Source organism: Opitutaceae bacterium (assembly GCA_015075305.1).
Classification (GTDB): domain Bacteria; phylum Verrucomicrobiota; class Verrucomicrobiia; order Opitutales; family Opitutaceae; genus UBA6669.
Map to the genome: position 1 here is coordinate 1 of JABTUS010000008.1, position 115343 is coordinate 115343.

General features: G+C 61.2%; 87 protein-coding genes, 1 tRNA gene and 2 pseudogenes (1 of these 90 running past the window's edge). 44 read left to right on the forward strand and 46 right to left on the reverse strand.

The window, feature by feature from the left end; genetic code table 11:
• From HS122_15265 to HS122_15290, 6 genes and pseudogenes are all read right to left on the reverse strand, one after another.
• The coding region (locus HS122_15265; GenBank protein ID MBE7539755.1) for a helix-turn-helix domain-containing protein at window positions 1–585 on the reverse strand (585 nt) is incomplete at its 3' end.
• 186 nt (window positions 586–771) lie between these two features.
• Entirely contained in the window at window positions 772–1182 is a 411-nt protein-coding gene (locus HS122_15270; protein MBE7539756.1) for a hypothetical protein, read from the reverse strand.
• Complete coding sequence (locus tag HS122_15275; protein ID MBE7539757.1) at window positions 1179–6680, reverse strand: VCBS repeat-containing protein; 5502 nt, start codon at window positions 6678–6680, stop codon at window positions 1179–1181. Before HS122_15275 ends, HS122_15270 begins: the two co-directional genes overlap by 4 nt.
• 2267 nt (window positions 6681–8947) lie before the next feature.
• Window positions 8948–9805 (reverse strand): annotated as a pseudogene (locus tag HS122_15280) (discoidin domain-containing protein).
• A gap of 129 nt (window positions 9806–9934) precedes the next feature.
• Window positions 9935–10246, reverse strand: a pseudogene (locus HS122_15285) (hypothetical protein).
• 17 nt (window positions 10247–10263) lie between these two features.
• Complete coding sequence (locus HS122_15290) at window positions 10264–11448, reverse strand: hypothetical protein (protein ID MBE7539758.1); 1185 nt, start codon at window positions 11446–11448, stop codon at window positions 10264–10266.
• A 468-nt stretch (window positions 11449–11916) separates the two neighbouring features.
• Between HS122_15290 and HS122_15295 the strand changes: the two genes are divergently transcribed.
• The gene (locus HS122_15295) at window positions 11917–12267 is read left to right on the forward strand and encodes an XRE family transcriptional regulator (GenBank protein MBE7539759.1); all 351 of its coding nucleotides are present in this window, start codon (window positions 11917–11919) and stop codon (window positions 12265–12267) included.
• A gap of 768 nt (window positions 12268–13035) precedes the next feature.
• Here HS122_15295 and HS122_15300 read toward each other — a convergent pair.
• From HS122_15300 to HS122_15310, 3 genes are all read right to left on the reverse strand, one after another.
• Window positions 13036–13884, reverse strand: a complete 849-nt coding sequence (locus tag HS122_15300) for an NIPSNAP family protein (protein ID MBE7539760.1) — start codon at window positions 13882–13884, stop codon at window positions 13036–13038.
• 181 nt (window positions 13885–14065) lie between these two features.
• Entirely contained in the window at window positions 14066–17251 is a 3186-nt protein-coding gene (locus HS122_15305) for a beta-galactosidase (protein ID MBE7539761.1), read from the reverse strand.
• A 23-nt stretch (window positions 17252–17274) separates the two neighbouring features.
• Entirely contained in the window at window positions 17275–19110 is a 1836-nt protein-coding gene (locus HS122_15310) for a sulfatase (protein ID MBE7539762.1), read from the reverse strand.
• A gap of 332 nt (window positions 19111–19442) precedes the next feature.
• Between HS122_15310 and HS122_15315 the strand changes: the two genes are divergently transcribed.
• The 5 genes from HS122_15315 (at window position 19443) to HS122_15335 (ending at window position 26419) form a co-directional block, all read left to right on the forward strand.
• Window positions 19443–21605, forward strand: coding sequence for a pyrroloquinoline quinone-dependent dehydrogenase (locus tag HS122_15315; GenBank protein ID MBE7539763.1), 2163 nt, complete (start codon window positions 19443–19445; stop codon window positions 21603–21605).
• Between the two features lie 246 nt (window positions 21606–21851).
• Entirely contained in the window at window positions 21852–23216 is a 1365-nt protein-coding gene (locus HS122_15320) for an efflux RND transporter periplasmic adaptor subunit (protein MBE7539764.1), read from the forward strand.
• Between the two features lie 29 nt (window positions 23217–23245).
• Window positions 23246–23920: an ABC transporter ATP-binding protein gene (locus HS122_15325; protein MBE7539765.1), complete on the forward strand. Its 675-nt coding sequence runs from the start codon at window positions 23246–23248 to the stop codon at window positions 23918–23920.
• 15 nt (window positions 23921–23935) lie between these two features.
• Window positions 23936–25183 (forward strand): ABC transporter permease, encoded by a 1248-nt coding sequence (locus HS122_15330; GenBank protein MBE7539766.1) that lies wholly within the window; start codon window positions 23936–23938, stop codon window positions 25181–25183.
• An 81-nt stretch (window positions 25184–25264) separates the two neighbouring features.
• Window positions 25265–26419 carry an ABC transporter permease gene (locus HS122_15335; protein ID MBE7539767.1) on the forward strand — a complete coding sequence of 385 codons (1155 nt, stop codon included), beginning with the start codon at window positions 25265–25267 and terminating at the stop codon, window positions 26417–26419.
• Between the two features lie 4 nt (window positions 26420–26423).
• Here the strand turns inward: HS122_15335 and HS122_15340 are convergent, their stop codons facing one another.
• Window positions 26424–27689: a nucleoside monophosphate kinase gene (locus tag HS122_15340; GenBank protein MBE7539768.1), complete on the reverse strand. Its 1266-nt coding sequence runs from the start codon at window positions 27687–27689 to the stop codon at window positions 26424–26426.
• 252 nt (window positions 27690–27941) lie between these two features.
• Between HS122_15340 and HS122_15345 the strand changes: the two genes are divergently transcribed.
• From HS122_15345 to HS122_15375, 7 genes are all read left to right on the forward strand, one after another.
• Window positions 27942–28142, forward strand: coding sequence for a DUF1328 domain-containing protein (locus HS122_15345; GenBank protein ID MBE7539769.1), 201 nt, complete (start codon window positions 27942–27944; stop codon window positions 28140–28142).
• A gap of 213 nt (window positions 28143–28355) precedes the next feature.
• The gene (locus tag HS122_15350; GenBank protein MBE7539770.1) at window positions 28356–29690 is read left to right on the forward strand and encodes a sigma-54-dependent Fis family transcriptional regulator; all 1335 of its coding nucleotides are present in this window, start codon (window positions 28356–28358) and stop codon (window positions 29688–29690) included.
• Window positions 29691–29721: 31 nt separating this feature from the next.
• Window positions 29722–31542, forward strand: coding sequence for a HAMP domain-containing protein (locus HS122_15355; GenBank protein ID MBE7539771.1), 1821 nt, complete (start codon window positions 29722–29724; stop codon window positions 31540–31542).
• Between the two features lie 181 nt (window positions 31543–31723).
• The gene (locus HS122_15360; protein MBE7539772.1) at window positions 31724–32032 is read left to right on the forward strand and encodes a DUF883 domain-containing protein; all 309 of its coding nucleotides are present in this window, start codon (window positions 31724–31726) and stop codon (window positions 32030–32032) included.
• 130 nt (window positions 32033–32162) lie between these two features.
• Window positions 32163–32546 carry a phage holin family protein gene (locus tag HS122_15365; protein MBE7539773.1) on the forward strand — a complete coding sequence of 128 codons (384 nt, stop codon included), beginning with the start codon at window positions 32163–32165 and terminating at the stop codon, window positions 32544–32546.
• Entirely contained in the window at window positions 32525–32920 is a 396-nt protein-coding gene (locus HS122_15370; protein MBE7539774.1) for a hypothetical protein, read from the forward strand. Before HS122_15365 ends, HS122_15370 begins: the two co-directional genes overlap by 22 nt.
• Before the next feature lie 5 nt (window positions 32921–32925).
• Complete coding sequence (locus tag HS122_15375) at window positions 32926–35556, forward strand: U32 family peptidase (protein MBE7539775.1); 2631 nt, start codon at window positions 32926–32928, stop codon at window positions 35554–35556.
• A 380-nt stretch (window positions 35557–35936) separates the two neighbouring features.
• Here the strand turns inward: HS122_15375 and HS122_15380 are convergent, their stop codons facing one another.
• The 4 genes from HS122_15380 to HS122_15395 form a co-directional block, all read right to left on the reverse strand.
• Complete coding sequence (locus HS122_15380) at window positions 35937–36161, reverse strand: type II toxin-antitoxin system HicA family toxin (GenBank protein ID MBE7539776.1); 225 nt, start codon at window positions 36159–36161, stop codon at window positions 35937–35939.
• On the reverse strand, window positions 36154–36414 hold the full coding sequence (locus HS122_15385) for a type II toxin-antitoxin system HicB family antitoxin (protein ID MBE7539777.1): 261 nt from the start codon (window positions 36412–36414) through the stop codon (window positions 36154–36156). The genes HS122_15380 and HS122_15385 overlap by 8 nt, the downstream gene beginning before the upstream one ends.
• 709 nt (window positions 36415–37123) lie before the next feature.
• Entirely contained in the window at window positions 37124–40450 is a 3327-nt protein-coding gene (locus HS122_15390) for a ribonucleoside-diphosphate reductase subunit alpha (protein MBE7539778.1), read from the reverse strand.
• Between the two features lie 420 nt (window positions 40451–40870).
• Complete coding sequence (locus tag HS122_15395) at window positions 40871–42958, reverse strand: beta-galactosidase (GenBank protein ID MBE7539779.1); 2088 nt, start codon at window positions 42956–42958, stop codon at window positions 40871–40873.
• A 544-nt stretch (window positions 42959–43502) separates the two neighbouring features.
• On the opposite strand from HS122_15395, the gene HS122_15400 reads away from it, so the two are divergent.
• The 4 genes from HS122_15400 (at window position 43503) to HS122_15415 (ending at window position 46207) form a co-directional block, all read left to right on the forward strand.
• Complete coding sequence (locus HS122_15400) at window positions 43503–44165, forward strand: hypothetical protein (GenBank protein ID MBE7539780.1); 663 nt, start codon at window positions 43503–43505, stop codon at window positions 44163–44165.
• 182 nt (window positions 44166–44347) lie between these two features.
• Window positions 44348–45325 (forward strand): transposase, encoded by a 978-nt coding sequence (locus tag HS122_15405; GenBank protein ID MBE7539781.1) that lies wholly within the window; start codon window positions 44348–44350, stop codon window positions 45323–45325.
• A 181-nt stretch (window positions 45326–45506) separates the two neighbouring features.
• Window positions 45507–45716, forward strand: a complete 210-nt coding sequence (locus tag HS122_15410) for a CopG family transcriptional regulator (protein MBE7539782.1) — start codon at window positions 45507–45509, stop codon at window positions 45714–45716.
• A gap of 59 nt (window positions 45717–45775) precedes the next feature.
• Window positions 45776–46207 carry a hypothetical protein gene (locus HS122_15415; GenBank protein MBE7539783.1) on the forward strand — a complete coding sequence of 144 codons (432 nt, stop codon included), beginning with the start codon at window positions 45776–45778 and terminating at the stop codon, window positions 46205–46207.
• A gap of 6 nt (window positions 46208–46213) precedes the next feature.
• Here the strand turns inward: HS122_15415 and HS122_15420 are convergent, their stop codons facing one another.
• Window positions 46214–48880 (reverse strand): ABC transporter permease, encoded by a 2667-nt coding sequence (locus HS122_15420; protein MBE7539784.1) that lies wholly within the window; start codon window positions 48878–48880, stop codon window positions 46214–46216.
• A 157-nt stretch (window positions 48881–49037) separates the two neighbouring features.
• Window positions 49038–49370 carry a PadR family transcriptional regulator gene (locus HS122_15425; protein MBE7539785.1) on the reverse strand — a complete coding sequence of 111 codons (333 nt, stop codon included), beginning with the start codon at window positions 49368–49370 and terminating at the stop codon, window positions 49038–49040.
• Window positions 49371–49450: 80 nt separating this feature from the next.
• Here HS122_15425 and HS122_15430 point away from each other — a divergent pair, with 80 nt between their 5' ends.
• Entirely contained in the window at window positions 49451–50704 is a 1254-nt protein-coding gene (locus HS122_15430) for an HlyD family efflux transporter periplasmic adaptor subunit (GenBank protein ID MBE7539786.1), read from the forward strand.
• A gap of 88 nt (window positions 50705–50792) precedes the next feature.
• Window positions 50793–51494 carry an ABC transporter ATP-binding protein gene (locus HS122_15435; GenBank protein ID MBE7539787.1) on the forward strand — a complete coding sequence of 234 codons (702 nt, stop codon included), beginning with the start codon at window positions 50793–50795 and terminating at the stop codon, window positions 51492–51494.
• 487 nt (window positions 51495–51981) lie between these two features.
• Here the strand turns inward: HS122_15435 and HS122_15440 are convergent, their stop codons facing one another.
• The 3 genes from HS122_15440 to HS122_15450 form a co-directional block, all read right to left on the reverse strand.
• A complete protein-coding gene (locus HS122_15440; GenBank protein ID MBE7539788.1) occupies window positions 51982–53328 on the reverse strand; it encodes a hypothetical protein in 1347 nt (448 codons plus the stop codon).
• A gap of 104 nt (window positions 53329–53432) precedes the next feature.
• A complete protein-coding gene (locus HS122_15445) occupies window positions 53433–54701 on the reverse strand; it encodes a DUF455 family protein (GenBank protein MBE7539789.1) in 1269 nt (422 codons plus the stop codon).
• 136 nt (window positions 54702–54837) lie between these two features.
• Window positions 54838–55761, reverse strand: coding sequence for a phytanoyl-CoA dioxygenase family protein (locus HS122_15450; GenBank protein ID MBE7539790.1), 924 nt, complete (start codon window positions 55759–55761; stop codon window positions 54838–54840).
• A gap of 71 nt (window positions 55762–55832) precedes the next feature.
• On the opposite strand from HS122_15450, the gene HS122_15455 reads away from it, so the two are divergent.
• The gene (locus HS122_15455) at window positions 55833–56684 is read left to right on the forward strand and encodes a helix-turn-helix transcriptional regulator (protein MBE7539791.1); all 852 of its coding nucleotides are present in this window, start codon (window positions 55833–55835) and stop codon (window positions 56682–56684) included.
• 31 nt (window positions 56685–56715) lie between these two features.
• Here HS122_15455 and HS122_15460 read toward each other — a convergent pair whose 3' ends face one another.
• The 4 genes from HS122_15460 to HS122_15475 all read right to left on the reverse strand — a co-directional run bounded on the left by HS122_15460 (window position 56716) and on the right by HS122_15475 (window position 62720).
• Window positions 56716–57894 (reverse strand): cytochrome P450, encoded by a 1179-nt coding sequence (locus HS122_15460; protein ID MBE7539792.1) that lies wholly within the window; start codon window positions 57892–57894, stop codon window positions 56716–56718.
• 152 nt (window positions 57895–58046) lie between these two features.
• On the reverse strand, window positions 58047–59171 hold the full coding sequence (locus HS122_15465) for a multicopper oxidase domain-containing protein (GenBank protein ID MBE7539793.1): 1125 nt from the start codon (window positions 59169–59171) through the stop codon (window positions 58047–58049).
• Window positions 59168–60151, reverse strand: coding sequence for a metallophosphoesterase (locus tag HS122_15470; protein MBE7539794.1), 984 nt, complete (start codon window positions 60149–60151; stop codon window positions 59168–59170). The genes HS122_15465 and HS122_15470 overlap by 4 nt, the downstream gene beginning before the upstream one ends.
• A gap of 244 nt (window positions 60152–60395) precedes the next feature.
• Window positions 60396–62720, reverse strand: a complete 2325-nt coding sequence (locus HS122_15475; GenBank protein MBE7539795.1) for a hypothetical protein — start codon at window positions 62718–62720, stop codon at window positions 60396–60398.
• A 149-nt stretch (window positions 62721–62869) separates the two neighbouring features.
• Between HS122_15475 and HS122_15480 the strand changes: the two genes are divergently transcribed.
• Both HS122_15480 and HS122_15485 read left to right on the forward strand, forming a co-directional pair.
• A complete protein-coding gene (locus HS122_15480) occupies window positions 62870–63631 on the forward strand; it encodes an SDR family oxidoreductase (protein MBE7539796.1) in 762 nt (253 codons plus the stop codon).
• 112 nt (window positions 63632–63743) lie between these two features.
• Complete coding sequence (locus tag HS122_15485) at window positions 63744–64859, forward strand: IS630 family transposase (protein MBE7539797.1); 1116 nt, start codon at window positions 63744–63746, stop codon at window positions 64857–64859.
• A 1097-nt stretch (window positions 64860–65956) separates the two neighbouring features.
• Here the strand turns inward: HS122_15485 and HS122_15490 are convergent.
• Entirely contained in the window at window positions 65957–66406 is a 450-nt protein-coding gene (locus HS122_15490; GenBank protein MBE7539798.1) for a hypothetical protein, read from the reverse strand.
• Window positions 66407–67589: 1183 nt separating this feature from the next.
• Between HS122_15490 and HS122_15495 the strand changes: the two genes are divergently transcribed.
• Entirely contained in the window at window positions 67590–67775 is a 186-nt protein-coding gene (locus HS122_15495) for a hypothetical protein (protein MBE7539799.1), read from the forward strand.
• A gap of 380 nt (window positions 67776–68155) precedes the next feature.
• Window positions 68156–68467 (forward strand): hypothetical protein, encoded by a 312-nt coding sequence (locus HS122_15500; GenBank protein ID MBE7539800.1) that lies wholly within the window; start codon window positions 68156–68158, stop codon window positions 68465–68467.
• A gap of 168 nt (window positions 68468–68635) precedes the next feature.
• Here HS122_15500 and HS122_15505 read toward each other — a convergent pair whose 3' ends face one another.
• The 5 genes from HS122_15505 to HS122_15525 all read right to left on the reverse strand — a co-directional run bounded on the left by HS122_15505 (window position 68636) and on the right by HS122_15525 (window position 76751).
• Entirely contained in the window at window positions 68636–69103 is a 468-nt protein-coding gene (locus HS122_15505) for a hypothetical protein (GenBank protein ID MBE7539801.1), read from the reverse strand.
• 84 nt (window positions 69104–69187) lie between these two features.
• Window positions 69188–69571, reverse strand: a complete 384-nt coding sequence (locus HS122_15510; protein MBE7539802.1) for an enhanced serine sensitivity protein SseB C-terminal domain-containing protein — start codon at window positions 69569–69571, stop codon at window positions 69188–69190.
• Window positions 69568–69954 (reverse strand): hypothetical protein, encoded by a 387-nt coding sequence (locus HS122_15515; protein MBE7539803.1) that lies wholly within the window; start codon window positions 69952–69954, stop codon window positions 69568–69570. Before HS122_15515 ends, HS122_15510 begins: the two co-directional genes overlap by 4 nt.
• Window positions 69954–76187 carry an RHS repeat-associated core domain-containing protein gene (locus HS122_15520; GenBank protein MBE7539804.1) on the reverse strand — a complete coding sequence of 2078 codons (6234 nt, stop codon included), beginning with the start codon at window positions 76185–76187 and terminating at the stop codon, window positions 69954–69956. Before HS122_15520 ends, HS122_15515 begins: the two co-directional genes overlap by 1 nt.
• Before the next feature lie 18 nt (window positions 76188–76205).
• Window positions 76206–76751 (reverse strand): hypothetical protein, encoded by a 546-nt coding sequence (locus HS122_15525; protein MBE7539805.1) that lies wholly within the window; start codon window positions 76749–76751, stop codon window positions 76206–76208.
• A 942-nt stretch (window positions 76752–77693) separates the two neighbouring features.
• Between HS122_15525 and yjjJ the strand changes: the two genes are divergently transcribed.
• The 4 genes from yjjJ to HS122_15545 all read left to right on the forward strand — a co-directional run bounded on the left by yjjJ (window position 77694) and on the right by HS122_15545 (window position 80461).
• Entirely contained in the window at window positions 77694–79079 is a 1386-nt protein-coding gene (gene yjjJ / locus HS122_15530) for a type II toxin-antitoxin system HipA family toxin YjjJ (GenBank protein MBE7539806.1), read from the forward strand.
• A gap of 493 nt (window positions 79080–79572) precedes the next feature.
• Window positions 79573–79776: a 2-phospho-L-lactate guanylyltransferase gene (locus HS122_15535; GenBank protein MBE7539807.1), complete on the forward strand. Its 204-nt coding sequence runs from the start codon at window positions 79573–79575 to the stop codon at window positions 79774–79776.
• Complete coding sequence (locus HS122_15540; GenBank protein MBE7539808.1) at window positions 79773–80012, forward strand: type II toxin-antitoxin system HicA family toxin; 240 nt, start codon at window positions 79773–79775, stop codon at window positions 80010–80012. The genes HS122_15535 and HS122_15540 overlap by 4 nt, the downstream gene beginning before the upstream one ends.
• A 62-nt stretch (window positions 80013–80074) precedes the next feature.
• Window positions 80075–80461 carry a hypothetical protein gene (locus HS122_15545; protein MBE7539809.1) on the forward strand — a complete coding sequence of 129 codons (387 nt, stop codon included), beginning with the start codon at window positions 80075–80077 and terminating at the stop codon, window positions 80459–80461.
• A 74-nt stretch (window positions 80462–80535) separates the two neighbouring features.
• Here the strand turns inward: HS122_15545 and queA are convergent, their stop codons facing one another.
• On the reverse strand, window positions 80536–81615 hold the full coding sequence (gene queA, locus HS122_15550) for a tRNA preQ1(34) S-adenosylmethionine ribosyltransferase-isomerase QueA (protein MBE7539810.1): 1080 nt from the start codon (window positions 81613–81615) through the stop codon (window positions 80536–80538).
• A 202-nt stretch (window positions 81616–81817) separates the two neighbouring features.
• Here queA and HS122_15555 point away from each other — a divergent pair.
• Window positions 81818–81892 (forward strand) — tRNA-Thr (locus tag HS122_15555).
• Window positions 81893–81923: 31 nt separating this feature from the next.
• Here HS122_15555 and HS122_15560 read toward each other — a convergent pair.
• Window positions 81924–82562, reverse strand: a complete 639-nt coding sequence (locus HS122_15560) for an LON peptidase substrate-binding domain-containing protein (GenBank protein MBE7539811.1) — start codon at window positions 82560–82562, stop codon at window positions 81924–81926.
• A 265-nt stretch (window positions 82563–82827) separates the two neighbouring features.
• Here HS122_15560 and dnaK point away from each other — a divergent pair, with 265 nt between their 5' ends.
• The 11 genes from dnaK to cysK all read left to right on the forward strand — a co-directional run bounded on the left by dnaK (window position 82828) and on the right by cysK (window position 94965).
• A complete protein-coding gene (dnaK, locus tag HS122_15565) occupies window positions 82828–84777 on the forward strand; it encodes a molecular chaperone DnaK (protein MBE7539812.1) in 1950 nt (649 codons plus the stop codon).
• Window positions 84778–84876: 99 nt separating this feature from the next.
• Window positions 84877–85173, forward strand: coding sequence for a co-chaperone GroES (locus HS122_15570; protein ID MBE7539813.1), 297 nt, complete (start codon window positions 84877–84879; stop codon window positions 85171–85173).
• Window positions 85174–85219: 46 nt separating this feature from the next.
• Window positions 85220–86857: a chaperonin GroEL gene (gene groL, locus HS122_15575; GenBank protein ID MBE7539814.1), complete on the forward strand. Its 1638-nt coding sequence runs from the start codon at window positions 85220–85222 to the stop codon at window positions 86855–86857.
• A 180-nt stretch (window positions 86858–87037) separates the two neighbouring features.
• Complete coding sequence (locus tag HS122_15580; protein ID MBE7539815.1) at window positions 87038–87817, forward strand: MBL fold metallo-hydrolase; 780 nt, start codon at window positions 87038–87040, stop codon at window positions 87815–87817.
• Window positions 87818–87962: 145 nt separating this feature from the next.
• Complete coding sequence (locus HS122_15585; protein ID MBE7539816.1) at window positions 87963–88544, forward strand: Rrf2 family transcriptional regulator; 582 nt, start codon at window positions 87963–87965, stop codon at window positions 88542–88544.
• A gap of 108 nt (window positions 88545–88652) precedes the next feature.
• Window positions 88653–90044 carry a porin gene (locus HS122_15590; protein ID MBE7539817.1) on the forward strand — a complete coding sequence of 464 codons (1392 nt, stop codon included), beginning with the start codon at window positions 88653–88655 and terminating at the stop codon, window positions 90042–90044.
• Between the two features lie 26 nt (window positions 90045–90070).
• Complete coding sequence (locus tag HS122_15595) at window positions 90071–91069, forward strand: sulfate ABC transporter substrate-binding protein (protein ID MBE7539818.1); 999 nt, start codon at window positions 90071–90073, stop codon at window positions 91067–91069.
• A 1-nt stretch (window position 91070) separates the two neighbouring features.
• Window positions 91071–91964, forward strand: coding sequence for a sulfate ABC transporter permease subunit CysT (cysT, locus tag HS122_15600; protein ID MBE7539819.1), 894 nt, complete (start codon window positions 91071–91073; stop codon window positions 91962–91964).
• A 6-nt stretch (window positions 91965–91970) separates the two neighbouring features.
• Window positions 91971–92900 carry a sulfate ABC transporter permease subunit CysW gene (gene cysW, locus HS122_15605; GenBank protein MBE7539820.1) on the forward strand — a complete coding sequence of 310 codons (930 nt, stop codon included), beginning with the start codon at window positions 91971–91973 and terminating at the stop codon, window positions 92898–92900.
• A 15-nt stretch (window positions 92901–92915) separates the two neighbouring features.
• Window positions 92916–93965, forward strand: coding sequence for a sulfate ABC transporter ATP-binding protein (locus tag HS122_15610; GenBank protein ID MBE7539821.1), 1050 nt, complete (start codon window positions 92916–92918; stop codon window positions 93963–93965).
• Between the two features lie 22 nt (window positions 93966–93987).
• Window positions 93988–94965: a cysteine synthase A gene (cysK, locus tag HS122_15615; GenBank protein MBE7539822.1), complete on the forward strand. Its 978-nt coding sequence runs from the start codon at window positions 93988–93990 to the stop codon at window positions 94963–94965.
• A gap of 39 nt (window positions 94966–95004) precedes the next feature.
• On the opposite strand, the gene HS122_15620 is transcribed toward cysK, so the two are convergent.
• The 7 genes from HS122_15620 to HS122_15650 form a co-directional block, all read right to left on the reverse strand.
• Complete coding sequence (locus tag HS122_15620; GenBank protein ID MBE7539823.1) at window positions 95005–95805, reverse strand: cytochrome c oxidase assembly protein; 801 nt, start codon at window positions 95803–95805, stop codon at window positions 95005–95007.
• Window positions 95806–95865: 60 nt separating this feature from the next.
• Window positions 95866–96258, reverse strand: a complete 393-nt coding sequence (locus HS122_15625; GenBank protein MBE7539824.1) for a cytochrome C oxidase subunit IV family protein — start codon at window positions 96256–96258, stop codon at window positions 95866–95868.
• Between the two features lie 65 nt (window positions 96259–96323).
• Complete coding sequence (locus HS122_15630; GenBank protein MBE7539825.1) at window positions 96324–97175, reverse strand: heme-copper oxidase subunit III; 852 nt, start codon at window positions 97173–97175, stop codon at window positions 96324–96326.
• Between the two features lie 36 nt (window positions 97176–97211).
• Window positions 97212–99173, reverse strand: a complete 1962-nt coding sequence (gene ctaD, locus HS122_15635) for a cytochrome c oxidase subunit I (protein ID MBE7539826.1) — start codon at window positions 99171–99173, stop codon at window positions 97212–97214.
• A 28-nt stretch (window positions 99174–99201) separates the two neighbouring features.
• Complete coding sequence (gene coxB, locus HS122_15640) at window positions 99202–100464, reverse strand: cytochrome c oxidase subunit II (GenBank protein ID MBE7539827.1); 1263 nt, start codon at window positions 100462–100464, stop codon at window positions 99202–99204.
• Between the two features lie 179 nt (window positions 100465–100643).
• Window positions 100644–101759 (reverse strand): hypothetical protein, encoded by a 1116-nt coding sequence (locus HS122_15645; GenBank protein ID MBE7539828.1) that lies wholly within the window; start codon window positions 101757–101759, stop codon window positions 100644–100646.
• A complete protein-coding gene (locus HS122_15650) occupies window positions 101756–102013 on the reverse strand; it encodes a hypothetical protein (GenBank protein MBE7539829.1) in 258 nt (85 codons plus the stop codon). Before HS122_15650 ends, HS122_15645 begins: the two co-directional genes overlap by 4 nt.
• A 166-nt stretch (window positions 102014–102179) precedes the next feature.
• On the opposite strand from HS122_15650, the gene HS122_15655 reads away from it, so the two are divergent.
• Window positions 102180–102818: an HAD-IIIA family hydrolase gene (locus HS122_15655; protein MBE7539830.1), complete on the forward strand. Its 639-nt coding sequence runs from the start codon at window positions 102180–102182 to the stop codon at window positions 102816–102818.
• A 16-nt stretch (window positions 102819–102834) separates the two neighbouring features.
• Here the strand turns inward: HS122_15655 and HS122_15660 are convergent, their stop codons facing one another.
• Genes HS122_15660 through HS122_15675 form a run of 4 tightly spaced genes read right to left on the reverse strand, consistent with a single transcriptional unit; the run spans window position 102835 to window position 106658 of the window.
• Window positions 102835–103803, reverse strand: a complete 969-nt coding sequence (locus HS122_15660; GenBank protein ID MBE7539831.1) for an NAD-dependent epimerase/dehydratase family protein — start codon at window positions 103801–103803, stop codon at window positions 102835–102837.
• Window positions 103800–105002 (reverse strand): class I SAM-dependent methyltransferase, encoded by a 1203-nt coding sequence (locus HS122_15665; protein ID MBE7539832.1) that lies wholly within the window; start codon window positions 105000–105002, stop codon window positions 103800–103802. The genes HS122_15660 and HS122_15665 overlap by 4 nt, the downstream gene beginning before the upstream one ends.
• Window positions 104999–105733, reverse strand: coding sequence for an NTP transferase domain-containing protein (locus HS122_15670; protein ID MBE7539833.1), 735 nt, complete (start codon window positions 105731–105733; stop codon window positions 104999–105001). Before HS122_15670 ends, HS122_15665 begins: the two co-directional genes overlap by 4 nt.
• On the reverse strand, window positions 105726–106658 hold the full coding sequence (locus tag HS122_15675; GenBank protein ID MBE7539834.1) for an NAD-dependent epimerase/dehydratase: 933 nt from the start codon (window positions 106656–106658) through the stop codon (window positions 105726–105728). Before HS122_15675 ends, HS122_15670 begins: the two co-directional genes overlap by 8 nt.
• Before the next feature lie 388 nt (window positions 106659–107046).
• On the opposite strand from HS122_15675, the gene HS122_15680 reads away from it, so the two are divergent.
• The 3 genes from HS122_15680 to HS122_15690 all read left to right on the forward strand — a co-directional run bounded on the left by HS122_15680 (window position 107047) and on the right by HS122_15690 (window position 108835).
• Window positions 107047–107289 carry a ribbon-helix-helix protein, CopG family gene (locus HS122_15680; protein MBE7539835.1) on the forward strand — a complete coding sequence of 81 codons (243 nt, stop codon included), beginning with the start codon at window positions 107047–107049 and terminating at the stop codon, window positions 107287–107289.
• Window positions 107286–107711, forward strand: coding sequence for a PIN domain-containing protein (locus HS122_15685; protein ID MBE7539836.1), 426 nt, complete (start codon window positions 107286–107288; stop codon window positions 107709–107711). The genes HS122_15680 and HS122_15685 overlap by 4 nt, the downstream gene beginning before the upstream one ends.
• 527 nt (window positions 107712–108238) lie before the next feature.
• Window positions 108239–108835, forward strand: a complete 597-nt coding sequence (locus HS122_15690; GenBank protein MBE7539837.1) for a DUF2911 domain-containing protein — start codon at window positions 108239–108241, stop codon at window positions 108833–108835.
• A 15-nt stretch (window positions 108836–108850) separates the two neighbouring features.
• On the opposite strand, the gene HS122_15695 is transcribed toward HS122_15690, so the two are convergent.
• From HS122_15695 to HS122_15710, 4 genes are all read right to left on the reverse strand, one after another.
• A complete protein-coding gene (locus tag HS122_15695) occupies window positions 108851–111910 on the reverse strand; it encodes a response regulator (GenBank protein MBE7539838.1) in 3060 nt (1019 codons plus the stop codon).
• Window positions 111911–111928: 18 nt separating this feature from the next.
• Complete coding sequence (locus HS122_15700; protein MBE7539839.1) at window positions 111929–112630, reverse strand: hypothetical protein; 702 nt, start codon at window positions 112628–112630, stop codon at window positions 111929–111931.
• A 10-nt stretch (window positions 112631–112640) separates the two neighbouring features.
• Window positions 112641–113942: a hypothetical protein gene (locus tag HS122_15705; protein MBE7539840.1), complete on the reverse strand. Its 1302-nt coding sequence runs from the start codon at window positions 113940–113942 to the stop codon at window positions 112641–112643.
• A gap of 493 nt (window positions 113943–114435) precedes the next feature.
• Window positions 114436–115343: the end of an acetylxylan esterase gene (locus tag HS122_15710; protein ID MBE7539841.1), read on the reverse strand. The gene runs 1015 nt beyond the window's last position; 908 of the gene's 1923 nt are visible here — the last part of the coding sequence; its start codon lies beyond the right edge, outside the window — the gene reads right to left on this strand; the stop codon is at window positions 114436–114438.

Genomic DNA, 115343 nt, shown 5'->3' on the forward strand with positions numbered 1-115343 from the left:
GACGCGAATGATCTCCGGCAGCCCGACCTGTCGCATCAGATTCTTGAACGTGCACAGCGTGTTGTGGAACTGCTGATTGGGCTGGGCACGGCACGCGAGAATGAAGTGGCTGTACAGGTCGCACACCGTCAACGGATCGCAGCGAGTGCCGTCCGCCAGATTAAACCAGCCCTTGAAGTCGACCGTCCACACGTGATTGGGCTGCGTCGCCTCGGTCAACCCATTGCTTGGAGCCTCGTAGGCACCCGGTTTTCGCCGCCGTTTCACGCTCAATCCGTTGCGCCTGAGGATCTCTCCAATTGTGCTTCGCGCCGGCGGTCGCTCGATCTGATGCTTCAACTCAAGCATCCGATACAGCTTCTTCGGCCCCCAGGTTCGATGCAGCCGCCTTTCCGCCACAATCAAGGCCTCGATCTGCTCTGCGGTTCGCTGGGGCATGCGATGCGGTCGATGACTCCGCACTCGGAGGCCATTCATCCCCTCATCCGCGTATCTTTCCAGATGCTTGTACCCGGTTTTCCGGCTGATCCCGAACTGCTCACACAGCTCGGTCACGGTGAATCGCCCGCTTTTCGCAAGGCTCACAAATCGAATTATCTCGTCCATAGTGGTTACATTTTTCCACGGCATGTCGCCGTTATGTGTAACCCATCACTCTGGACAATCTGTCACCTATCACTCCGGATCATACCCACCTTGGTGAACTCGGTCGCCGCCCACGGGGCTGGACTCTCCGGACCGGAATGAAGTAGCGCCTCGTCTGCCGCTGGATCATTTCACCACCTCGAACACTGCGACACATTCGATTTGCGCTGGGAACTGGTTGAATATGCCAAGTGGCTCGCTCTTGAAGACCCCTTCAATGACGACGTTTACCCGATTATCCCTCGTTGTCCGTTCTGCTTGCGAGCCGGGGCAATCTTTGCCGATCCACAAGCACAACTCCGTGTTTTTCGCCATGAACACACCTCGACTTTCAAAGAGGACCGAAGACGGAGCTTCAAAATAGTAGAAGCCCATGACTCGAACCATTTGCCCATTCCACCGTTCCGGATCCTTGAGCAGGTCGCTAACAGATATGGCACTCATAGCAGCTGCAGAAATTGTTGAAGGCGTGTTTTTGCAACTCATGATGAAGAATCCCACGACAAGACAAACGAAGCACATAACCCGGGTTTTCATCGGCTGAAGGTCCCCAGGTTTTCTGTTCGCGTTCGCCAGGCTCCGTCTGGCTCTTGATAGGCTCGCAAGACTTCCACGGTGATCTTCTTTCCGAAGAAGCCGCCATCTCGACCGAGGTATAGCGGAATTGCACGACCCGCCTTTTGCGACGCCGCTAATACCGCGGGAATGTCACCAATGCCATTCCCGTCATCGCTGAAGGAAGCTGAGCTGGGATGAGAGTGATAACCACCTACGAACCGAGTCCCAGCCGGAATCTTTCGAGAGTCAATACCTGCACCAGGCTGGTAAACTTTTCCGCCTTTCGTATACGGCTTTCCACCGGGACGAGGTGCCTGCGCTCCATACAGTGTCTTTCCTGCTTCTTCGTAACTGAAGATTTCGCCGCTGTGTTCGAGGCTATCGACGTCGGCAAGCGTTAGTTTCTTTGCACGTATAGACATTTCTACGCCTGCCTCGTCAGCCGTGCCAAAGCCCCGAATGGAACCATCAGAGTGTGCAGCATGATTGAAGAGATAAGTGAACGCACCGCTTACCGCACCGTTGGCGAACTTTCCGCCGCCGATGGCCGACGCCGTGCCGCCAACCACAGCAGCGGCGACCACCTGACCGGGAACACCACCCGGAGCAAATCGCGAGATCGGCCCTGCTGCAGCGGATGCGAACGCCGCCGCGTAGAAGCCATGCCGGAACTCGCCGCCCATCGCTTCGGTAACTCCACCCTGTGCGACACCGTGAGCGAGATGCTCGCTGATTCCCGACAATCCCAGTTCACCAATTCCGAAAGCAAGGCCTGCCGAGACACCACCCACTGCGGCGCCGATCACACCAGCTTTGAAGGCATCACCTATACTCCCGCCATTGAGCAATGAGCCTGAGAATCCCGAACCAAACCCTCCAGCCGCTCCGGCAACTACTGCGTTGGCAAGTCCTGCCCATCCGGTGCCGAAACTCGCCGTCACAACCATCCCCATCCCAACCCACAGGTTGCTTGCGACACCAATTGCAACCAACCCAGCTCCCGCAGTCACTACACCCACAACGACTACGGCCACAATCTTCACCGCGTCCTTGAGGCTGAAGAAGCCGCTGGGGTCGGTTCCTCCCAGCGGGTTGTTCGCGACATACGAATACCTGTTGTACTCCTGTCCGTCGTTCGCGTCTCCGACGAATGGGTCCGCCGTCATGAACCTGCCGACGACCGGGTCGTAGATCCGTCCGTTCATGTGGACCAGGCCGAAGTCGGTCAGGCCCTCGTGGTCGGTGAAGCCGCGCGTCGTTGGAGCCGCGTTGGTGACATCCGGAGCGGGGTTCGTATAGTGAACCGCCTGTCTGCCCCAGGCGTCGTAGGTGTACCGCCGCACCACGCGTCCGCGTTCATCGGAAATCGTCCCGATCGAGCCAAGGCCGTCGGTGTGGAGGAACCTTGTGTCCCTGACGAGCGAGGTGCGGTCGGTGTGCACCGCCACTCGGCCGGTGGGGGCAAGGATGTAGTGCCTGTGCTCGAAGGTCGTGCCCGCCCCCACCTTCTCGTAGATGCCACCCACGTAGATCGTGGTCTCATCCGGTGTGCCCGATGCCGCGGTGTTGCTGAACCGCTCCTGCTTCACCCGCTGTCCGGCCGCGTCGAAGGAGAACAGGGCCGACTTCTGCGTCTGCATGCTGGAGATTTTCCAGAGCTGGCCAAACGACGTCCAATCCGTGTAGCGGGCGTTGCTGCCATAGCCGGAAAGCATCATGCTCCCATTGGCGTCGTAGGCGTAGTTGCGACTGCCCGCGTACCCCACGGCGTGCGGTACGCTGTAGCTGAAGCTACCGACATCCGACTTGTACGAGATATTCCCATTGCGAAAGTAGTAGAGCGTGGTCTCCGCGCCGCCGATCACCCGGTGCACCATCAGCCGGTCCAGTCCGTCATAACCATCGCTCTTGCCCGGCGATCCAGCGGTGTAGAACCGTTCATCGCGAGCGATCGCCTGGTCCCGACGCTCGATCACATTGCCGACCCGGTCGTACTCGTACCACAGGTTCTGGACGGCGTAGGAGGTGCCGATCGCGGCGGCACGGTCGATCGCCGCATGCAGCAGCCGTCCGGTCGCCGTGGAATACACCCGGTCGTTCGCAAGGCCGTTGCCGTGGATTTCCGAATCGATCCGGCCCGCGGCCGTGAAGCTGTCGGTCCGCCAGAATACGCGGCCCTGGAGCTGATTGTTCTGCCTTGCCGAATCCGCATCCAGCCACGAGCGGATTTCCTTCAGGTACCCGAAGTCATTGTAAACGTGCCTGACCGAGAATGGCTCCGTGGTGAGCCCGGTCGCCGGATAGACGATCCGGTTCGGTCTGCTCCTGGAGTCGTAGCCTGTCTGCACGCTGTACACGGTTCCCGCGATCTTTCGGTCCACCCGGCTTGGGCGTCCGAGGCTGTCATAGGCATATGTCTCCTCGTAGCCAAGGTCATCCTGCACCCTGGCGATCCTGCCCTTGCCCATGGCGGCCGAATCGTACGTCCAGGTGATCGTCCGCTGCGGGAAACTGCCCTGGCTCCCCTGGGACAACGGCTGGACCTGGGTTTTCATGCGCCCGAGCGGATCATAGGTCATGGTCGTGACCTGCAGCTTCGCGTCCTTCTGCCAGATCAGTTCCCCGAAGACATTGTAGCGGTACTCCCAGGTCCCCATGTTGGGATCCACCATCGATGTCTTCCTCCCGCGAACATCATGCGCGATTGTTGTCACCGAGCCGTCCGCGTTTGTCGACACCAGGTTTCCGAGGGCGTCATGCGTGTGTGTGACACTCGATTGGTCCGAGCCTCCCGAGTACTTGTTCCGAACCGAGGACACAACCCAGCCCTGCGAATTGCGCACCGTCTCGGTGACACGCCCCTTCGGATCGGTCGCACTCGCGGCAAAATTGGAATAGCTGTAGGTCGTCGTCTGCGCGCCGTTCGCCTCATCGGGAGTGACGACCTGCCAGGGCCGTCCGATGGCATCGTAGGTCGTCGTTGTCCAGTGGACCGGTCCGCTCGCATAGTACGGCCGCGACACCGCCGAAACCCGCCCCAGGCCGTCGTACAGCGTCAACTGCCGCACCAGGCGGTTGTCGCCGCTCACTCCGTGCGTTTCGATCGCGCGACCGTACTTGTCGTGGAACGAGACGGATGGGGCTCCACCGGAGCTCTCCGTCTCGACAAACCAGGCTGTGCCGGAGGGCGCTCCGGCGGCCGGCCAGCGATAGTTTGTGAGGGTGAACGTGCCATCGGCGCGATCCTCCCGCACCGTGCGCCCGAAGCCGTCATGCTGCCAGGAAGTGACGAGGCCGTTGATTCCCTTGATCGACTGGACGACTCCAAGGACTTGGTTGTAGGCGGTGTATTCCTCCCTGTGAGCCAGCGCATTTTCCGTCCACTGCGCAAACCTGCCAAGAGGATCGTACTGGGTTGTCGCCACCCGGGTGACATCCGCTCCGACCGTGTAGTTGCCGCCGGATACGGTCAGGTCGGCACCCCTTGTTTCAACCCGCGTCCTGTTGCCCCAGGCGTCATGCTGGTAGGATGTCGTCAGCCTGAAAATCGGATCGCCAGGTTCGACCGTCTCCGAGGTGAGCAGCCCCGTGGAGGCATTGTAATCGAACGACGATGTCCGGGTGATGGGCTGCTGACCCGGCGCCGAGGAAGTCACAGTCACCGAGGAGAGCCGCCCGAGGATCCATGCGGCGGTGTTCGGCGCCATGTACTGGCTGGTGGTCGTCTTCGAAAAGCCATCGCTCGTCGCAACCGTGATCGAGGTGACGTTTCCGTAGGCATCCGGTTCGGCGCTCGTGGTGGTTGTCGTCAGGTAATTTTGGAAGGTGGTGAGATCGTGGGTGCGTTGCTCGACCTGGGAGGCGTAGAGCAAACGGGACGGGTATGCCACGCTTGTATTCAGAAGCTTCACTGACCACTGCGTGAAGGTTTCGCCCAGCAAACCGTCGGTGTCGCTATGAAGCGTCATCCGGGTGCTGTCCACGAGGCCGATGAAGGGGAAGTCCTGCCGAAAGAAGGAATGGGTGCGGATGTCGGTCTTCAAATCATGAACCTTCATGTAGCCAAACCCGAGCGAACCGCGCTCAGGGTGGGCGCGCAGGAAGGCGTAGGAGTATCGCAATTCGTGCACGCCCCCGATGCCGTCCTCGTTCTTCAGACTGGAGACCACCTGCCGAGGGCCGGTCATATTGACGACCTTGGGGCGGTCGGGCTCCGGCAGGTCGTCGTTATTGGCCGCCTTCGTGTAGACGACGGGATTGAGCAGGGAGTCATAGGCAACCTCCACCCGAACACCCAGGCCATTGGTGACGCTCTTGATTCGATCGGCGGTCGGCTTGGACTGATTGAGGTAGGCCGCTGAGAACTCGATTCCGGAGGAATGCTTGCGATACCAGACGCAGTCGACAGCACCATCGCCATTCAGGTCGACAAAGTCAGCCCCAGTCTGATCCACGCCATCCTGCAGCAGCAAGTGATGCAGATCGTGCGGAGCACTGGCACCGGCATAAACAAAGTCGCGACCGGTTCCGTAGAGCGTGTGTTTTTCGGCCGCCTGCCCACTGAACTGGCGGCTGAATGCGAGGTCGGCAATGCCGTCGAGATTCAGATCGATAAAGGCGCCTCCTGCGTTGCGGTACCCGTCGCGTGCGAGGGGGTGCGGGGCGGCAAACCGGGCTGTTTCCGAGGCTGTGATCCGCCAGCCTGTGCCGGTGTTCATCGCGCAGCCCCTGTCGACCGTTCCGGGCTCGCGGTACCAGAGCAGGTCCGGCAGGCCGTCGGCATTGACATCGGCAAACTCCGCTCCGACCGAGAAATTGTGGTCATCGGCAATCAGGCGCGGAAGGTAGTAGGCGGGCGCATCCTGCCAGCCAGAGCCCGTGTTGAGCCAGCTTTTCCGAAGCGTCTGGCCGTTGCCATGGTAGTAGGCGGCGATGTCAACCAGGCCATCGCCATTCAAGTCAATGAACCGGCCCTTCCACTGGGCGATGTCGTGGCTGATCGTGCTGTAGGCTGCATCGTACTGCCAGCCGGATTCGGTGTTGAGGTAGACGAAGATGTTCTGGGTGGCATACTGGCCGGTGCGGATGTGACTGACCATGTCGACACGGCCGTCGCCGTTGACGTCCATGAACCGCGCTCCGTGAAGCGGCATGTCATCCTTGGCGGTCGGGGAAGGCGGAGTCCACGAGGCGGGGGCTGTTTCCCAACCGGTGCCGGTGTTGCGCCGTGCTCCCTTCTCATGGGTGTCGCCGCCAGCGCCCATGCGCCACCACAGGTAGTCGATCAGGCCGTCGCCGTCGACGTCTACAAAGCGTCCCCCAGTGTCCAGTGCCGAATTTGAAAACGCGAGCGGGTGCGGCAGGAGATAGTTGGTGTTGTCGACCCAGCCGGCGCCGGTGTTGCGTTTGGCCAGATTGATTCCCATGCCGTCGCGCCGGGCGACGAAGTCGACGCGACCGTCGCCGTCGAAATCCACAAAGCCCGAGCCTGCCGGGCGTCCCTCGTTGGAGTTGTCGGCGAGGTAGTAGGCGGGCGAGTACTGGTTCGCGAGGGTCCAGCCGTAGGCGTTGTCCTCGTAATCGAAGGGAGCGGCGGGTAGGATTTGCCGTCGCTTCCGGTCTCGACCAGGGACGTGAGGATGCTGCGGTTGGTGTACAGCTGTGTGCCGGAGTTGACGCGGTAGTTGAGCGTGTAGGTGCGGGCAACACTCTCGCCGAAATACGATTTGACAGTTTTCAGCCGAACAGTGTTGGAAAGCGGGCTGCCGGCAAAGTAGCCCTGCGACCAGTCGGGGCGCGCCTCATACTCGAAACGAAGCGACGCGTACGGGGCGATTCCGCCGTTGCCCGTGTAGTTGATGCGGTGCAGGCGGTGCGAGCCCTGGACGGCGTCCTCCTCGTACTCAAAAGTCATGAAGGAGCCCGTGGTGTCGGTGATGCGATTGACATGCCAGGAGACCTTCTCTGCGCGGGGAGTGGGAGCGGCCTCGCCGGCGCCGCTCGACATGGCGTCGAGCGCCGAGTCCGCCGTCTGGCCAAACTGCAGGATAAGCCCGGCCTTGGTGTACACCGTAAAGGACGCGGGACCCGAGCCTGCGGAGCCGTTGGCAACGATTCTGCTGATCGAATCGATCTCGGTGCGGTACTCGCTGTTGGGAGCACCGTGAATGCCCGCCACCAGCACCAGTCGCTGGCCGTCGAGATAGAAGCGGTCCGCGGCCGTCAGGCTGGCGCCGCGGTTGGCGCCATCGATCACCTTGGACTGCGGGCCTCGGGTGATCGCCGAAACTCCTGAAAGCGACCATCCGAATCCGGCGATACCATTTCCAGACTGACTGGAGTAGTTGAGGGCGACTTTCGGCTCCATGCCGGAGGAGCCCGGTGTTGTCCAAAGAGGGATGGAATAGGTGAAGGCTCCCGAGGCATCCACACTGGCCTGGCCGACAGTGGCGCCCACGACCTGGGTGTTGGCGGTGTTGGCGACGGCCCAGCCAGCGGGTTTTGCGAGCGGACCGGATTCTGCGGCGCCCGGGTTGTAGATCAGGGGACTTGTGCCGAGGTTGTATTCGGCAAGATTGTTCAACCCATCGTTGTCCGGATCGAGCAGGGCGTCGGAGGCGGAGGCCGGATTGAGACCGTAGGAGCTCTCCCATCCATTGGGCAGGCCGTCGGAATCATTGTCGGCATTGGGATCCGTGTTCGTCGTGAAGTTGGCCTGAACGACCGCGCTGGCTCCGTTCAGCGCATAGCTGGTCGATGGCGAGTAGGCATTGAAGAAGTAACCGCCGTCGGCGCTGGATTTTGACCAGTGGCTGAACGCCATGCCTGCGGGCGGTGTTGCCTGGATGGCGACCTGGGCGTTGGCGGAAAGGCCGCTCGCGCTGCCAGTGCCGCCATTGACGGTGAGACTGTAAGTTGCGGCCGCCTGGACCGTGAAATTGCCCGAGGTTCCCAGTTTGACATAACCGCCCGTTGCCTGGAAGAGCCGGGCATTGTAGGTGCCGGGTGGCAGGAGGCTGTCGACGGCAAAGTTCACCGAGCCCGAACCCGCGCTGGGCACAGATCCGGACTTGATGGGACTCGTGTCGCTTCCGGACGAGGAGTAGATGCCAAGCCAGGAGGACGTTGTCGGTGCTCCGGTGTAGCTCACGGTGACAGTCTGTCCCGGGGCGACCGGGTTTGGCGTGACCGAAACCTGCGACTGCACGGTGAAGGTCAGCTGCGCCGTGGCGCTTGCGCCCAGGGTGTCGACGACTTCGAGTTTGAAGGTGTAGGCACCGGCGGTGGGGAACGTATAGTTGAACTGTGCCGACTGGCTTCCTCCGGCTATCGGCGTCCAGTTTGCCGAGTTTGGCAGGAGACTCACCCGCCATTGGGAAAGGTTCGAGGTGGAGTCGCTTGAGGAATAGAGGATCGTGGCCGTCGATCCCGCGGCTATCGTTGTCGCACCGGAGGCACCAATGGATGCGGTGGGCGCGGTGTTGGCGGCGTAGTTTGCGGTCAGGGTGGCCGCACCATTGCCGACAGTGAAGTTTGTCGAGGCGCTTGTGCTGACGGCCAGCGTGCCCGGCCCGGACTTCGTCCATTGGGAAAACAATTGACCGGCGGGCGGCGGATTCGCGGTGATCGGAAACACCGTTCCCTCGGTGGCGGTGACGGAGCTCTGGCCGCTGCTCGTTCCGTTGACAACGGAGATCGTGTGGCTGGGCTGGCTGACGGCGGTGCCCTCGAATCGGAATTCGGTCGTGCCGAACCAACTCGTCCGATAGAGCCGCCAGTACCGGGCGACAATGTCGATGCTGACACTTGTGCCCGTCTTCGAATACCCGGTGCTGAACGTGTATGCGGTGCTCCAGTTGGTGCCGTCGCTGGAGTACTGAAGGATCGAGCCGTCCGAATAGTCGGATGCCCAGGCCCATCCCGCGAGCATGCCCCCGCCCACATGAACCTTGGTGATCCGCTTTGCACTGCCAAAATCCGCCATGAGCCAGTTCGCCGCAGCGGTGTCGGACGCATACCCGTAGGAGTTGTCATGCAGCCCGTCGGTCAGGTAGGTGTAATTGGGCGCGAGCGCGGGGTAGGTGTAATGAGCCGCGTAGCTCGATGAGACGGTGTAGGGCAGGCTCGTGGCCGGAGGAGCCGTGACGACGACGGACGTCGACGCGGTGCCGGTGGCGCCATTGGAATCCTCCACTTCAATCGTGATTGTGTGGGTCCCGGCGGAGACAAAGGACATGGTCAGGCTGGAGGAGGCGCTGCCGCCCGAGATGTAGCTCCATGCCTGGGGCACCCCGGCGATCACCTGCCGCCACCGGTACAGGTTCGCATTGGAATCCGATGCCGAATAGTTCCACGTGCCGTCCTGCCCGGTTGTGAGCGAGGCGGGACCCGAGATCGAGGCGGTGGGTGCGGAATTGGTGTTCGGATTCACGATCTGGATCGTGTACCAGCCGCTGTCGCCCGTGTTGCCGGCCTGATCGTCCACCACCCCCCGAAGCACCCATGTCGTTGGAGAGGTCGGCGTCGTGAGCGTCACGCTGTTGCTGTAGGAACCACCCGAGATTGTCCATGAAGCCCAGGGAAATGAGTCTCCCTGGCTCATGAGGTTCACATGGTTCAGGTCGCCATCGGCGTCGCTCGCCGAGAGACTGATCGTGATCTGCGACCCTGTGTACGCGGTGAGGACGCCGTTCGCCTGAGTGATGCCTGAGCCCGGCGAGAACTGGATCGCGGGTGGTGTGCTGCCGCCCGATGCGAGCGACAATGAAATGCTCGAATACCACGATCCATAGCTGTAGGTGGTCACCCCGTTGGCGGTCGATCCGGTGTAGCTGCTTTGTCCGGGAAGCGAGGTGACTGTGATCAGAGCAGTCTGGCCGGGTGCGATGAGCCCCGCGTGCACGGCGGCAGTCGCAATGTTGCTGTCATGAGTATAGACGCCGGTGCCCCAGACGATGCCGGTGGTTGCTCCGGTGACGGTCACGTCGTAACCGAATACACGGGTGGCAAGGGCGAAAACGAGCGCAAGGATCCTGAGTTTCATGGCGGTCCTTGTGTGGGTCAGAGGTTTTCCGACGCGCCGCCGTGCCTGCGCTGGCTTCGCTCGAAGAACAAACTCTGAAGCAGGGGATCCGCCTCAATCCGGCGGACGGCCTCCCCGGGAATCTTCTCCCGGGCGACCGCCCAGAGGATTCCCTCGAAATCGTTTCGCGTCATTGTGGCCACCACAGACTCCCGCCTTGCCTGTCCCTTTGCCGGCGCCTGTTCGATGACGATCCTTGCCTGATCGAGTCCCCCCGAAAGAAAGAGCAGCGAACAGGCCTGGAAGTACCAGAGCCTTTCCTCGGGCTCGTCCTTGGCGGATTTGCGGTTGCCGGCGACCCGGGTCAACTTGAGCTCGGGTATGTCCGCGGAAAAATCGAGATTTGCTGCAACGCGCGCTTTGTGGGACGCGATGAATCGTTCGAGACGCCCCTGCGCGAGCACGGCGCGTTGGGGGAAGGTGGGCCTTGGGTCCGAACGCGATCCCAGGGACCAAACCATGCGCATGGCGTTGAGGTGCCCGCCGCGCTCCAAGGTGACATCGTCGCCGACTATCCAACCGTCAACGCGGCTTTGAGACTGGAGGCGAACGGTGCTCTCGGGCGCATAGACCGAACCGTAGACGCGCGCCTTTGGGCCGACCGTGAACGCACGGCCGGAGATTCGCAGATCGAGCCATCCCGGCAGATCCTCGCGCCCTATCACACCGTCCAGTTTGTCGAAGCCATCAGTGGTCAATGTCACCGGGCCCGCAAGGTCGATGCTTGCCCCCGCCAGCAACTCGATCGCTGAAAAGTCATATCGCGCGGGCTTTGTTGCTCCCGCTTCGCCAAGCACCACGCGGCTGCCTTGGACAACCAGTCTGCCGTAGGCTCCGGGAGGCAGGTTCACGGGCTCGAAGGCAAACCTGATCGTTATGTCTCCTGCCGATGCAAAGTCTCCCTTGCCAATCGGGTCGTTTCCGGAGATCGCGAGCACACGCTTGCCCGCGGCCTTTTTGGCGCGTGCCAGCTTGGGAATCGCCTGAACTGCTGCCTCCTCACCTGCCTTCGAAAGACTTGCGCCACCCTGGAGCGTGCCTTCCACGACAAGCCGGTTTCGCGCGATGATCCCGGTTTCCGACTGGCCCCTTGCACTTGGAAGAAATGTGGCGAAGCCGAGTACGGCGACGATCAAGCTGGAGATGCAGGCAGCGGGATTCATGGGTTGGTGCAGTGGAAAATTTGCGGATGCGCGTTCAAGATTGCTGGAGCGGGCGGACGAAAGGCGCAGGGATGCCGAGGCTGGATTCTGCGGAAAACTCGAATGCGACATTGGGTGAAAGCTTCCCGGTCGCGTCGGGGTATTCGGAAATTCTGATCCAAAAACAGAAATGGTCCTTGCTGTGGAAAGTCGTGAAGTCGTGTGCATGAAATCGAACGCAGTTCGTCTCATCTCGTTACGCCCCTGCGGGCGTCGCCGATTCACCCCGTGTCGCATTTTTTGAAATGCGGAGAAGACCTATTACCACAACGTCCTGGCTGAATTAGCGGCCCGCATAGGCCGCTCGAGCCAATTGACTCCGACCGGTGATGTCCCGCCATTCAGGACCGACCCGTTCCAGCCATCTCGGGCTGGGGCGGAGTCGCGTTAGCGTTTGAGGCTGGTACAAAATTGTACCATCTTCAACCCGTGCCGATTTCCACCGCCACGTCCCGAGACCTCGAACTCAAGCGGTCGCTGACCGTTTCGATTCAAAAGAAGATGGCTGAGGACAATCTCTCCATCAGCGCGCTGGCCGCACGCATGGGCACCGGCCGCACCGCCGTGCGGCGTATTCTCGATGCCAAAAACACCTCCATCACCTTTCGTTCCGTAAGCCGCATCGCTCAAGCGGTCGGTCTGCAAATCAGACTCATCGCCGAGCCTGTGTCTCCCCGCGATTTGGGTAAACTCGCGCATCGGCTGGCGAAAAGCAACAACCGCGCAGAGTCATCCAAACTAGCCGCTCAAATCACCGAGGGTTTCTACGCGGGCTCTTGATGCTGAAAGTTCAGCGCAAAGACATTTTCCGCGCACTCTTCGCTCACTTGTTGCAGCGGATCGAAGATCGCAACATCAATGCGGAGGCCTCAAGTCTTTCGCGGCTTGGCTCGACACCCATCCTGGAGTGCCCGACGGCAACTGGTTCAAGCGCTTTCCCAGCATGAGCGTCTGCGGCAAGGGCACCCTCGTTAAAACCTTCCTGACGCCTTCCCAAGTCCCGCTCGGAAATGAACTCTAGCCCGGGGGAATGCCTTGACCAACGAAGGCTGACCTGCCCCCTCGGCTTGGTCCCTGCCCTGGTCGCAGTACCCGAGTGGGAGAGCGTGTTGTTTTCGCGCGCCACGTACTGCTTGAGCGCATTGGCCGTATAGTCGTCGCGCAGCCCGCTCACGCCGGTGCTGTTGGACCACTGCCGGTTGCCGATGGAATCGTAGGCGTATTCATGGCCACTTGGGATTAAATAATGCGAAAAGTGAAGTTTGACTCCTTTGGCTTGGGAGACCCGAAAGTGTAACCCATGTCCCCGGACAGTTTGTTACCTATGTCCCCGGATCATACCACCTGGCGGAGCAGACGACGATGCGCTTCCTCCACGGAAATGCCTGCCTCAGCAGCTCAACTGCGGAGTCGCTGAATCACTTCAGTCTCAACATTGCGGACGATCAGTTGTGCCATGGTTGCCTGGCTGATGGTGGCGGCGGGTGGCTTTGCGAGTCATGGTGTGCCGTATCGATTGCATTTCCCGGCGGCGCGTTTCGCCACGCTTCAGATCATGGAATACGGCTTGGGCGTGAGGAAGCGCGACGTGTTTCTTGAGGTGTTGTCGGCGTACTGGGGGAGGCGCTTGAGCTTGTCCCAGCGCGGATCGGCGAAGAATGCCTTCCAGTGCTCGAGATGCGATGCCAGATCGGGGGCGCTGGTCATGTATCGGAGGTGGGGTAGGTCGGGGCCCGCGAGCGCCTGGCCGAAGAAGACGGGGGACATGTTCAGGTCGCGCATGATCTCCGTTTCGCCTTCGTCGAACATCGCGATCTTGCTGAGGGCCTTGAGTTCGCTGTGACTCTCGTAGTCGCGCATCTCGAATATTCGTCCGGGTGCGCGGGTGCGGGAGAAGGCCGGGAGTTCGAGCCGCGGCAGACTCTTGAACGCGAGCAGGAGCCAGGTGTCGATCCGCTCAAAGGCCGGGCTCGATTTCGGCGTCAGGAGATAGGCGGCACCGGCCTTCTGCACCGACAGATCGGTGTTGAGCGTGGTGGAGACCTTGACGAATGAATCGAGGCTGGCGTGTGGAATCAGCACCCAAACGGGTGAATTCGGCAGAGGCCTTGAAGTGGCCGCGGACTTGTCCACCTCCAATTCCGTGAATGCCCCCACGGTTCGGATGCCGAGTCGCTCGAGCGCCGGCAGCATCGCGTGTTCGAGGTAGCGGTCGAGCAGCGCCGGATCGGCATTGGCTTTCAGGCGCGAGCCGGCGGCCAGTCTGTAGCATCGCAGTTCGTAGTACTCGCGTCCGGGTGCGGGCGACGCATCGGCGGCCTGAAGCGAGGCGCCGAGCGACGCCGATGCGGTGGCGGCAAGGGATGTTTTCAAAAAGGTGCGGCGGGGAGTATTCATGGAGGTTTGGCTACAAGTGGTGTTTTAGTCCACGGGACGCAACCTTCCTTGTGCCCTGCGGAGTCCGGTCGCGTGCGCGCTCACGCATAAATCATCCGCCACCAGATTGATTCCTGTCGAGTTTGCGCCGAGGCAGCCTCTTCCTCGGCGAAACTTTGAAGGCTGTCATTGAGGCCTGGGTTCAGGGCTGCTGTCCAAGGTGAAAAACAACAGACCCCTCCTGGCGGCCCGTCACCTTTGCCGGCTGGCATTGCGGACCCGAGCGGCTGGCGGGGTGCATCTTTGAGCCCATGCCAGGAATCGCCTGGAGGATGGAGAAATCTCCCGAGGGGAAATCGATGGTTGTATTGGGATGTCCAATACGCGGTGTGCCCACGCGCAGGTACGGATAGGGGATTGCCGGAGCCACCGTCAGGGTGCCGGTCGAGATCGCCAGCTCCGCCCATCGAATGCCGGCGAAGTAGCCCTGGAATTCGGGATAATTCCAGGTCTCACCCGGTCGCTGCACTGTGTTTACGGTTTCGTGCAGACCCAGCGAGATGCCGCGGAGGCGGTTCTTCCAGACGCGCGTCGGTCCCTGTCCCCACCAGCGCATCGAACGCATCGTTTCCTCAGGAAGGTCGAAAGTAATCCCGTGATAAAGGAAGTCCCCGTCGAGATCATACGCGTAGTCGAGTCGCAGTGAACCGTTCGCGAGCAGTGTCCATCGCGTCCTTGCTAGTCCTGATGGACCATCCTTGACCTCCACCCACGCGGAGGCCTGAGCGGACGCGGGATCGCGATCGATGCCATGCGTGATCGTCGCTGGCTCAGCTGTGAGGGCCGGGAATCGATCGGCCTCGTATCCGATGCGGAATGTCTTGAGCTCCGGTTTTGCGCCATCGAAACGCCAGATGTTCCTGAGGCGGACTGCTGCGACGATTTGCGGCGGAAATGCGTACGCCTTTCCGTCGTTGGGGCGTCGCGACGAGTCGAAAAGCGTGCGCCAGGTTTGTCGATCAGGGCTCACCTCCAGCACGAAGCCTGCGTAGGCGGCGCTTCCCTTCAGATTTTCGATTTCTACTTCGATGATGCTGGCCAGGCCAGGCTTCGTCGGAACGAGCATGGGCTCGTCGCCTGCGATTGCCTCACAAGGCAGCCATTTCGCCGACTCCGCGGTCGATGGACGGGCGAAGGCAAGACGCGGGCCCTTGGAAAGCGGGAACGTTGTCCCCCTGAGTGAGAGGTGAACCAGTTCGCCGCTGATTGGGTTGAATGCCGCCCGGGTCTCACCATCTGTCAGCACTATACGATTCGCTTCACGGGTAACCGTAGGATTGGGATGCGGCGTCCGGGCCGCCGCTGATGACAGGAGATTTTCGTACTCGGTGCTGGCTGAAGTTTCGACTGGCCAGACCGAGGTCCACAATTCTGCGCCGTCCGGGCCGGTTGCGGTCAGGGAAAGCGCGCTGGCGTCCCGCCAATTGCCGGGCAGATCGAGTTGGAGCCTGCCCGAGGACTGAGGGGGAACTGCAGGGGACGATGCGACTCCACGGGCGAGCGTTTGGAGTCTGCCGGCATCGAATTTCTGCAGGCTCCAGGTGAATCCGCACTTTTCCAGCGAGGTGAAATCGTAGCGATTGTGCACGGCGATTCCGCCGTTGAATGCGGAGTCAAGCTTCGGCGTGACGAATTGTACGGGCGACCAGATGTCGCGCACGGTGTAGTAGCTTCCCTCCTTTTCGAAATGCGGGCCGACAATGCCGTCCGCACCGTACGTGCTGTGAACGTCGAGTTTGCCGTCGAGGTCGGTTCGTCGGATGGCCTCGTCCGCGAAATCCCAGATGAAGAGTCCGGCGCCGACCTTGGAGGATGAGATCGCCGTCCAGTAATCCTCCAATCCCGCGCCGCCGCCGCCGTCGTAAAGGGCGTGCAGGACTTCCGTCGGCATGACGAGATGGGGTCCGCCGAGCAGCTTCATGAGGTGCGCGTAGTTCGTGTAGTGTCGCGTATCGACGCCCCCGTGGAGGTTCCAGGGGTGCAGCACCCGGCGCCGCTGCGGATCATAGAGGGAGAAATCACCGTCGAGTGCGGTGTTCCATCCGCCCTCGTTTCCATTGTCCCAGAACAGAATCGACGGATGATTGACGTCGCGCTCGACCATTTCGCGGACAAGCAGGCGGCCGATCGGCGTGCCGTGGGCGTGCTGCCAGCCGCTCAACTCATCCAGCACGTACAGGCCGAGTTCGTCGCAGGCCTCCAGAAACGCCTCGTCCGGCGGGTAGTGCGACATGCGCACGGCGTTCATGTTGAGCTGACGGAGCAGACGCGCGTCCTCGTAGCAGTTTTCCCGGGTGAGGGCGCGTCCGGTTTCCGGGCGGAAGCTGTGGCGGTTGACGCCCTTGAGCAGGATGCGGCGTCCATTGAGGAACAAGCCTTCGCCATCATGAACCTCGAATGTGCGAAAACCAATCCGTGTGTCGGTTTGGTGGAGCGGCGTCCCCGCTTCAATCAAGGTGGCGCGCAGCGTATAGAGGTGCGGAGTTTCCGCGGTCCACGGCTTGATGCCGGGGATTCTACCCTCGATGCGAATGCGTCCCGCTCCACCCGCGGGCAGGGGCTGCCTGAACGGAGCGCCGACTCGTTTTCCTTGCGCATCGAGGACCTCGCATTCGACCTCAAGCGGCGGCACGGAGGGTCCGTCGGTGCGGCCCTCGGAGGGAAAGCCGAGAGTGATTTCGGCGATCAGTGTTCCATCGGCACGGGCATCCACGGCCAGGTGATCGATCGACTTCGCCGGTAGCGCCTCGAGGAAAACCGGACGGTAGATGCCGCCAAATACCCAGTAGTCTCCGCCGCGTTCAGCGCGGTCGGTAAGGGGATCGGCGCTTGCTTTCGAGACGTCGATTTCCAGCACGTTCTGATCGTCGTTCCCCTCGCTGAACTTGAGCAGATGCGTGACATCGTAGCGGAATCGCGTGAAGCCGCCCTGGTGTCGCGGACCGGCCGGCCTGCCATTGAGCTTCACGTCAGTGTCGGTCATCACGGCATCGAAGACCAGGTTGATGCGTCGTCCCCTCCATGCCGCGGGGACCTGAAAACGGGTGCGGTAGAGCCCGTGCTCACTGGACCTGTTTTCATCCTGTCCGTAGTTGTAGGAGCCGAAGCCCTGCTGCTCCCAGTTCGACGGAACCGGAATTGTGGTTTTCTCGCCCGCCCGGCGTCCACCCGTGACCTGGAAGTCCCAGGCGACGGCGTCGGATCGACCATGACCCGAGAGATACTGGCGCTCGGTGAGCGGAGGATTCGCCGAAGCGTGGGCGGGCGCGAAGGCCGAGAGGAGTACTGCTGCGAACAGCGCGCGATGATGAAGGACGGAAGGTTTCACGGAGGAGGCTTTTCCGGACCGGCTCACTGCGCAGCCGCCTCCTTCGCTATCCGCTGGGCGAAACGGTGAATGTAGTCGAGGTTGTCCTTGCGGCCCTCCTTGCCCTTTTCCCAGCCAGCTGGCAGATCGCGCGTGAGATTGAGTGCGTAAAGTGCATTGAGCAGATATTGCAGATCCCACGGATCGGATGTGCCGGCGACGCTCGCCAGCAGCGACTTTTTCGCGAGGTCTTGCCGGCCCATCTTCCAGACCGCGAGGCCGGCCATGGTACGATCGACGGACACCGGATCCTTGAGCAGGGGTTCGACGGCATCGACCTCGCCGGCGGCCGATTTGCCGAGGACAGTCATTCCGCAGAGCGCCCAGTAGCGGGCGATGGGATCGGGCGAGCTCAGTGCGGCATTGAGTTTTGGAAGCGCCTTGGGATTCCGCTGCGTTGCGGTGAAGGCGAGATTGAGAATCTCGTCGTAGTTGAACCGGCTGCTCTGCACGAAGTCAGCCACCGTGGAGCCTTCCGCCACGCGCGAGAAGAGCGGCTCGGGCACCAGACCCGTGTCGGTGGCGGCCTTCATGGTGCTCTTGAGACGCTGCCGCAGTTCGACGAGTTTGCCGCGATGCGCGGGATCGCTCGCGAGGTTGTGGATTTCCCAGGGGTCCTTTGAAAGATCGTAGAGTTCCTCGGGAGGCTGCGTGGACTCCCAGATGTCGCGGTGAATGCCAGTGAGTTTTCCGGCCTTCCACGCCGCTTTCCATGCGACCCATGACGGCACGTTGTAGGGATAAAAGCTGTACGGAGCCGCCGGCAGGTACGGAGTAAAACAGCGCATGTACTTCCATTTTCCATCGGTCAGTCCGCGACGCATGCCGTAGAGCTCGTCGAACCGATCGGCGTAGAGGAACTCCATTTCGTCGCCCGCCGGCTCCTGGCGCTGTGCACCCAGAAACGCGCGACCCTGGAGATTTGCAGGAAGCGGAATGCCGGTCAGCGAAAGAAATGTCGGCAGGAAGTCGACGAATGACACGGGCTCGTCGACACGCTGGCCGGGGGCGAAGGGCGCGAGTTTTCGCCATTTAGCTGGAACGTGCACGACGAACGGGATTCGCACGCCGGTTTCGTAGAGGTAGCGTTTGCCGCGCGGCGTGACGCCACCGTGGTCTCCGTTGTAGAGGATGATGGTGTCGTCGGCCAGACCGGCCTTGGTGAGTTCGTCGACAAGCACGCCGACCTGTCGGTCCATTTCGGTGATGCGGTCATAGTAGCGCGCGAAATCCGAGCGCATCTCCGGGAGATCCGGCACGTAGGGGGGCAGAATGACTTCGCTCGGCGAAAGGCGCTTGGGGCCGGGTTGATTTGGGAAGAGAGAACTCTCGTGCGAGACACCGAGATTGAAGACGGCGAAGAACGGGGATCCTTCCGGGCGGTGGGAGTAATGCGCCTTGGTGGAGCTTTCGTCCCACCACGCGTCGTCGTTGCCGGCGAAATTGTAGTCGGTCTTGGCGTTGTTGGTGCAGTAGTATCCGGCGTGGCGGAGGTATTCGACATAGGGCCGGTAGCGCTGCGGAATCGCGTGGCGGCTCCGCATGTGCTGGGTGCCCATCGTGACGGCGTAGGTTCCCATCAGGAGGGTTGACCGGGCGACGGCGCAGACCGGCGCGTTGGAATAGGCGTGTTCGAAAAGCAGGCCGTCGCGGGCGAGGGCGTCGATTCGCGGCGTCTGCGCCTGCGTGTTTCCGTAGCAGCGGATCCACTGGAAGGAATTGTCCTCGCTGACAATCCAGAGGATATTGGGCCGGTCGACGGCGGCATGGGCGGTCACGAACGAAGCCGTGAGCACGAGACAGAGGAGGAGTTTCTTCATGGGCGCATGGGTGGTTTGGGGCCGTTTGGGAATTGAAAGTCTCACGGCGGCGGTGTCGCAATCGCACGATGATGCGGAACGGAAAGTAATCATCACAAATGCCGTCTGGCGCAAGGAGACGTTTAGGCTGCCTGCGAAGTTTCAATCGTTGCGCAATTTCCGGAAGGATCAGCAGATTGAGCGGGACGCACGCGATCACACAGACGATTGCGGAAGATATTTGAGTGCACCAGCGATCTGCTGCGCCCCGGCTGAGGTTTACCAATGGCGATCTGCTGCGCACTTCCTTCTGGTGTGATCTGTTTGGATGCGGTATGGACCGCTTCCTACCCATGTTCGAAACCGTGCGTTCCTTCAAACCAACCTGTATATTTTTGCTTTTTTCGGCGGCCCTCTCAGCGACGGCAGTCCATGCTGCGTCGCGACCCGAGGACTGGCCCGCCTATCTGGGTGTTGATGGCACCCACTATTCGCATCTGGCGAAGATTGACCGGGGAAACGTGGCGAAACTGAAACCCGCATGGACGTTCCGCGCGGGCGATGTTGCGAAGAACACCCAGATCCAGTGCAACCCGTTGATAGTCGACGGTGTGCTTTATGGCACGACGCCGCAACTGAGCCTCTTTGCGCTTGATGCAGCCACGGGACAGGAGCGCTGGCGCTTCAATCCCTTCGCCCACGAAAAGGAATCGTCCGGGAGGCAGGGCGTGAATCGCGGATTTGTTTTCTGGCGCGAGGGGAATGAACAGCGCATCCTCTACACGGCTGGAAGCAACATCTGCGCGATCGACCCAGGAACGGGGCGCCTGATCGAGAGCTTTGGCCAGGGCGGACGGGTCGATTTGTTCGAGGGGCTTGGTCGTGACGTGAAGGGACTGTACCTTGTCGGTACATCGCCGGGTGCCGTCTATCGCGATGTCTTCATCGTGTCCACGCGCGTGGGAGAGGGTCCCGGTCCGGCCGCACCCGGGCACATCCGCGCCTACGATGTGCGCACCGGAAAGCTGCGCTGGATCTTCCACACGATTCCGCAACCCGGCGAATTTGGCCACGACACCTGGCCGTCGCAGGCATGGAAGACGATCGGCGGGGCGAACAACTGGGCCGGCCTTGTCATTGATGAGAAGCGGGGACTTGCGTATGTGCCGACGGGATCGGCGGCGTTTGATTTCTGGGGAGGCAACAGGCACGGCGCGAATTTGTTCGCGGACTGTCTCCTGGCCCTCGATGCGCTCACGGGTGAACGCCGCTGGCATTTCCAGTTCACCCACCATGATGTCTGGGACCGAGATCCCCCGGCGGTGCCCGTGCTTTGCCAGGTGCGCCGGGACGGGCGCCTGATCGATGCCGTGGTGCAGGTGACTAAATCCGGGCATGTGTGGGCCTTCAACCGGGACACCGGGGAGTCGCTTTTCCCCTGGGAGGAGCGACCGGTGCCTCAGTCCAAGCTGAAGGGCGAGGCCACCTGGCCAACGCAGCCCGTGCCCCTCATGCCTGCGCCCTTCGCGCGCCAGCAGTTCACGGAAGCCGAGGTCACCGATCGCACGCCGGCGGCTCATGCCGCCGTGCTTCAGCGTCTGCGCGAACTCGATCCCCGGGTTCCGTTCACGCCGCCCAGCGAGCGTGGCATGATTGTTCTGCCCGGATTTGACGGCGGTGCCGAGTGGGGCGGTCCGGCCGTGGATCCCGATGGCATCCTCTACGTCAACAGCAACGAGATGGCATGGATTCACCAGATGATCCCCGCGCGCCCGGGAGGAGCGCAGGGCGGGCGGGTGCTCTACACGCAGCTCTGCATGAGCTGTCACGGACCGGACCGCGAAGGCAATCCCGCGGGAAACATTCCAAGCCTCGTGGGTCTCGCGCAGCGGTCGCAGCGCGACGCGGTTGCGACACTTCTGAGGGACGGCAAGGGCATGATGCCAGCGTTTGGTTTCCTTCGCACAAGGCAGCGGAATGCCCTCATCGACTACCTCCTGGATGTCCCGCACGGACGTGCGGCTGAATCCGACAATGACGCCGCGAGCAAACGCGAGCCGACGGATGAGGAAATGGTTCTTTCCGACATCCCGTACACAACGACGGGCTACAACCGGTTCTTCGATCCCGACGGCTATCCTGCAATCAAGCCGCCCTGGGGCACGTTGAACGCCATTGACCTCAACACCGGAGAGTACCTCTGGCGCAGGCCGCTGGGTGAACTGCCCGAACTCACTGCAGCAGGGCTGTCGCCGACGGGCACCGAGAATTATGGCGGACCGCTCGTCACTGCTGGCGATCTCATTTTTATCGCTGCGTCGAAGGACGAGAAATTTCGCGCATTCGACCGAAGGACCGGCGGTCTGCTCTGGGAAACGTCCCTTCCCGCTGGCGGATATGCCACTCCGGCCACCTACATGGTCGACGGGCGGCAGTACGTCGTCATAGCCGCGGGCGGTGGAAAGATGGGCACGAAGTCGGGCGATGCGTATGTCGCTTTCGCACTGCCCGAGTAGCAGCGCGAGCCGGGAGAGCACGAATTCGGTTCCAACCAACGCAAGCGCAGCGCGACCCAAGCGGACAAGGGCTTTTCAACCGGGGTGACCAGGGAAAAAGCGCTTCGCCGGTGGCGGGCTTGCACAGGCGGGCTTGCGTCGGGGGTGGGGGGGTGATGGAGTTTGCGGCTTATATGCGCTTTTTGCCGCGTTTTCTTTGAGTGGCATTGCCCCCCGCGAGCGTATCCTTCAAGCAACCTGCCTTCCATGACCACGAATCCTTCCGCCAGGCCGGCTGGCGCGGCTCCCAGAAAGCGCTCCCGCGCGCTGCTCATCACAATTGTCGCGCTGGTGGTGATCGCAGTTGTCGGTGGCGCGGTCTACAAGAGCCGGACGCAGCAGAAGGGCATCGCCGCCACCACGGAGAAGGCTTCCATTCGGACGATCACGCAGCTGGTTTCCGCCACCGGCAAGGTGCAGCCGGAGATCGAGGTGAAGATCTCGCCGGAGGTCGCCGGAGAAATCGTGCTGCTGCCGCTGCGCGAGGGGGCGGAGGTCAGGAAGGGCGACCTGCTCATCCGCATCAAGCCGGACTTCTATCAGGCGCAGGTCGAGCAGCGTGAGGCCGATCTCGCCGCGACAAAGGCTGCCTCCATCCTGAGCCAGGCGCAACTGGACAAGGCGCGCGAGGACCTGCAGCGGGCGGAGGATCTTTTTGCCAAGAAGCTCATGCCGGAATCGGACTTCTCCGCCGTGCGCACCGCCGCGGAGGTCGCGCAGGCAAACCTTGAGAGCGCAATGGCAAACATCCGCCGGGCCGAGGGGCAGCTCAAGCAGGCGCGAGACCAGCTTGAAAAGACCGTGGTCTATTCACCCATCGACGGCAGCATCAGTTCGCTGACCAGCGAGCAGGGGGAGCGCGTCGTCGGCACGGGCCAGTTTGCGGGCACGGAGGTCATGCGCGTGGCGGACCTTTCCAACATGGAGGTGCGCGTTAATGTGAACGAGAGTGATGTCGTGAACGTCAAGATGGGCGACCGCGCACGGATCCAGATCGACGCGTTTCCGAACCGGAAATTCTCGGGCGTCGTCAAGGAAATCGCCTCCTCGGCGAAGACCACCGGTGCGATGACCCAGGAGGAGGTCACCAATTTTCTGGTCAAGATCCGCATTTCTGACCGCGAGGCATCCATGCGGCCTGGCATGAGCGCGAACGCGGACATCGAAACCCAGACCGTCGAGAATGTCGTCGCGGTGCCGATTCAGTCCGTGACCGTGCGCAGTCGCGAGGGTGGCAGGACGATTGATCAGCTCGCGGAGGAGCGCGACCGCAAGGCGAAGGAAAACCAGGGGGATGGCGCGGCCTCGGCGGTCAATGAGCGGCAGCAGCGGGAGCGCGAGCGCAATGACCGCAATTCGCTCCAGCGCGTGGTGTTTGTGCGCCAGACCGATGACACGGTCAGGCAGGTTCCCGTGGTGACCGGCATCAACGACACCAGCCACATCCAGATCGTTTCCGGGTTGAAGGAGGGCGACGAGGTTGTCAGCGGCAGCTTCAGCGTCATTGCGCGAACGCTGAAGGACAAGTCCAGGATCCGGATCGAGCCACCGAAGAAGCCGGAGGGAAAATGATGTCAGCCGACCGGTCGCCGGGATCGCTCGTGATCGCCATCGACGGGGTCACGAAGCTCTACAAGATGGGTGCGGAGACGATCCACGCCTTGCGCGGCGTTTCGATGGAGATCCGCCGGAACGAGTATCTGGCGATCATGGGGCCGTCCGGGAGCGGGAAGTCCACGCTCATGAACATGCTCGGCTGTCTGGACACGCCGACGGGCGGCCGCTACGAGTTCACGGGCAGGGACGTCGCCACCATGACGGACGATGAGCTCGCGGAGATCCGCAACCGCGAGATCGGTTTCGTCTTTCAGACCTTCAATCTGCTGCCGCGCTCGGACGCCCTGCAGAACGTCGAGCTTCCGTTGATTTATGCCGGTGTCGGGCGGGCGGAGCGCATGCAGCGGGCGAGGGCGGCGCTGGAGTCGGTGGGGCTCGGCGAGCGGCTGCACCACCGCCCCAACGAACTCTCCGGCGGGCAGCGCCAGCGCGTCGCCATTGCGCGCGCGCTCGTGACGCGGCCGTCGATCATTCTGGCGGACGAACCGACGGGCAATCTGGATTCCCGGACGGGTGTTGAGATCATGGCGCTGTTCGACCGGCTGCATGCCGAGGGGAACACGATCATCGTGGTGACGCACGAGGAGGACATCGCCCGGCATGCGCGCCGGATCGTGCGCCTGCGCGACGGATTGATCGAGAGCGATGCCGCGGTGTGAGCCCGGGCGGCCGCCATGAAAAGATTCCTCTCTGAACTGAACGAAGCGTTTCGAATCGCCTGGGCGCAGATTCGGGCGAGCAAGATGCGCTCGGCGCTGACGGCGCTGGGGGTGATCATCGGCATTGTCGCGGTGACCCTGATGGGCACGGCGATCGCGGGCATCGGCGCGGGTGTCGATCGCAGCCTGTCGGGATTCGGGGACGATCTGCTGTATGTCTCGAAGTGGCCCTGGCGCGATGTGGAGGACTGGTGGAACTACCGCAACCGCCGATCCATCCGCACCACGTACGCGGCGAAGGTGAACGAGTGGATCGAGCGGCATCCAGGGAGCGCGCTGAAGCGGGCGATCCCGGCGGCCGATCGCATGAGCAGCATTGTGCGCGGCGACTACCGCGTGAGTCGCGTGTACACGCTTGGAACGACGGCGGACTATGCGCGCACGAATCGATCCGAAATGAAGGAAGGGCGGTTCTTCAGCGACTTCGAATCGCAGGTCGGGCGGAATGTCTGCATCATTGGCTACGACATCGCTGACGCGCTGTTCCCCGGGGAATCCGCGCTGGGCAGGACGCTGCGCGTCAGCGGCGTGGCTATGGATGTGGTGGGGGTTGCGGCGAGGCAGGGAAGTTTTCTTGGACTCTGGAGCTGGGACACGATGGTCGCGATGCCGTTGAGCACGTTCCGCCGAAACTACGCGCAGGAGGACCGCGGCAATCTGCGCGTCCAGGTGGATGTCACGCGCATGGATGCGGCGAGGGATGAGCTGCGCGGCGTGATGCGGCTCATCCGGCAGCTCGGTCCGGAGCAGCGCGACGATTTTGAGATCATGGAGCAGAAGGCGGTGCGCGAGCAGCTGGATCCGATCAAGAACGGCATCGCGATCGCGGGCCTGTTCATCACGGGTCTCGCGCTGTTTGTGGGTGCGATCGGCATCATGAACATCACGTACGTGAGCGTGAAGGAGCGCACGCGGGAGATCGGCACGCGAAAGGCGCTGGGCGCGCGCCGCCGCACCATTCTGCTGCAGTTTCTCATCGAGGCGGTGTGCATCTGTCTGGCCGGAGGCGTGCTGGGCCTGGCGATTGCGGGCGGATTCTTCTATCTTGCGGGAGCGATCGCGCCCGCCTTTCCGCTCGTCTTCTCCGGCGGGCTCGTGGCGGTGGGACTGACCCTTTCGGTCATGACGGGTGTTGTCAGCGGGTTTGCCCCGGCCTGGCAGGCGAGCAAGTTGGATCCGGTGGTGGCGCTTCGTTATGAATAGGAGGGGCGCGTGAATTTCTCCGAGACAATCAAGCTGGCGCTACTCGCGCTCGCGGCGAACAAACTCAGGTCCGCGCTGACCATGCTCGGCATAACCGTCGGCGTGTTTTCGGTGATCGGTGTCATGACGATCATCTCCGGCGTGCGCTCGAACATCGAGTCGGGGCTGAACGTGCTGGGGGCGAATTCATTCCAGATCACGAAGTTTCCCGCCGTGAATTTCAGCGATCCCCGCCAGCGCTTTTCCAACCGGCGCGACATCGAGTATCCGATGGCGGAGCGATTCAAGGCGATGATCGGGGATAGCGCGGATGTCAGCCTGCAGTTGAGGCGGGGCGGGCGTGTGGTCAGCTACCATGACCGCCGCACGAATCCGAACATCCAGCTTGGCGGCGCGGACGAGAATTTTGTCACGAGCCGGAACTACGACATTGCGGTGGGGCGCAATCTGGGCGTGGAGGACGTGGAGTTCGGCCGCAGTGTGGTAGTGCTCGGTGCGGACGTGGTGGAGCGCCTGTTCATCAACGAGGATCCGCTCGGCAGGCAGGTGCGCATCGATGGACAGACCTACACGGTTGTTGGCGTCACAGCGACCAAGGGATCGTCGTTCGGGCAGAGCCAGGACAATTTTGCGATCGTGCCGATCACGCAGTTTCTGGAGACCTACGGGCAGGCCGGGCGCTCGGTGTCGATCACGGTGCAGGCAGGCAGCCAGGAGGAACTGGCGGCGATTCAGGATCATGCGGTCGGCGTGATGCGGCTGATCAGGGGGCTCGCGCCTGAGGATCCGAATGACTTTGAGCTGTTCTCCAACGAGTCGCTGATCGAGGCCTTCAACCGGATTGCGGGAGTCGTGGCGGTGGGGGCGTTTGTCATCAGTGCGATCGCGCTGCTGGCATCGGGCGTGGGTGTGATGAACATCATGCTCGTCAGCGTGACCGAGCGCACGAAGGAGATTGGCATCCGCAAGAGCATCGGCGCGAAGAAGCGCAATGTGCTCACGCAGTTTCTCATTGAGGCGGTTGTGCTCTCGCTCATCGGCGGACTTGCGGGCGTCCTTCTGGGAATCGTGGGCGGCAACGTGGTGGCCGCCGTTCTCAATGCCGGGCTCGTCTTTCCGTGGATCTGGGCGGCCACCGGCGTGGCGGTGTGCAGCGCCATCGGCGTGGGCTTCGGCCTCTATCCGGCCTGGAAGGCGGCGTCGCTCGATCCGATCGAGGCACTGCGCCACGAGTAGCGCGTCAGCCGCGGCGGATTTCCGATCCCTGGAAGCGGATCTGGATGCGGTAGACCTTCTTGACGCGGCAGGAGATGGCACCTGTGGCGAGGTCGACTTTTTCCGGTACCTCGACCCGGTGCACGTCGACCACGGCGTAGTAGCCGCGTTCGCTGAACACATCGATCAGCATGGCAAGGGCGAGGGGATCATCGAAGAGGGAGTCCTCTGAGTTGATCAGGGCCACGCCTGCGATCGCGTGCCTGAGCACGATCGGCATGATCTTTTTGTCGATGATGTGGATGATTTTCTCGAAGAGTTCGGTGTGCCCAAGTTCGTAGGAATCGAGGCGCTTCACCAGTTCCTGCCGCGCATGGACGACGATCTGGCTGGCCAGCGGGAGCGAGCGGACGCGGTCGTGGGTTCTCGGATCGAGTTCGAGGGAGCTCTGATACTTCAGCTCCTTGAGGATGTTCTGCTCGACCTCGGCGAAGTCGCCCTGGGCGTTGACGAAGTGATAGTAGTAGACCTCCTTCAGCGACTGAAGGGCGTCCCAAGTCTGCTCCTTGAAAACACGGTAGCGTCGCCTGGCGAGGTTTTCATCATAGTCGGTGGTCCGCTCCTCCTGCAGCTCGCCGATCCCCGTGCGGCGCACCTCGTCGTTGTGGGCCTTGACCTTGCGCCCGCGTGCGAGCTGGCGCTCGACGGAGGTCTTCTCGTCGACGAAGAGCACCATGATGTGAATGGTGGGCTGGCGGAAATAGATGCCGAGCGCGGTGCCGTGGAATTCCTTGCGCAGCGCGCGGATGCGGGCGACCAGAAGCTTGAGGCATTCGACCTGGACCTCCGTGCGTGGGAAACCATCGAGAATGACGCCGTCACGATAGTCAGGCAGGAGCAGTTCGCGCAGCAGCAGGCTGACAACCTCGCGATCGCCGACCATGCCGCCGGCGTTCTTGATCCGACGCGCCTCCGGGGAGTCGAGCAGCGCGCTCATGACGATCGGGTCGCAGGTCAGCCCGCGCGCGTTGAGGATGAAGCGCGTATTGGTGCCCTTGCCGGCTCCGGGGGCGCCGCCGAGAAGGATGAATTCCTTGGGGAAACGCAGGTTCTCGCGTCCGACCTCCTCCTCCAGTTCGCCCCAGGCGGCGTCAAAGATCAGTTGAGCATCCTTGATTTCGAGATCGTGGATCTTGTTGTTAGTCGCAGTCACTGCCGCCGGTGCCGCCGGAGCTGTCGGTGCGGCGGGAGTGGCGGGAGTGGCGGAGGGGCGTTCCGGAGAGGCGTGCATGAACGGGCGAAACGGCGAAGAAGGCGGATGTTTTGGACTGTGGCGAACTCAGAAAACGAAAAAGAGAGACAGCGTATGTGCGGTGGAGTCGTGCATTTCTCGGAAAGCAGGGAATGCCCTCCGGGTTTTTGCATGAACGGGACTGCGTAGGACTCTCGCAGGTTGAATGAGATTATCGCGGAAAGCTCAAAGACAAAGTTGGTTGGCGATGTGAGAAAGGGAGTTGGCACGCCAAGGGCAGACAGAGCCGCCATGATGGCGTCGCTTTCGCGTTCAACGATGATCCCGTGGTCGATCACCTTCGGCCTTCTGGCCTTGGTTGCGGGCGGTCTTGCAGCCGGTGGAACCGTTGGCCAAAGTCTGAGTCTATGGGTGCGTGGACTCGCCATCGTCCTTCTCTGGCTCGCGATTCTGGCGCCCTTTCTCAAGCCGCGATCCCGGGGAAGCCGATGATTGCCGCCCGTTGTTTCCCAAGCGATTGCAGAATTTCCCGGAATTCCTGGGGCATGGCTCTCAGGATTGTTAGTTGAAGCTGGACCTGGCGGGGCTGCTTGATGCAGCCCCGCCTTGGCTTCGAGCGCAGGGGGAAGTCCACCCTCATCGAGGGATTGCGAAAGCCGGGAACTGTGCCGCAGGATCCGCATCCCTTCGGATTTCTGCCATTCCATGCGTGTCCTGATCATTGATGACGAGGCGACAATTCGGCGAACAACCGTGCTCGCCGTAAAGAGCATGGGTCATGAGCCGTTTGAGGCGCCCAACGGGCTGCGCGGCCTGAAGATCCTCGAGGAGGAGCCGTGCGATGTCTGTTTCCTCGACCTGAAACTGGCGAACGAGGACGGGCTCGACCTGCTCGGGCGGCTGCAGAAGGCGCACCCGGGTGTCGCGGTGGTGATGTTCACCGCCTATGCCACAATTGCGACGGCGGTGGAGGCGATGCGGCGTGGCGCGTTCGATTTCATCCCCAAGCCCTTCACACCCGACCAGATCCGGCAGGTGCTGGACAAGATCGGAAAAACCCGACGGCTCGAGAAACGGGTGCAGCAGCTTGAGTCGCAACTGGCGAGTGAATCGCCGGAAAGCGAATTCACGTCGAACGAGCCCGCCGTGCGCACGATGCTTGAGATCGCGTTCAAGGCGGCGGCGACACCCGCGACTCTCCTGATTCTAGGTCCCAGCGGCACGGGCAAAAGCGTGCTGGCGAGGGAGCTCCATCAGCGCAGCGCGCAGAAGGACATGCCCTTCGTCACGGTGAACTGCCCGAGCCTGTCGCGCGAGCTTCTGGAGAGCGAACTCTTCGGCCATGTAAAGGGAGCGTTCACCGGGGCGGTGAATGAAACCTTCGGCAAGGTGGCTGCGGCGGAGGGCGGCACGCTGTTCCTGGACGAGATCGGCGAGATGCCGCTCGAGATCCAGCCGAAGCTGCTCCGTCTCCTGCAGGAGCGCGAGTACGAGCGCCTCGGCGAGGCGAAACCCCGGCGCGCGAACGTGCGGGTCATCGCGGCGACCAACCGCTCGCTGGCGGACGAGGTGAAGGCCGGGCGTTTTCGCGAGGACCTGTTCTACCGCCTCAATGTGATCGCCCTGGGCCTGCCCGGACTCAGGGACAGGCCGGCGGATCTGGAGGGGTTTGCCGGTCGCTATCTCGCCTTCTTCGCGCGCCGGATGGGGCGCGCCCCGATGTCGTTCTCCGCAGAGGTGCTGGCGGCGTTCAGGCGCTACGACTGGCCCGGCAATCTTCGGGAACTGCGCAATGTGGTGGAGCGGGCAGTCATACTGGCCGGATCCGATGTCGTGAAGATCGATGAACTCCCGGACACGTTCAAGGAGCCGTCCGCCTCGACGCTGGGCGTCGGGGCGCGTGTCACGCTGGACGAACTCGAGGCGGAACACATCAGGCGGATCCTTGCGGTGTCGCGGAATCTCGACGAGGCGGCGCGCATTCTCGGAATCGATCCGGCGACGCTCTACCGCAAGCGGCAGCGCCTCGGGCTCGTCTGAATCCTGGCGGGCGGTTCACGTTTCCGCGATCATGCTTCGCACACGCCTCTATCTCGGACTCCTGCCGCTGCTCCTGCTGTTTCTGGCGATGGGATTCTATGCGCTGCATGTGTGCCGCGGGCTCGCGCGCGCGATTGAGCAGGACCTTGTGAAGAATTATCGCGCGCTGATCGCGGGTTACGAACTGCGCGACGCCGCCACGCGCATGCACACGGCGCTGTCGCAGGCAGGCCGCGACAGCTCGCTCGAGGCGCGGCGGGCGTTTCTCGACGAGCAGTCGCGCTTCAAGCGCCTGCTGTTTGACCAGTCCATCGCTTCGGCGGGCACGCCGCGCATGGAACTGGTGGCGAAGATCGAGCAGGCGCAGGCTGAACTTGTCGCGCAGGCCGAGCGAGCGCAGCAGAACGGTGCGGCGCGTGGCGTGGATGCGCTCGGCGCCTATCGCGCCGCGGAGGTGCGTTTTTTCAGGTCGCTCAACGCGATCGAGGAGCTGGCGGTGCAGGATTACCAGCATGTCCAGGACGTGAGTGCCGGCGCTTCGCGCACGGTCCGGCTGGCGATCAACCTGCTCGTGGCCGCGATGGCCGGCGGGATCCTGCTCTCGATCTACCTGAGTTATCGGCTCGCCAGGACGCTTCTGCGGCCGGTGCAGGCGCTGACAACTTCGGCGAAGGCGCTGGGGGATGGAAATCTGGAGACGCAGGTGCCGGTCCTTTCGAATGATGAGCTTGGCCAGCTGGCGGTGGTGTTCAATGACATGGCGGCGAAGCTGCGCGACTACCGCGATGAGATGCGCGAGGAGGTCCGCAGTGCGCAGAGGACGACGCAGGCGACGCTGACCGCATCGCCCGATCCCGTGGTAGTCGTCTCGCGGGAGGGCGGCATCGAGCTTGTAAATCCCGCAGCACGTGCGATCGGCCTTGCGGAGCCCATGCTGCCGGCACCGCTCGTGGAACGCGTGCGCCGCGTGATTGCGTCGGGCCGGCATGATGTGCCGTCGGGTTATGACCAGGTGGTGTCGCTGCGCTCAGGGAAAGAGGATCGGTACTACCTGCCGCGCACGCTCGCCATCCACGATGCGATCACGGGAAAGGAAGGTGCGGCCGTCATTCTTCAGGATGTCACCAAATTCCGCCTGCTCGACGACGCGAAGAGCAACCTGGTGGGCACGGTTTCACACGAGCTGAAGACTCCGCTGACGAGCCTGCGCCTGGCGGTTTACCTGCTGCTTGAGCCCAATCTCGGCGCGGTTTCGCCGGAGCAGAAGGAGCTGCTTGAAACCGCGAGGGAGGGTGCGGACCGGCTGCTGCGGATCATCAACGACCTGCTCGACCTCTCGCGACTTGAAAGCGGTGTGTCGCAGATCAACCGCGTCGAGGTTGATGTCGAGGCGCTACTTCGTGAAATGGCTGCGGAAATTCATCCGATCCTGGATTCCGCGGAACAGACGCTCGTGGTCGAATGCCCGCCGCAGGTGGGTCTTGCCTGGGTGGACCGCGAGCGTATCCGACACGTGTTCATCAACCTCCTCGCCAATGCATCGAAGTACTCGCCGCACCGCTCGAGGATCACGCTGTATGCCCGGGCGGAGGAGGGCGGGTTCATGCGTTTTGGCGTTCGTGACGAAGGTCCCGGGATACCTCCGGAGAGCCTGGGGCGGATTTTCGAACGATTCTATCGCGTGCCGGGAGAGCGCACGGAGCAGGTGAAGGGGGCGGGACTCGGTCTCAGCATTTCACGCGAAATCGTCGTTGCCCACGGAGGATCGATCGGCTGCAGCAGCGAATTGGGACAAGGAAGCGATTTTCATTTCAATCTGCCTATGCGGGATCATGGCGAAAGCCCTGCTTGAAGCGCGGTTGCCCTTTACAGATGCGACAGCTTGAATAGCTTCGGACGTCACATTTCCGGATTGCTTGGCTGTCGATCAAATCTCGACGCCAGCGATCCGGTCCTGCGGCAGGCAACCACGCAATCTCCCGGTCACAAAAGCTCCGACGCCGCAACCGCCGAAACATTCAGAAACAATCACCATGGCCAAATCAAAATCATCCCAGACTCCCGATGCCCTGCTCGACGAACTTCGCGCGCTTGTAGCCGAAGCCGAGGGGCTGATGGGCGGCGACATCACCGATCATGCGCGCGACAAGATGGAGCAGTTGCGCGAGCGGCTGGCCGATGCGCAGGAGCGACTTTCTGATCTGTATGAAACCGCCAAGGAGAAGGTGAGCGAAGGAGCCCGCAGGACCGATGAGGCCATACGCGCGCATCCGTATGAATCGCTGGCCATCGCGCTCGGTGTCGGCGTGCTGATCGGCGCGCTTCTCCGCCGGGGACGGTAGGGCAGGCGCGACACCTTTGCGGCAGGCAGACATTGTGACGTTGCGGAGACTCTCCGTCCGCCAGACTGTCGCGTGGCTTCCGGTGTCACAGGCGGCCCATTTCACCCTCCGCTGATTCTTCCGAAATCACATGGACAGCACATCCTCCAACGGATTCATGCAGTCGCTTCGCTCCCTTGGCGACAAGGTGCTGGGCGTTGTGCAGGCGCGGCTCACGTTGCTTTCGGTCGAGCTCCAGCAGGAGAAGTTCAGGCTGCTCCAGTTTCTGATCTGGATCACCGCGGCATTGTTCACGGGGGTGATGGCTCTGGCATTCTGCAGTCTCGCGCTGGCTTTCTGGTTGTGGAAGAGCTCGCCGCTGCTCGCCCTGGCGTCGCTGGCGGGATTCTACCTGGTCGCGTTTGTCGTGATCGTGGTTGCGTTCAAGCGCTACCTGGCGCGCCAGCCGCGTCCTTTCGATGCGACGCTTCAGGAACTCGACGAGGATCGTTCATGTTTCCGCGGAAAGAACTGACCCTGCTTGAACGCCGGAAGGCGGTCCTGCGCATGCGCATTCGACTGCAACGAGTCGACCTGGCGGCCGACCTCCGCCAGGTGCTGCGGCCCGTCGGCTGGATCGATGCGATGCAGGCCAGATGGCTGACGCTGCCCTGGGGAGTTCGTCTGGCGACCGGGTCGCTCGGATACCTTGCCCAACGCGCCCTCCTGCGGCGGATGCCCTGGCGCGCACGGGCGCTGTTGTGGGCCCCTGTCATCCTGAAACTCGCGAGGCGGGCGTTTCCCCTGAAGGATGGAGCACCGCCCCGGACGTTTCGGGTGCCCTCGCAGCAGGATGCGGAAGGCCTCGTGAAGCGACGCCGGGCGGGGTTGGGGCGCGGTTCAGCCTGAACCCCATGGATGCCGAAACGGTGAACGTCCTCGATGGATCGACTGTCTCGCGAGAGCAGAGCCGAAAGGTTGCTCCTCCGGAACTGCTGGCACCGGCGGGGGACTGGGAATGCGTCCGGGCTGCGGTGGAGAATGGGGCGGATGCGATCTATTTCGGCCTGGAGCGCTTCAATGCGCGGATGCGCGCGAAGAATTTCACGCAGGCGGACCTTCCCGAATTGATGGCGTACCTGCATCGGCGCGGGGTTCGCGGGTATGTGACGTTCAACACGCTGGTCTTCACGTCGGAGCTCGAGGACGCGGCGGACTATCTGCGCGGCATCATCGCCGCGGGTGTCGATGCGGCGATCGTGCAGGATGTGGGGATCTGCCGGCTGATACGGTCGCTGTCGCCCGATTTTCCGATCCACACGTCGACCCAGATGACCGTGACGAGCGCGGCGGGCGTGGCCTTTGCGCGGGAGCTCGGCGCGCAGCTTGTCGTGCTCGCCCGGGAGAACTCGATCGCGGAGATCGAGAAGATCCAGACCGCGCTGGGTGGCGGCTCCGCGTCGCTGCCGCTGGAGGTGTTTGTCCACGGTGCGCTTTGCGTGGCGTATTCCGGGCAGTGCCTGACAAGCGAAGCCCTCGGTGGACGCTCGGCGAACCGCGGCGAATGCGCGCAGGCCTGCCGGCTGCCCTACGAGTTGTGGTCGGACGGCGTGAAGGTGGATCTCGGCGACCGCCGGTACCTGCTCAGTCCGCAGGACCTGGCCGGCATCGATGTATTGCCGGACCTGATACGCGCGGGCGTGGCCTCGCTGAAGATCGAAGGCAGGCTCAAAAGCCCCGAGTATGTCGCCAGCATCACGCGGGTTTATCGCGGGGCGCTGGATCGCGCCGTGCGGCAGGCTGCGGAAAGCGGGGCGCGCGACGCATTGCCGGACGATTCCGAAAGGCGGAGCGGAGCTGTCGAAGTTCAGGGAGCGAAGGATCGCTACGAACTGGAGATGTCGTTCTCGCGCGGACTTTACACCGGATGGTTTCGCGGGATCGACAACCAGCGGCTGGCGCATGGAAGGTTCGGCACGAAGCGCGGCGTGTTTCTCGGAACGGTCGAGCGGGTTTCGGGCGATTCCGTTTCGCTCAGGCTGAACGCGCCGCTCAAGCCGGGGGATGGCGTGGTGTTTGACGCGGGGACTCCGGATGTGCGCGAAGAGGGGGGACGCGTTTATCAGGTCGAGATCAAGAGCGGCGAGGCGAGGCTGCGATTCGGCCACGGCGACATCGATTTCAGGCGTGTGAAGGCCGGAAACCGCCTCTGGAAAACGAACGACCCCGCGCTCGACCGCGAGGTGCGGGCGACGTTCGCCGGCGACAAGGTGCGGTTTCAGCGCCAGATCGTGGCGCAAGTTCATGGCCGCGTGAATGCACCTCTGACGCTTCTCCTCGACGACGGGCAGGGCCATGTGGTGAAGCGAGAGTCCGGCATGGTTCTCGAGCCTGCGCAGACGCAGCCACTGAACGAGGGTACGCTGACGGCCCAGTTGTCGCGTCTCGGAGGGACTCCGTTCAAACTGGACAGGCTCGATTGTCATCTCGAAGGCGAGGTGATGCTTCCCCTCAGCGAGCTCAACCGCCTGCGACGCGAGGCGGTGGCCGCGCTTGAGGCTCTGCGGGCGCAGCCGCATCGATGGACGCTGAATGACTGCGGGCGGGAGGTGACAAAGGTCGCGCAGGATTCGATCGCGGTGAATGGCGCGGACCGTCCGCCGGAGTTGATCGCGACCATTCGCGAGCGTGCTCAACTGGAGCCGGCGTGGCGGGCGGGGGCGCGCACGATCTACTGCGAGTTCGAGAATCCGAAGCACTATCGCGACGTCGTCGCGGAGTTTCGCGGTCTCCAGTCGGCGGGTGGCGCCGGGGTGCAGGCGTCGTCGATCTGGGTGGCGCCGCCGCGCATTTTCAAGACCGGCGAGGAGTGGATCCTGAAGCAGGTGAGATCCTGTGAGGCCGACGGCTATCTCGTGCGCAACCACGATCACCTCGCGTTCTTTGCGAATGACCGCAGGCGCGGTGACTTCTCGCTCAATGTGGCCAATCCGCTGACGGCGGAGTATTTCATCCGGCGGTACGGACTCGAACGCGTGACGGCGAGTTATGACCTGAATGTGTCGCAGGTGGAGTCACTCCTGCGCGCGGCTCCGGCCGGATGGTTCGACCTGACGATTCACCAGCACATGCCGATGTTTCACATGGAGCACTGCGTGTTCTGCGCGTTTCTGTCCTCGGGCAGGGACTATCGCGACTGCGGACGCCCCTGCGACACGCACCGCGTGGTGCTCAAGGATCGGGTGGGCGCGGAGCTGCCGCTCAAGGCGGACGCGGGATGCCGCAACACGGTCTTCAACAACCGCGCGCAGACCGGCGCGGAATTTACCGGTCGATTCCAGGAGCTTGGCGCGCGCTCATTTCGCGTGGAATTCCTCAATGAAGGCGCCGACGAGGTCTTTCGGACGGTGACGCGGTATGCGCAGCTCCTGAGCGGCGTGATCTCCGGCGCGGACCTCTGGCGCGAGCTGAAGCTGATCAACCAGATTGGCGTCACCCGCGGCCAGATGGAGGCCGCACCGCAGGTCGTCCGTAGAAAGAGCTGAACCCCCGGAGCGGATCGATTCTTTTCCGCTCGGGCATGGAAGACGCGATATTCCGCTCCCCTGGAGGGGCACGCTTCGTCGTGACCTGCCTTGGGGAAGGGCCTGCCCGGGAGGACAATACAGAACGATGGGGTGGGATCCGCAGATGGCGCGGATTTTCACGGATGGGATGGAATCGCTGCATCCGGAAATCTGCGTGCATCGGCGAAATCTGCGGATGAACATTCGGGGGCCAAATCGGGTCAGCCTATCCGACTTCCAAAAAATTGCTGAAGTGAGGTGAGCCTGTCGATTCGCTCTTTGCAGGAAAAACACCTCGGCGAACATGCCAGCAGGTTGAAGGGCGGGAAGGTGCTCTTTTGAAGTATTGCGGAACCGCATTACTTTCGGAACAACCGGTCGTCGAGTCCACTCAAGGCGATGATGGACCTGAGCGTGCCCTTCGCGACCTCGCGATGGTTGGGCACAGGCACGGTGGCGCTGTCGCCTGCGGGTAACTGTCGTTTCATGATGATGTGACTGCCGGACTGCCGTTCCCGCACGAAGCCATGTGCCGCGAGGATGCGGCAGATTTCCGTCGATGGCAGCGGCCGCAGCTTAGGCATGAACGAGTGTCAGGGGTCGTACTCGGGCACCGGTCCGCAAGCGCCGCTTGATTTCTGCTCCGCTGGCCGACTCGAGCCAAAGTTTGACGGCTTCGGCCAGCATCTGGTGGGCCTCCGTGCGTGTCCTGCCCTGGCTTGCCACGCCAAGTTCCGGGCAGTGCGAGACGAACCATGAGCCGTCCTTCTCGATCACCGCGGAGAAATTGGGCAGATCAATTACCTGTCCGCCACGCTCGATCCAATTCGCTTTCATGCCCTCACACTATCGCGACGCCAGCCTCCAGCAAGCCTTGTGAAGAGTCAGAGCCATGACAATGACGCCGATGGGGTGTCCCAGTCGCCGGCCGGATGAGAATGAGCGGAACGCAGGAAGATGGGGTCTTGGTTCCCCTGGAGACGCGATATTCCCCTCCCTTGGAGGGGCGATATTCAACTCCTCTGGAGGGGCACGCTTCGTCGTGACCAAGGGACGCGCGACGCGTAACAGCGCCGGACAATTTTTCACGCGGAGGCGCGGAGCACGCGGAGAAGGGAGAGAAGGGAGAGAATGATAATGTTTCGAGTACGATGGAGGGGCACGCTTCGTCGTGACCTGCCTTGGGGAAGGGCCTGCCCGGGAGGACAGTACAGAACGATGGGGTGGGATCCGCAGATGGCGCGGATTTTCGCGGATGGGATGGAATCGCTGCATCCGGAAATCTGCGTGCATCGGCGAAATCTGCGGCTGAAAATTCTGTGCTCCCAGACCGGGTCAGTCTATCCGACTTTCCGCAAACTTTCATCGCAGGTACAGTCCGGCCATTGCTGCGATCCGATATTGCGCCTCTCAAAGAATCGTTGTCACCAGATATCGGGTGACCCGCGAGAAACGGCTGCTTTGCACCGATTGGAAGTGGTATCAACAACGCCTGACGACGGTCGGTTGCGGAAACAACTGGTTGCAGGCAGTGCTTCAAATTTGTTCACTGGCAGGCTTCGCATTCGCCGCCGTTGCGCATGGCTTCGAGGCTGCAAGCTGTCTTTTCTTCCGCGGTGTACTCGCGTCTGTCGGCCTTGGATGGGCTGGCGTCGGGGGCTGCATGGCGGGGGGACGGTGGATTCGAGTCCGATGTGCCGGCAGTCGTGGCGATCGAGCCGATGCGCACTTCCTTCTTTGCGGCGACGGTGGCCTTTTCGATGTTGGAGGCGCTGAGCGAGCGGAGGTAGTACGTGGTCTTGAGGCCCGTGTGCCAGGCATGGCGGTACATGTGGCTCAGGGTTTTCAGGTCGGGCGTGCCCATCCAGAGATTCACACTCTGGGACTGGTCGATCCACTTCTGGCGCCGGGCGGCGGCGTCGATGACCCACTTGGGATCAATGCCGAAGGCGGTGAGGTATTTCTCCTTGAGGTCGGCGGGGACGGTCTCGATGTCGTGCAGTTCGCCGTCGAAATACTTGAGGTTGTCGATCATCTCCTGGTTCCAGAGTCCGCGCAGCTTGAGGTCCTTCACGAGGAAGGGATTCAGCACGATGAACTCGCCCGACAGGTTGGATTTGACGAAGAGATTCTTGTAGGTCGGCTCGATGCAGGGGGACGTGGCGGTGATGTTGGAGATCGTGGCGGTGGGCGCGATGGCGAGCACGTTGCTGTTGCGCATGCCCTGCCTTGCAATCTTCTCGCGCAGGGGGCTCCAGTCGAGTTTCCCGCCACGGGGCACCTCGACGCTTACGCCGCGCTCCTGCTCGAGGAGATCGAGGGTGTCCTGCGGGAGGATGCCGCGGTCCCATTTCGATCCCGCATAGGAGGAGTAGCGGCCGCGTTCTGCGGCGAGATCGGAGGAGGCCTCGTAGGCGTGGAAGGCGATCGCCTCCATGGCCTCGTCGTTGAATTCGACGGCCTGCTGGGAGGCGAATGCCTCGCCGCGCAGGTAGAGCGCGTGGGCGAGTCCCATCACGCCGAGGCCGATCGGACGGTGGCGGCGGTTTGAGGTCTCGGCGGCCTTGGTCGGGTAGAAATTGATGTCGATGACATTGTCGAGCGCACGCACGGCTAGGCGGATGGTCTCGCGCAGCCGGGGGTGATCGATCGAGCCGTCGGGGAGGAGATGCGTGTCAAGGATGACTGAGCCGAGATTGCAGACGGCGGTTTCCTCGTTGGAGGTGTTGAGGGTGATCTCGGTGCAGAGGTTCGACGAGTGGATCACCCCGACATGATCCTGCGGCGAGCGCACATTGCAGGCGTCCTTGAAGGTGATCCACGGATGCCCCGTTTCAAAAAGCATCGAGAGCATCTTCTTCCAGAGTTCGAGCGCCTCGATTTTCTGGCCGAAAATTTTGCCCTCCTCCGCGAGTTTTTCGTAGCGGATGTAGGCCTCCTCGAACTTTTTCCCGTAGAGCTCGTGAAGGTCCTTGACCTCGTTGGAGCGAAAAAGCGTCCAGGGTTCGCGCGCCTCCATGCGCTTCATGAAGAGGTCCGGCACCCAGTTGGCGGTGTTCATGTCGTGGGTGCGGCGACGGTCGTCGCCCGTGTTCTTGCGCAGCTCGAGAAACTCGAAGATGTCGTTGTGCCAGGACTCGAGGTAGGCGCAGCCGGAGCCCTTGCGTTTGCCGCCCTGGTTGACGGCGACGAGCTGGTCGTTGTGCAGCTTGAGGAAGGGAATGACGCCCTGGGATTCGCCGTTTGTGCCGCCGATGTAGGCGCCGGTGCCGCGCACCGCTGTCCAGGAGCCGCCGAGACCGCCGGCCCATTTGGAAAGCTGGGCGTTCTCGGCGATGCCGCGGTACATGATTCCCTCGAGAGAGTCGTCCACGTAGTAGAGGTAGCAGGACGAGAGCTGCGAGTAGAGGGTGCCCGAATTGAAGAGCGTGGGAGTGGAGCTGCAGAAGCGGCGGCTGCGGTAGAGATCGTAGAGTCCGGTGACCCAGGATTCGCGGTCGCTGGGCTCGTCGAGGAAAAGCCCCATCGCGACGCGCATCCAGAAGAACTGCGGCGTTTCGATGCGGCGCGACGGCTTCCGGGTTTTGTCGATGATCAGGTAGCGGTCGTAGATCGTCTGGATGCCGAGGAAGTCGAACTCGAGATCGGCGGAGGGATCGAGGGCGAGCGAGAGGCGGTTGAGGTCGTAGTCGAGGAGGCGCGGGTTGAGGCGCTTGATGGCGACACCATGCTCGATGCACTTGCGGAAGGCACGCTGGTGAAACGCGCGCAGCGCGCCGATGCCGTCGCGCACGATGTCCCACCCGAGGACCTCCTCGTAGATGTAGGAAAGCTGGATGCGTCCGGCGAACCGGGCGAAATCGGCGTCGCGTTCGATCAGCGTTTTGGAATTCAGGATGATCGTGGCATCGAGGTCGCGTTGCGAAATCTGGTCGAACACCGAACGGCGCAGCTCGGCTTCGATCTCTTCGTTCGTCAGGCAGAGGTCGAGGCCGATGCGTGCGAACTCGATGCGCCGGCGCAGGTCGACGCCGTCCCAGAAAATGGTTTCTCCATTCGACCGCTTGACGACCACCATGGTTTCCTGTCCCTGGGCGGGGGCGGGTGCCTGAGCGTCGGGGGCCGCATCAGGGGATTGTTCGCGGGAGGCGGCTCGTTCGGCGCGGTAGAGGATGTAGGCTTCGGCCACCTTGAAGTGACCTGACTTCATGAGTTCCTCCTGAACGATGTCCTGGATCTCCTCGATGTGAATGAAGGTCTGCTTTGAGGCCTGGACCCGGGTGGAAACCGCCTGGGAGATCGCCACTGCGGGAGCGGAGTCGCGTTGGAGCGATAGGAAGCACTTGCGGATCGCGATCTCGATCTTCTGCTCGACGAAAGGGACCACCTGGTGATTGCGCCGGATGACCCGCATCTGGCTCTGCGCGGCGGATGCGCGCTCGATGGCAAGCTTGCGGCTGCGGTTCAGGAGGAGGCTCTTTGCTACGTCGTAGGCGTTGTTGTCGACCAGTGTCTTCTCGATGAGCTCATACAGCGCATTGAGCGTGAGCTTGAGAGGAGTCTGCCGCTTGGCCTCCGTGGTGAGCGTGCCCAGCAGCTCGCGCACAACGCCGACGACCCAGGCGCGGTTGGACGCGGTGAAAATTTCCTTTTCGCCCCGGGCGAGAAGGACGTTGGTCAGCGATTTGCCGAGCGTGTCGGCCACTTCGCTCGCATCGAAGCGTTCCTCGCCGTGCGGGCAGATCAGGACGATTGGCGGCACGCTGAGTGACTCGCCGGCAAGGACATCGCGCCAGGCAAAATGGGGTTTTTGATCGACGGGGGTGTGAACGGTGCGTTTGAGGGCGAGATCGTGGGAGAGCGTGGAGTTCATTCGTGCTGTGCGGATGGTGGAACTTTGCAGTTGAAGCGCTGGAGGCGGCCGGGAAAGGGACGAGAATGTGAGGACGCGAGGGTGCGGGACGACTTCGATGAATGATCCAGAGGGCGAAAAAACTTGGCGGGCATGGCAAATACCGGCGGCCTTCGCAGCGCGTAATGGGGATCGAAATCGAGAGTTGAGTGAGCTTGGAAGGACCCCCCGCGCGGGATCCAAGGGAGCGGCGGATCACACGCTTTTACGCTGATCGCGTCAAGCGAAGGATCGCCCGAAATCCAAAAATTTTACAACGGGTTGTGCGCGCCCGGGTCGTCCACCACAATCCATTGTGGTTGAGTTGCGTCCGCCTTTGGAAGCGGGCGCAAGGGGCTCACAGGGCTGGCGAAGGAGCCGGCAGGAGATTTGCCGTGGCCGCTACCAGGCTATCTCGTACCAGAGTGTGCGCTGATCGGGGCCAAGCTTGAAATGTGCGCCTTTGCCGGCGTCTGCGGCTTTTACCTCATTCAAACGGTGTCCTCGCCCGTCGAGGGCAAAGACACGCGCCCCGGGACGCGGCAAGGTGATTTCGAGGGGGACGCCGTTCGCCACGGCGGGTCCGGTGCCCCAGTTGCGACCGACAGAGGTGCGCGCCGAATTCCATTTCATGTCGCGGTTGGATGCGGAACCGACCGCCGTCAGCAGCGCCTGAGTGGTGCTCCCGACCGGCCTGCCGTCCATGCTTGTCAGCACGATGACGGCGTAGTTGCGGTCAACGGGTCCGACTGCGAATTCGACATCGCCGAGCTGGAGGCGCTGGTTGCCGACGAAGCCCCAGGCGGCGCGCGTTGCCGGGGTGTTCACGACCACGTGTGCTTCCTTCGGCTTCGTGGCGTCCCACACCACCCGTCCGTCGGGCGTGGAGAGGCGCTTGTCTGAGGGCGCAGCCATGCGCGATGGTTGGGCCGCTTGCGGGTCGATGCCGATGCGGTGGCTGATCGCCATCGTGGGGGACACCATGTTGTCAAATGTGCCGGCAGCGGTATCGGTCAATGGAGGCAGATCGCCGCGCCGGAAAAGCTGCGCGCATGCGGTGAGAAGGGCGAGTTTCACGGGCTGGCCGTTGAACGAGAAGTAGCCCGAAATGCTGTCGCCGTACCATTTTTTCCCGTCGTTGACGTACTGGAAAAAGAAGACGCCATCCCAGTCCTGCAGTGAAGCGACAAGAGCGGCGTATGGCACTGTGCTGGCGGCGTAATCATTCGGTTCGGGAATATTCCATTCCGAAAACGTGAACGGTCGGTCGAGCAGCCGCCAGGGGGCGCGGGCGAGGATGGCGGCGGTGTCGGGTGCCGTTTCCATGGCGACATTGCGGATGACCCAGTCCTCGGGGTCCCAGGGGCGGTTGGGAAAGCGCGGGTGCTGCCAGTAGGCGTGCACGTCGGCATAGTCGGCGGTGTCGGCGACAACCTTCGGGGACAGGTAGGTGATCTGCGATGTGGTGATGGGCACGCGAACGCCGAGATCTTTTTTCAGGAAGTCCACCATGTCGCGGAAGAACACCTCCTCGCGGTCGATCATGAATCGTTTTGCGTCGAGCCTGGCCGCCTCGCTCGAGTCCTTGGTGGGGATCTCGATCGAATGAGCCTCGATGCTCTGGGCATCCGGCAGCGCGTTCCGGCCGCCGCTGCTCCAGGCTTGTTGCAGCGCAGCAGTCGTGCGGTAGGTGCGCGCGAGCCAGTCGTTCCACAGTCGTTTGAACTCGCCCCGGAAGGGTTCGGGCAGTTCCGCGGCGAGTTCGGGGCCGGTTCTGCTGAAGGCGTTTTCGTTTGTGATCTCGATCATTGCGATGGCCGGATCGTCGACGCGTCGCAGGCCGCGGTAGGGGTTCTTGTGGAGAAGGTAGTCGCGGCAAAACTCCTTGAGTCTGGCCTGCGCCCGCGGTTCGAAATAGAGCAGGTATTTGTCGTAGCGCGTCTTGTGGGGAAGGCCTTCGCGCGAGTAACCCTCCTCCGCGGTTATGGAGCGGCTGACATGCAGGTTGAGGTTGGCGTAGATGCCGTGGCGATGGAGCTGCGCGAGGTGGTAGTCGAGCCGCGCGACCTGTTCCGGAGAAAACTTCCGCTGTCCGTCAACTCGTGGCGCCCAGATGCCGCGCGGTGCGGGCGCGCCGTCGTGGTGGTGGATGCGCACGCCGTTGACGCCCAGTTTTGCGAGGTGCGCGGCGACTTTTTCCGCATCTGCGTTTGAAGGAAAATTTGCGTCGAAGGTTGTGTTGACGCCCCAGATTTTCAGCCGACCGGAGTCGGTGTGAAAGTGGCCGTCGCGAATGCGGACAAATCCATCGGTGCCGGCGGGCTGGGGGGACAGGGCGGCCAGATTGGTGATTGATGGCGAAGCGTCATCGCCGGGAATGAGGAAGGGGAACCGTGCGTCGGTGGCTCCGACGGCAAATGCGCCAATGGAGAATCGGGAGGCGGCAGCGACAAGGCCGAATTGAAGGAGGAATTTCTGGTGAAGGGGCATTCTGGAGAGTGTAGCCGAAGTGCAGCGGAGCGGAAGGTCGAAGTCGGAGGGGAACACAGATGGCGCGGATGCAAGCCGGATCAGAGGAGCCCCGTTCACCTGGAGGGGCACGCTCCGTCGTGACCTGGGGACGCGTGACGCGTAACGCCGTCGGAATGGTTTCACGCGAAGACGCGACGCAGAGGAGGGAAGGAAGGGTGGCTCGGGATTCCAGCCCGCAGTCATCTCAAGGATCAATTGAAAGGTGGAATGCAGAAGCCGGAGATCGGAATGGATTCACGCGGAGTCGCGGAGTACGCGGAGGAGTGGAAGAGGGAGGGAGATGGGTCGATGAGAATGGGAACCGGCGGTGTGGGGTGATGGACGTCCCCTGGGCATGGCAAAGAATGCCATCTCCAACGGAGGGGGGGATGGCGCGACGAATTCAGGGCCGACTGCCGGCCGGAGTCATTGGAAAGTTGCAAATGGAATGGCAACAGGGTGCTCGAGGGAACTTGCGGTGCCAGGTTTGCGTCCCATCTTCATATCCAATCTTCTCAACGCCATGAAATCTCCGCTTCCGTTCCTTGGCTCACTGACGTTCATGGGTGTATTGAGCATGGCATTGCTGACGGGCAACTGTGCGCGCGCGCAGTTTGCCTTGGAGCGACCGTTTACTGAAACTCTGGCGGGCGGGGAACAATCATCGGCGGGTCTGGCCAGGCTTTCGGCGAAACAAATCGAGGAATTGAACAGGCAGATCACGAAGGAACTCAAACTTGCCCGGCAGGGTGACGTCAGGGGATTTTCCACTTCGTTTTCGCAACGCCGCACGGCGGCACAGCGCGAGGCTGCCGGCCTCAATCTTCTGACGGACGCGGAATTGAAGACGCTGGATGACGTCATCGCGCGCACGATGGCGCAACCCAGCCTGCCAGGCACCGTTGCCCGTGCCGCCTCGGTCGACTCCATTGAAACCACGCGGATCAAGCCGGAGGTGCACGGGGAGGTGTCCCTGGCCTATGGCATGACCAGTGGAGGCCGCAGTCTCTACGGCGGATCGATGGCGTTGAGCGTTGAGGATCCGAAGTCAGGCATTTCAACCGCAATCCGTTACAGTCAGTTTCGCGGTGACGGCCTGTTTTTTGGAGGCGGATTTGGCTGTGGAGGATTTGGCTGGAATCGGGACGCCGGCGGAAACCGGAGCGCCCTGCCGCCACTGCGCTGACGCTGCGGGAACGAATGGGTCGCCACGCTCAAAGCCGGCGCGGAATTAATCCGCTGGACGAGACCCCGGTTCGACAGGCACGCGGATTGTAGAGTGCCTTCCTCCTCCTTGAGGGGCAATCCAAAAGGGTCAGTCCTTACTGATTGCATTGACAGGACGATCGAGAGATGGAAGGAAGGGGGATGGCAAGAAAGACGAGAATGGAGTTTGAGGGGGCGTGTTATCACGTGATCAGCCGGGGCAACTACCGTGGGTGGATCTTCAAGGAGGACGGGGCGAAGCAGGCGTTTGAGGAGTGCCTGGCGGAGGCGGTGATCAGGGCGGGATGGGTGGTGCACGGCTGGGTGGTGATGGGGAACCACTATCACCTGGCGGTGGAGACGCCGCGGGGAAATCTGGGGTCGGGAATGCAGTGGCTGCAGACTACGTTTTCAGCGAGATTCAACCGGTTCCGGAAGGAGAACGGACATGTTTTCCAGGGCAGGTACAAGGCGATCGTGGTCGAGCCCGGGGAGGCGTTGGGAAGGGTCTGCCACTACATCGACCTGAATCCCGTGAGAGCGGGAGTGGTGAAGCTCGACCGGCTCGAAACCCATGTTCATGGCAGCTACCGGCGGCTGCAGGACCCGAGGCAAAGGCCGGTGTGGCAGCAGGTGGCGACTGCACTGCAGGGAGCGGGAGGGCTGCCTGACACACCCCGCGGCAGGGCGGCATATCGGGAGTATCTCAGGTGGGTGATGGATGAGGTGAAGGCGGGACGCGAGGAGCACTACCGTCAGTTGGGCAAAGGCTGGGCGATAGGCGGCGAGGAGTTCATCAACGGGCTGCGCCGACGATTTGGGCCGGGGACGATCAGCGAACGAGCGATGGGTCCGGAGGCGAGGAAGGCATGGAGGGAGGGACAGTGGATGGCGGCATTGGAGGCGCTTCTGAAGAAACTGCCAGCCAAGGCCAAGGTTGACCAACGCCCGTCAGCGGTCTGGAAAGCGGTCGTGGCCGCCGAGATGAAGGCGAGGACGGAAGCCAGCAACGCATGGCTTGCCAAAAAACTGGCCTTGTCGACCCCGACCTATGTGAGCAAACAAGCAGGCCTCGTCAGGGACGGAAAGATGGGACCGGCAGCCATTGCGCTTTCAGCAAGGTTTCGAAGTAAGGACTGACCCTTTACTCCCTTCTATTCAGGACTGACCCTTTACTCCCTTCTCGCCTGCATCTCGTCCGCCATCTCGCGTTCGAGCCGGTTGCGCGCAAACAGAGTGCGGAATTTGCGCCAGAGCATCATGGGGATTGCAGGGTAAAATAGAGGTTGGATTACTGAGAAACCGCACTACCTTGTGGCTCGTGAAATTGCTCAATGTCGAAGTGCCCGATCAGATTGCCGAGGACATCACCCGCATGATCCGCGATGGCTGGTTTCATTCGGAGCATGAGCTGGTGCGCGTGGCCCTGATTGAGTTTCTCCGCACCCGGCGTCCCGAATTGCAGGAGCGGTTCCAGCGCGAGGATATAGCCTGGTCGGTGGCGGAAGCCAAACCGAGCGATCAAACATGATTCGGTGGGTGGCTGACACCGGCCCTTTATTGCATCTGTCTGAAGCCGGTGCCTCCCCCTTGATCCGTTTGCTGGGCGAAATCGTCCTTCCGCCAGCGGTGCATGAGGAGTTGGAACGATTTGGTTCCGCCGCCAGCTCGATTCCGATGCTGCCAGTCGTGCCATTGAGTGCGGCGGCAAACAATGCTGCGGAGGATTGGTGCAAAGCGGGTCTGGTGCAGCGCGGTGAGGCTCAAGCCATCGCCCTGCTTCGCCAAATCGAAGCCGATTGTCTTCTGACCGACGATGCCGCCGCCCGTTTGCTGGCCACGTCGCTCGGCCTGCGTGCACGCGGCTCCCTTGGCATAATCCTGTGGCTGACCGGTCAACGCCGCCTAAACGCGGTCGAGGCCGCCGGCTATCTTGACCGCCTTGCCGCCACTTCACTGTGGGTGTCCCCCCGCATAATGACCGAGGCACGCGCGGCGCTGAAACAGATAGCCAGCCGATAATTCCGCTCACTCGCACCGCAGCGCCTCCATCGGATCGACCCTTGCCGCGCGCCGCGCCGGCAGCCAGCTCGCGACCAAGGCCACGCCCAACAGCACGAGGGACACGGATGTGAATACCAGCGGATCGCGCGGACGCACCTCGTAGAGCATGCTTCCCATCACCCGGCTCATCACCAGTGCAACCACCAGCCCGATCGCCATGCCCACGCCCGCCTTGGCCATGCCCTGCCGTAGAATGAGCGCTACGATCTGCCGCGATGTGGCGCCAACGGCACCGCGGATGCCCATCTCCCTCGTGCGTTGCGTCACATCATAGGCAAGCAGACCGTAAATGCCGGTGGCCGCCAGCAGCAATGCGAGTCCGGCAAACACCCCCAGCAGCCACAACACTGCACGCCGGTTGGCCCCGGCATCGTCAAGGTGCATCTGCATTGTCTGGGCCTCGTAAACCGGCAACTCGGGATCCAAGTCGCGCACCCGCGCCCGGATGAGAGGAAGCATGTCTTCCAGTGTGCGCGAGGTGCGCAGCAGCAGCGAAAGCCCGCCCAAGCCCAACGGCATGGCTCGATAAACGTAAGGTTCCCGATTGCGGTCATCCAACCCGCCGAACCGGGCGGTTTCCGCCACGCCGACGATTACGGGAGCGGCCTCGGGTTTCTGATCCTGTTGACCGAAGCTGAACAACCGACCCACTGCGCTCCGTCCCGGGAAATACCGTTCGGCAAATCTGCGATCAACGATCAAGGCCACCTGCGCATCCGGCAGCATGTCGGCTTCGTTGAAATTGCGCCCTTCCAGCAGGCGAATACCCAGGGTCCGAAGAAAATCCGGCGAGACGCCGAGCATGATGGCGGTCGGATAGGTGCTCTCTTTGCCTGGGGGCATGTCGCGCAACGGGAGGGTGGTCGCACCCAAGTTGCTGCTCCCGGGGATGGCGGCCGAATAGGCGACGGACTCCACTCCCGGGATTTCCCTCATTTTTTCCAGCAGCCGCCGCTGCAACGTCTGCACATCCGTCGCATTCACATACGACTCGTCAACGGCCACGCGTGCATGGATGACCTTCGCCGCATCGAAACCGGGGTTGGTGGAGACCACCTTGGCAAAACTGCGCACAAGCAGACCCGCTCCAATCAACAGGACAAGCGCCAGCGCCACTTGCGCGATCACCAACCCGCCGCTCATCGCTCGGACACTCGCGCCGGCGGAGCTCCCGCGAGCGCCCGTCTGCCCAGCGTCATGCAACCCGGGCATGCGCCAAGCCCGCAACACCGGCAGCAGCCCGATCAACAGCGCCACGGTGGCCGAAACCACCAGTGTCAGACCGAGAATGTTTCCATCGAGTGTGACCGGGGGCGAGCCATAGACAATCACCGCAGTATAGGTATTGATCAACCGAAGACCCGCCCAGGCCAGCACGAGACCGAGGGCGCCGCCGGCGACAGCCAGAAGCACAGCCTCCGTGATCAACTGTTGTCCCAAGGCCATCCGCCCGGCGCCGAGTGCCTGCCGGACCGCCAGCTCCGTCCGGCGCGCATTGGCTCGTGCCAGCGTCAAACCGGCAACGTTCACGCACCCGAGCAGGAGCACCAGCAACGCTCCGCCCTGGAGCAGCAACAGCCCGTTTTTGATCGCGCTGGTCTGTTCAGCCCTGATCTGACCAAGCCCCATCCGCTGGCCAACCTGGCCAAGGTAGGCGTTAAACGCAGAATCGCCAACTTCATCGCGAAACCGCTTCTCCAGCGTCTGGAGCTGCGCCAGGGCGGCGCCGTCGGTGACCCCGAGCTTGATCCGGGCATACATAGTGCCCATGCCTGCCAGCCGGTAGCGCGGTGTCGTGTATTCGGCCGCCCAGACAAAAGGCTTCACGAGGACCGGCGCGACGCTGACGGCCTCCAGACTTCGCGGGGCCACGCCGATGATCGTGAACTTTCGGCGCGAAAGGCTGATCTCACGGCCCAGCACTGTTGGGTCTGCATGAAAATGCTTCTCCCAATACGTTTGTGTCAGTACAACCACGCCATCCCGGCCGGGCTGGCACTCCTCGTCGGTGAAGAACCGGCCCAACAAAGGCTGCACCCCTAGCACGGCAAAATAGTCCGCCGTCACCAGCATTCCGACCAGACGATCCGCCCCTGAGTATTCCCCGATGTTGAACATCCAGCCGTCCCAGAGTGCGACATGCTCGAGAAGATCGGCGTGGGCTTTATAGTCGAGGTATTGCGCCGCGCTGACCCGCTGCTTCAGTTGTCCGGTTTGCGGCCGGGAATTGTAGATTTCCACAACCTGCTCCGGGTGCGGAATCGGCAGCGGCTTCAGAATCATGCCATACAACACGGAAACGACCGCTGTGTTGGCGCCGATGCACAGCGCGAGCGTCAGGATCACAGTGATGCTGAAGGCGGGTGAACGCCGGAGCGACCGAAACGAGAAACGCAGATCGCGCCCGAGATTCCCGAGCCACACCCACTCCCGCTCATCCCGCGCCCGCTCCTTGATCTGCTCCACCCCGCCGAAGGCCCGCTGCGCCGCGTAACGCGCCTCCTCAGGCGACATGCCCGCCGCGCGGTTGCGCTCCGTCAACCCGTCGAGATGCGCCTGCATCTCGTCCGCCATCTCACGTTCGAGCCGGTTGCGTGAAAACAATCCGATAAATTTGCGCCAGAGCTTCATGGGGAAAAAGACTTTAGCTCAACCGCGAATGGACCCGAATGCAGGCGGATGACCATCCGTCGATTCTTGAACTGTGGGCGACCGATTGCGGGTGGGCATGGCTTGATTCTCATCGAGTTCATCCGCGTCACTTCGCGTCCGTTTGCGGTTTAAACGGTCACGCCTGCGCCAGCACCTGCTTTATCGCGGCAGTCATGCGCGACCAGTGCTCGGTCTCGGCCTCGAGCTGGCGGCGGCCGGAGGCGGTCAGCTTGTAGAACCGCGCCTTGCGGTTGCTTTCGGAGATGCCCGCCTCCGCCTTGATCCAGCCCTGCGCCTCCAAGCGGTAGAGCGCGGGGTAGAGCGAGCCCTGCTCCACGCGCAGGACATCCTCGGACATCTGATGGATGCGGTCGGCGATGCCCAGCCCGTGCCGCGGCTCCAACTGCAGCGCCTTCAGGATCAGCATGTCGAGCGTGCCGTAAACGAGATCGGATTTTTCCCTGGTCATAATATTTGCCTAGACTTTCTAGGCAGGACTTGAAATCTGTCTCGCCCAGACTGTCAAGGCGGGAAACCGCTCACGCTCCGATGGACATAGCCCGACCAACTCAAGCCAAGGCGAAGGCCCGCCGCCGTTTGCTCCTGTTCGGCGGCGCCGCGCTCGCGCTTGGGCTCGTCACCTTTGCCCTCTCCCGCCTCAAGCCCGCCGTGCCGTCCATCGAGCGCAACCTCGTGTGGATCGGCACGGTGGAGCGCGGCGAGATGCTCCGTCAAGTGCGTGGCCTCGGCACACTCGTGCCCGAGGACATCCGCTGGATCGCCGCCCGCACGGCCGGCCGCGTGGACCGCATTCTGCTGCGCCCCGGTGCGAGAGTGCGGCCTGACGACGTCATCCTGATCCTCGCCAACCCCGACGCGGGCAGCGCGGCCTTTGAGGCGGATTCCCTGCTCAAGGCCGCCGAGGCCGAACTCGTGAACCGCAGGGTTGAGCTCGAAAGCGGCGTGCTCGCCGCCGAGTCCGACGCGGCCCAAGCCAAGGCCCAATTTGAAATCAGCAAACTCACCGCGGACGTGAACGAACAGATGCATGCCAAGGGCCTCGTCACCTCGCTTGATTTGAAAAAGTCGCTGGTCACCATGGGGCAACTCGGCATCGCCAGCGCCATCGAGGAAAAGCGCTTCCGTTTCGCCCGCGACGCCGTGCCCTCGCAGCTGGCCGTAAAACAGGCCGAGGTGGACCGCCTGCGCGCCCTCTTGAAAGTCCGGCAGGACGAACTCGACGCCCTGCACGTCAAGGCCGGCATGACTGGCGTGCTGCAACTCCTGCCCGTCGAAGTCGGCGCGCAGGTGGCGCCCGGCGCCAACCTCGCGCGCGTGGCCGACCCCGCCCGGCTCAAGGCCGAGATTCGCGTCGCCGAGACCCAGGCCAAGGACATCCTCATAGGTCAGAGCGCCACCATCGACACGCGCAACGGCCTCATCTCAGGCCGCGTCTCCCGCATCGATCCCTCCGTGCAAAACGGCACCGTCACCGTGGATGTCACCCTCACCGGGGCGCTGTCGCAGGGCGCGCGGCCCGACCTTTCCGTTGACGGCACGATCGAACTGGAACGCCTGCCCGACGTGATCAACGTCGGCCGCCCCGCCTTGGGGCAGGAAAACAGCAGCGTCACCGTCTTCAAGCTCGAGCCCGGCGGGGATTACGCCGACCGCGTGCCCGTCCGTTTCGGCCGCAGCTCCGTCAACAAAATCGAAATCGTCCAAGGCCTGCAACCCGGCGACCGCATCATCCTCTCCGACATGTCCCAATGGGAGACCGCCGACCGTGTGAAGCTGAAATAGACCACATATAAACTTCCACCAGTCCCTCTGCTCTTTCTCTTCTCAGCGCCACCTGCCCCTTCCTCCACAATCGAAAATCCAGAATCACATGTCCCAGCCCCTGATCCAACTCGACAACGTCACCAAGGTCTTCCTCACCGACGAGGTCGAAAGCCACGCCCTCGCCGGCATCCATTTCGACATCTCGGCCGGCGAGTTTGTCTCCATCTCCGGCCCCTCCGGCTGCGGCAAATCCACCCTGCTCTCCATCCTCGGTCTGCTCGATTCGCCCAGCGACGGCGCCTACCTGCTCAACGGCCGGCCCGTGCAGGATTTGTCGCTCTCCGAGCGAGCCCGTATCCGCAATCGTGAGATCGGCTTCATCTTCCAATCATTCAACCTCATCGGCGACCTCACTGTTTATGAAAACGTCGAGTTGCCGCTCACCTACCGCGGCATGCCCGCCGCCGAACGCAAAACAGGCGTCAACGCAGCGCTCGAAAAAGTCGGCATGGCCCACCGCGCCAAGCACCTGCCCTCGCAGCTTTCCGGCGGCCAGCAACAGCGCGTCGCCGTGGCCCGCGCGCTCGCCGGACGGCCCGCCGTGCTCCTCGCCGACGAACCCACCGGCAACCTCGATTCCAAAAACGGCGACGCCGTGATGCAGCTGCTCACCCAGCTCCATCAAGGCGGCGCCACCATTGTCATGGTCACCCACGACGCCCGCTTCTCCGCCTGCGCCAGACGCACCATCCACCTCTTCGACGGCTGCATTGTGGATGAAAAGGCGATCCAGCCCGCCCATTCATAGGCATTTTGCGCAAGTTTTCAGCATTTTCCGTTGAGACACTTCCGCCGGGCAAATTCCGAAAAAAGCTTCGCCTCGCCGAGGCTTTCCGCGTGGTTTTGGGGCATCACAATGCTCAGTGCCTCGCCGCTGCCGTGTCGCCGCAATGAATACGCCTGCGATTCCATCGCAACCGGCATTGATCCAACACCGCCGGGGTTGGCGGGTTGCGCGACCAGGCAAGTTCGAAAGAAATGTGCCGCCCCTTCAGGGCTCTCTGTACTCGGTTCACCCGTGAACCCATGGCGTCGCCATGGGCTGGGGATATTTCGCCCCGTTGGAGCTCCGGATTTTGGCTGCACCTTTGACCCATGGCGTTGCCATGGGCTGGGGGGTATTTCGCCCCGTTGGGGCTTCGGGTCGGCGCGTTGCTGCCGACAACTGCCGGAGTCTGCTTCCTTTGCGCGGTTCCGATCCGACGATCGTGGTGGGACAGGCTACCGTGTCTGCGCTATTCGAGCGCTTTCAGAATGCCGTAGGGCAGGGCGACCGAGGTCATGTAAACCGGGTTTTGGCGAGCCAGTCCCTTTTCGCCGAAGACCTCCCAGGGAGCTCCGTAACCTTCTCCGCGGCGATAGTCGTAGCGACGCAGGTGGGTGATCATGTCGTCGAAAACCTGATGCGCCAACCGACGGTCCACCGACCACAATGTTGCAACGAGCCAACCCGTCGCGGTGTGCCAATAGCCGCCATTTTGATAGGTATTGACTCGCCAGCGACAACGCTCCCAGGCGGATTTCCCGCTGTAGTCCATGTCGGTGGGAACCTGTCGGACACCCCCTTCCAGGACGATCGTCCCTCTTCGCACAGCATCGACAATCGTCGCACGGGCCGTTTGGGCTGTCGCTTCATCAAGCACGCCCAGATGGAGGGCAAAGAGGGTGCCCCAGACATCAGCTTGCCGGCTCAGACTTGTTGAGGCCCTCAGCCAGCCGCCAATTTCCCCGGGGGCCGCAAAAGTGGGAACGAGACTGCGACGGATTTGCTCCCGAAGTCTTCCGTAGCTCGCTGCAAGTTCAGGCTGATCGAGAGCCCTTGCGAGTTCGGACAGCTCCCCCGCCGCCCTGTACCGGAGCAGCGAGGCAAAAAGCAGGCTTCCCGTTTGAGTGACGCCATCGAGGAATCCGTATCCGACAGCGCGATCATCCTCGGATGTCTGCGCCAGGCCTGTTGTCTTGTCGACCGCGGGCGCGACAAAGGCATGCCTCAATCGTTCGAACACGGAGACGCTGCCAACCTCCTGTCGGAGAATCGCAGTGCCGCCCGTCATTTTCCAGAGTGCGTATGCGATGTGGATAAATTCGTAGTGATCGTCGATCGGGGGCACCCGTCCAAATGCGCCGTCGCCCTGGTCCGTCCCGGTGGCATAGGTTCCGGGATAGAACGTGGGAAGACCGTTGTAGTTGATGTGATCGGGAATCGACCAAGGCGGCAGGTGAAGGCCGTTCGCCAGCGTGCGCTCTTCCGGCCCGTTCTGCGTTCTGCAGATGAGGAGGAGGTGATTCGAGATTTCTTCGGCCTCAAACAGGCCTGAATCCAGGGCCATGGAAAAGTCGCGCACCCAAAAGGCATGGTAGGTGTCCTTTCCGGGAGTGACGAGGGGGAAGCCGACAGAATTTGAGAGGGCCCATTTGCCATTGCCGTTTGAACCCGGATAAACGCGTGAGGCCTCGATGACATCGCACGCCATGTCGCAAAGAAATTCCAGGTCCTGCTTTGGGAGCGCGCCGCGCAGGACGATTCCGGACGGCGCAATCAGAAGGAGGAGCGGGCAGAGTCGGATCAGGACCAATGGCATGGCTAAGGACTTCATGAGGGTCGGTCTGGCGCGGTCCAAGGACGCATGAAGCGCCGTGGTGCCAGCGGGATTCGAGGAAGAGAAGGAAGCCGCGAACAGAGGCTTCAGTTTCTCTCAGCGAGCCGAGCGATCTTTTCGCCTGTCAGGCGGATTTCCGGAGACAGCGCGTGCGGAGTGCGATTGCCGTACACCCTGGCCAGTTCAGCAAAGCGCTCCTGCGTGGCCTTGATGAATTCCTCCACAGGACGCTTCTCACCACAGAGCGCCATGATCTCTGGCAGCCAGCGGTGTCCGTAACGCACGTGGTGCTGCTCGTCGTTGCGGTCGAACGCGAGCAGAGTGTCCGCCTCGAAGTCGTTCAATTCGCGCACGCGATCCATGACCGTCGCCTTCGTGGGGAAACTGCCCGCCTCAAACTCCATCGTCATCATGGCGTAGCGCTCATGCGGCGCCATCTTGACGAGGATGTTGTACAGTTCGAGGGAGTGCTCGAGCGACATGAGGTCTACCCCAAGTTTCGGCAGCTGTCGGTAGCCGAACTGGCTGTGACGCGACTCGTCCCAGAGGTGGCGGGCAAGGTCGTGATGCAGGTCGAAGGGCGCGTCAGGAGTGTCAAAGAAGACGGTCGCGAGATAGTCTACAGCGTCCATTTCCATCATGAGCCACACGTAGACCATCAGACGGATGACCCTGGGGTCGGTTTTTGGATCAACCAGCCAGGAGCGTACGATGGGCGTTTCAGTTGGGTCATTGCTGAACACGCTGGAGCAGGTGGGGTACTTTCCGCGATTGCAGGTATCCGGGTGGACGTAGGGGCGCTTGGAGCTTTCCCATTCAAAATCGGACGGAAGCGGGATGCGTGTTGTTTCACCGAGAACTCCCCCCAGCGAAGCGAGAGCTGCCTTGAGGTGGCTCACCCAGGCAGCGGCGGTTTTCGAGGTGTCGAACGCGGCGATTTCCCCGGCATGCCGCATTTCATCGCCGATGAATTCCTCCACCAGCCGGCGCGATGGCCAGTCAGCGAGGGCGTGGGTCGCGGTCAGGTAGTGCCGATAGGCCCCGAGCAGCGCGGGTTTCAGCACTCGGTAGAATCCCGCGAGGGCAACATACGCGTCCGAGGGCATGACCGCCTCGGTGAAGAGCTGACGAATGGCCGGACGCACGCTTTCACCGCCTCCAAAGCCGGTGAGTTCACGGCCGCGTTCGCGCAGGAATCGTGCGTGGCCGGCGGACTCCCAGGCGTGCTGGCAGAGCAGGTATTTCAGCTCGGGCTCCCCGACGCGGTAGATCAGCGTCGTCACGGTTCGGATAAACTCACGCTCCACCTCAAAGAGAATCCGCATCAGGCGGGCCATCTCCTGGACTGCGGCCATGCGGCCTGTGGTGGATGCGGAGGATGTGGATGGAGAGGAAGCTGAAGCGACCATTTGTAGGGATGGATTCCAGGTGTGTTAAAATGCAAGCGGCCGCCATGCAGTCATGGCGGCTTTGAAGCGGCTGCCCTGTGAGTCAGCAGATGCGGCCCCGTTTGCCGGCCGTTGAGTGCCCGGGCGGATTGATGCCCACCCAGCGCTCGTCAATGGGCTCGCTGGCCCGCTGGTAGCGTGAATCGCTGGAGATACGAAGGCGGTTTTCGCTTCGGTTGTCCAGCGACGCATGCACCAGGAACATGCCGAACGTGAGAAAATCACCCGCGCGATATTCGGTGGTCAGCCAGCGTTTGCCGAACTTGTTGCGGATGGCCGGGGGATTGTGGGACAGGGTTCCGGTGAAGGACCAGGCGCCGTCCCTCGCTTTGGCGACCTCCTTCGGCTTGTTTTCGCAGTACGCATCCACGTCGCGGTGGACATAACTCTCGAGCAGGTCCATGCGCTTGTGCGAACCCTCCAGGATCATCAGACCCCCGAGTTCAAAGGAAATGTCCCCGTAAGGCAGCCAGCAGGTCATGTGCCGGTGCGTGCCTCGGCCCATGTAGGGGAGGTCGCAATGGGGATTGGTTCCCTTGCCGGGTCCGATGGCGCGCAGCCAGGTGAAATCGTAATGTCGAATGGGTTCGCCGAAAAAGCGCGTGTAGAAGTCGGTCAGCTGCCCGGAGTAAAGTAGGTCTTGGACAGCCGCGTTGTTGTTCGTGATCTCAGGCTTGAAGACGTAACCGGCTCCGGCCTTGCAGACAGCTTCGATGTGGGGGTGGGCCGGATCAAGCAGGCCGGCTTCCGCGAGCCGCGAAGTCAGGCTTGCGCGCGCGCCCAGGACTTTTTCGCGGTCCAGGTAGCCGCGCATGTAAAGGTAGCCGTCATCGGCGAATCGCCGGCGCAATTCGTCCCAGTCCCCGGCGGCATCCATGGAATCACGGAGCAGGCCGACCTTGTCATCGGCCATGTCGAGTTCATGGCCGTAGGAATGGAGCTGGGGAAGATCAAGTACGGGGCTCATGCACAAGGGTACACTGCGGACAGGCCTCATTAAATGGTTGAACTGGGAGAACTCATGTAAATTTTGGGAAAGTGCCCGCCTCGCTCGCGTTTCAATCCCAGATTCTCCTGAAAAGCCCGCTGAGAACCCCCGTGGGTTCCATTGATCTGGCGGGTATTTTGCAGAATGCGGAGGGCATTAGTCCATCCCGGATGCGAAGACTGGATGGTTATGCATTCATACTGATGGTCGACGGGCGTGGATACTACCAGGATGCCCGTGGCACACAGGCGGTGCTTGTCCCGGGGGATGTGGTTGTCGTGCTTCCTGGTCTGGCTCACGCCTATGGTCCGGAGAAGGGATCGAACTGGACGCAGGTCTACTTTGTCGTCTCGGGCGCTCAGTTCGAGCTCTGGCGATCCCAGGGATTGTTGAGCGAGCAGCACCCTGTGCTGAGGCTGGGTTCACCGGAGTATTGGAAGCAGCGCATGAGCGACGTGGCTAAAGGAGCGAACGTTCCGTCCAGTGGCGGAGCGCTGCGGGCCATGGGGCGGCTCGTGCAGGTGATTCTGGAGATGGTGGCTGCCGATGGCGAAGGACGGGCTCGTCCCGGACAGGACGCCTGGCTGGAGAAGAGCCTGCATCTGCTTGGAGACCACAGTGACGGCGGATGGCCGACGCCACAGGAGGTTGCCGGCCAGATTGGGCTAAACTACGAGAATTTCCGAAAGCGCTTTGCTTCCGCGATGGGAGAGTCACCGGGGCGCTATCAGAAACGCCGCCGCCTTGAGTGGGCCTGCGCCGCAATCTACCAGGGGGAGCAATCCCTCAAGCAGATTGCCGACCGGCTCGGTTTTTGCGATGTGTTTCATTTCTCCAAGGCCTTCAAGCAGGAGATGGGCCTAGCGCCGTCGGACTATCGCCGGCGCGTGCGCGGCCAGTAGTTCGGTTCTGTCGGTTTGCGTTCCGTCTGAGTCAGCCTTGAGACGCAGTGGTTTCCGGTCGGGGGGTCATCCTGACCTTGAGCGATTCATAGGCCAGCCGGCGCTGGTACGTTGATTCGGTCTCAAGGCGGTCCTTGGCGGAGAGCACCTCGATGCGGGAGACGCGCTGGCAGAGCACCTTCAACAGGGTGCGGACCATCAGCCTCGCGTGCGGCGCGCCGACGCACAGATGGGTTCCGAATCCGAAGGCAACGTGAGGATTCGGCCTGCGATCGAGTCGAACGGATTCCGGATCGTCGAACACCTCGGGATCATAGTTGGCCGCGGCGAAATTCAGCGACACGAATTTTCCGGCGTCCACCTCGACGCCATGCAGGTTCACCTTTCGTTTGCAGAGCCGGGTCAGGTGTGTCGAAGGCGAGAGCACGCGGAAAAATTCCTCGCTTGCGCCAATGATGCGTTTTGGATCCTCCCGGAGAAACTCAAGGTCGGCGGGAGTTGAGGCGAGATGGCCGACGACACCCGAGATTGAATTGATGATGGTGTCGCGGCCGCCCGCAAAGACGATGCTGCAGAATCCGAGCATTTCCTCGCGCGTGAGTTTGCGACCCTGAAACGTTGCGCGTGTGAGCGCGCTGAAAAAATCATCCGACGGATGGGCGGCGCCGCGATCGAGCAGGCTGTTGGCGTAGGTCTCCATTGCCGCGCCCTTGGACGTGCCGTCGCCTTCACGAAAGACGTGCACGCCCCAGCGGACCCACACTTCAGCCTCGGACTGGGGAACGTTCAGCAGGTATGCCAGGCCGTGCGATTGGAGCGGTATTGCGAATTCGCGAACGATCTCGATCGAGTCCCGCGAAAGTGCATCCCGCACATGCGCATCGACGAGAGCCTCGACCTGGGCCGTGACCTCGGGAAGTTTCGCGCGGTTGAAGAACGGCTCGATGATCGCCCGGTAGTCCTGGTGGCCGGGAGGATCGATCTCCAGCGGGAGCTGCCGCACGGTGCGCACGTCCTCCTCGGTCGGAATGGGAATCTTGAACGGCGCGTCGGAGCTGAAGGTCTCCCAGTCGCGCGCTGCGCTGCGCACATCTTCGTGGCGCAGGAGGATGGGCATGACGTCGCCGTGAAAATCATTGATCAGGATTCCATCCTTGCGGCGGGGTTCGCGAAAGGGATCGGGCTGGTGGTTGTGAAACGGGCAGGGCATAGGCTGTGGAGTGGCTGTCGATGTCGCGTGTGTTGGCGGAGCGCCCCTGCAAGCCGGTTGATCAATCAGGTGAATTTGTGCAGGGGGGAGTCATGGCTGCAAGATACGGAGACCCATCCTGGGTTCCGCTGCCTGGCTGTCCCTCGCAGGCCTCATGGTGCCAGGATTTCGTACCGTGCGGCCATTCCTGCGCGGATGTGATCGTTGACATGGCAGTGGTACATCCACACGCCGGGATTGTCCGCGATCATGTCGGCCGTCTTCATGCTGGCGGGCAGGAGCTCCACGACGTCGGTGCGGTGGCCGTCCTGGAGGACGGTGCTGCCGTGCCAGTGGGGTGTGTGCAGATCCTTCTCGCTTCCCAGGGCGACAAGGTACCAGCGGACGCGCTCGCCGACCCGCATGCTCATCATGGGGAGGTTGCCGTAGATGAAGCCGTTGATCGTGTGAAATTGATTGGCGTCCCCATCATCCTCCGCCTCATCGGTCTCCCCCTCGGCATCCGGAGCGCCGGGAGCGACGAGCACGGCCGTGTTCTTTCCCGCAAGGCGGCCCTGGCTCTCGTCAAAAATGTCGTACAGCGTGACAAATTCGCGGTCGACATCCTTCGGTGATCCATCGGAACGCGCGGCACCGCGCCGGGTGATGATCATTGCGCCGACGAGCCCGGTGTTGGTATCGCGCGGGGCGTCAACATGCGAGTGGTAGAGCCAGACGATCGAACTGGGATCATTGGGCCCCGGGCCTGCGCGTTCGGGGATGCTCCAGTGATAGGTGTGCGAGGCGCGCGGGGGCAGGTAGTCATCGGACTTGTAGGCCCCGAGTGTGCCGTCCGGATATCCCGCACCTTCGTTTGCCTTGTCATAGAATGCGCCGTGTCCGTGCAGGCTGATGGAGAAGCCAAGATTGTTCCTGAGAGTGATCTCGATCTGATCACCCACCTCCGCCCGGATGAGCGGTCCGAGAATGCCCAGGTGCAGCCATTCGGCCGGACGCGGCTTGAGCCGGGAAAAGGTGGAGTCGTCGTATTCGCGAAAAATCGCCTTGCGAAAAACCGGCGGCAGTTCGCCCGCCCCCCGGGAGAGCCAGGTGGCGGCGTCCGCGCAGCACTGCATGTCCGCCAGCACATTGCCGGCCGGCGCGTAGTTCCAATCAACTTCGTCCGCGGCGATGAAATAGCTGCGCACCCGTGCGGACGCAGGCCATGCACTGAGCAGCAGTCCGAGCGCGGCGACCAGAGCCGCGCGCGGGCGTCGGGCTGCTTGAATCGCCCTCATTTTTCCGAAGCGTCCGTTCGCACGCGGGGAATCGTCGCGGTGTGGACGACTTTGCCGGTGTAATCGATGAACCGCCCTTCAAATTGCTCCGGAGTGATCCGGACGTTCAGGAACCCTCCGGTGTCTCCGAGGCTGAACAGCGTGCGGGCGTCGCCCGGGGTCGTCGCCCGGGTCTTTGATCCGGCGCCGGAGCAGAAATAGTCGATGTTTCCCACCCGGAGGTGCTGCATGTCGTGCTCGTGCCCGTTCAGATAGACCTGAACGCCGTACTTCTCGAGCAGAGGCTGCACGTGCCTCACCAGCGCGGCGGTGTCACCGTGCACGCTGATGGAATACACGGGATGGTGCGCGCACACGATCTTCCATTGAGCCTTGGATTTCCTGAGCTCCTGCTCCAGCCATGCGTTCTGCGCGGCGCTGTCCTGCCGCCTCGCCTCGCTGTTCTTCGATACAGCGGTTGATTCGCCGGTCGCGGTGTAGGGGGTTGAGTCGAGGATGAAGAATTGCACCGTGTTGGAATTGTCGATGCGGCGGGTGACGGTGTAGTAGCGCGCGGGCAGCTTCCAGCGCGGGCTGAACAGGGTGTAGTCGACCTGTGCGGCGGAGTTTCCGCGGTAGTCGTGGTTGCCGAGGGCGACATACCAGGGGACCTGCAGAGACGGAGCGGTGTAGATGTCCTCAAACGAAGTCGTCCACTGGCGGGACTCCACGCTCTCCACGCCGTCATTGTAGAAGTTGTCGCCGAGTGCGATGATGAACTGGGCATGGTCCGCCGCGGCCGACCTGCCCATCTGCTCCGCGACCGACAGTTGAAACGCCTTGCCGTCGCGGCCCCAGTCGCCGAATGCGAGGAAACGCACGCTTCCATCGGGCGGAGAGACCTGGGCTGAGCCGCTGGCGCCGGCAAGGCAGGCGAGCAGCGAGAGGACAACAGCTGCGAGTCGGTTCAAGGCGGGCATGTGCAGGGAGTTTGATTTCATTGGCAGAATCCGTGGGTGTTGAATGGGCATGTGCACATCCCAAGCATGGAGATGCTGCCGATTGCGCGCGAGGATGATTGCACTCGAGCATTGCATTGCAATGCAGTGTACAGACAGCCCCTGCCGCGCTCTCCAGTGCTTCGCAAACGAATCGTTCGCGAAGCCGGGTCAAATGGAACTCATGTGTTCCGAAATCCCCTGCAGAAGCACGGTTGTTGCCAAGCGGAATAGTCCTGCGTCCGCGCTACACGGACTTGTCGGACCAGCCTTTCGGCCACTCGGTGCCTGGGATGGGGCGCCAGAAGATCGAGCGGTCGATGCGGGGCTTGTGGTGGCGGTGGGCTTCCGTCAGGCGGATTTTCGTCTTCAGGTGGTCGACCAGATTTTCGCCGTAGAAGAAGGTGTTCTCGGCGACGCCGGAGAGCACCAGCACCTCGGACGGCGTTGTCTCGAGCAGCTCGATAAGCCCGCGGATGTTGGCGAGTTCGAAGTCGATGGCCGACTGGAGCTTCTTTTCGAACGCAGCTTTTCCGGCGTCGTCGGGCGCGTTCACATGACCGTAGACGTTCTCGCACCAGGCGCAAACGCTGCGGAGCGTCGAGACCCAGTGAAGGTACGCGCGAACACGGTCGCGCAGATCGGCGAACACCGCGGCGCTCTGGCCGGAGGATGACTTGACGATGCCATCGAGTTTCGCGATGAGCGGGCGAAGGCGGGCGATGACCTGTGAGTCCATGTCGGACGCCATTTTTGCGCCGGACTGCTGCGTGATGAGATCGAAGAGCACGTCCTTGCCCAGATCGAAAAGCCCCGGATTGTTGTGCTGGAAGCAGCCGTGGCGCTCGTAGTATTCGCGGTCGGCGGCGGGGACCGCCTCGGGGTCGGGTACGAAGGGGCGGTCCCACGTGCGCTGCCAGCAGAAGCCGAAGGCGCAGTAGAGGCCCACCAGCGGCTGCCACAGGAGGGCTTCCTCAAATTCCTTCCAGGCGTTCGACAAGTCGGCCGCCTGCGCGGGACCGACCAGCGAGGTGGCGAACTCGGTGAGGACCGTTTCAATTGATTTCTCCGGAAAAAATTGCGCGGCGCGAATGGCAACCGGGTTGGGCCAGTACGGGGCCTTGGCGGTGTTTGTCAGTCCTCCGAGGGCGCTGACGCGTGTGATTCCCACTTCATGGACCGCGGAGAGCTTCTGATGAATGGACCGCGGGAAGGGCAGTCCAAGCAGGGGCTCATGATTCATCACGCCTGAGGCTGAGTAGTGGAGAACGGGCTCGGCGCCGAGCTTGCGCGACGCGGCAAGGGCCTCCTGCTCCTTGGGAACATCCATCGTCGTGTGGAAGATGGAACCGGCGACGGCCTGATTTTCCGGATAGTGCGGATGAGAATAGGGCACGTGATAGCCTCGCACGAGAAGCGAGGGGCCTTCCCACGTGACGTGTGAGCCCATGCCGTTCTTGATGTGATCCTGCTCAACCTTGAATGGCTCGATGCGCAGGATGACGTCGAAGTCGGGATTGATCGTGGCGGCCGCGGACTGGAGATTTCTTAGGTAGCGGACAATGCTTTCGCCCGCGGCCTCGGCGATCTTGTCATGGTTGCGCCACTCGCGGATCATGTACGGTCCGCCGTTGCGGCCGACATAAAGCGAGGAAGTGTGTTCGAAGCCCGATCCGCTGTCGTTCGTCCAGACCGACATGTAGCTTAGATCCGGCACCGAGCGCATGAGCTTCTGCAGGGACTCGCGGTAGTGCCGCTGCACGATGGGATGATCCTGCGCCATCGTGTAGCGCGGAAGTCGCGAGCGGAACGGGTGGTCAACCCGGGCGCCTCTGAGCGTCGGATACTTCGCAAAGAAACGCTCGGGCAGCGTGCGGGGTTCGAACATGCAGACGCCCGGCTTGAGCCCGTAGGTGCGCGCGAGATTCGCGAGGCGGACCAGGTTGTTGAGATTTGCGTCGAGGTAGTGTCCCGGCCAGATGCCTTTTGTCAGATCGGTGTCGACGAAGTGGTTGAACCCGGGAGCGTACGTGTAGAACTGCGGATAGTATTCGTGGGCGACGAAGTCCTCCAGCGGCATGTGAGCCTGCAGTCCGTTGACCTCGCAGTGCGTGAAGCCCGCCTCGGCGAGCGAGGCGACGTAGTGCTCCGGATTGAAGTTGCGGGCGCTGCGCCAGTACTGCGTGAGGCAGGCGTCCCAGTGGGGCCGGTGCCAGCCGAACGTCGCTGGCAGGAGAATGCCCGCGGCGAGTTTTTCGCGGGTGAAATCGCTTGAGCCCCCGGCCAGGAGACGTGCTGCGGAGAACAGAAAGGATCCGTGAGTGGCGACGATTTCGCCTGTTCCGTTTTCATCGATCTGCATCCAGATCCATGCCTGTGAGTCGCGGCCCTTTGCCGGAAGCCGTGCAGGCAGGCCGCGGGAGGCGAGACGCACCCGGACTCCGGCTGCGGCGCCGGTTTCGAGGGCCGCTCCGGTGATCCTGGCCAGTTCACGGGCTGCGGTGATTTCCGCGGCTTCGGCTGAGCTGGGAGTGGAGACGCGACTGAGGCGGACGGGAGAAGGGGACGACATGCGTTCCTGAGCCGTGAACGCCGGATGCGGCACTTGGCAACAGCAAAACCGACTCTCTTCCATGGAACACAAAGAATTTCCAAGAATTTCATTTCATTCGAAGATTGTTTGGCAGTGACGTCCGGGCGTGGCGGAGTTTTCCTTGGTGCATGTCCCGCCTCAATTCTCTCAGTGCAATTGTCACCGGAGCCGGCTCCGGCATTGGCCGCGCCATTGCCGAGCGATTTGCCGGGGAAGGAGCAGATGTCACGCTCCTCGATTTCAACGGTGATGCGGCCGGTGAGGTTGCGCGTGCGATCGTTTCGAAGGGGGGCCGGGCGCGTGCGATCGCCTGCGATGTTTCCGACACCGAGTCCGTGCGATCGGCGTTTTCGCAGATTCCGGCGCTCGACATTCTTGTCAACAACGCCGGCATCGCCCACATTGGCAATGCGCTCACGACGACGCCACAGGATCTCGATCGCCTCTATGCGGTCAATATCCGGGGCGTCTACCACTGCCTGCACTTCGGTCTGCCGAAACTGATCGAGCGCAAGGGCGGAGTGATCCTCAATCTGGCGTCGATTGCATCCAAGGTCGGCCTTGCCGACCGTTTCGCGTACAGCATGACCAAAGGGGCGGTGCTCACCATGACGCTTTCGGTTGCGCGCGATTTTGTCGCACAGGGCATTCGCTGCAACTGCATCTGCCCAGCGCGGGTGCACACACCCTTTGTCGACGGATTTCTCGCGAAGAATTATCCGGGCCGCGAGGCGGAGATGTTCGCGAAGCTTGCCGCTGCGCAGCCGATCGGGCGGATGGGGGAGCCGCAGGAAATTGCCGGCCTTGCCGTTTACCTGTGCTCGCCGGAGGCATCCTTCATCACGGGCTCCGCCTACGACATCGACGGCGGCTCCACGCTCCTGCGCTGAACCGAACATGGAATGCTGACGAACGCTGGGACAAGCGTGTCCAATTTGGGAGGCTAGTGTTCTGTTGCTGAAATGACTAGACTTAAAAGTCGTTATCGTTCAACCTGCAAGCATGAGCAGGAAACCGACGATTCTGACGGTCACGGCAGACCAACGTGGCGTTTTGGAGCGCTGGGTGGGCGCGCACGGTACGCCCCAGCAGGTGGTGAAGCGCTGCCGGATCATTTTGCGCAAGGCCGAAGGGCTGGACGATGCCACGATTGCGGAGGAGCTGGAGGTGAACCGGCACACCTGCCGGCTGTGGCGCCAGCGCTTTGTGTCCGCAGGTCCGCAAGGATTGTGGGACGTGGCGAATGGCCGCGGGCGCAAGCCGCGCCGAGGGCTGGCGAAAAGGATCGTCGAAGCGACGCTGCACACGAAGCCGCCGGGGCGGACGCACTGGAGCGCGCGAACCCTGGCGAAGGCGCAGGGCGTGCATGCGAGCACAGTCGCGCGTATCTGGCAGGAGCATGGGTTGCAGCCGCACCGACAGGAGACGTTCAAACTCTCCCGCGATCCACAGTTTGTGCCCAAACTGCTCGATGTGGTGGGCGTTTACCTCAACCCACCGCAAAACGCGGTGGTGCTCTGCGTGGACGAGAAAAGCCAGATTCAGGCGCTGGATCGCACGCAACCAGGCCTGCCGCTGAAGCGCGGTCGCTGCGGCACCTGGACGCACGACTACGTGCGCCATGGCACGACCACGCTGTTTGCCGCATTGAACGTGGCCGCCGGCAAGATCAGCGGCCACTGCTTCCCGCGCCACCGGCACATCGAGTTCCTGAAGTTCCTGCGACAAATCGACGCGGAATATGCCGAGGCGGACGAGCTCCATCTTATCGTCGACAATTACGGCACCCACAAACACGAGCGGGTGCAGCGCTGGCTCGCCCGGCGTCCACGCTTCAAACTGCACTTCATTCCCACCAGTTCGAGCTGGCTCAATCTGGTGGAGCGCTGGTTTGCCGAACTCACCGGCAAGGCGGTGCGTCGCGGCAGCTTCTCCAGTGTTCCCGATCTGATCAACTCGATCACCCGCTTCATCGAGCAATGGAACCAGGAGCCCACGCCATTTGTTTGGACCGCCAAGGCGGAGGACATCCTTGCCAGGATCGAACGCTGTCGTCGCCGGCTCGAGGCCATCCAGCCCGGTTGCACCCGGCGAAAGCCGCGCAAGAAGGCCGCATGATATATGTATAGTCATTTCCGCGACAGAACACTAGGAATGAGCATGGGAGCGGGCCAGGACAGGCAGGATCTGCGATAGAGGGGCGCTGGAGAACCAGTAGGATCGAAGCCAGCGGATGAGTTTTTATCAGAAATGTGCTCCATGTGTGGCGCCAACCTGACCCTCAATGCATCTTCAAGCATAAGTTGAAACGATTTTCCGGGCGTCTTCCCGCCTTCGCAACGAGATTGCTCGCCCTCACTCAATCCCCAATACAGGCCACTCTGAAGCCCATTCCAATCGCGCATTGTCGCTCCCAAGTTTAGTCATTCCGCAATCGTTCAATAGAGTAGTTTGGACGCCCTTGCGGCGCGTAGCGGTTGCCAACGGTGTCTTGTCAAGGTTTCCGACGTCTCCGCTTCACGAGAGTTTTGGACTCATCCAAGTTGGCCTCGGAGGAAAACCCCTCGCTCCAAAACTCTTGGTCTAACGGATAACGATCAATATGGAAGCCAGCCGTGTACTTACGAAAACCAGGAGCTTTCTCAACGAGTCTCACTGCGGTTTTGGCACGGCCCTCAGTGCTAAACACACCGATAATTTTCACGTCCTCAGCGCCGTTATCCAAGTCGCGGGAATGTTGTACTAAGTATACCGACTGATTTTTTGTTTTCATTTATCCGCCCCCACGATCCCCAAATTTCTTAATCTTGGGTTCTTCACGTTTTGTTGTGGGTAAGGGTCTGGGCAGTTAATTTGTGTGGATGGAAGAAACCGTCAACGAGCATTACCGCCAGCTGTTGAAACTCGAGAAGCCTTGGAGGGTGACGAACGTGGAAAAGGATCTGGAACGGGTGGGCTTGCCTATTTGCTCACAAAAGTCGGAGTGAACAGCGCCTCTCCCGGCTCGGCCACAATCGCCTTTCACCCGCCTTGGAAGACGTCCCGTTCTCCTTCCAGAACCGGTTGAATCTCGTTGAAACGGTGGTTTGCAGCTACTGCATCCTCTACTGCAGATTTCCGCACGGTGTGTCGACCGCAATACCACAATGGCTTCCCATCGCAACCCAGCCGTGCGCCACCCATCCCATCCTGATCACGCCGCTGCCAGGCTCTCCTCAAACGCTCGCTTCGCCTCGTCGTCCTTGAACATGCACTTCCTGCTGTTGCCTCAGCTGATAGCAAGAAAGCACGCGCCCCCGTACTCCATCTTCGCCTTGCCCGCTATCTTCCATCCTCTCGTTTTTCGAACGCACCCTCAATGCAGAAGGTAAAGACTGACCCTTTATGCCCTTCCTCGCGGCCGAACGGATGATCCGGCCTTGCTGATCGAGTGCGATTACGAACGCACCCCGACGGATGCGCGCCAGCTTACCGGCAACGTGCTGTTGCTCATCCAAAACACGGATGTGCAGATGTCCCATGAAGTGACTGTCAGGGACCATGCCTACGGCGCGCAGCCCATCCGTCAGACCATCGCCGCCGGCGGGACGCGTGACGAGGATCGTGCTCGACACGCGCGCCAGCCGCGTCGAAACCGGCGCCGACGGCATCAGCGACCCCTGCATGGGAGAAAGCAGGAAGACGTCGTAGCCCAGCCCGGGCCTTTCGCTTCACGGGCGGCCCGCAATTTGTCGACCCGCTTGCGATCATACGAGGAAACTTTCTCCACGAGGTGGAGAAACACCTCGCCAAGTTTTCCGCGAGATTCAACCAATTCAGGAAGGACTCCTATACACCCTTTTGAAAAATCCACCCCTGCTTCGCAGACCCTCAAACACCAACACGACCCGAAAATCGTCAATTCATCACTCCAATTGGCGAAGTCGGGCTAGCTTGTGCGAAAGGTGAGGTTTGACCCGAATGGCGCTTAGATAAGGCGTAAAACTTTTTGTTGAGAGGTTTGCGGCGGACTGGATCCAGGAAGCGAGCGCGCATGATTTGACGGGATAGCCTGTACATTTCGCGAGGATTTTTTGAGACGGCGGTGTTCGGCAATGGCTTGATCAAACCAGTCGGCCTGTTCCTCTGACAATGCGAGGCTGACTGTCTTTGCGTTCACTTTTGTTGACCAGGGTGGAAACGATTTCCGTGCCGGCCTGGGGGCGTCGGTAAACTGAACCTTGGCTGAGGGGACCCGAGGGCTGCGAGTTCGGCCTGAAGCTGGGCGTAGCGTTGTTCCAGTCTGTCAATCGAGGGGCATCGAGGAACTGTTGGCGATCGAGGGGAACAAAGTCAACACAGGACTGTCTATATACGGCCACATGCAAACGACTCTATTTCCCCTCCCTGCGGGCGCTCTGCGCCCCTTTGCCTGCCTCCGGCAGGCCGCCAGTTCAGCCGGTGACACGGGCGGCCTGTCCGCTCTGTTCGGATCCTTTTCCCAGGTCTGCTTGTTTCTCTGAAAAAGGCCCGGGCAGCCGCAGGCGTCAGTTCGGAAGAGTGGACATCTTCTGGGCCTTTCTCGCCCAGGTGCTCAGGCGCGGTGATTCATGCCGGGCCGCCTTGATTCGCCTTCAGGCCGCCATGGTGGCGCGAGCGCCGCCGGCCTTCGGACAACACCAGCGCCTACCGCCGGGCTCGCCAGTCCCTTGATCTCTCATGGCTTCAGTCGCTGTTCGCATCAGTCAACCGATGGTTCACTCCCCGCACTCCCGGCGACTGGCTCGGACGCACCGTGCGCATCATGGACGGGTCCTGTTTCTCGATGCCTGATTCAGCCGAAAACGCCCGCCAGTTTGACTATCCCGGATGCCAGAAGAAGGCTGCGGCTTTCCTCTCGGAAAGTTTGTCGGGTTGTTCTGCCTTCACAGCGGTCACCTGATCACTTTCGCCTACGCAACATGGAAGACCCATGAGCTCACGCTGGCCAGAATGATCACCCACCATCTCAAGCCCGGGAATGTCCTCCGCCGACCGCCTCTACTGCGGCTATGAGTTTCTTCCGAGCTGCTGCGCAGAAGGGTCGACCGTCATCCGCCTTCATGGTTCTCGCAAGACCATTCGCAACGGCTGCGGCAGCTGGTGCGAAACTTCAAGCGCGGACCGAAATCCAAGGGGTTTCCTCGAGCGCCTCCAGCGCATGCCCGGTCAGATCACCGTGCGCCTTGTCCGCTCAAAGCACCCTGTCGCGGATACCGCACACAAACCATGACAATCGCCACCTCTCTGTTGGATCGCTCTGCGTTTCCGATCACGCCATCGCGGCATTGTACATGCAGCGCTGGCACATCAGTGCACTACCGCCAGATCAAGACCAATCTCGGACTGGATGTTCTTCGCGGGCTTTCCCCGCCACAGTCGAGCGAGGGCTTTGGATGCACGCCATCGCCTACAATCTGATCCGCGCACTCATGCTCAAGGGCGCATTGACCGGCCAGATTCCCGTGGCGCGCCTCAGTTTCAAGGGCACCCTCGATCTTCTCATGAGCTGGGCACCACTTGCGACACGCAGGCGACTCCTGCGTCATTTGAAGCAGGAACTGATTGATCGCATCATCTCCGATCTCGTCCCCTTCCGCCCCGGTCGCTCCGAACCACGGGCAAAAAAGCGCCGACCGAAAAACTACCAGTTCCTCACCAAACCTCGTCACATCTTCCGCGTATCTGCTTCTCGTGCCCTCAAATAATGCTTCCCTTCTCGCAACCATCACTGGATCGCTCCCCCTCGGGGCTTAACTTAGCGCCATTCAGGTTTGACCCCTTTGGCTGGTCCGTGACCGGGCCGGATTTTTACTCCGCCCACACCTCCTCCGCTCAACTCCATCGCAGCCTGCGACCACAGCGCGGCTATTCGGCTACGAATTGCGATGCCAGTCCGGCCAATCCAAGAATATCCTTACACGCTCAGTTCGGCAAATTTTGTGATCAGAAAAAAATCGGTAACATCTAGCCGCCTTCTGCGGCTCCGCCGGCGGAACCGGCGCGGCGATTTCGGCCGCGCGCACGTCGGCAGCTTTAGCCGCTTCAGCAGCTAAAGAAGAAGGCGCGCGCGTGCCGTGTGACGACACGTCGGCCGACACTTTGCCCTTACCCATTTCGCCGAACGGCAACGCGGCGCGGAGCACGACGCCGAGGGATTTCTCGGGCGGAGTGACGGTGAGCGCGTAGGCGCACGCGTCCTGGCCGTGCGGAAACAGGACGCGTGCGCACTCGACGCCGTAGGCGGCGAGCTGCGCCGCGACCTCAGCCGCGCCGCGTTCGTGCGCGACACTTCGCGCACACGCCGCCCCCGGCGGGGCAGGACTCCACCGGACGGAGCGCAAGCGGAGGAGGAAGCAGACGACGTGACAGCGGCTCGGCGCTGGCGCGGCGTGTGCCGCTTGGATCATTGACGACGTTGTGAACGGCTAACCCAAGTTTTCCGGCGCTAAGAAAAACGGCTTACACACCTTGGTCAGCTCGGTTTCCTGGGTTGCGCTGGGGAACATAATATCGAGATGAACCTGAGCGTTAAAGATGGTCTTGAAGATGGCCCCGATCTTTTCGGCCAGACCTCTATCCGGGCCAAACTGCGTCTTGAGGCAAAGTGCCACGCTAGTTTGCCCGCCAATATCCACTCGCGCCAGGTATGCAGCATGCACGCTCCGATCCTTTTGGAAAAACTCTGCCAAGCGGACTTTCAGCAACTGCTCTGCCGGCCCATCTTGCTCGCTCAGAAATTGCACCTGCGGCACGCGGATTTCCTGCGGGTGCTGCATACTACGAGTGGAAGGTTTCAACCACGACATCATTGGGCCAGTTTATCGGCCTGAACAGCAGCTTCATCGCGTGTGCTAAAAATCATCGCCCACGCGATCAATTCGACCTGCTCGCGTTTGAACATGCGGGCCTCAATGACGTTCTCATCTAAGATCCGGGCGACATAGACAGAGGCCGGCCAAGTCGTAATTGGAAAGAGCGTTTCGCCTTGGTGCCTTGTTGATATAATGAGGCGTGTGATGTCCTCACCGCCACGGCCAAAACTCTGACCGATCAGCGGTGGCTCGATCTCAATGAGCATGTGGTCGTCCCGCGCTTGATCGCGAAGCCTCTCCCTTGTCCAGCATGCTCGGGGCACACTGAGCGGTTTATATTCGCCAGCAGACGACAGAAAAAAATCCGGTGGCTTGTTCATCAAAACGGCGGATTAACCCCGGAAACGTTCGTGATGTTAATTTGTGTTCCCGGCCTTGGCACAAACACTTCAGGCAGGCCGCCACCGACTCCTCCGGGACCAGGTGCAGCCGACCGGAAGATAACCCCTTCAGTATTATTCAGCGTCCCCTGCAAAAGAAACTGCCCCGAATTACCCGGGAACAAACCAGCCGTCTCGCGGAAGTTGGCGACCGCGCCGGGATTGGTCGTCGTATAATATTGCCCCAGACCTCTGGCCTCATCTCCAAAAACCCGGAAGAGCTGCGTGCCTTCACCCGCTAATCCACCACGGAATGCGCTGACTGTTGGCCCGGCAAGAGACGCGCCTCTCATAACTGCGATGTCCGCCATCAACGAGCCGCGGCCGTAAGGGCTTTGCAGCTTCATTTTCGTAGAGAGCAGGAAATTATCCAGCTTGCTACCGTAAGGCGTCAGTGGCTCTCGGATGGTTGTGAAACTGCGGTAAGCATCAATCGGGTGCGCTATCGCCGAACCGAGTGCGCTGAGCGTATTCCCGAATCCACGCAGAAAGGCTTTGCCTCCTTCTATACCCCAATCGGCACCCGGATCGCGATACGCACTGATCGTCCCTGGATTGTTTGGGCCGCCAGTGCCTGTCTTGGTTGCTCCGTTGAGCGTATCTTTCAAACTTGCCTCGGCCGCCTCTTGCAGGCTCCCCGAAAGGTCAGCCTGAATATCGCTGAGAACTTGATCTGCTATCGTGGAAATCCAAATTCCAGTGTAAAGCATGAAGCCATCAGCCCTCATGCGAGCACTTGTAACACGGTATGTGCCGCGATGGTTACTATACGTCTTTCCAACCTCCCTGGGTGCGGTGACTATAAAGGTTTCCATTACAACAGTCTCGCCATTATCGGTGAAGTTGAGTATGGTTGGTCCCAGAAGCCCAAGGCCCAGCCCCGGCCCGCCTGCACCGGGCCCGCCCCCGGCAGTGCCGTAAACCTTTTCCTTATAACGAGTGGTTTCGACCGTGACAGCGGGCAACTTGCGCGGCTCCTCGCCGCTTCCATCCGCATCCTTTGCGTACAGGCCTAAATAATCCCAGGATCCCGCAGGGTCATTGTTTGCATACGCATAAAGATTTGCACCCCCCAGTTCCTCGATGGGGTCTCTGGTCAGGAAACGGCCGGTTCGCGCATTGTAAACCCGATGATTGTAGTCCGCCAGTCCACTCTCGTAATCCACATACTTGCTCGCAAATCGAAATGGATTGTCCGACGCGATGGGATCACCACCCAATGCGATCAGTTCTCCAAAGGAGCTGTAATCGTACCGTGCGGACAGGGCACCGGTGCTGCGGTCGATCAATCCGCGGACGTTTCCGTTTGCACTCGAAATCACCAGGAAGGTTCCTCCGGAAACACCCGCCGCATTGATCTGCAACAATCCGCCAACACCGCCGCCTCCCCCCACTGAGTTGGTGTTGTCCAGTCCCCAGACGTAGGAACGTATGATGCTGTCAGCAGGCATCGGACCGCTTATTTCGGCGAGAAGACGCCAGCCTTGATATACCAGCTTTACATTGAGAAGAATGACACCGGCGAGGGTGGCTCCGCTACGAATCACCTTCTGTGAGCGCCGCCCGGCATAATCGTACCCAAACTGGATGTTCTGGGAGTTGTCCTTTTTTACCATCCAGGCGAGCCGGTTCTCACCGTCGTAATAGTAGCTCCAGATATTGTCGGATGTCAGGTTCCCGTCAAAATCGTGGGTAAATGCCTCGGCTCCCCACCCGGTGACACCCGTGTATTGATTTACCTCATTGGGCGAAAAGGTGGAAGTGCCTGCTGTCCGCACTTCCTGCGTTCGGTTGCCCTGCCCGTCGTAGGTCCAGTCCCGTTGCCGGGTTGTGTCGAATGCTCCGACTGGCGCTCCGCTCGCATCCAGATGCCGCCGCTCGAGCCCGTCCAAAAAGTTCCTGAACGAATAGCTGTTCCAGTCCCTGTAGCCGTTCGGATAGGAAAAATCGCTCGCCAGAGTGCCTCGCACTTTTTCGCCCACCCGGCGCTCAAGCCAGTCGTAGTCATAGGTAAATTCGGCGCGGGATGCGCCGGACCAGGCGTAAGCGATATTGTCCTGCAGGTTGCGCCAGTTCTGCCAAGTGGCCGTCTTCACAAGGTTTCCCTGTGTCACAGTTTTCACCAAACTGGAGCCCGGCTCGTAGGTGTAGCTGGTGGTCGAGGTTTGCTGCGAATCGTTCAATCCATAACGCCAGGCGGCGTCGATCGTGGAGATTCGTCCGGTGCCGGTGTCAAACCCGTACGTGACCCTCAAGCTGCGATCATCACCATTGAAACCCAACTGATAGCCCCGGAACCGGCCCGGTATCGTGCCGTCATATTTGTAGGTCAGCGTCCGTTTGTTCGACGATGCATCCAAGCCAAATGTGGTCGGCAGAAGCTCGGATTCGAGTAAGCGATCGACAGAACGATAGCTGAACAGCCTTTGCCCCATGCCATCATCGATCTGACCCACACGCCCATCCCTCGCATAGGCGTATGTGACCGTCGCGGTGCCAAGGCCGGCGGGGTCACCCGCATAGCTCCTGGACTCGATCTCTCCCGTCCTCTGCCCGTATGAACTCCGATAGGTGTAGGTGGTGGTGGCTCCTCTCGCCCAAGTGCGAGTGGCAACACGATTCAATGCGTCATACGTGTAGGCCACCGCCTTCAGTTTCGCGTCGGTCTTGCTGATCAAGAGGTTGGTCGGATCGTCGTACTGCCATTGGGTAAGATCCCCAGTGGGGGGACTGCCAGGCCAGCTTGAACTTTCAAAGTGGACTCCGCTTCGGTAGGTGGTCTGCGCGCTCAATCGTCCATAGCTGTCGTATGAATATTCGACCGGCTCGACTCGGGGCCCCCACTGCCGATTCAATTTCCCTTGCGTCGAATAGCTATAATACGCCGACTTCCAATCGCCGTTGTCGTTCACCTTGTGCTCTGAAACCCGGCCGGCCGCGTCATAGACGAACTCCTGCCATTCCGAACCAATAACACCGGGATGAAGATACTGATTTCTCAGGTTTTTGATGAAACGTGTGCCATCATAATATACCCTGTCTTCCTTGACGTTCGATCGTCCCTGTGTCGAGACCGGTCTGCCAAAGGCGTCGTACGCAAAACTTACAACCTCTCCCCGGCTGCTGCGTTCCTCTTTTGGAAAGCCGTTCTGCTCGATCTTGCGGGAACTCGTGGTCGAACCTGGGATCTGGCTTTCGGTGGTGATCGTCGCGGTGGAAGGCACCACTGTGGTCGTGGTTGCAAGCACATTGTTATTGCCGTCAATCACCCTCACTTCGGCGAGCAATGTCGCGCTCAGGCCTGTCAGGCGAACCCGGCTTCGGGAGACGCGACTGGAAGCGGCTGAAGAGTAATCGTAATAGACTTTCGTGTCCTTCTGTGTCCACCATGCGCCGCCATCGTATACGGTGTCGACCTGATATTCAGTAACGCGATCGTTCGACGCTGAAGCGCTGGTCAACGTCCCGTCTTCGTTCAAATCGAGCCCTTCTCGCAACAGTCCCCCCATGGAGTCATAGACGAACAAATAGGGGGACAACTGAGTTGCGCCAAAGCCGTTCTGTATTATTCTGGAGCCCAATTGGCCCGCGGCATTGTAATTGAAACTTTCTCTGATGGTGCCGCCGCCCGTGTTGGGCAGTGTCTGCCCGACTGTCCGTCCGAGCCAGTCGAAACGCATTTCCGACCAACCTACCCCCGGAGAAGCACCAGACTGACGGCTTTGCCGGACCTGAATGCCACCCGTTTCGACTGAATAGCTAATGTGTTGCGGCACTTGCGCGGAGCCGGTAATGCCGGCCAGCGTTCCATCCAGATTGACCTCAGTGATCCGATCGCCACCACCCGGATAGACGATGCGCGCTATCCGCGGATTGCCTCCATAACCATGTGTAATCGTGCTGGTCAGGCCACCCGAGGGTCCGGGCTCAGTGCTGCCCGTGAGCCGCCCGGCGGTGTCATAAGCGAAAGATTTGACTATATCTCCACCCGAGGCTCCGGCTCCGTTTTGCAGTCTTTCAGTCAGCACCCTGCCCGCACCGTCAAGTGTCAGCAACCGCCACTGTTCCCCGGCCTGCGGCTGACCAGACTTTGCTTTTCTGGCCTCCCGCACCAACCGCCCCCCATTGTCGTAGGCATATTCAAAACGGGCGCCGGTTGCATCGACCTTCGCATCAAGCTGGCCAGCCTTCCATTCGTAGGAAGCAATCACCCCCAGTGGATTTCCGGCTCCATAGAAGAGGTATGAATGCGTTGGAAACACCGTGTCTGTGGACGCGAAATACGACTCTGAGAATTCAATGGAGACCCAACCACTTGAGGTGTAAATCTGCTTCTCACGCCAAAGAGGGCGTCCATACGCGGCAAAAGTGGTGCTTTCGGAAACCGAACGCCCGGGAACCAGATAGAAATTCGATTCCGTCGACAGGGTTCCGAATGCACCGAATGATATTGAAGTGGTCAGAACTCCCCCTGTTGAAACGCTGGTGCCTTCATAGCTGATTTCCCGCCACAGCGATCCGCTGGGGTCTGGTATGAATTCCCTATAAGTCGGATTGCCGACATTTCCTCTCACATATAAAGTCACCCGCATGGTGCCGTCCGGACGGATGACGGAGTGAATCTTCCCCGGCAGTCGATGATATAGCTCATCGGCATCCTCCCGGTACGTCTTGGTCACCGTCTGGACATAATTTGTCGCATCTGAATAATCCTTCCGGGTCGCGACTCGCAGTGGCTGACCATTCTTCGTTTCATTAACATATGCAATCAACGTTTTACCCACCTGAACGTCGTTGATCTTTGTAACTATCGAACTCGGAAGAGTCGAAAGCCCCGTCCAATCCGAAACATAGTCAAACTCCTGGACTTTTCCCACGAAAGGGGAGGCACCGGCAGGCGTTGAAGGTGAATTCAAATAGGGCTCATACGTGCGGTGGACCATTCCGCGTCGAGCGGTATCGGTGTAATACTCATACTTCGTCCACTCACCGGACGATTTGACAATCGACGTCATTTTGCCAACGCCGCTCGTTCCCGTGCTGTCGTACGCATAGGTTGTCGTTTCGGGATTTGCCAGCCCGTCTCCAAGCGTTTGTTGAGTAACTGAATCCCCCCAAAAGTAATTGGTGGAAAGCGTCCTGGTGTTGCTGGCGATTGCCCCTGTACCACTCTTTACCACCAGAGTTTCATCCCGGTCGAAGCCGGCCATCACCCACTCACGCTTTGAAGCGCCGACTGTGCCGAGCGACGTGTCGGTCCAATCAGTAGCCGTCCATGTCGGCGTGGAGCCGGTCTTCACGAGTTCAGTCCACCAAGTCTTGGAGTATCCATTCTGTTTGGTGGTCTTGGTGATCCGCACTCGATTCAACGCAGGATGATCAGGATTGGTGACCGTATATTCGTATATGGGTTGCGCTCCAGGCACAACCTGCCAAAGCGAACCTGACTTTGAGCCCACATCAATCCTCTGGTAAAACCGAATGTAGTATGTCCACCCATTCAAGGCATCGATATCCACCAGACACTGGTCCGAAAGAATCTGCCGCAAGATACCGCCTGGACGGTAAATTTCGACCACGGTTTCATCACAGTCGTAGTCCAGTACGTCAGGCTTGAAGGTGAGCGCGGATATCCCCGATTCGCGCAATGAAATGTTGCCTGCGCTGCCTCCGCCTCTAAGCGAGCCAACACCAAGCTCCCAAATCACGCGCCCGGCACGCAATTCCGTGGACTCGCCCATCGCGAGTTGCGTGTCACGTTCGATGCGGAATTTGAGGAGCGCACCGAGACCTGGGACAACCACCCTTCTTTGCTCAACTTCATCAATCAAGACCCTCCACCCGGATGTCACGTTTACACGAAGCTCACTGGAGTCGATGCTGGAGCCACTGCTGCTGATATAATATTCCTTTCCGGGCTTGATGGATGCGTACAAATTTCCCGCGAAATAGTATCCCGCCTTGGGCGCATTGTCATAGAGCGAACTGGAGCCAAGCACGACAAAGACTTCTGCCGGGGAAAGTGGCGTTGTACCGATGGACGCAGTATAATTTATCCCGATTTCAACCGGCACATACAGTCCCTCTTGGTTCAATTGCCCCCAGGAGGTCAATCCACATAGAAAAGCGCAAACTGCGGCATGCAGCCGCACCCAACGGTATAGCGTAGGCATGACAACAGGTCGATTCTGCTAGTTGATACGACCAGCCCTCATGGCTTCCTGCTCTCGCTGGAACCTGAGCGAAAGCTGCTCACGCGAAGCCATTCGCTCCAATCCCCTTTTTGCACGCGCGTTGTCGGCGGAATTCATCAACGCATTCCGATAGGAGGCCTTTGCGGCCTCGAAGTCGTCCAGCAGCCTTTCTTCAATCTCTCCGACTTGTGCCCACGCATCGGCCGTCACCAACTTGTCCGCCTGCCCCAGTGGAATCTTCCTCAGCTCAGCGGCTACCTCGGGAAGTCCCGACTTCTCCCCGGCGAGGAGGATCACCGCAACGTCTTGCAGCAGATCAAGACGCCGGAGAACAGGGTTCCTGGCAGATTTAGATCCAGCGAGAAATGTGTCAAGTTTGCCCAAGGCGAGCTCCGGCCGCCCAAGCGAAAACGCCTCGGCGATCTCATTTAGATCCCTGAAATGATCCCGTTTTGCCTCCTGAGCATCCGCACGTCCGGATATTGCACATGAAGCTGCCAGGATCATGGCCGCAAGAGACAGTGATGATAGAAAAGTTTTCATGTTCATATTGGGATCATTCCGGTTATTGCACTATGTGAACGTCGCATAGACGTATTATAAATAATGGAGCAGTCGGCCGGAAGGTCGGGCTCCGAAGACGGCGCTGGAATTGTCCTGCGACCGCCGTTTCGCGGAAAGGTTTCAAATTTTGTTTTCACTTCTGGTGACCGCTCACAATCAGGATGCGATTTCTCAACTTGAGGCCTTTCTGGATTCAACGCATTGTCAGTTAATATGATATATTCTACAAATTTTTGGGTGGTTGCCGAAAATGATTCCAATGCAAAAATAAACCCTGAAGCACGCACTTTTATATACTGTCCTTCAAACACTTATGCGCTTGTAAAGGAAGTGTAAATCCTAAATTCGGCGGAGCCGAAACCAGGAGTTGTGTCCCACGTCATGGTGTTTCCTGAAGACGGGAGTGGATTTGGTCAGGGTGGGAGCGACAGTGGTCTGAAGGATCGGGTTTGGAGCGTGGTGGGGGTTGGGGTGAAGACACACACATCGCAATCTACGCCGTCGCGCACAGGACTCTCTCGAATTGGATTTGCCGGAGCCTGACATCCCTTCGGTGGATGGATCGTTACTCCCCGACGGAAATCCCTACTTGGGGATGCGGAACAACCCACTTTCCTACATCGATCCTGATGAGCGCGTTCCCGTGATCGTGCTGGTAGTCTTGGCTGAGCGTAGAGCGCTAAGTGAGCCAGCTGGCGAAACTGCCGAGCCGTCTGTGGCGTGGCTTGGTCAGCTCGCAAACTTGCGTTACAGAGCTGGGGGGACACGTATACTGCGCGTTGAGGTGTCGGTTGGAAAATCGACAACTGCTTGATGAATATTCTCTAATAAATCATTTCATTAAAAATGATTGGAACATAGGAAACAATTGACATAAAGCGAGTAACATAAAAAGTATCGTGTTTGATATCCTTTCACTAAATGGCTCGGCCTATTCCAGATCCCAGGCAGCTCACACTTATTCTCCAAGTCCGTGGAGCGCTTTCGGGCAGGGCATTGGCCGAGGCGATGGGTGTGAGTGAACCTACTGTGACGCGGCTGATCAAACGCCTCGGTTCTTCCATCGAACGCGTGGGCGCAGCCCGCAGTTCACGGTATTTGTTGAGGCGCGTGGTCCGCAATTTTGGCGATCAATGGCCGGTCTATCGCTTGGATGCGGACGGTCGTCCGCGAGTCTGGGGACAACTGCGTGCGTTGCACGGCGGTTTCCGTTTTATTCCGCAAGGTCCTGCGCCCGCGTGGATGCAGGCGGATTATCCCGACGGCCTGTTTTCCGGTCTGCCTTTTTTCCTGCAGGAAGTTCGACCTCAAGGCTATCTCGGTCGCGCGATTGCGCGCGATTTTGCTGCGCGTCAGGGAGCTCCGACCGATCTCCGCCAATGGAATGACGATGATGTGCTTTCGTATTTTCTGACTGACGGTCATGATTTGCCCGGGGATATGATTGTGGGCGACCGCGCGATGGAACGTGCCCATCGGAGCGCTGAAAATGTGTCGACCACGGCCGTCGCAAACGACGATCGTTCTCGAGTGTATCCGGAGCAGGCGGCGGCGGCGCAGCGAGGAGAGTTGATCGGTTCTTCCGCAGGCGGAGAACAACCGAAGTTCCTGACCCATGTTTCCCGGCAACCCGGCCAGTTCCAATCCGTGCTGGTCAAGTTTTCGTCCGCAGACCCTTCACCGGTTTCACAGCGCTGGGCTGATTTGCTTCGGTGCGAACATCTCGCATCCGAAACGATGCGTGCGCGCGGCATCATTGCCGCGCGCACTGAAATCATCGACGCCGGCGGTCGTCGCTTTCTTGAAGTTGAACGTTTCGACCGGATCAACGCCTGCGGCCGTCGCGGGATGATTTCGCTCGGCGCCCTCGAGGACGCATTTCTTGCTCAGCCGTCCGCGGATTGGTCGGTCGCAGCGTCATTGCTTGAAGGAGAAGGTTGGATTTCCGCTGCTGAAGCCCGCTCCCTTCGCTGGATCTGGTGCTTCGGTGATCTCATTGCCAACACCGACATGCACCGCGCCAACGCGAGTTTTTGGTTTGGCGAGAAGCGGCCTTTTACGCTCACGCGGTTCTACGACATGCTGCCCATGCTCTATGCGCCAGGGTCTCAGGGCGACTTATCTGAGCGGGCGTTTTTCCCCCGTCCTCCACTTGCTTCGGTCCTGGACGTTTGGCCCGATGCAGCCACTGCGGCTGCGGGATTCTGGGAGCGGGCCGGGGCGGACGCAGGGCTTGCCCCTTCATTTCGCGCCATCGCTCAGGCGAACTTGTTGGCACTGCGGCGATTGATGGAACGCTTCGTTTAGACCATTGGATTGGATGGGATAGGGGCTTCGGTCTTTTCTAGAGCCTGTCCCATGACGCCAGCAAGAGCCCGATGAAACCCGAAAGCGCCCAAAATAGAAAACGAGAGGAAAAGGAGAGGGAAGGAGCGAGGGAAAGTCTCAATGGACACCCTGCGGGAACCGTTCCGCCCGGCAAAGCCTGACGGGCAGCCCAAAGCGAGCCTTGGCTGGCGGCCGGAAACGGCGTCTTCAAGCGTAGGCAGCGAACTGCAAAGCCGTGTTACCGAGTCCCGAATTTCTCAAAATGGGGGGGCCGCGGTGTTGGGACATCGTGGGCAGCACCGAAGCGCCGATAAGGTTTGGCGTAGAGGAGCCTAACGGAGCCTGGAGACGACCACGATCTATGCCGAGGTGACGATCACCCAGTTGAACGAGGTCCACGCCAGATGCCATCTGGTCGGGCGGGCGGACACGGCGCTTGCCGTACCGGCATCCGCACCGTAAAATGTCCGCCATGAACGAACTCGTTTTCCAAATCACCCAGGAGGCCGATGGCGGCTACGTCGCCGAGGCCCTCGGTGAAAGCATCATCACGCAGGCCGACACCTGGGAGGGGTTGCGCGCCAACGTGCGCGAGGCGGTGACGGCGTTTTACTTCGACCGTCCCGCCCCGAAGGTGCTGCGCCTGCATCTGGTCCGGGACGAAGTGCTCGCATGAGGTTGCCGCGCGATCTTTGCGGCCGCGATCTGGCGCGCGTGCTCTGCGCCCGGTGGGCTTACACGAAGGTCAACGAGGTCGGCAGCCACATCATTTTGCAGACGGAGACCCCGCGGCATCACCGCGTCTCGGTGCCCAATCACAAGCCGCTGCGCATCGGCACGCTCAACGCCATCCTGCGCGAGGTCGCTGTCGCCAAGGGTATCACGCGGGAGGACATCCTCGCCACGCTCTGACGGCCGCAAATCTGCGATCCTGTCCCGCGGCACGGTGTTTCCAGAAGACGGGAGTGGATTTTTTGTGGAGCCGGCTGCAGGGGGAGCATCCTGTGGAAGTAGCGCTGGGATTGGTGCGCCTGCAGGAGGCGCGTCCAAACTTGGTTTCCGTTGAATTGATCCGAGATCGATTTCGTGAGCACCTCAAAAGCCAGGGCGAATCTGAAACGTTGAAACGAGCCGTCGTTCAGCTTCTGGCAGAGTATGATCCGGCCACAGCGGCTTTGGATGCGCGCCGGTTTCTCGACGCGTCCAACTCGGGCATCATGCTGAAAGCTTCGGCAATCGCCACCCTTGGACTGGCCGGTGGAAAGGAAGACCGGACATTGATCGAGCCTTACATGACAAGTGCGGATATCCGCCTAAGCGAGGCTGCCAAGGCAGCCCTGAAGCGAATGGAAACCAGGTAGGAGGAGGTGCGTGCATTCCACGCTCCTCTGCTGAGCGGACTCCAACTTGGCGACGACCGAAAGAATCCCGCGCCTCAGAGGATGAGCATCGCGTCGCCGTAGCTGAGAAACCGGTATTTCCTTGTGATCGCCTCGACATAGATCTCGTGGAGGAAGGGAATGCCATCGACCGAGCCGGGGGCGAGGAATGCGGCCACGAGGCAGAGCAGCGTCGAGCGGGGCTGATGAAAATTCGTGATGAGCGCGTCGACTCCGGAGAATGTCCGTGGCGGATGGATGAAGAGAGAGGCCTCGCCAGTGAAGGTTTGAAAGGGCGGAAGAGGCTCCGGGTGTTTGCGGAGAAAATCCTCGATGCATCGCACTGATGTCGTGCCGACCGCGACTCGACGCCCGTCACCGGGGTGGAAGATGCGCGCCTGTGCGTCCGTGGGCATTTCATAGGTTTCGCGGTGAATGGCGTGTTCCTCCACGGTGGGAGTCGAGATCGGCTTGAACGTGCCCAGGCCAACGTGGAGCGTGACATCGGTGGTGTGCACGCCGGATTGGTGAAGCGAGGCAAGCAGCTCCGGCGTGAAATGCAGTCCGGCTGTTGGCGCGGCAACGGCGACCTGCCGATCCAAGCGGGCGTAGACGGTTTGATAGCGCTGCAGGTCCGTTTCCCGCGAACTGCCTTCGGGGTCGTCCCGGTTGATATAGGGAGGAAGTGGAACCGCACCGAGGCGGTTTGCGACCGAGACAATCGATTCGGCACCTTCCGTTTCAAACCGGACCCGGGCGCAGCCTTCGGCATCCTTTTCCAGAACCGTTGCCGCAAAGCCGCCTTCGCGGGAGAAATGCGCGCCGATCGGCAGCTTCTTTCCCGGGCGAAGCAGGCACCACCAGGTGTTGTTTTCCTGAGTGGGGCGCAGGAGCAGGCACTCGCACGCCCCGCCCCCCGTGCGTTTTGCGAGCAGCCGCGCGGGCAGAACAGCGGCGGAGTTGCGGATCAGGCAATCTCCCTGCCGCAGGAACGCCGGCAGATCCGAGAAGACATGGTGGGAGATTGTGTGTCGCCCGCGGTCGACAACGAGTAGGCGAGACTGGTCGCGCCTCGCGGCCGGAGTCTGTGCGATCAGGTCCGGCGGAAGTGAGTAGTCAAAAAGGTCGGTGGCCAGCGGTGGTGTCACGATTGAAGCGGGAAACGACAGACTGGATTGGCGCTCAATTCAACCGCAAGGCGTGCCATCGGGAAGACGCACCACTCAATTCCCGGCCTCCCGGCCGGCGTCATGCTGTGTGACGAAATTGCTTGCTGCGGGCGGAAGCGGGCACCTAATACCCTTCGCCCGTTTTAGGACGGGTGGCTGACCCGGTTTCGCCGATGTAGCTCAGTGGTAGAGCAACGCTTTCGTAAAGCGTGGGTCGTCGGTTCAATCCCGACCATCGGCTCCAGCTTGGGAGCGCGGGCTGATTGAAGCCCGGTTCAATTGTTCCCGATGGCGTCGTCGGGCAGGCTGCCCTGCAGGCGCTTGCGGAGCTTTATGGCTGCGATTTCGCCGCGAAGCTGATGTGAAAACAATTGAAGGCGCTGGTTGACGTCGAGGGTTTCCAGAAGGGTCTGTTTGACGGCTGCGTTTTCGCAGAGATTGAAGGCCGCGATGTCCACAAAGATCTCCGGGTCATCAACAGTCTGGAGAAACTGGGCGAAATTGCTGTGCGGCTCGCCGTTCAGGTGCTGGCGGATGGACAGCAACCGTTCGACCCGGGCGCAGAGCCGCTTGTTTTCCCTCGGGGCAGCGCCGTCCACGCTCGACAAAGGTCTGATGCGGATGTGCCGAAACGGTTGATGTCTGGTCGTTTCTATGATTTCGATACGGGTCAATCCCTGAAGCAGGAGATTGGATGTTCCGTTCTCGTTCTCCTGACATGCCCTGACGATTCCGACACTGGCTACTTTGTGCAGGGGTTCAGGCTCACCGGAGGTATTGTTGGGATCGATGCCAGCGACAGCAAAGAGCCGATGGGTCGCCAGAACACTCTTGAGCATCAATCGATAGCGCTCCTCAAAAATGTGAAGCGGCAGGAGAGCTTGGGGAAAGAATGCGACGTCCCGAAGCGCCATGACTGCGATTTCGTCTGGAACCAGAATTTCAGCCTCCATTGATTTCGCCTGTTTATATGCGGTTTGGGCGCGACACGCAAGGTGTGACACTCCTGTGCCTCGTCACAGGATTCCTGAATGATCCTGTCACAAACTGTGACTTACTGACGCGCCGCACGTGGTTGCGATCAAAATGCAGGGCGACGATCAATTTTTTAAGTTATTGATGTGCAGCGCATTGATTTGATATGCAAAATTGAGGAATGCCCATTGCTGATCAGAGTGCATGAGCCGAATTTTAGGTATCGATCTTGGAACCACCAACTCCTGCATGGCCGTCATGGAAGGCGGCGAGCCCGTGGTGATTCCCAATGCCGAAGGTGCACGCACGACACCATCAGTGGTGGCCTTCACAAAATCGGGCGAGCGGCTGGTTGGCCAGGCAGCGAAGCGCCAGGCCGTCACCAATCCCAAGAACACCATTTTTTCCGCGAAACGCTTGATTGGCCGCAAGTTCTCAGAGACCCGTGAGGAGTCCAAGAATTTTCCCTTCAAGGTTGTGGAGGGCAAGAATAGCGACGCGTATATCGAAGTGCAGGTCGGGGACAAGTCCGAGCAGTTTGCGCCGCAGCAGATTTCCGCGTTTGTCCTGGGTAAACTGAAGGCCGATGCCGAAGCCTATCTTGGTGAGAAGATCACCCAGACAGTCATCACGGTTCCGGCCTATTTCAATGATTCGCAGCGCCAGGCCACGAAGGATGCGGGCAAGATTGCGGGTCTTGAAGTGCTGCGCATCATCAACGAGCCCACGGCGGCGTCGCTGGCGTACGGGCTCGACAAGAAAAAGGACGAAAAGATCGCCGTATTCGATCTGGGCGGCGGAACGTTCGACGTGTCGATCCTCGAGATCGGCGACGGTGTGTTCGAGGTAAAGGCCACCAACGGTGACACTCATCTTGGCGGCGACAACTGGGACGAAGCACTGATCACCTGGCTGGTTGAAACCTTTCAGAAGGAAAACGGCATCGATCTGCGCAAGGATCCGATGGCGCTTCAGCGTTTGAAGGAAGAGGCTGAGAAAGCCAAGATCGCGCTTTCATCGACTCAGAGCTACGACATCAATCTGCCCTTCATCACGGCGGATGCGACAGGTCCGAAGCATCTGACCGTGTCCCTCAGCCGCTCGAAAATGGAGCAGATCTGCGATCCCCTTTTCCAGCGCTGCATTCCCCCGTTCAAAAGCTGCCTGAAGGATGCGGATCTCGCCAACGACAAGATCGACGAACTCGTCCTGGTCGGAGGCATGACCCGCATGCCGAAGGTTGTGGAAATCGCCCGTCAGCTCGGCGGAAAACCGCCTCACCAGGGAGTCAATCCCGACGAGGTTGTTGCCGTCGGCGCCGCCATCCAAGGTGGCGTGCTCAAGGGCGACGTCCGTGATGTCCTCCTGCTCGATGTCACTCCGCTGACACTCGGCATTGAGACCGCGGGCGGTGTCTCGACGGCGATGATTTCGCGCAATACGACGATTCCATCCAAGAAGACGCAGGTGTTTTCCACTTATTCCGACAATCAGCCGTCGGTGGAGATCGTCGTCCTGCAGGGTGAGCGTCCGATGTCGCGCGACAACAAGACGCTTGGAACCTTCCGTCTCGACGGCATCCCGCCGGCGCCGCGCGGAGTGCCGCAGGTCGAGGTCACGTTCGACATCGACGCAAACGGCATTCTCCACGTGTCCGCAAAGGATCTTGGCACCGGCAAGGATCAGAAGATTACCATCCAGGGCTCCTCCGGACTCTCGAAAGAGGAAGTCGAGCGCATGACGAAGGAAGCGGAGCTCAACGCCGAATCCGATCGCAAACGCAAGGAATCGGTCGAGACCAAGAATCAGCTCGACAGCATCACCTACCAGCTCGAGAAGACGCTCAAGGAGGCGGGCGACAAGGTGCCAGCCGACAAGAAGACCGCGATCGAAGCGGCCATTGGTGAGGCAAAGAAGGCACTCGAGTCCGACGATGCCGACAAGATGAAGGCAGCCATGGAGAACCTCTCCAAGGTGGGTGCCGACCTTTATGCCGCGGCTGCGGCGGCAGGCGCCGCTCCGGGTGCGGACGCTGCACAGGGCGCATCAGGAGCCGCTGCAGGCGCCGCGTCCTCCGACGAGGGCAAGAAAACGGAAAAGAAGGCCAACGTTGTCGACGCCGACTTTGAGGTCGTCGACGAGGACAAGAAGTAGACACAAATTTCTGATGCGGGCGCGCGAGGGTTGCCGTGTGTTGCACGGCAACCGACGCTCCTCGCTCGAATACACACAATCCATCCCAAGAATACTCATATGGCAAAAGTCAAAATCAAGCCGATCGGCGATCGCGTGCTCGTGAAGCACATCGAAGAAAAGGAGCAGGTCCGTGGAGGCATCATCATCCCGGATTCCGCCAAGGAAAAGCCGCAGGAGGCCGAAGTGATCGCTCTCGGCACGGGCAAGAAGGATGAAAAGGGCAATGTCGTCGCCTTCGAGGTGAAGGTCGGTGACAAGGTCCTGATCAGCAAGTACGGCGGCACTGAGGTGAAGATCGAAAATGAAAAGTTCACCCTGGTCCGTGAAGACGACATCCTTGGCGTGATCGCCTGAGGATTCACCACAATCGCCAGCAATTTAGGAAAAAACACAATTTATCATGGCTGCTAAACAACTCCTCTTCGACGAAGCCGCGCGCCAGAAGGTGCTCCGTGGCGTCGAACTACTCTCCCGTGCCGTCAAGGTGACGCTCGGCCCGAAAGGCCGCAATGTCGTCCTCGACAAGAAATTCGGCTCTCCCACCGTCACCAAGGACGGTGTCACGGTCGCCAAGGAAATCGAGCTCGCCGATCCGTACGAGAACATCGGTGCGCAGCTCGTCAAGGAAGTCGCTTCCAAGACGAATGACGCCGCCGGCGACGGCACGACGACCGCCACGGTGCTCGCTGAAGCCGTCTACAAGGAAGGCCTCAAGCACGTGACCGCGGGCGCCAGCCCGATCTACCTGAAGCGCGGCATCGACAAGGCCGTCGAGGCCTCCGTCGGCGAACTCGCCCGCGTCTCCAAGAAGGTCAACAACAGCGACGAGATCCGCCAGGTTGCGACCGTGTCCGCCAACTGGGATTCTACGATCGGCGAGATCATCGCCGATGCCATGGACAAGGTTGGCAAGGATGGCACGATCACCGTCGAGGAAGCCAAGTCGATTGAGACGACACTTGATGTCGTTGAAGGCATGCAGTTCGACAAGGGCTATCTCTCGCCCTATTTCGCGACCAACATGGAAAGCCAGGAGGCGATCCTCGAAGACGCCTACGTGCTGATCCACGAGAAGAAGATCTCGAATCTCCAGGAATTCCTCCCGCTGCTCCAGACGACGGCGAAGACCGGCAAGCCCCTCCTCATCATTGCCGAGGAGGTCGAAGGCGAAGCGCTTGCCGCGCTCGTCGTGAACAAGATCCGGGGCACGCTCAATGTTGCTGCTGTCAAGGCTCCCGGCTTCGGCGATCGCCGCAAGGCCATGCTTGAGGACATTGCGGTCCTCACCGGCGGACGTCTCCTCAGCGAAGACCTCGGCATCAAGCTCGAGAATGTCCAGTTGAGCGACCTCGGCCGCGCAAAGCGCATCGTGGTCGACAAGGAAAACACCACGATCGTCGAAGGCGCCGGCAAGAGCTCGGAAATCCAGGGACGCGTCAAGCAGATCCGCCGTCAGATCGAGGAAACAACCTCGGACTACGATCGCGAGAAGCTGCAGGAGCGCCTTGCCAAGCTCGCGGGCGGCGTCGCCGTCATCAATGTCGGCGCGGCCACCGAGTCGGAAATGAAGGAGAAGAAGATGCGTGTTGAGGACGCGCTGCACGCGACGCGCGCGGCCGTTGAGGAAGGCATTGTTTCGGGTGGCGGCGTCGCGCTTCTGCGCACGGCAAAGGCCATCGACACCCTTACCGCGAGCCTCGAAGGCGACGAGAAGCTCGGCGCCCAGATCGTGCGGCGCGCGATCGAGTCTCCGCTCAAGCAGCTCTGCTTCAATGCCGGCGTTGAAGGTGCCGTGATCGTTCAGCAGGTCATGACATCCAAGGGCAACCTGGGCTACAATGTTGCCACGGGCAATTTTGAGGACCTTGTGAAGGCCGGCGTCGTCGACCCGACCAAGGTCACCCGCACCGCCCTTCAGAATGCCGCGTCCATCGCCGGCCTCCTGCTCACCACGGAAGCGATCGTCACGGACGTTCCGGAGAAGAAGGAAGCCGCAGGTGGTGCGCATCCTCCGCACGGCGGCGGCATGGATTACTAAGACTCTACTGCGTAAGCACGGGTGCTGTGCGCCCGTCTTCGCTAGGCAGGGCCGGTTCCGCAAGGAGCCGGCCTTTTTCATGCCTGCGTGCGGTTCCGCGACTCCGGGGCGGCTCGACGGAAAGGCAGGAGGGCGAGGTTTTCCCTTTCCTTTCCCCGGAAGCGGCGTTTCGGTCGCTGCATGGAGGTGATCTTTCTCGGCACCGGTACTTCCCAGGGAGTTCCCATGATTGCGTGCAGCTGTGCGGTCTGCACTTCGGCGGATCCCCGCAACAAGCGGAGCCGGGCCTCGATTCACGTGGTGATGGACGGTTTGCGCATCCAGGTGGACGCCGCTCCCGAGTTCCGGCTGCAGTGCCTGGAGAACAGGATCGAATGGATTGACCTCTTCATCCTCACGCACGGCCATGCCGATCATGTCACGGGGATGGACGATCTCCGGCGCTTCTGCGATCTGCTGGGAGGGAATGCGATGAGCGTGTATTCCACGGAGGAAGGAATGGCGCGGATCCTCGCGATATATCCCTATACCATCATTGAAAGGCCGATCGTGCGCGGCTATGCGGCGTTCAAACTCATGCAGATGCCTACGAGGCTGGACCTGCCCCAAGGCACGATTGAATCGACCCTGCTTCCCCATGGCGGACTGAACACGCTGGGATTGGTATTCACCGAGCGCAGCTCAGGTCAGAAATTCACCTATTACACCGATTGCAAGTGTGTGACGCCGGAAGCGCGGGAATTGGCCAGGGGATCCAGCGTGGTTGTTCTCGACGGATTGCGGCCGCAACCGCATCCGTCGCACATGAGTGTGCATGAGGCGATAGCGGCAGCTCGCGAGATTGCCGCACCGCAGACCTACCTGACACACATCACGCATTATATGGAGCACGCTGCCTGGTGTGCGGAGCTGCCACCGGGAATCACATTCGCCCATGACGGGCTGCGTCTCAGGATCTGAGGGCTGAATTACCAGAAAGAAATGCGATTGAATCAATAATTTGTTATTTATAGGATTTTGCGTCATTAGTTTAGTTTGTCCATGAACATATATTTTTATCCTTGAAACCAATTCATAGTAAACCACTCTGAATTGATTCGCTTGAATGAAACTTTCCAAGAAAGGGGAGTATGCGCTGCGTGCGCTGATCGATCTCGGAATTGCAGCCGAGGCGGGGCGGACGCTTCTGCAGGTTGGGGAAATCGCGTCGAAGGAGCGGTTGCCGATGAAGTTCCTTGAGCAGGTGATGCAGAGCCTCAAGGAGGGAGGGTTTGTCGAAAGCCAGCGTGGAAAGTTTGGCGGCTATCGCCTGGCTCGCCCTGCGTCGCGGATTTCCATGGGGGAGGTCATTCGCCTGATCGACGGTCCTCTTGCACCCATCGGTTGTGTTTCCCATTCGGCCTATGAGCCATGCAGTTGTCCGGACGAGGAGCACTGCGGCCTGCGCATGCTCATGCTGGATGTGCGCCACGCGATCGCAGGGATTCTCGACCGGTATTCGCTTGCTGATGTTGTCGAGGTGACGATTCGGAAACTGCGTCGCGACGAATTTCCGCTCCCCTTCAGCGAGTCCTCACCGGCCGCCAATCACGGCAGGCCCGTGCACTCTCATCCCCATTCATCGCGCGCACGCCTGCAGCCTGTGGAAGGACTGATTCACAACCTCATTTTTGATTACACGATCTAAAATACGAATTTTTCTGCGTCTGCCTGCAGACATAGTCTCGTCGCGGCGCGTTTGTTTGGTCAGACTTTTCAAACAGGCGCGCCCATGCTGCATCCGTCTGGCATTCTGATGAGCTCTCGCATTCCATTGGCCCTCCTTGCTGCCGGCGTGATGTCACTTTTCGCGCTTGAGCAGCCATGCGCGCGCGCGCAGGACGCCGATCGCGAGGAAATCCGCCAGCTTCGCGAACAGATCCGGCTTCTTGACGCGAAGCTCCGGAAGCTCGAGAGGAAACAGGAGGAGAAGGAGCGCCGCGCCGTTGCCGACAGTCCGCCATCGGTTGTGTCCGCGGATGGCTCGGGATTCTCGATGGAATCGGCTGACAAGCGGTACAGGCTCGCCTTGAAGGCGCTCGTCCAGGTGGACCATCGCCTGTTCTTGAACGACAAGAGGATTCGCGGCACGGAAACGCCTGTGGCACAGAACACATTCCTGCTGCGGCGTGTTCGACCCGCGCTTGCCGGCACCTTGGGCGGCATTTTTGACTTCACGATAGTTTCCGAGCTGGGAGCTGGAGACGCCACCAGTTCATCGGCCCGCGTACAGGATGCCTGGATTTCGGCCCGGTTGACGTCCACGCTGGCGATCAAGGCGGGGAAGTTCACTTCGCCGATCGCGCTCGAGGCCGGAACCAGCCGTCATTTCATTGAGGCGCCGTTCGTCAACGCCATCCTGCCCAATCGAGACATCGGGGTGGAGTTCATGGGGACGATTGGCGACGGACGCGTGGCGTATAGAGTGGGTGGCTACAATGGCTCCCGCAACAACACGGCGGACTTCGCGGAGGATGTGGACAACGGCAAGAGCATCGCCGGAAGGCTCACTTTCAATCCGTTCATCGGGACGGACGGAGGATTGAAGGGGTTGAGCCTGGGCGTTGGTGCGGGCGTTTCGCGTGAGGAAGGCGATCCAGCGGGCACGCTGGAGGACCCGGTCACCAACGGCCAGCAGACGCTGCTCAGCTACGGTTCGCTCGCCGCCGACGGCAGACACGTGCGCATTTCCCCGAGCGCCTCCTACTATTCGGGTCCCGTGAGCCTGGTGGCGGAATACGCATGGACGCGGCAGCGGCTGCTCAGGGGAGCCACGGGCTTCGATGCGAAGACCCGCGCCTGGCGCGCGACCATCGGCCATGTCCTCACCGGGGAGGAATCCACGCCGGGAGGCGTGACTCCCCGCGTCAATTTCCTGCGGGGCGAGTCCTGGGGAGCGTTTGAAATCGTCGTTCGGATCAGTGGCATCGATTTTGACGATGACCTATTCGCTCCGGACGCTGGCGCATTGCCGAATGCGCCGACTTCGATCAACTCCACTGGAGCCACTGCCTATGGCACCGGGATCAACTGGTTCATGTCGCGCAATCTGATTTTTCTCGTCAATTACGAGTACACAGATTTCGACGGCAGCACCCTGCGTCCCGCTGAAAGCGCACTCTTCTCGCGCGCACAACTGCGGTTCTGATCCTTCAAGGCATCACAGGAACACTCATGATCATCAAGGCTTGCCGCTTCGTCCTCCTGCCCGCGCTCCTCCTTGGGAGCCTGGCGTCGGCGAAGTCGGTTGCCATGCTGAATGTTTCCTACGATCCCACGCGCGAATTCTATCAGGACTACAACAAGGCGTTCTCGGACTACTGGAAACACAGGACCGGAGATGATGTCACGATCAAGCAATCGCATGGGGGTTCGGGAAAGCAGGCGCGCTCCGTGCTCGACGGAATACCCGCGGATGTGGTGACGCTTGCCCTGGCGAACGACGTCAACGCGCTGTACACCGTTGGGCGGATGATTGACAAGGACTGGCAGAGTCGCCTGCCGAACAATTCCGCGCCATACACGAGCACCATTGTGTTTTTGGTCAGACGGGGAAACCCGAGGAACATCCGCGATTGGGATGATCTTGCAAGATCAGGAGCAAGTGTTGTCACGCCGAATCCGCGAACCTCCGGTGGTGCGCAGTGGAATTACCTTGCGGCGTGGGAGTACGGGCGCCGCAAGTACGGCGGCGATGCGGCCGCGAAGGAGTTCGTGTCGCGGCTCTACCACAATGTGGCGGTCCTCGATTCCGGAGCGCGCGGATCGACGACGACATTTGCGCAGCGTGGCATCGGGGACGTCCTCATTTCATGGGAGAATGAGGCGTTCCTGGCGTTGAGGAAATTCGACAACGGCGACTTTGAAATGGTTGTTCCATCGCTCAGCATTCTCGCGGAGCCTTCGGTTTGCGTGGTCGATCGTGTTGTGAAGCGGCGGAAAACTGAGGCGGTGGCGACGGCGTACCTGGAATACCTCTATTCCGACATCGCGCAGGAAATTGCGGCCCGCCACTTCTATCGTCCGCGTTCCAAGGAGATCATGGCGAAGCACGCGTCGCTCTTCCGTCCCCTCGAGCTGTTCACGATTGACGATGCCTTCGGCGGTTGGAGCAAGGCGGCGAAGGTGCATTTCAGTGATGGCGGGACCTACGACCAGATTTCGTTGAGATGACATGAGCATGGCCGCGTCACGACGTTCCGTTCTGCCAGGCTTCGGCCTTTCGCTGGGTTTCACATTGACCTGCCTCAGCCTCATTGTGCTCATCCCGCTGTCGGCCGCCTTCATTCGCACGGCCGGAATGACGTGGTCGGAATTCGTCAGTGCCGTGACATCGCCGCGCGTGCTTGCGTCGTACCGGCTGAGCTTCGGGGCGTCGTTCGGGGCGGCCCTCATCAATGCGTTTTTCGGCCTCGTGGTGGCCTGGGTGCTCGTCAGGTATTCTTTTCCGGGCAAACGCATCATCGACGCCTTGGTTGACCTTCCCTTCGCGCTTCCGACCGCGGTGGCCGGCATCGCGTTGAGCGCGATTTATGCGCCCAGCGGATGGCTTGGATTTCTGGATCCGCTGTGGGGAGGTGTGGTGGCATGGCTCGACAGAACGATACCGGGCGTGGCGTGGAAGGAATGGCTGGGGGTGCAGATTGCATTTGACCGCCCCGGGGTATTCATAGCGCTGACGTTCATCGGCCTTCCCTTTGTGGTGCGCACGCTGCAGCCGGTCCTTGAGGAGCTGGAGCCGGAGCTGGAGGAAGCCTCGGCGAGTCTGGGTGCGTCGCGGTGGCAGACCATGGTCAGGGTTGTGCTGCCGGAGCTGACGCCCGCGCTCATCACGGGTTTTTCCATGGCGTTCGCGCGCGCTCTCGGTGAGTACGGTTCGGTGATTTTCATCGCGGGGAACCGGCCGATGCACTCCGAGATCACCCCGCTTCTGATCATCTCCAAACTGGAGCAGTACGACTATCGTGGCGCGACGGCCATTGCCACGGTGATGCTTGTTGCATCGTTCGTTTTGCTTCTTCTGATAAATCTGCTCCAGAAATGGAGCCGCCGTCACAACCGGATCTGAGGAAACATGGCTTCAGTCGTCACAGGCCTCGGTTCGCGCTCCGCCGGCTCACGCGGCGCCTCGTCGTCGGTCATCCAGGATTCGCGCTGGGTGCGCTGGGCGCTCACGGGCATCGCGCTGCTTTTTCTGGCCTTTTTCCTGGTCCTCCCACTGATTGCCGTGTTTGCCGAGGCACTGCGCGAAGGAGTCAAGTCCTACCTTGCGGCGCTCGTGGAACCCGATGCGCTCGCCGCGATAAGGCTCACCCTGCTCACTGCGGCCATCGCTGTTCCGGCCAATGTTGTCTTCGGAGTGTCGGCGGCTTGGGCGATTTCCAAATTTTCATTCCGCGGGAAAAGCGTCCTCATCACCTTGATCGACCTGCCATTTGCGGTGTCCCCTGTGGTATCCGGCCTCATTTACGTGCTGGTGTTCGGTCTTCAGGGATGGATGGGACAGATCCAGAATGCCGAAAATCCGTGGTTTCCCTGGCTGCAGGCGTGGCTGAATGATCACGACATCCGGATCATCTTTGCGGTCCCGGGAATAGTCCTTGCGACGACTTTCGTCACCTTCCCGTTCGTTGCCCGCGAGCTCATTCCGTTGATGCAGGCGCAGGGGACGGACGAGGAATACGCGGCGATCACGCTCGGAGCGGGAGGCTGGAAGACATTCTGGCGGGTGACGCTGCCGAACATCAAGTGGGGGCTTTTTTACGGAGTCATCCTTTGCAATGCCCGGGCAATGGGGGAGTTTGGCGCGGTGTCCGTCGTCAGCGGGCACATCCGGGGGGAAACCAACACGATGCCCCTGCACGTGGAGATTCTTTACAACGAGTATCAGTTTTCTGCGGCTTTCGCCGTGGCGTCACTCCTGACGCTGCTCGCGATTGTCACGCTGGTCATCAAGTCGCTGATAGAATGGCGCCATGCGAGGCTTCGCTATGCGGAGACCTGAAGGAAACGCATCCGAATGAGCATTGTTACATCACTGATCAGCAAGCGGTTTGGCGGCTACACGGCCCTCGACAATGTCAGTCTGACGGTGCCGAGCGGCAAACTGGTCGCCTTGCTGGGGCCTTCGGGATCGGGAAAAACGACGCTCCTGCGCATCATTGCGGGGCTGGAGCATGCGGATCCGGGGAGCGGGCGGATTCTTTTTCACGGGGAGGATGTCACGGATCGTTCGGCCGGAAAGCGGCGCGTCGGATTCGTTTTCCAGCACTATGCGCTCTTCCGGCACATGACGGTGTTTGAGAACATCGCCTTTGGACTGAAGGTCCGCAGGTGGCGGGATCGGCCGAAGAAGGCGGAGATCATCGACAGGGTGCGCAAGCTGCTCAAGCTGGTCCAGCTCGAGGAACTCGGAGGGCGCTTTCCGACGCAGCTCTCAGGTGGGCAGCGTCAGCGTGTCGCGCTTGCGCGGGCGCTCGCTGTGGAGCCCAGGGTGCTTCTGCTCGACGAACCCTTTGGAGCGCTTGACGCAAAGGTGCGCAAGGAGCTGCGGCGCTGGCTGCGGCAGTTTCACGAGGAGGTCCACCTGACGACGGTGTTCGTCACGCACGATCAGGAGGAGGCGCTGGAGATCGCGGATGAAGTCGTGATCATGAACCAGGCGCGCATCGAGCAGGTGGGTTCCCCGCAGGAGGTGTACGACCGTCCTGCATCACCCTTCGTCTATCAGTTCCTCGGAAATGTGAATCAGGTCAGGCTTCCCATCCGCGGATTGGAAACGGTCCGGGAACTGACGACATCGGCGGACGGCGCGGTTGCCTATGTGCGTCCGCACGACATCCACCTCACGCGCTTCGAGGCGGGCAGCCCCGGTGAGCCCGCGCTCGTGCGTTCGATACATGCGGCGGGACCGTTTGCGAGGGTTCGCTGCACCCGGGGGCGCGACGATGAAATTGTGGAGGCCGAACTGCCGCGCTCGCGCCTCGGCGAGCTTCGCCTCGCCGTCGGCGACGCCGTGCTCCTGCGCCTTCAGAATCCGAGGGCGGTCGGCGAGGACTTCAGCATTTGAATTGCGCACACCCATTTTTCCCATGGCTAAAATATACAAAGACATCACAGAAACTATCGGTAATACCCCGCTCGTTCGCCTCAATCGCACCGCGGCCGCACACGGTGCCCTGGCGGATGTTCTTCTCAAGCTCGAGTTCTTCAATCCACTCTCGAGCGTCAAGGATCGGATTGGCCTGGCAATGATCGAGGAAGGTTTTCGCACCGGCGCGATAAACTCGAAAACCGTGCTGATCGAGGCCACCTCGGGAAACACAGGCATCGCCCTGGCATTTGTCGCGGCATCGAAGGGATTGAAACTCATCCTGACCATGCCGGAGACAATGTCCATGGAGCGCCGCAGACTTCTCAAGGTGCTTGGCGCGCGTGTCGTGCTGACCGAAGGGCCGAAGGGCATGAAGGGCGCGATGGCGAAGGCCGAGGAGATTCACGCGAAGATTCCCAACAGCGTCATTCTCCAGCAGTTCAACAATCTTGCCAACCCGGCCATCCACCGGAGGACAACGGCTGAGGAAATCTGGAGGGATACCGACGGGAAGGTTGACATTGTCGTATCCGGCATTGGCACCGGCGGCACGATCACGGGCGTTGGCGAAGTGCTGAAGGCTAAAAAGCCTGGTGTGAGGATTGTTGCGGTGGAGCCGGACTCGTCCGCCGTTCTCTCCGGCGGCGCGCCAGGTCCGCACAAGCTTCAGGGCCTCGGCGCCGGATTCATTCCCGCCGTTCTCAACACTAAGATCTACGACGAGGTCATCCGCGTGAAGGAGGCGGACTCCGCTCCGATCAGCAAGCAGGTGAACACCCAGGATGGCATTCCGGTCGGCATTTCCTCGGGCGCCGCAATATGGGCCGGGCTGCAACTGGCCAAGCGGCCGGAGAATTCAGGAAAGCAGATTGTGGTCATCGTGCCCTCCAGCAGCGAACGTTACCTCTCCACCTGGCTCTTTGCCGACATCAGTTCCGAAAGCGATTCCATCGAGGATCTCCTCGCTGGTTCCTGAGCAGGCACGTTCTGAAAGGCTCAGCGTGGTCGGACGAGCTCATGGCGGAAGCTGCTCCCTGCGGCTTCCGCTTTGCTTGTACCACTTGTAGAAGGCAATGCCGACGACCAGCACCGTGACGGCCATGCCGCCGAGTTTCATGATGGCTGCGGCGAGGAGTTGATCGTCTTCCGGGCCGAATCCGGCGATTATGCGCGGCGCGAACTCGTAGGTTGGATAGAGGATTTGGTCGGAAAAGGCGATGTAGGCAAACAGCGGGGTCATCCCAATGGTGACCGCGATCAGATAGAGGATCTGCGCTCCCGGCTGGATTGCGGGCAGCTCGCGCGCCGGGCTCGCAATCGGCCACCAGAAGAAAAGTGCGGCGCCGAAGAACATGATGTGCTCGATGACGTGCACGGTCTTGTCCCTCAGGGCCCAGTCGTAGAGGACGGGCATGTGCCATGCGGAGAGCACGGCGACGTAGATCACGAAGCAGGTGATCGGATGGAAGAAAAACGCCAGCGTGCGGCGCACGGCTGAATGCCGGGCAATGGGAGCGAGCAGCCATTCCGGAATGCCGCGAAGGAAAAGAATCGCCGCAGGGTAGATCAGCAGCAGGTGCTGCACCATATGGGCGCTCAGAAGGAAGCGTTCGCCCGCCTGATCAAGGGGGGATCCGACCGCGAGATAGAAGATGACCAGTGAGCTGTAGAACGCCCACGCCTTCCGGCGCGGGAAATCGGCATCGGAAGTCATCCAGTGCCGCAGCGGCCCGCACAGCAGGCCGTAGAGCCATCCCAGAACAATGAGACCGCCGATGAGGTAGGGTTCGTTATGCCAGTGGCGCCAGTCGATCATGGACCCAGGCTGCGGCCGGGAGGCGGAGCGCCCTCAGGTGTGCTCCGGCCCCGTCCGCCTTCAGGCAACGCTGACAATGGGGGCGGGACGCGGGCTGGCCAGCGCGGTGTCGTAGGCCGAGCCGGTGGGCTTGCTGGCGGTCGCCGAGAACAGCGCATGGAGTGCGATGGCGGTGCCTCCTGCAAGCACCAGACCCAGGAAAAACAGCAGGGTGCAGAACACCTTGTCCCAGCGCAGGTGCATGAAGATGAAAATGACGAACATGAACTTGGCCAGCGACAGAATGGCCAGGGTCACGAACACCGCAAAGTACGGCAGGGGCAGGTAGATCACGACGATCTCGAGGCCGGTGATGACCGCGAGAAGCATCGCAACCTGGACAAAGATATGGAACTTGCTCGCCTCGTGTCCGGAGTTGGAGGAGGAAGCGTGATCAAAGGTGGTGACACTCATGGATGCAGGGAGCGGAAGGATTTCGTCAGGTATGCCGAGGGGGAGTTTTCGAGAAAAGCCGCGGACTAGAAGTACTCGAGCAGGTAGACCACGGGGAAAATAATGATCCACACGATGTCGACGAAGTGCCAGTAGAGGCCCATCGACTCGACGTCGATGGCGTGGGATTGATTGAAGTCCACGGCGCCCGACTGGCGGCCCATCGCATAGAGTCCGGCCAGGCTGACGAGCAGGCCGATGAGCGCGAGCGCGTGTCCCGCGAGAAAGCCGCCGATGGCAAATGCGGGCGTCTGTATCTGGTGGGCGAGGGAAACGACCACATGAACGCCGAGGACGACGGCCACCGCGAAAACGAGGAAGTGGGCGATGCTGACAATGAACCAGGGTTTGCGCGACGCGTCGGCGTTCTCCGGCTTGAACGTGCGAATGTACATGAAGATCAGCCACAGCACGCCGATCGCCACGTGGCACCCGTGAGTGCCGGTAAGGGTGTAGAAGGTCGAACCGAACAGACTGCTCGAAAGGGTCAGGCCTTTCTCATGAACGAAGTGCTGGAACTCGTAGATCTGGCAGCCCAGGAAGATCAATCCGAAGAAGATCGTGCCAAGCAGATTGCGCCGCGTGCTCTGGAGGTTGCCCTTCTGGATGGCGTTCACCGCGAGAGCCATCAGCAGCGACGACATCAGCAGGATGAATGTCGAGAAGGATGTGAGCTCGATCGAGAAGATGGAGCGCGGGTCGGGTGATCCCGCCGGAGGATGCACGCGATAGACGACATGCATCGAGATCAGCGATCCGAAGAACATGCAGTCCGACGCCAGGAAGGTCCACATGAACAGCTTCTTGTTCGGAATGCCGGTCGACGTGGTGGCGTCGTGATGATGATCGATGGTGGCCTGGGCCGCTTGACTGCTCATGAGTGATGCGAAATTCGGACGTGTTGCGCGTTCGGCCTAGTGGGCGGAATGGGAGCCCTTGTTTTCCGGGATCTCATTGCCGTCCTTGTCGAGGTGGATGTGGTAGCCACCCGGTCCCTCCCACGCCCACAGGTAGGCGAAAACAACAATGCAGACTCCCGCACAGATCGCCCCCTTGAAGTTGTGATCCGCAAAGAACAGGCTGCCTGCGAGAATGGACATTGCGGTGAAGAACGGGAACCAGGACTGGCTTGGCATGTGAATACCGCCGTGCGCCTGCTCGGCCCTTCCATGCTCGGCGTTCTCCGTGGCGATTTCGGCCCGGTGCTGCTTTTCATACCAGTACGCATCCCGGGCGTGAATGGTGGGAATCACCGCAAAATTGTACTCGGGCGGCGGGTTCGGAAGCGCCCACTCCAGCGTTCGCGCCTGCCAGGGGTCGCGTCCAACACGCTGGCCCCTGTAGTAGGTGTAGATCATCACGGAGAAGTACACGGCGATGCCGATGCCCAGGATGATCGCGCCGATGGTGGCGATCAGATTGGCGGAATTCCAACCCATGTTGCCGTCGTAGGTGAATGTGCGGCGCGGCATGCCGTTCAACCCGAGGAAGTGCATCGGGAAGAACGTCACATTGAAGCCGATGAAAATCATCCAGAAGGAGAGTTTGCCCCAGAGTTCAGAGACCTTGCGTCCGAAGATGAGCGGGAACCAATAGTGGATGCCCGCGAGAAGCGCGAAGAGTGATCCGCCGATGAGCACGTAGTGGAAATGCGCCACCACGAAGTAGCTGTCCTGCTGCTGCGCGTCGGCGGGCGCGGCGGCGTGCATGACACCGGAGAATCCGCCGATCATGAAGGTCCACACGAATCCAAGCGCGAACATCATGGGAGTTCGCATGTGAAGCTGTCCGCCCCAGATCGTGCCGATCCAGTTGAAGATCTTCACGCCGGTCGGCACCGCGATGGTCATGGTCGCCAGTGCAAACGCCGCGGTTGCGACGGTGCCCATGCCCGTGGTGAACATGTGGTGGGACCAGACTCCGAAACCGAGCGTGCCGATCACGGCGCCTGAGAAAACAACGATCGGATAACCAAAGAGGGGCTTTCGCGAGAAACACGGGAGAATCTCCGAGATGATGCCCATTGCCGGAAGGATGAGGATGTACACCTCCGGATGGCCGAACACCCAGAAGAGGTGCTGCCAGAGAATCGGCAGCCCGCCGCTGGACACCTCGAAGAAATTCGCTCCGAACTGACGGTCCATCATCAGGCCTACCAGCGCGATGGTGATCGCGGGAAAGGAAAGCACGATCATGAATGCGGTGAACAGTGTCATCCAGGTGAACACCGGCAGGCGCATCATCGTCATGCCCGGCGCGCGCAGATTGAAGATGGTGACGATGAAGTTGAGCGAGCCTATCACCGAGGAAACACCGAGCACCTGAAGTCCCATGACCCAAAGGTCCGTTGAGATGTCCGTGGCAAAGGTGTTCGAGAACGCCTTCGACGTCAGCGGTGCGTACCCGAACCAGCCCACGTCGGGCACGCCCGACTTGATGAACCAGCCGACATTCAGAATGATCGCCCCTGCCAGAAACAGCCAGTAGGCGAATCCATTGAGACGTGGAAACGCGACGTCGCGAGCCCCGATCTGCAGCGGCATGATGTAGTTGAAGAACGCGGCTGAGAGCGGCATGACCGCGAGGAAGATCATCGTCGTCGCGTGCATGGTGAACATCTCGTTGTAGGTGTGCGCGCTCAGCAGGGTGTTGTTGGGCACGGCGAGCTGCAGGCGGATAAGGAGGGCCTCGGCTCCGCCGACGAGGAAGAAGAAGAGCGCGGAGATCCCGTAGAGAAGGCCGATGCGCTTGTGATCGACGGTCGTCAGCCAGCTGACGATGCCGGTCTTTGCCGTGGGGCGTGTGAAAATTGCGGGGCGCTCGGAGGATGCCGGTGAATCCTTGCCGATGAAATCTGTTTTGGCTGTGACGTCCATGACCTGGAGAATTTGACGATTGAGAGTGTTACTTGAGGCTGTGCAGGTAGGCGACGAGCGCATTGGCCTCCTTGTCGCTGACCGTGAAATTGGGTTTCCATTCACCGGCATCGTTGCGCGCCATGTAGCCTCCGAACCACATCTTGTTGCCTGGTTTCACGTGGTTGGGTTCGACGAGCCATCGGTGCAGATTCTCCTGCGTGTTTTCCAGCAGGCCGCCGGCGATGGTTGTTCGTGCGCCAACATGGGTGAGGTCCGGGCCGGTGATGCCCAGGCCTTCATGTCCGCGGATGGTGTGGCAGCCCACGCAGGTCTTCTCCATGAAGATCTTCCGCCCCTGGGCAACCAGCTCGAGATCGTCGTTGACGGTTATCTCCTGCTGCTTTTTCCATGCCGCGAACGGCTGCTGGTCAAAAGCCTCGCTCCAGCCCGGGGCATTGAGCCTGTGCTTTTCGTAGGTGTAGGACGCGAACTGTATGCGCGGCTGTTCGAGAGCGCCGGCAAAGAGCGATCCGGCCTTTCGGGCGGGATGCTTCTGGTTGGCGAGCCACGCGTTGAAGTCGTTTTCCGCGAGCGCAATCACGCGAAAACGCATCACGGCGTGCGACTCGCCGCAGTATTCCGCGCATTGCCCCCAGAAGTAGCCCGGCTTGTCCGCCTGGAGCCAGAGGAAGTTTCCGCGGTTCGGAATCATGTCGACCTTTCCGGCGAGCTTGGGAACCCAGAAGGAGTGGATGACATCGACGGTGCGCAGATTGACGCGGACGGGCCTTCCCGCGGGGACAACCAGTTCGTTGGCTGTCACCAAGTTTCCCGAGCCGTCGATCTGCTCCTTGGGATATTCAAACCTGAACCACCATTGGTAGCCTGTCGCCGTGACCTCATAGGCGTTCGCACGCTCCGCTTCGGGAACGTCATAAGTGTAAAGGATGCCGTGAATCGTGGGCACTGCTATGATGACCAGTGCCATGATGGAGGCACCGATGAGGCTGATCTCGACCACCGGATTACCGTGGCTTTGTTCCGGAGGTTCACGTGCGGGATCGTTGTCCTTCGCCTTGAACTTCAATGTGGCGTAGGCGAGCACCCCGCCGACAATGACAAAGATGATGGTGCACACCCAAAGTGTCACATAGAAGAGATCCAGTTGTGACCTGGCCACGGGGCCTTCGGCCTCGAAGGTGGATTGCGGACCATAGATCCATCCGCCCGTGAAAAGCGGCAGGCAGGCAACAGCCAATGCCTGGTACGCGCGCCGTACCGGAATGCAAGGAAGAGAGGGAAATGTCATGTCGCCGGAAAAGAAATGGCAGCGGTCCTGAGGACGCCGGTAAGTTCCAGCGTCGACAGCCGGCGTTCGCATTTCAAGCCATTACTTTGACTTCTGTCCCGCGGATTCCTTGCGCTGGATCAAGCAATTGATGAAATTTCGTGGCGGATTGGGCGATTGTCGCGGTTCGATTTCTGGCTTCAAGTTGCGCGCCTCATGCCTTGATGCCCGGCGATCAGGCCGGCGACGACCGTGCCGACTGTCTCCTCGCGATTGAAATGCTCGTAGATGCGGCGGCGGGCTGCGCGGTCGAGCGCAAGGGCCTGCTCGCAGGCTTCACCAAGTTCGCGCAGATTCCCGTGGCCGTAGCGGAGGATGAGTCCCGCTTTCGCAAGGCTCTCCAATCTGCCCCCCGCCGCGGAATCCTCGCTGACAGGAACCATGCCCATGCAGCCTGACCAGAAGGGCCGGTCCGTGTGCGTGGCCGCCATTGCCGGCGTCGCGAACTTTCTGCCCTCGGGACAGAGGCTCACCTTGTAGCGGCGAAGCTGGGATCGTTCGGCCACGGCAATGGAGTGGTCGGCAAAAAGCCTGAACGCATCCTTGAATGTCTTCTCAAGAAAATCGACCTGCCGCTGGCGGTGTGGCGTGAGCCCCATTTTCGATCCGAGGAAAACAATGGTCCGTTCAGGCTCCTCCTCAAACGGCACCGAGAACGGCAGGCAGTTGGCCACCCAGCTGCGATGAAGCGCGAGGCAGTCAGTTCTCAGCTGCGACCTTGCCTGCGGTTCCAAGGGGCATTCGTCGTGGACAAGGATGTCGAGGTGCGGGGCCAATTCCTGAAAGCAGGGCATGGTGCGGCTCGCCTCGTCGAAGGCGTAATAAAGGATGCGGACATCCAGTTTTCGCAGCATCGGTCCAAGGCTGCGCCAGATTCCGGCAAGGCCCTGCGGATGCTGCCCCATGAAAACGAGCCACCAGTCTTCGCTGGCCGGTTTCCCGCGGCAACGTTGGAGAAATTCCGCCATGTGGTTCGCGCCGACAACGTGGGCGGGTTCAAAGCGGAGCGCCGGATGGGCGAGCGCGTCAAACACCCGCACGTTTTCCGCATGCCAGTCGCAGTCGAGACGCGCAAGGGCGATCAGGGTCTGGTCGTGCGGGTCGCTGACTTTCCGGCTGACATCGAGTCGGGGCAGCCGCGCGAGATAGTCGGCTGCGGTTTCCAGGCGGTCCGCCCAGGTGGTGAAGTGGAAGATGCGCTGGACTCGCTGCTGCCTCTGCCTGGCGGAATGCGTCGGGACCGGGGCCACACTCACGCAGCATCGTCGCCGAACGGATGGTCGGTCCAGAGCGCGACCGGAGGGGTCGACGGCTTGCCGATGGAGGCCATCAGTAGCTCGTGCAGCGACGGCATGGAGGGGACCATTTCATCGATTCCGGCATCGTCAATACCAACGTCTCCGCCCCACCTGTATTCGGCCGACTCAATGTCGCGGAAAAGCGCGTCCTCCCAGCCGAGGTTGACCCTGCGCACGGAAGATTGCGGAAGCGACGGAATCGAGGAAGTCATGTGCCCTGAAATCGAACCACCCTTGCCGGCGATTGAAGGAATAATTGCGCCATAGGGGAAAAACTCGATCGAATCCGGGAATGCGAGGGGGCATTGCCGGCGAGTCCGCCCAGGTTGGTCGAAGACCTGGCTGGAAACTGCGCCGTCGATGTGCGTGAGTCCAGCAGTGGCAACACAGCATCCAGCCAATACTTGCGGCGCTCCGGCGGATGGGAAGACCCCGCCCAATCCCTGCAATGCCGGCCGTCGCGCCTTGTTCCTCGACCGGGATGGTACGTTGATCGTGCATGTTCCCTACCTTCACATGCCTGAAGAAGTGAAACTGATCGCAGGTGTTAGTGCCGCGCTTGGGGAGGCGCGCGCGTCGGGATTTGAGCTGTATCTTTTCACCAACCAATCGGGAGTGGGCCGCGGGCTGTTCGACCTGGACGCCGTTCATGCCGTCAATCAGCGCATGCTCGAGCTCCTGGGTGGTGGCGACGATCTTTTTGCCGACGTGTGCATCGCGCCCGAGGCGCCGGATGCGCCGGCCGTCTACCGCAAACCGTCGCCGCGATTCATCCTGGAAACGTGCCGCGCCGATGGGCTCGATCCCCGGCAAAGCTGGATGATCGGGGACTCCCCGTCCGACTGGGAGGCGGGCCTCGCCGCGGGAATCAACGTAGCCGCGGTCGGCTGCAACGCTGAGGAGCCGGAGCAGAATCGCCGCCTGCGCGAGGCGAGGGGTGTTCCGGGTTATTCAAGTCTCCAGGAGGCGGTTCGCGCCATAGTCGCTGCGGTTTCGCATCCGGACTCGAAGCGTTGATTGCCGCGCGGCGCATTCAGATCCGTGACGCTACAGGCTCGCGCCGGCTCGCATCGGGTGCATTTTCCACGAGCGAACTGCGCACCCACGCGATCACGGGTCCAAGGCCGGTCGCCAGCGACACCGGATCGAACGCAGGCCACAGGCGCCTGAGGCGGTCGATCTCCAGGCACTTCGAGCGCGCGCCCGTGTAGCGGCTGGTGTCGTATTCGATGCACGAGGGATCGTAACCGACCTGCAGGCAGATCAGTTCGGCGAAAGTGCGGATGGGAAACTCCTCGCCCGCGCCGACGTTGACGAGCTGGCCTTCCACTCGGGGGCTGAGTTCGAGTGCGACGCGGACAAAGTCGTCGACGTGGATCAACTCGCGGCGCTGGTGTCCGTTCCCCCAGAGCACCACCGGCTCATTGTGGAGATGGCCGCGCAGAATTTTTCGGATCAGGTCGAAGATGAAATGTAGCTGCCGCCCGTCCGCATGGTAGCCCGGTCCGTACAGCGTGGACGGAATGAGCGTGAGATGCTTCAAGCCGTACTGCTTCGCGAGCGCAAGCTGGCCGATCCACAGCATGCGCTTGGTCATGGCGTAGGTGAAGAGGCTGTCGATGGGCTGACCGTCGAGGTAGTTCTCCTCGCGGAGCGCGCGATCCGGCGCGTACGCGCAACTCGTACCGATGGAAATGAGTTTGGCTTGGGGTTGGCGCGATGACCACCAGTCGAGCAGGGTGGTGTTGATGCGCTGATTGTGCACCCACTGCTCACCCGGATGATGCAGGCAGAAGTCCCCGGCCTGCGTCCAGGCGGCGAGATGGTAGATGCGGTCAAACCGCTCTGCGTCCCAGGGCGCGAGCGCGCCGGAGTTGAGCAGATTGCACTCCTGTGATCGCGGGGCGACGACGCGATGGCCAGCCTTCTCCAGCGCTGCTGTGAGGTGACGCCCGAGAAAGCCGTTCCCGCCGGTGACGAATATCGAAAGCGAATCGCTCATGTGTCGCGTGGGTTGACCGGAAAATAGAATTCGACTCCGCGTGCGATCAGGTGCGCGTAACGCGCGAGAATCTCCTGCTTGAAGTTCCATGCGAGCACGTAGTACACGTCGGGCACGTCGGTGAATTCATCCTCGATCCGGACCGGGATGTGGCTGCCGGGCGCTACAAGGCCGCGGCGATGCGGATTGCGCTCGGTCAGGCACTCGATCAGGTCCGGGCCGATCCCGTAGTAGTTGAGCAGGGTGTTGCCCTTGACCGGTGCGCCGAGGCCGAACACGCGTTTTCCGGCCAGTCGGCACTGCTGCAGATAGGCCCGGTTTTCCTCGCGGCGCGTGGCGATGCGGCGGGCGAATGCCTGGTACCAGGGGAGTGAATTTGCTCCGGCGGCATCCTCGACGGCGATGAACTCCGCAAGCCGTGCGCTGGGTTTCGCCGAGCCTGCGTGCGTCGCGTGCGCTATGATGGATCCACCGTGGATCGGTGAAAGCTCGGCGTCGAAGAGCGCGAGTCCGTGCCGGCGGAGCAGCACGTCGAGCGTGCGCACATTGTAGTACAGCAGGTGCTCGTGATAAATCTGGTCGAACGCGTCGTTCTCGACGATGCGCTTCATGTAGAGAAACTGGATGATGAAGACACCGTCCGGTGCGAGGCAGGCACGGATGCCTTTCGTGACGGAATGCAGTTCCTCCAGATGGAAGAAGACTCCCGAGGCGTTGATGACCTCGAAGGTGCGGTCGAGGGCGCGCGCGGTCTGCTCGTTGAAGAAGGCGCGCACCGTGGTGAGGCCCGCGGCGTTTGCGAGGTCGGAGGGAAGTTTTGCCGGTTCAACACCAACGATGTCGTATCCCAGCGCGCGATAGTGTCGGAGCTGCGTTCCGTCGTTTGATCCGATGTCCAGCATCGCCTTGCCGACGCGATTCCTGAAGTAGCGCTCGTCGACGGATCTGGCGACAGCCTGAAAGTGATCGCTCAGGGTTTTGGTGGTGCCCGACAGATAAGTGTGGTCCTCAAACATTGTCTCCTTCGGAACCGTGTGGTCAAGTTGAGCGGTCCCGCAGCGATCGCACAGCACGACGGAGAGCGGATAGAAGGGCTCGCTGCCCGCGTCCGCCGGCTTGAGGAAGTGGTTGGCCCACGGCTGGCGTCCGAGATCGACAGCCGGAGTGAGCTGGGTGGAATCGCAGACGCGGCAGATCATGCAAAATGGCTCCGGTGGGCTGTGATGAATTTCTCGGCGGCCCGGAGTGTTTCGGGCGTGCCGATGTCGAGGAAGGGCGCGGTCACGGTTGTCACTTGCATGCGATGGTTCAGCGCGAGCGATGGAAAGACGTCGAATTCGAAGCTGAGAGGGCGGGTGGCGGGCAGCGACCGGAGCGCGCGTTCGCTGAAGGCATAGACACCCGCGTTGATGGTGCCAGCACCGGGGGATTTTTCGCGAAAGGATTTGAGGAATCTGTCGGGACCAATCTCGAGCGTGCCGAAGCGCGAGGCATCAGGCAGGGCGAGACCGAGCAGCGCGGCGTCCGCGACACCGGCGTCAATGGGAGCGAGTAGCGGGCGCGGGTCGGTGAGAACGAGCGAGTCGCCATTCACCACGAGCCATCGGCGGCTGTCGTCGATGACGGCGGGCAGCGCGTGGATGCATCCGCCAGCGGTGCCCAGCGGACTGGTCTCCGGGCGGCAGGTGACGGAGATGTTCGGGACGGGCTGCGATTTGAAATGATTTCCGACCACCTCCGCCAGGTGACCGGTTGCCAGGAAGAAATCGCGGCATCCCCAGCGGGCGAAGGCGCGCACGACCCACTCGACGAATGGGCGCCCCGCGACGGGTGCCATGGGTTTGGGCACGCCCGGCAGCAGGTGACTCACCCGCGTGCCGAAACCGCCGGCAAGCACGATGACGCCGGGCGGAGGTGTGCGTTCAGACATTGCTGTAACGGGAGTTTCGCAGGATCGTGTACCCCTTGATCAATTCGCGGATGCCCCGGTCGAGGTTCCACTGCGTGCGGAAGCCCGTGGAGAGAAGGCGCTGGTTGGAAACGATATAGTCGCGTTTGTCGGGATCCTCGCCGACCGGCGCCTCGAGAAAGGTGAAGGTCGGCAGGTGCTTCCTGATGACCGCGCACAATTCGAGTTTGGAAAGATTGGCCTCCTCGAGGCCCGCATTGTAGGCGCGGCCCTTCATGCGTTCGAAATTCTGGAGGGCGAAGGAGAAGGCGCGCGCGACGTCCTGGATGTGGATGTAGTTGCGCTTGAAGTGTCCCTCGAAAATGACGACGGCGCGATCGGTCACGGCGCGGTGCACGAAATCGTTCACGAGCAGGTCGACGCGCATCCTCGGTGAAAGGCCGAAAACGGTGGCGAGACGGAAGCTCAGGCTGTTCGTTCGGCTGAGCACGGCGGCCTCGGCGGCGACCTTTGTCGTGCCATAGAGTGAAATCGGGCGGAGTGGGGTGTCTTCCGTGCAGAACTTGCCGGATTCGCCGATGCCATAGCCGCTGTTGGTCACCGGGAGCAGGATCCACTGCGACGGGGAGGCGAGCCGGCAGATCATCTCCACGGCATCCTGATTGATGGTCCGCGCGCCGATGGCGTCGGCCTTGCAGAGCGGCGCGCCGACCAGCGCGGCCAGGGGGATGATGGTGTCGGCCTTTGCGAGCAGCGGCTTGATCAATGCCTCGTCGCGACAGTCCCCGCGCACGGGATGGAAGCCCTCGTATTTGCAGCAATCGAGCAGGGTCGATTGTCCGAACATGAAGGTGTCGAGGACAGTGACTTCGTGGCCTTCGGACAGGAGGTGGGGAGTGAGGACGGAGCCGATGTAACCGGCTCCCCCGGTAATGAGGAGTTTCATCGCGTTGCGGCGTGGCTGGACTGAAAACATACACCTATACGGCACGCCGCGTTGGGAAATTATTGTCAAAATCCGTTGGCAGGCGCTCACCACACCCAAGCAACGCCGCCACGCCATGGATCGATTGGTATGGTGCTGCCCCAGAGCCCCGTTCGAGACCTCAGGCACGCCTCTGAATCATCCAAGCAATCCCGACGAACGCGCACGCCGCAAAAGCTGGACAACAAACCCCAATTGGAGGGGCACGCTCCGTCGTGACCTGGATTCGCGCATCCCAGAACCGCGCGGGTTGGGCTTCGTGGTGCCTGGGTTGGACCAGATGCCTTGGAACCCGCTTCGTGATCCTTTGTGTCTTGCGTCGTGTCTTACGACGGTTTTCATTTCAGACATGTCTGAATCGCTCACCATTCGTCTGCCCGCAGCCCATCGGAAGGCCTTGCGTGCGCGTGCAGCCGCTTCGGGACGGACCGAGTCCGAGCTGGTGCGTGAGCTGATTGCCGGGCAGTTGCTGCGGCCGGGCACAGTGGGCGAGCGGGCCGGACGCCACATGGGCCGCCTTGACTTTGCACCGATGTTCCAGGGCGGGGATCCCTGGCGGAAGCACCTGCTGCGCATGAACACCCGGTCGTGACCTACTGGTTGCTGGATACCGGTCCCTTGGTGGCGGCTCTAAACCGGGGAGACCCTCAGCATGAACGGTGCGCCAGAGTTCTGTCTGGATTTTCCGGAACCTTGCTGACCACGGGAGCAGTCGTGACCGAGGCCATGCATTTCATCGGCGGGCAGGCGAAGGGCGCGGAGGTGTTGGTGGAGTTCCTGGATGACGCGCAGATTGGCATTCGGGACTGCTTTGCCCCGGAGCAGCTTCGCGCGGCATCCCGGCTGATGGGCAGGTATGCGGACACACCGATGGACTTTGCCGACGCCACATTGGTCCTGCTCGCGGAGGAAACAGGCTTGGACAAGATTCTGACGCTTGATGAGCGCGGCTTCCGGACCTACCGGCGCCACGGTTCGCGCCGTTTTCGATTGGTCTTGGACAAGATCGATTGAGGCGCGGAATCGGCGAAGGCGTCAGTCGAGGTCGAGCGTGCTCTACGAAGTGAGCCCGCATGTCTCCTGGATTTTCACATCTGTGACCCTCGTGCTTCCGGGGCTGGCGCAGCCGGCCAGACAACTGCCAAAGTGGCGAGCGGGTTCCTGGCTGTCACCGATTGTGGCGAGGCCGAATGCCAAGGCCAAAACGGAGTCGCAATGCAACGCGCGCGGCAGCGTGACAGGCCTTGGGATGTCGTAATGTGCGCCTTTCGCATGAATGGAATGGAGAAGAGTGCAGCGGAAAATCCTCCCGCAAGCGGGAGATCAGTGCGTTGTGCTAAAGTGGGGAGTTGGCAGGGGCCGCGGCGGTGTGTACGGGATGCGGCCTCACCACCGGGACCGATTGATGCCCCACGTGCGGAATTCCCGGACGGACTGCAACAGGATCGTCAGGCTTCTTCGTTTCAGGAAACCTCCGCCTTCTGCGTGCGTCTCAATCCTTGATTCCTCCCCAACCGGGAAAGCCTGTCCCCTCACCCATCATGAAAATCATTCACTCCACCGTTGTCCTGCTCGCCCTCGCCGTCGCCGTCGCGAGCCTGCGCGCAGAAACCGACACCGTGCGCCCCATCCCCGCCGCTCGCGCCCGCCTGAGCCCCCATGAAACCGTAAGCGCCGTGATCGGTGGGAACCGCCAGACGGGCTCCCGCGTCACGATCACCTACGGCAGGCCGCACACCAAGGATCCCAAGTCGGGCGAGATGCGCAAGATCTGGGGCGGCCTGGTCAAGTGGGACAAGGCCGACCGCCTCGGCGCCGACGAGGCCACGCTGCTCCTCACCGAAAAACCGCTGGAGATCGCCGGGACGACCGTTCCGGCGGGCGCCTACACCCTGTACATCGTGCCCTCGGAAAACGGTGCCACGAAACTCGCCTTCAGCACCGCCCTCGGAAAATGGGGCATCCCCGTCGACGAGACCCATGACGTCGCGCGCTTTGACCTCGCGAAGGCACCGATCGAAACACCCGTAGACCAGTTGACAATCGCCGTGGCAAAGGATCCGGCCACGGGCGGAGGTGAGATCAAAATCCAGTGGGAAACCACCCAGTTCTCGCTCCCGTTTACGGTTAAGAGCTGACACGCCCTGCTGGCCTCAGGTTGCGGTCAAGGTCGGCGGTCGGGAATTCTTGTCTCGCGCGACGATCCACGTGTGAGCGCGTGCAAGTCCGTCGGCGAGTTTTTCCAACTGCACCGGTTTGCCCATGAAGTCGTGCATGCCAGCCGCGGCGCAGGCGTCCTGGTCGTCCTTGCGAGCGTTGGCGGTCAGGGCGATCACGTAGGGGAGGCGGCCTGCGGGGATGACCTCGGGCATCCTGCGCGTGGCTTCGAGGCCGTCCATTTCGGGCATCTGCAAATCCATCAGAACCGCGTCGTAGGACTGATGCGCGAGGCTCTCGACCGCTTTTCGTCCATTGTCCACCCAGTCGGCGGCGTACCCGAGGCGTTTGAGCAGGAGCTGGGCGACACGCGCGTTCACCGGATTGTCCTCGACCAGCAGCACGCGCAGGGGGTGCCTGGCAGCAAACTCTTCGCCAAACACCGGGCCTTTGGGAGCGATGTCGGGCGGCTTGCGCAATCGGCCCGCCGCCTTGAGCACGGCGGCGTGGAGCGTTCGCGGCTTCACCGGCATCGGCACCTCGAGAAATGCTTCGGTCGCGGCATGGCTGCGCTCGCCGCGCCGCCACACCAGGCGGACGATGGGGCTGGGGTCGCCCGCTCCGGTGCTTGACGTCTCGATCTCCACACCGTCGGCGAGCAACATGGCGTCGAAGGCGGTCTGGACATCCGCCGGCGAGGCGATCCATCGCACCTGCGCCCCCCATTCCTCCAGTTGAAGCTTGGCGCCCTGGGTCGCGATGGTCTCCGGGCCGACCAGAATGACACGGCATTTGTCCAATGCGGAGAACTCGGGCAGCGTGCGCATCGGTTCGGCGGGTGCGCGGATGGTAAAGAAGAAATGCGACCCCCGTCCGACCTCGCTTTCGACGCCGATGCTTCCGTCCATGAGTTCGACCAGACGACGGGCGATCGCCAGCCCGAGCCCGGTTCCGCCGAAGCGGCGCGTGGTGGATGCATCAACCTGGGAGAACATCTTGAAAAGGCGCTCCATGCGGTTTGCCGGGATGCCCACCCCGGTGTCCCGCACGGAAAACAGCAACCCTTCGCCGCCCGCGACCGATCGGTCGGTCGAAACGTGGATCGTGACTCCGCCGCGTTCGGTGAACTTGATGGCGTTGCCGACGAGATTGCCGAGCACCTGGCGCAGCCTGGCCGCGTCGCCGACGACGATGCGCGGCAGGTCCCGCGCGAAATGCACGGCCAGGTCGAGGTGGCGTTCGCGACAACGCGCGGAAAAGAGATCGATGGTGGCCTCCACGCAGCCGCAGAGATCGAATGGCTGCTGATTGATTTCGAGGCGGCCGGCCTCGATCTTGGAAATGTCCAGGATGTCGTCGATGATTGCCAGCAGGGCTTCCGCGCTCGATTGGATCGTCCGGACGCCCTCGCCGGTTTCCGAGGGCAGATTCTCATCCATGAGGAGGCTGGACATGCCGATGATGGCGTTCATCGGGGTGCGCAGTTCATGGCTCATGTTGGCGATGAACTCGGTCTTGGCCCGGTTGGCGTTTTCCGCGGTGTCGCGCGCGGTGCGCAGGGCTTCCTCCGCCTCCTTGCGGAGCGTGTTGTCCCGGGAAATTTCCACGAAACCCGCGCCGTCCGTCAGGCGGGACAGCGTGACATCGACCCAGAAACGGGTTCCGTCGCGGCGCACGCGCCAACCCTCGAAGGCCTCCCTCCCGGTTGACTGCGCCGCGGCAAGCAGACGCGCGGGCACTCCCGCCGCGCAGTCCTCCGGCGAGAAGAGACCTGCGTAACCCAGCCCCTGCGCCTCGCTCGCGGAGTGGCCCAGCAGCCGTTCCGCCGCGGCGTTCCAGCGAAGGATCCGCCCGCTCGCGTCGACTGCGCAAATCATGTGGTCGCGCGCGCTTTCAATGATCAGGCGCAGTTGCTCCTCACTCTCGCGCAGACGGGCGTCGGTGGAGCGGAGCATGTCGACCGTGCGTTCCAACTCCGTGCGGGACGCGAGCAGATTGGCGGTCATGTGATTGAAGGCGCCGGCCAGTTCCCCGCACTCGTCGTTGGAAAACCTTTCGACGCGGTGGCTGAAATCGCCCCGGCCGACCGCTTCGGCGCTGTCGCGGAGCTGGCGCAACGGCCGCGTGATGCGCCGGATCAGGAGCCAGACTGCGGCGGAACTGACGGCGATGCCAATGAGGCTCACGCTCACCAACAGAAACCTGATGTCGCGCAGCGCCTGCAGGCTTGCCTCGTATGAAGACAGGAGCAGGTAGTGAAACCCGGGCTGTCCGGCTGTTGCCGAGTAGTCGCCCGAGAGGGCGAAAAAGTGCTGCCCTTCGACGACGATCGGAAAAATCAGCTGCGAATTCGGGTTTTCGCCTGGTCCTATCTCGTCTTCAGACAGGAGCGGAAGCTCGTGCAGCATGGTTGTGGCGGTGAGCTGCTTGTCATGGAATACCGCGATGTCCGCGCGCGTCAGAGATTTCAGTTCCTGCAGTGAACGGTCGCCGAAGGCCAGTCCGATCGTGAGCACACCGGCAACGGCCAGCCGGTCTGTCGACAATACCGGTACGCAGACGACGTTGTAATGCGATCGCCCGACAAATACAGTACCGACGACCGCTTCACCCTCGAAGGCGGTTTTCGCCAGGCGGGTCGTTGGAGACAGGAATGCGCCGAAATCGACGCGGGTTTCACGACGGGCGCCGGCCAGCATGGTGCCGGGGCGGACGGAATACGTCAGGAATTCGACCTCGCCACCCAGTTCATCCAGGGAGTCGCGCAGAAACTCGGTCATCGTATTCGCGTCGCCCAATTGCGCGATCGCCTTGAAACGCGGCTCGTTGACGAATCCGCGGAAGCGGCTGGCCAGTCCCCGTTCGAGGATGTCGAGGGAATTTCGGAAGACGGCGTCGGCGGCGGTGAGGGTCCGCCGGCTCTCGACGACCGCCCCGGCGCTGACGTGGCGGTTGATGATCCAGATTGTCACCATCGGCAGCAGGACGAGGAACGCCAGCACCGGCGCGAGCACTTTGGCCTGAAAACTGAAACGCAGCGCAAGGCGGGGCTTCATGGTGGGGCCGGTCGGCGGCTAGTCGTGTGCGGAGGCACCCAATCCGAGGACAAAATTCACCTCAACGATTCCATCGGCGGGCACGATCACTTCCTTGATCTTGCTGGGCAGTCGCTCATGCCATGCCCGGAGCTTGTAGGTGCCAGCCGGCACGTTGGGGATGACGAAGTGGCCCTTGTCGTTCGCGTGGGAGAACCAGGGGTTCGGCAACACCAGCACGATGCAGCTCATCTTGGTATGGATGGAACAAAATATCTCCATGCGACCGGTCTTGGAAAACACCACGCTCCTGGCCTGTTCGCCCCGCTTGTAGAGTCCGAGGTCGAATGGGGTGCTCTCCGCCATGCAGAACACGTTGTGAAAGACGTCGTCGGCATTCGGCCAGTCGACCTCCGTGCCCACGAGCACCGGCAATACATGAGGGACGAAGACGCCGTCGCGCTGTGTCACTGTGGCCCGGGGGGGCGGCTGATCGGCGGGCGGGGGGGCATCGACCCCGTCGACATTTACCACAAAATTCCGCAGCTTGCTGTAGTCGATTCTCTCAAGAAATTTGTAGCGGCGGCTGCCATAGCCGCCGCCCGCGTCGCCGGCGGCCTCATCGGTCACACCTCGCGCCTCGACATGCCCGGTGATGGTTCCCGCGCTTGTGGGTGCGGCGAGAATGGCGAGAACCGCGAGCGATCCGAAAAGCGGGAGGCAATGGCGATGGGAGGGCATCTGAGCGGGGTCAGAATCCAACCGCTGCCTGCGCTGCGAACATGCGGTTGTCGCGATCGGTGTCCGTGGTGAGTTCGCCTTGTTCCAGCGTGTAGTTCACCTTGATGAGCAGCGAGGGATTGAAACGGTAGCCGCCGCCCAGGCTCAGGCGTTCAAGCTCGCGGGTCTGCAGGCTGCTGAAAAAGTACTTCTTGAAATTGCCGATCCCGGCGAGTGGGTAGCCGCGGTCGGCTCGCAGCGAACTGTAGCGCAGCGCGCCGTAGAAATTTCCCCAGAGAGACTGGACGCCCTCGATCTGAAAATAGGTGAAGCGGCGGGTGTTGTCGGCGACAGGGTCGTTGTCGCGGTACCGTGCGCGACCGCCCGCGGCCCAGAGGTGCCCGGAGCTCCACGTGTACCGTGCGTCGATCTCCGCCATTTCCGCCTCATGCGTGGTGGAGCGCGCGGAGCCAATGTTGCGAAAGAAACTGTTGCCGATCCAGATTTCCGAAAGAGGTTCCGCTGCGGAATTCAACTCCCCCGTCCGCATGGCGCTGGCGCTGACGTGCAGGCGCGGGAGGACACCGAATCCAACGCGCAATGCGACCGACTTGTCGGCGTTGAAATCCCGCGAAATCTTTGAGCCGCCGTTCAGCACGGCCAGGGCGTAGTCGACGCGGCCGAGTTCGCCATGGAGTTCGATGCCCTCATCCGTACCCCAGACGTCGCTCACCGAATGGGCGATGAGCGGGTTCGTGAGCGGATCGCGATTCTGGTATTCCTCGCCAAACGGAACGTCGACGCGGCCTAGCCGCACGTTGACCAGTCGCTCGGGGCCACCCAACGCGCCTGATACATCCTCGAATTCAAGGTAGAATTCCCCGAGGTGGAAATTTTCGTCCGACGATTCGTGTTTCGAGAGCTGCAGCTCGCCGGAGAAGTAGGTGCGCCGGGAGATTTGCGCCTCGAGGCGGAGGTTGGCGTCGTCTACGCGGAACTCCTCGTTGCGATACTGGCCGTCATTGCTTGACGCGAAGAAGGACAATCCCACTTCGCTGGAGATGGCGATTCGCCGTCCGGAGGTCTCCTCGCGTGGCGCGCCTTCCTCCCGGGGGGCTGATGCGGATTCCCGCATGACACTCATCTGGACGCGCAATTCGTCGAGCTGCCGCTGCTGGGCTTCCAACTGGGCGCGCATGAGTTTATTCTGCTCGATCAACTCCTGCAGGGGGGCGGCGGACGCGGACGCCGCGCAGCCGAGGACGCAGGCTGCCAGGCCACGGAAGAGGCTCCAGTGCCGGCGGTGGCGGAAAAGCGGACGCGAAAGGAGCATGGAAGTTGAAAGAGAGCGCTTCTCATTCCTTTTACGGATCGGAGAGCCCCTCACTTGAACTCCCGACTCCCCTCCGGCGGGACTTCCTGGCCAGTTTGTTCAGGGTCTGCGGAGGGAGCGGCTAAATGCGTCGATCGGTCAATTGTATGCGGATGACATGGATCGGGCCTGCCGAACGATCCTGATGTCGCAATTCATCTGATTTTTGCGCTCACGGCCCTTGTAAAGTTCGAGGAACGACGCGGGGTGGACGCAAGAAATTCGCACGCGAATATCGCGTGGAGTTCGTCCGGTTGGAGATCGACGCCCTGCGCACCCGCTGGCGCGCGTTCATGGCTGGGAGTGGAAAATGGATTGAAAAGTGCGAAAAGTGAGGTTTGACCCCTTTGGCTTGGGAACCGGACTTTTGATTTTGTCGGAGATGGGCTGGGTGGGGGGATGCGGGCTGCCGGCTGCGTTTGGAAGGCGTGGGTGCGCCGGTGCTCGAGATTGATCAGGGATCGAGCCGACTGCCCAGGGCCGCGCGAATGTCGGGAAGGTCGAAATCGTGCAGGACGCCGGGCACAAGGATCTCCAGCAGCCCCCGGTGGGTCGGTGCCTGAGATAGAGCCAGATACGAATCCGGTCCGCTTTCGGCGGTGAGGCGGGCGATGCGCGGCTCGAGCATCGCGGCGAACAGGGCCGGCACCGTGCCATTGCCCCTTGCGATCAGACGAATGTGGTCGGCCGCGACATCGGTCCGGCGCGCAAGGAGGTCGAATGCACTCAGGATGTCCTCCGTCTGCATCGCCGGAAGGTTGCGGCCAACCAAAAGTGCACGCATGGCTGTCGAGTATTCGGGCGAGTAGCCGCCAACGATCCGGCCACGTGGCGCGCTGCGTCCAAATCCACGGGGATCCACCGCGAGCACGATGTTTCCAGCCCGCACCAGCGCCTCAATCCGGGTTTGGTTGGCACCCGTCGTCATGGCTCCCGCCGGATCCAGGTAGATCACGGCGGACTTCTGTTTGGGTCCGCCATTGGGTACAAACAAGGAGGCGGGCAGGACGATCCCCGGCTCGGGAACCAGATCGAATGTTTCCACCCGGTAGCCGTCATGGTTGACAGTTCCCTTCGGCTCCTGAGCTGCCGATCGGCGGAGTTCTGTCACACCGAGACGCCGCCGGACAATGCCAGTCAGATCGGTTGCGTGAGCGGCGGTCCTGTGCGGATATATCGTCCGCGCAAGGGCCGCATTCAGCGTCTGAATTGATTCGGCGTCTGGATACGATGTCATCACCTGGCCGGTCTTCGTGCAGTTGAGCGCCTCGACAGACACCGTGGGGGAATCCTGCTCAGCGCCATCTTCCGTGCGGTTCAGCAGCCATCGGGCGAACCATCGATACGTGGCCTCGCGGCGCG

What these genes read in the sequence shown, in the direction of transcription:
- HS122_15270 (MBE7539756.1), bottom strand. Translation starts at nt 1,182, where the DNA reads ATGAAAACCCGGGTTATGTGCTTCGTTTGTCTTGTCGTGGGATTCTTC.
- HS122_15290 (MBE7539758.1), bottom strand. Translation starts at nt 11,448, where the DNA reads ATGAATCCCGCTGCCTGCATCTCCAGCTTGATCGTCGCCGTACTCGGC.
- HS122_15300 (MBE7539760.1), bottom strand. Translation starts at nt 13,884, where the DNA reads ATGAATACTCCCCGCCGCACCTTTTTGAAAACATCCCTTGCCGCCACC.
- HS122_15310 (MBE7539762.1), bottom strand. Translation starts at nt 19,110, where the DNA reads ATGAAGAAACTCCTCCTCTGTCTCGTGCTCACGGCTTCGTTCGTGACC.
- HS122_15315 (MBE7539763.1), top strand. Translation starts at nt 19,443, where the DNA reads ATGTTCGAAACCGTGCGTTCCTTCAAACCAACCTGTATATTTTTGCTT.
- HS122_15320 (MBE7539764.1), top strand. Translation starts at nt 21,852, where the DNA reads ATGACCACGAATCCTTCCGCCAGGCCGGCTGGCGCGGCTCCCAGAAAG.
- HS122_15330 (MBE7539766.1), top strand. Translation starts at nt 23,936, where the DNA reads ATGAAAAGATTCCTCTCTGAACTGAACGAAGCGTTTCGAATCGCCTGG.
- HS122_15335 (MBE7539767.1), top strand. Translation starts at nt 25,265, where the DNA reads ATGCTCGGCATAACCGTCGGCGTGTTTTCGGTGATCGGTGTCATGACG.
- HS122_15340 (MBE7539768.1), bottom strand. Translation starts at nt 27,689, where the DNA reads ATGCACGCCTCTCCGGAACGCCCCTCCGCCACTCCCGCCACTCCCGCC.
- HS122_15345 (MBE7539769.1), top strand. Translation starts at nt 27,942, where the DNA reads ATGATGGCGTCGCTTTCGCGTTCAACGATGATCCCGTGGTCGATCACC.
- HS122_15350 (MBE7539770.1), top strand. Translation starts at nt 28,356, where the DNA reads ATGCGTGTCCTGATCATTGATGACGAGGCGACAATTCGGCGAACAACC.
- HS122_15355 (MBE7539771.1), top strand. Translation starts at nt 29,722, where the DNA reads ATGCTTCGCACACGCCTCTATCTCGGACTCCTGCCGCTGCTCCTGCTG.
- HS122_15360 (MBE7539772.1), top strand. Translation starts at nt 31,724, where the DNA reads ATGGCCAAATCAAAATCATCCCAGACTCCCGATGCCCTGCTCGACGAA.
- HS122_15365 (MBE7539773.1), top strand. Translation starts at nt 32,163, where the DNA reads ATGGACAGCACATCCTCCAACGGATTCATGCAGTCGCTTCGCTCCCTT.
- HS122_15370 (MBE7539774.1), top strand. Translation starts at nt 32,525, where the DNA reads ATGTTTCCGCGGAAAGAACTGACCCTGCTTGAACGCCGGAAGGCGGTC.
- HS122_15375 (MBE7539775.1), top strand. Translation starts at nt 32,926, where the DNA reads ATGGATGCCGAAACGGTGAACGTCCTCGATGGATCGACTGTCTCGCGA.
- HS122_15380 (MBE7539776.1), bottom strand. Translation starts at nt 36,161, where the DNA reads ATGCCTAAGCTGCGGCCGCTGCCATCGACGGAAATCTGCCGCATCCTC.
- HS122_15385 (MBE7539777.1), bottom strand. Translation starts at nt 36,414, where the DNA reads ATGAAAGCGAATTGGATCGAGCGTGGCGGACAGGTAATTGATCTGCCC.
- HS122_15390 (MBE7539778.1), bottom strand. Translation starts at nt 40,450, where the DNA reads ATGAACTCCACGCTCTCCCACGATCTCGCCCTCAAACGCACCGTTCAC.
- HS122_15395 (MBE7539779.1), bottom strand. Translation starts at nt 42,958, where the DNA reads ATGCCCCTTCACCAGAAATTCCTCCTTCAATTCGGCCTTGTCGCTGCC.
- HS122_15400 (MBE7539780.1), top strand. Translation starts at nt 43,503, where the DNA reads ATGAAATCTCCGCTTCCGTTCCTTGGCTCACTGACGTTCATGGGTGTA.
- HS122_15405 (MBE7539781.1), top strand. Translation starts at nt 44,348, where the DNA reads ATGGCAAGAAAGACGAGAATGGAGTTTGAGGGGGCGTGTTATCACGTG.
- HS122_15420 (MBE7539784.1), bottom strand. Translation starts at nt 48,880, where the DNA reads ATGAAGCTCTGGCGCAAATTTATCGGATTGTTTTCACGCAACCGGCTC.
- HS122_15425 (MBE7539785.1), bottom strand. Translation starts at nt 49,370, where the DNA reads ATGACCAGGGAAAAATCCGATCTCGTTTACGGCACGCTCGACATGCTG.
- HS122_15430 (MBE7539786.1), top strand. Translation starts at nt 49,451, where the DNA reads ATGGACATAGCCCGACCAACTCAAGCCAAGGCGAAGGCCCGCCGCCGT.
- HS122_15435 (MBE7539787.1), top strand. Translation starts at nt 50,793, where the DNA reads ATGTCCCAGCCCCTGATCCAACTCGACAACGTCACCAAGGTCTTCCTC.
- HS122_15440 (MBE7539788.1), bottom strand. Translation starts at nt 53,328, where the DNA reads ATGCCATTGGTCCTGATCCGACTCTGCCCGCTCCTCCTTCTGATTGCG.
- HS122_15445 (MBE7539789.1), bottom strand. Translation starts at nt 54,701, where the DNA reads ATGGCCGCAGTCCAGGAGATGGCCCGCCTGATGCGGATTCTCTTTGAG.
- HS122_15450 (MBE7539790.1), bottom strand. Translation starts at nt 55,761, where the DNA reads ATGAGCCCCGTACTTGATCTTCCCCAGCTCCATTCCTACGGCCATGAA.
- HS122_15460 (MBE7539792.1), bottom strand. Translation starts at nt 57,894, where the DNA reads ATGCCCTGCCCGTTTCACAACCACCAGCCCGATCCCTTTCGCGAACCC.
- HS122_15465 (MBE7539793.1), bottom strand. Translation starts at nt 59,171, where the DNA reads ATGAGGGCGATTCAAGCAGCCCGACGCCCGCGCGCGGCTCTGGTCGCC.
- HS122_15470 (MBE7539794.1), bottom strand. Translation starts at nt 60,151, where the DNA reads ATGAAATCAAACTCCCTGCACATGCCCGCCTTGAACCGACTCGCAGCT.
- HS122_15475 (MBE7539795.1), bottom strand. Translation starts at nt 62,720, where the DNA reads ATGTCGTCCCCTTCTCCCGTCCGCCTCAGTCGCGTCTCCACTCCCAGC.
- HS122_15480 (MBE7539796.1), top strand. Translation starts at nt 62,870, where the DNA reads ATGTCCCGCCTCAATTCTCTCAGTGCAATTGTCACCGGAGCCGGCTCC.
- HS122_15485 (MBE7539797.1), top strand. Translation starts at nt 63,744, where the DNA reads ATGAGCAGGAAACCGACGATTCTGACGGTCACGGCAGACCAACGTGGC.
- HS122_15490 (MBE7539798.1), bottom strand. Translation starts at nt 66,406, where the DNA reads ATGCAGGGGTCGCTGATGCCGTCGGCGCCGGTTTCGACGCGGCTGGCG.
- HS122_15495 (MBE7539799.1), top strand. Translation starts at nt 67,590, where the DNA reads ATGCCAGAAGAAGGCTGCGGCTTTCCTCTCGGAAAGTTTGTCGGGTTG.
- HS122_15500 (MBE7539800.1), top strand. Translation starts at nt 68,156, where the DNA reads ATGCACGCCATCGCCTACAATCTGATCCGCGCACTCATGCTCAAGGGC.
- HS122_15510 (MBE7539802.1), bottom strand. Translation starts at nt 69,571, where the DNA reads ATGATGTCGTGGTTGAAACCTTCCACTCGTAGTATGCAGCACCCGCAG.
- HS122_15515 (MBE7539803.1), bottom strand. Translation starts at nt 69,954, where the DNA reads ATGAACAAGCCACCGGATTTTTTTCTGTCGTCTGCTGGCGAATATAAA.
- HS122_15520 (MBE7539804.1), bottom strand. Translation starts at nt 76,187, where the DNA reads ATGCCTACGCTATACCGTTGGGTGCGGCTGCATGCCGCAGTTTGCGCT.
- HS122_15525 (MBE7539805.1), bottom strand. Translation starts at nt 76,751, where the DNA reads ATGAAAACTTTTCTATCATCACTGTCTCTTGCGGCCATGATCCTGGCA.
- yjjJ (MBE7539806.1), top strand. Translation starts at nt 77,694, where the DNA reads ATGGCTCGGCCTATTCCAGATCCCAGGCAGCTCACACTTATTCTCCAA.
- HS122_15535 (MBE7539807.1), top strand. Translation starts at nt 79,573, where the DNA reads ATGAACGAACTCGTTTTCCAAATCACCCAGGAGGCCGATGGCGGCTAC.
- HS122_15540 (MBE7539808.1), top strand. Translation starts at nt 79,773, where the DNA reads ATGAGGTTGCCGCGCGATCTTTGCGGCCGCGATCTGGCGCGCGTGCTC.
- HS122_15560 (MBE7539811.1), bottom strand. Translation starts at nt 82,562, where the DNA reads ATGGCGCTTCGGGACGTCGCATTCTTTCCCCAAGCTCTCCTGCCGCTT.
- dnaK (MBE7539812.1), top strand. Translation starts at nt 82,828, where the DNA reads ATGAGCCGAATTTTAGGTATCGATCTTGGAACCACCAACTCCTGCATG.
- HS122_15570 (MBE7539813.1), top strand. Translation starts at nt 84,877, where the DNA reads ATGGCAAAAGTCAAAATCAAGCCGATCGGCGATCGCGTGCTCGTGAAG.
- groL (MBE7539814.1), top strand. Translation starts at nt 85,220, where the DNA reads ATGGCTGCTAAACAACTCCTCTTCGACGAAGCCGCGCGCCAGAAGGTG.
- HS122_15580 (MBE7539815.1), top strand. Translation starts at nt 87,038, where the DNA reads ATGGAGGTGATCTTTCTCGGCACCGGTACTTCCCAGGGAGTTCCCATG.
- HS122_15585 (MBE7539816.1), top strand. Translation starts at nt 87,963, where the DNA reads ATGAAACTTTCCAAGAAAGGGGAGTATGCGCTGCGTGCGCTGATCGAT.
- HS122_15590 (MBE7539817.1), top strand. Translation starts at nt 88,653, where the DNA reads ATGAGCTCTCGCATTCCATTGGCCCTCCTTGCTGCCGGCGTGATGTCA.
- HS122_15595 (MBE7539818.1), top strand. Translation starts at nt 90,071, where the DNA reads ATGATCATCAAGGCTTGCCGCTTCGTCCTCCTGCCCGCGCTCCTCCTT.
- cysT (MBE7539819.1), top strand. Translation starts at nt 91,071, where the DNA reads ATGAGCATGGCCGCGTCACGACGTTCCGTTCTGCCAGGCTTCGGCCTT.
- cysW (MBE7539820.1), top strand. Translation starts at nt 91,971, where the DNA reads ATGGCTTCAGTCGTCACAGGCCTCGGTTCGCGCTCCGCCGGCTCACGC.
- HS122_15610 (MBE7539821.1), top strand. Translation starts at nt 92,916, where the DNA reads ATGAGCATTGTTACATCACTGATCAGCAAGCGGTTTGGCGGCTACACG.
- cysK (MBE7539822.1), top strand. Translation starts at nt 93,988, where the DNA reads ATGGCTAAAATATACAAAGACATCACAGAAACTATCGGTAATACCCCG.
- HS122_15620 (MBE7539823.1), bottom strand. Translation starts at nt 95,805, where the DNA reads ATGATCGACTGGCGCCACTGGCATAACGAACCCTACCTCATCGGCGGT.
- HS122_15625 (MBE7539824.1), bottom strand. Translation starts at nt 96,258, where the DNA reads ATGAGTGTCACCACCTTTGATCACGCTTCCTCCTCCAACTCCGGACAC.
- HS122_15630 (MBE7539825.1), bottom strand. Translation starts at nt 97,175, where the DNA reads ATGAGCAGTCAAGCGGCCCAGGCCACCATCGATCATCATCACGACGCC.
- ctaD (MBE7539826.1), bottom strand. Translation starts at nt 99,173, where the DNA reads ATGGACGTCACAGCCAAAACAGATTTCATCGGCAAGGATTCACCGGCA.
- coxB (MBE7539827.1), bottom strand. Translation starts at nt 100,464, where the DNA reads ATGACATTTCCCTCTCTTCCTTGCATTCCGGTACGGCGCGCGTACCAG.
- HS122_15650 (MBE7539829.1), bottom strand. Translation starts at nt 102,013, where the DNA reads ATGACTTCCTCGATTCCGTCGCTTCCGCAATCTTCCGTGCGCAGGGTC.
- HS122_15660 (MBE7539831.1), bottom strand. Translation starts at nt 103,803, where the DNA reads ATGAGCGATTCGCTTTCGATATTCGTCACCGGCGGGAACGGCTTTCTC.
- HS122_15665 (MBE7539832.1), bottom strand. Translation starts at nt 105,002, where the DNA reads ATGATCTGCCGCGTCTGCGATTCCACCCAGCTCACTCCGGCTGTCGAT.
- HS122_15670 (MBE7539833.1), bottom strand. Translation starts at nt 105,733, where the DNA reads ATGTCTGAACGCACACCTCCGCCCGGCGTCATCGTGCTTGCCGGCGGT.
- HS122_15675 (MBE7539834.1), bottom strand. Translation starts at nt 106,658, where the DNA reads ATGAAACTCCTCATTACCGGGGGAGCCGGTTACATCGGCTCCGTCCTC.
- HS122_15680 (MBE7539835.1), top strand. Translation starts at nt 107,047, where the DNA reads ATGTCTGAATCGCTCACCATTCGTCTGCCCGCAGCCCATCGGAAGGCC.
- HS122_15690 (MBE7539837.1), top strand. Translation starts at nt 108,239, where the DNA reads ATGAAAATCATTCACTCCACCGTTGTCCTGCTCGCCCTCGCCGTCGCC.
- HS122_15695 (MBE7539838.1), bottom strand. Translation starts at nt 111,910, where the DNA reads ATGAAGCCCCGCCTTGCGCTGCGTTTCAGTTTTCAGGCCAAAGTGCTC.
- HS122_15700 (MBE7539839.1), bottom strand. Translation starts at nt 112,630, where the DNA reads ATGCCCTCCCATCGCCATTGCCTCCCGCTTTTCGGATCGCTCGCGGTT.
- HS122_15705 (MBE7539840.1), bottom strand. Translation starts at nt 113,942, where the DNA reads ATGCTCCTTTCGCGTCCGCTTTTCCGCCACCGCCGGCACTGGAGCCTC.